The organism is Vibrio cionasavignyae (assembly GCF_050337155.1).
Taxonomy (GTDB): Bacteria; Pseudomonadota; Gammaproteobacteria; order Enterobacterales; family Vibrionaceae; genus Vibrio; species Vibrio nomapromontoriensis.
Map to the genome: position 1 here is coordinate 1 of NZ_JAKJSR010000010.1, position 115,343 is coordinate 115,343.

110 protein-coding genes and 1 pseudogene (1 of these 111 running past the window's edge) are annotated in these 115,343 nt (G+C 43.2%); 45 read left to right on the plus strand and 66 right to left on the minus strand.

Going from position 1 to position 115,343, the window contains the following annotated elements; translation table 11 throughout:
- Together L4D74_RS03180 and L4D74_RS03185 are read left to right on the plus strand one after the other, a co-directional pair.
- Positions 1 to 361 (plus strand): hypothetical protein (locus tag L4D74_RS03180; protein WP_428750683.1); only part of this gene is annotated, 361 nt, incomplete at its 5' end.
- Between the two features lie 88 nt (positions 362 to 449).
- A complete protein-coding gene (locus L4D74_RS03185) occupies positions 450 to 830 on the plus strand; it encodes a hypothetical protein (RefSeq protein ID WP_428750684.1) in 381 nt (126 codons plus the stop codon).
- An 877-nt stretch (positions 831 to 1,707) separates the two neighbouring features.
- On the opposite strand, the gene L4D74_RS03190 is transcribed toward L4D74_RS03185, so the two are convergent.
- From L4D74_RS03190 to L4D74_RS03205, 4 genes are all read right to left on the minus strand, one after another.
- Positions 1,708 to 2,382, minus strand: a complete 675-nt coding sequence (locus L4D74_RS03190; RefSeq protein ID WP_428750685.1) for a hypothetical protein — start codon at positions 2,380 to 2,382, stop codon at positions 1,708 to 1,710.
- Between the two features lie 98 nt (positions 2,383 to 2,480).
- Positions 2,481 to 2,879: a hypothetical protein gene (locus L4D74_RS03195; protein ID WP_428750686.1), complete on the minus strand. Its 399-nt coding sequence runs from the start codon at positions 2,877 to 2,879 to the stop codon at positions 2,481 to 2,483.
- Between the two features lie 233 nt (positions 2,880 to 3,112).
- Entirely contained in the window at positions 3,113 to 3,484 is a 372-nt protein-coding gene (locus L4D74_RS03200) for a regulator (RefSeq protein ID WP_428750687.1), read from the minus strand.
- Positions 3,485 to 3,617: 133 nt separating this feature from the next.
- The gene (locus tag L4D74_RS03205; RefSeq protein ID WP_428750688.1) at positions 3,618 to 4,013 is read right to left on the minus strand and encodes a regulator; all 396 of its coding nucleotides are present in this window, start codon (positions 4,011 to 4,013) and stop codon (positions 3,618 to 3,620) included.
- Between the two features lie 317 nt (positions 4,014 to 4,330).
- On the opposite strand from L4D74_RS03205, the gene L4D74_RS03210 reads away from it, so the two are divergent.
- Entirely contained in the window at positions 4,331 to 4,753 is a 423-nt protein-coding gene (locus L4D74_RS03210; protein ID WP_428750689.1) for a phage protein, read from the plus strand.
- A 47-nt stretch (positions 4,754 to 4,800) separates the two neighbouring features.
- On the opposite strand, the gene L4D74_RS03215 is transcribed toward L4D74_RS03210, so the two are convergent.
- The 22 genes from L4D74_RS03215 to L4D74_RS03320 all read right to left on the minus strand — a co-directional run bounded on the left by L4D74_RS03215 (position 4,801) and on the right by L4D74_RS03320 (position 15,626).
- Positions 4,801 to 5,550 (minus strand): hypothetical protein, encoded by a 750-nt coding sequence (locus L4D74_RS03215; RefSeq protein ID WP_428750690.1) that lies wholly within the window; start codon positions 5,548 to 5,550, stop codon positions 4,801 to 4,803.
- A 170-nt stretch (positions 5,551 to 5,720) separates the two neighbouring features.
- Entirely contained in the window at positions 5,721 to 5,876 is a 156-nt protein-coding gene (locus tag L4D74_RS03220; RefSeq protein ID WP_372062754.1) for a hypothetical protein, read from the minus strand.
- Positions 5,876 to 6,088, minus strand: coding sequence for a hypothetical protein (locus tag L4D74_RS03225; RefSeq protein WP_428750691.1), 213 nt, complete (start codon positions 6,086 to 6,088; stop codon positions 5,876 to 5,878). The genes L4D74_RS03220 and L4D74_RS03225 overlap by 1 nt, the downstream gene beginning before the upstream one ends.
- A gap of 98 nt (positions 6,089 to 6,186) precedes the next feature.
- Positions 6,187 to 6,636, minus strand: coding sequence for a structural protein (locus L4D74_RS03230; protein WP_428751158.1), 450 nt, complete (start codon positions 6,634 to 6,636; stop codon positions 6,187 to 6,189).
- A 36-nt stretch (positions 6,637 to 6,672) separates the two neighbouring features.
- Positions 6,673 to 7,422, minus strand: coding sequence for a hypothetical protein (locus L4D74_RS03235; RefSeq protein WP_428750692.1), 750 nt, complete (start codon positions 7,420 to 7,422; stop codon positions 6,673 to 6,675).
- A gap of 2 nt (positions 7,423 to 7,424) precedes the next feature.
- On the minus strand, positions 7,425 to 8,120 hold the full coding sequence (locus L4D74_RS03240; RefSeq protein WP_428750693.1) for a hypothetical protein: 696 nt from the start codon (positions 8,118 to 8,120) through the stop codon (positions 7,425 to 7,427).
- Positions 8,120 to 8,617 (minus strand): chemotaxis protein, encoded by a 498-nt coding sequence (locus L4D74_RS03245; RefSeq protein ID WP_428750694.1) that lies wholly within the window; start codon positions 8,615 to 8,617, stop codon positions 8,120 to 8,122. Before L4D74_RS03245 ends, L4D74_RS03240 begins: the two co-directional genes overlap by 1 nt.
- Positions 8,618 to 8,620: 3 nt before the next feature.
- Entirely contained in the window at positions 8,621 to 8,995 is a 375-nt protein-coding gene (locus L4D74_RS03250; protein WP_428750695.1) for a DNAase, read from the minus strand.
- Positions 8,992 to 9,183 (minus strand): hypothetical protein, encoded by a 192-nt coding sequence (locus tag L4D74_RS03255; protein WP_428750696.1) that lies wholly within the window; start codon positions 9,181 to 9,183, stop codon positions 8,992 to 8,994. Before L4D74_RS03255 ends, L4D74_RS03250 begins: the two co-directional genes overlap by 4 nt.
- Before the next feature lies 1 nt (position 9,184).
- Positions 9,185 to 9,310, minus strand: coding sequence for a hypothetical protein (locus tag L4D74_RS03260; protein ID WP_428750697.1), 126 nt, complete (start codon positions 9,308 to 9,310; stop codon positions 9,185 to 9,187).
- Positions 9,310 to 9,648, minus strand: coding sequence for a hypothetical protein (locus L4D74_RS03265; protein WP_428750698.1), 339 nt, complete (start codon positions 9,646 to 9,648; stop codon positions 9,310 to 9,312). Before L4D74_RS03265 ends, L4D74_RS03260 begins: the two co-directional genes overlap by 1 nt.
- A gap of 11 nt (positions 9,649 to 9,659) precedes the next feature.
- Positions 9,660 to 10,493: a major capsid protein P2 gene (locus L4D74_RS03270; protein ID WP_428750699.1), complete on the minus strand. Its 834-nt coding sequence runs from the start codon at positions 10,491 to 10,493 to the stop codon at positions 9,660 to 9,662.
- Between the two features lie 3 nt (positions 10,494 to 10,496).
- Positions 10,497 to 10,625 (minus strand): hypothetical protein, encoded by a 129-nt coding sequence (locus L4D74_RS03275; RefSeq protein WP_428750700.1) that lies wholly within the window; start codon positions 10,623 to 10,625, stop codon positions 10,497 to 10,499.
- Positions 10,626 to 10,741: 116 nt separating this feature from the next.
- Positions 10,742 to 11,506 (minus strand): hypothetical protein, encoded by a 765-nt coding sequence (locus tag L4D74_RS03280; RefSeq protein WP_428750701.1) that lies wholly within the window; start codon positions 11,504 to 11,506, stop codon positions 10,742 to 10,744.
- Positions 11,466 to 11,975: a hypothetical protein gene (locus tag L4D74_RS03285; protein ID WP_428750702.1), complete on the minus strand. Its 510-nt coding sequence runs from the start codon at positions 11,973 to 11,975 to the stop codon at positions 11,466 to 11,468. Before L4D74_RS03285 ends, L4D74_RS03280 begins: the two co-directional genes overlap by 41 nt.
- Positions 11,968 to 12,504, minus strand: coding sequence for a hypothetical protein (locus L4D74_RS03290; protein WP_428750703.1), 537 nt, complete (start codon positions 12,502 to 12,504; stop codon positions 11,968 to 11,970). The genes L4D74_RS03285 and L4D74_RS03290 overlap by 8 nt, the downstream gene beginning before the upstream one ends.
- Positions 12,488 to 12,820: a hypothetical protein gene (locus tag L4D74_RS03295; protein ID WP_428750704.1), complete on the minus strand. Its 333-nt coding sequence runs from the start codon at positions 12,818 to 12,820 to the stop codon at positions 12,488 to 12,490. The genes L4D74_RS03290 and L4D74_RS03295 overlap by 17 nt, the downstream gene beginning before the upstream one ends.
- Before the next feature lie 45 nt (positions 12,821 to 12,865).
- Positions 12,866 to 13,012, minus strand: a complete 147-nt coding sequence (locus tag L4D74_RS03300) for a hypothetical protein (protein WP_428750705.1) — start codon at positions 13,010 to 13,012, stop codon at positions 12,866 to 12,868.
- A 31-nt stretch (positions 13,013 to 13,043) separates the two neighbouring features.
- Positions 13,044 to 14,717, minus strand: a complete 1,674-nt coding sequence (locus L4D74_RS03305; RefSeq protein ID WP_428750706.1) for a rolling circle replication-associated protein — start codon at positions 14,715 to 14,717, stop codon at positions 13,044 to 13,046.
- A complete protein-coding gene (locus L4D74_RS03310; RefSeq protein WP_428750707.1) occupies positions 14,714 to 14,905 on the minus strand; it encodes an antitoxin MazE-like protein in 192 nt (63 codons plus the stop codon). Before L4D74_RS03310 ends, L4D74_RS03305 begins: the two co-directional genes overlap by 4 nt.
- Complete coding sequence (locus L4D74_RS03315) at positions 14,902 to 15,366, minus strand: DUF3850 domain-containing protein (RefSeq protein ID WP_428750708.1); 465 nt, start codon at positions 15,364 to 15,366, stop codon at positions 14,902 to 14,904. Before L4D74_RS03315 ends, L4D74_RS03310 begins: the two co-directional genes overlap by 4 nt.
- Positions 15,363 to 15,626 carry a hypothetical protein gene (locus L4D74_RS03320; RefSeq protein ID WP_428750709.1) on the minus strand — a complete coding sequence of 88 codons (264 nt, stop codon included), beginning with the start codon at positions 15,624 to 15,626 and terminating at the stop codon, positions 15,363 to 15,365. Before L4D74_RS03320 ends, L4D74_RS03315 begins: the two co-directional genes overlap by 4 nt.
- 142 nt (positions 15,627 to 15,768) lie before the next feature.
- On the opposite strand from L4D74_RS03320, the gene L4D74_RS03325 reads away from it, so the two are divergent.
- The 3 genes and pseudogenes from L4D74_RS03325 (at position 15,769) to L4D74_RS03335 (ending at position 17,779) form a co-directional block, all read left to right on the plus strand.
- Positions 15,769 to 16,050: a transcriptional regulator gene (locus L4D74_RS03325; protein WP_428750710.1), complete on the plus strand. Its 282-nt coding sequence runs from the start codon at positions 15,769 to 15,771 to the stop codon at positions 16,048 to 16,050.
- 154 nt (positions 16,051 to 16,204) lie between these two features.
- Positions 16,205 to 16,696 (plus strand): annotated as a pseudogene (locus L4D74_RS03330) (helix-turn-helix domain-containing protein); the annotation flags it as partial.
- 831 nt (positions 16,697 to 17,527) lie between these two features.
- A complete protein-coding gene (locus L4D74_RS03335; protein WP_265672858.1) occupies positions 17,528 to 17,779 on the plus strand; it encodes a hypothetical protein in 252 nt (83 codons plus the stop codon).
- Between the two features lie 31 nt (positions 17,780 to 17,810).
- Here L4D74_RS03335 and L4D74_RS03340 read toward each other — a convergent pair whose 3' ends face one another.
- Positions 17,811 to 18,122 (minus strand): DUF3634 family protein, encoded by a 312-nt coding sequence (locus L4D74_RS03340; RefSeq protein ID WP_428750711.1) that lies wholly within the window; start codon positions 18,120 to 18,122, stop codon positions 17,811 to 17,813.
- Positions 18,123 to 18,139: 17 nt separating this feature from the next.
- Positions 18,140 to 18,592, minus strand: coding sequence for a macrodomain Ter protein MatP (gene matP / locus L4D74_RS03345; protein WP_265672860.1), 453 nt, complete (start codon positions 18,590 to 18,592; stop codon positions 18,140 to 18,142).
- A 172-nt stretch (positions 18,593 to 18,764) separates the two neighbouring features.
- Between matP and L4D74_RS03350 the strand changes: the two genes are divergently transcribed.
- Positions 18,765 to 20,402: a S16 family serine protease gene (locus tag L4D74_RS03350; RefSeq protein WP_428750712.1), complete on the plus strand. Its 1,638-nt coding sequence runs from the start codon at positions 18,765 to 18,767 to the stop codon at positions 20,400 to 20,402.
- A gap of 72 nt (positions 20,403 to 20,474) precedes the next feature.
- Positions 20,475 to 20,993, plus strand: a complete 519-nt coding sequence (gene fabA, locus L4D74_RS03355) for a bifunctional 3-hydroxydecanoyl-ACP dehydratase/trans-2-decenoyl-ACP isomerase (RefSeq protein WP_265672862.1) — start codon at positions 20,475 to 20,477, stop codon at positions 20,991 to 20,993.
- A gap of 131 nt (positions 20,994 to 21,124) precedes the next feature.
- Here the strand turns inward: fabA and rmf are convergent, their stop codons facing one another.
- The 14 genes from rmf to L4D74_RS03425 all read right to left on the minus strand — a co-directional run bounded on the left by rmf (position 21,125) and on the right by L4D74_RS03425 (position 42,579).
- On the minus strand, positions 21,125 to 21,298 hold the full coding sequence (gene rmf, locus L4D74_RS03360) for a ribosome modulation factor (RefSeq protein ID WP_250619036.1): 174 nt from the start codon (positions 21,296 to 21,298) through the stop codon (positions 21,125 to 21,127).
- A gap of 167 nt (positions 21,299 to 21,465) precedes the next feature.
- Positions 21,466 to 23,445, minus strand: coding sequence for a DUF3466 family protein (locus tag L4D74_RS03365; protein ID WP_428750713.1), 1,980 nt, complete (start codon positions 23,443 to 23,445; stop codon positions 21,466 to 21,468).
- A 5-nt stretch (positions 23,446 to 23,450) separates the two neighbouring features.
- Positions 23,451 to 25,373 (minus strand): ABC transporter ATP-binding protein, encoded by a 1,923-nt coding sequence (locus L4D74_RS03370; protein ID WP_428750714.1) that lies wholly within the window; start codon positions 25,371 to 25,373, stop codon positions 23,451 to 23,453.
- Entirely contained in the window at positions 25,351 to 25,602 is a 252-nt protein-coding gene (locus L4D74_RS03375) for a glutaredoxin family protein (protein WP_428750715.1), read from the minus strand. Before L4D74_RS03375 ends, L4D74_RS03370 begins: the two co-directional genes overlap by 23 nt.
- 8 nt (positions 25,603 to 25,610) lie before the next feature.
- A complete protein-coding gene (gene rlmKL / locus L4D74_RS03380) occupies positions 25,611 to 27,734 on the minus strand; it encodes a bifunctional 23S rRNA (guanine(2069)-N(7))-methyltransferase RlmK/23S rRNA (guanine(2445)-N(2))-methyltransferase RlmL (protein ID WP_428750716.1) in 2,124 nt (707 codons plus the stop codon).
- Positions 27,735 to 28,281: 547 nt separating this feature from the next.
- The gene (locus L4D74_RS03385) at positions 28,282 to 28,827 is read right to left on the minus strand and encodes a cell division protein ZapC (protein ID WP_428750717.1); all 546 of its coding nucleotides are present in this window, start codon (positions 28,825 to 28,827) and stop codon (positions 28,282 to 28,284) included.
- A gap of 205 nt (positions 28,828 to 29,032) precedes the next feature.
- The gene (gene pyrD / locus L4D74_RS03390) at positions 29,033 to 30,043 is read right to left on the minus strand and encodes a quinone-dependent dihydroorotate dehydrogenase (RefSeq protein ID WP_428750718.1); all 1,011 of its coding nucleotides are present in this window, start codon (positions 30,041 to 30,043) and stop codon (positions 29,033 to 29,035) included.
- 213 nt (positions 30,044 to 30,256) lie between these two features.
- The gene (locus L4D74_RS03395) at positions 30,257 to 35,098 is read right to left on the minus strand and encodes an NAD-glutamate dehydrogenase (RefSeq protein ID WP_428750719.1); all 4,842 of its coding nucleotides are present in this window, start codon (positions 35,096 to 35,098) and stop codon (positions 30,257 to 30,259) included.
- Between the two features lie 155 nt (positions 35,099 to 35,253).
- On the minus strand, positions 35,254 to 35,472 hold the full coding sequence (locus L4D74_RS03400; protein ID WP_265672870.1) for a DUF2835 domain-containing protein: 219 nt from the start codon (positions 35,470 to 35,472) through the stop codon (positions 35,254 to 35,256).
- Positions 35,473 to 35,780: 308 nt separating this feature from the next.
- Complete coding sequence (gene pepN / locus L4D74_RS03405) at positions 35,781 to 38,390, minus strand: aminopeptidase N (protein WP_428750720.1); 2,610 nt, start codon at positions 38,388 to 38,390, stop codon at positions 35,781 to 35,783.
- Between the two features lie 143 nt (positions 38,391 to 38,533).
- The gene (locus L4D74_RS03410; RefSeq protein WP_428750721.1) at positions 38,534 to 39,196 is read right to left on the minus strand and encodes a hypothetical protein; all 663 of its coding nucleotides are present in this window, start codon (positions 39,194 to 39,196) and stop codon (positions 38,534 to 38,536) included.
- Between the two features lie 163 nt (positions 39,197 to 39,359).
- Positions 39,360 to 41,357, minus strand: coding sequence for a carboxy terminal-processing peptidase (gene prc, locus L4D74_RS03415; protein ID WP_428750722.1), 1,998 nt, complete (start codon positions 41,355 to 41,357; stop codon positions 39,360 to 39,362).
- A 17-nt stretch (positions 41,358 to 41,374) separates the two neighbouring features.
- Positions 41,375 to 42,007: an RNA chaperone ProQ gene (gene proQ / locus L4D74_RS03420; RefSeq protein WP_428750723.1), complete on the minus strand. Its 633-nt coding sequence runs from the start codon at positions 42,005 to 42,007 to the stop codon at positions 41,375 to 41,377.
- Positions 42,008 to 42,105: 98 nt separating this feature from the next.
- On the minus strand, positions 42,106 to 42,579 hold the full coding sequence (locus L4D74_RS03425) for a GAF domain-containing protein (RefSeq protein WP_428750724.1): 474 nt from the start codon (positions 42,577 to 42,579) through the stop codon (positions 42,106 to 42,108).
- 83 nt (positions 42,580 to 42,662) lie between these two features.
- On the opposite strand from L4D74_RS03425, the gene L4D74_RS03430 reads away from it, so the two are divergent.
- From L4D74_RS03430 to rsmF, 4 genes are all read left to right on the plus strand, one after another.
- The gene (locus L4D74_RS03430) at positions 42,663 to 44,459 is read left to right on the plus strand and encodes an ABC transporter ATP-binding protein (protein ID WP_428750725.1); all 1,797 of its coding nucleotides are present in this window, start codon (positions 42,663 to 42,665) and stop codon (positions 44,457 to 44,459) included.
- Between the two features lie 44 nt (positions 44,460 to 44,503).
- Complete coding sequence (locus tag L4D74_RS03435; protein ID WP_428750726.1) at positions 44,504 to 45,790, plus strand: PqiA/YebS family transporter subunit; 1,287 nt, start codon at positions 44,504 to 44,506, stop codon at positions 45,788 to 45,790.
- Positions 45,783 to 48,419: a PqiB family protein gene (locus tag L4D74_RS03440; protein ID WP_428750727.1), complete on the plus strand. Its 2,637-nt coding sequence runs from the start codon at positions 45,783 to 45,785 to the stop codon at positions 48,417 to 48,419. Before L4D74_RS03435 ends, L4D74_RS03440 begins: the two co-directional genes overlap by 8 nt.
- Positions 48,420 to 48,550: 131 nt before the next feature.
- Entirely contained in the window at positions 48,551 to 49,969 is a 1,419-nt protein-coding gene (gene rsmF, locus L4D74_RS03445; RefSeq protein WP_428750728.1) for a 16S rRNA (cytosine(1407)-C(5))-methyltransferase RsmF, read from the plus strand.
- 365 nt (positions 49,970 to 50,334) lie between these two features.
- Here rsmF and L4D74_RS03450 read toward each other — a convergent pair whose 3' ends face one another.
- Entirely contained in the window at positions 50,335 to 51,180 is an 846-nt protein-coding gene (locus tag L4D74_RS03450; RefSeq protein WP_428750729.1) for a CvfB family protein, read from the minus strand.
- A gap of 111 nt (positions 51,181 to 51,291) precedes the next feature.
- On the opposite strand from L4D74_RS03450, the gene L4D74_RS03455 reads away from it, so the two are divergent.
- On the plus strand, positions 51,292 to 52,641 hold the full coding sequence (locus L4D74_RS03455) for a hypothetical protein (protein WP_428750730.1): 1,350 nt from the start codon (positions 51,292 to 51,294) through the stop codon (positions 52,639 to 52,641).
- Between the two features lie 31 nt (positions 52,642 to 52,672).
- Here the strand turns inward: L4D74_RS03455 and L4D74_RS03460 are convergent, their stop codons facing one another.
- Complete coding sequence (locus tag L4D74_RS03460) at positions 52,673 to 53,164, minus strand: PaaI family thioesterase (protein ID WP_428750731.1); 492 nt, start codon at positions 53,162 to 53,164, stop codon at positions 52,673 to 52,675.
- Between the two features lie 260 nt (positions 53,165 to 53,424).
- Positions 53,425 to 54,324 (minus strand): putative PEP-binding protein, encoded by a 900-nt coding sequence (locus tag L4D74_RS03465; protein ID WP_428750732.1) that lies wholly within the window; start codon positions 54,322 to 54,324, stop codon positions 53,425 to 53,427.
- Positions 54,325 to 54,581: 257 nt separating this feature from the next.
- On the opposite strand from L4D74_RS03465, the gene L4D74_RS03470 reads away from it, so the two are divergent.
- Together L4D74_RS03470 and L4D74_RS03475 are read left to right on the plus strand one after the other, a co-directional pair.
- Positions 54,582 to 55,646, plus strand: a complete 1,065-nt coding sequence (locus L4D74_RS03470) for a 3-deoxy-7-phosphoheptulonate synthase (protein ID WP_428750733.1) — start codon at positions 54,582 to 54,584, stop codon at positions 55,644 to 55,646.
- Position 55,647: 1 nt separating this feature from the next.
- The gene (locus tag L4D74_RS03475; protein WP_428750734.1) at positions 55,648 to 56,130 is read left to right on the plus strand and encodes a YajQ family cyclic di-GMP-binding protein; all 483 of its coding nucleotides are present in this window, start codon (positions 55,648 to 55,650) and stop codon (positions 56,128 to 56,130) included.
- A 72-nt stretch (positions 56,131 to 56,202) separates the two neighbouring features.
- Here L4D74_RS03475 and L4D74_RS03480 read toward each other — a convergent pair whose 3' ends face one another.
- Entirely contained in the window at positions 56,203 to 57,141 is a 939-nt protein-coding gene (locus L4D74_RS03480; RefSeq protein WP_428751159.1) for a precorrin-2 dehydrogenase/sirohydrochlorin ferrochelatase family protein, read from the minus strand.
- 475 nt (positions 57,142 to 57,616) lie between these two features.
- On the opposite strand from L4D74_RS03480, the gene L4D74_RS03485 reads away from it, so the two are divergent.
- The 6 genes from L4D74_RS03485 (at position 57,617) to L4D74_RS03510 (ending at position 63,251) form a co-directional block, all read left to right on the plus strand.
- Positions 57,617 to 58,645, plus strand: a complete 1,029-nt coding sequence (locus L4D74_RS03485; RefSeq protein WP_428750735.1) for an amino acid ABC transporter substrate-binding protein — start codon at positions 57,617 to 57,619, stop codon at positions 58,643 to 58,645.
- Between the two features lie 130 nt (positions 58,646 to 58,775).
- Positions 58,776 to 59,978: an amino acid ABC transporter permease gene (locus L4D74_RS03490; protein ID WP_428750736.1), complete on the plus strand. Its 1,203-nt coding sequence runs from the start codon at positions 58,776 to 58,778 to the stop codon at positions 59,976 to 59,978.
- A 1-nt stretch (position 59,979) separates the two neighbouring features.
- Complete coding sequence (locus L4D74_RS03495) at positions 59,980 to 61,077, plus strand: amino acid ABC transporter permease (RefSeq protein ID WP_428750737.1); 1,098 nt, start codon at positions 59,980 to 59,982, stop codon at positions 61,075 to 61,077.
- A gap of 22 nt (positions 61,078 to 61,099) precedes the next feature.
- Positions 61,100 to 61,849, plus strand: coding sequence for an amino acid ABC transporter ATP-binding protein (locus tag L4D74_RS03500; protein ID WP_265672887.1), 750 nt, complete (start codon positions 61,100 to 61,102; stop codon positions 61,847 to 61,849).
- Positions 61,850 to 62,063: 214 nt separating this feature from the next.
- Positions 62,064 to 62,726 (plus strand): Bax inhibitor-1/YccA family protein, encoded by a 663-nt coding sequence (locus L4D74_RS03505; RefSeq protein ID WP_428750738.1) that lies wholly within the window; start codon positions 62,064 to 62,066, stop codon positions 62,724 to 62,726.
- Between the two features lie 195 nt (positions 62,727 to 62,921).
- A complete protein-coding gene (locus tag L4D74_RS03510; RefSeq protein WP_428750739.1) occupies positions 62,922 to 63,251 on the plus strand; it encodes a TusE/DsrC/DsvC family sulfur relay protein in 330 nt (109 codons plus the stop codon).
- Positions 63,252 to 63,295: 44 nt separating this feature from the next.
- Here L4D74_RS03510 and yccX read toward each other — a convergent pair whose 3' ends face one another.
- A complete protein-coding gene (yccX, locus tag L4D74_RS03515) occupies positions 63,296 to 63,568 on the minus strand; it encodes an acylphosphatase (protein ID WP_428750740.1) in 273 nt (90 codons plus the stop codon).
- 166 nt (positions 63,569 to 63,734) lie between these two features.
- Here yccX and L4D74_RS03520 point away from each other — a divergent pair, with 166 nt between their 5' ends.
- From L4D74_RS03520 to L4D74_RS03535, 4 genes are all read left to right on the plus strand, one after another.
- Positions 63,735 to 64,925 (plus strand): class I SAM-dependent methyltransferase, encoded by a 1,191-nt coding sequence (locus L4D74_RS03520; RefSeq protein ID WP_428750741.1) that lies wholly within the window; start codon positions 63,735 to 63,737, stop codon positions 64,923 to 64,925.
- A gap of 381 nt (positions 64,926 to 65,306) precedes the next feature.
- Positions 65,307 to 66,626 carry a TolC family outer membrane protein gene (locus L4D74_RS03525; protein ID WP_428750742.1) on the plus strand — a complete coding sequence of 440 codons (1,320 nt, stop codon included), beginning with the start codon at positions 65,307 to 65,309 and terminating at the stop codon, positions 66,624 to 66,626.
- A 3-nt stretch (positions 66,627 to 66,629) separates the two neighbouring features.
- Positions 66,630 to 67,253 carry an OmpA family protein gene (locus L4D74_RS03530; protein WP_428750743.1) on the plus strand — a complete coding sequence of 208 codons (624 nt, stop codon included), beginning with the start codon at positions 66,630 to 66,632 and terminating at the stop codon, positions 67,251 to 67,253.
- Between the two features lie 124 nt (positions 67,254 to 67,377).
- Entirely contained in the window at positions 67,378 to 67,731 is a 354-nt protein-coding gene (locus L4D74_RS03535) for a DUF2750 domain-containing protein (protein WP_428750744.1), read from the plus strand.
- A gap of 81 nt (positions 67,732 to 67,812) precedes the next feature.
- Here L4D74_RS03535 and queC read toward each other — a convergent pair whose 3' ends face one another.
- Together queC and queE are read right to left on the minus strand one after the other, a co-directional pair.
- Positions 67,813 to 68,502, minus strand: a complete 690-nt coding sequence (gene queC, locus L4D74_RS03540) for a 7-cyano-7-deazaguanine synthase QueC (RefSeq protein ID WP_428750745.1) — start codon at positions 68,500 to 68,502, stop codon at positions 67,813 to 67,815.
- A 20-nt stretch (positions 68,503 to 68,522) separates the two neighbouring features.
- Positions 68,523 to 69,203, minus strand: a complete 681-nt coding sequence (gene queE, locus L4D74_RS03545) for a 7-carboxy-7-deazaguanine synthase QueE (protein WP_428750746.1) — start codon at positions 69,201 to 69,203, stop codon at positions 68,523 to 68,525.
- Positions 69,204 to 69,356: 153 nt separating this feature from the next.
- Between queE and L4D74_RS03550 the strand changes: the two genes are divergently transcribed.
- Entirely contained in the window at positions 69,357 to 70,160 is an 804-nt protein-coding gene (locus L4D74_RS03550) for a Cof-type HAD-IIB family hydrolase (protein WP_428750747.1), read from the plus strand.
- A 200-nt stretch (positions 70,161 to 70,360) separates the two neighbouring features.
- Positions 70,361 to 71,272, plus strand: coding sequence for a lipid kinase YegS (yegS, locus tag L4D74_RS03555; RefSeq protein ID WP_428750748.1), 912 nt, complete (start codon positions 70,361 to 70,363; stop codon positions 71,270 to 71,272).
- A gap of 88 nt (positions 71,273 to 71,360) precedes the next feature.
- On the opposite strand, the gene L4D74_RS03560 is transcribed toward yegS, so the two are convergent.
- The 7 genes from L4D74_RS03560 to L4D74_RS03590 all read right to left on the minus strand — a co-directional run bounded on the left by L4D74_RS03560 (position 71,361) and on the right by L4D74_RS03590 (position 80,574).
- Entirely contained in the window at positions 71,361 to 72,662 is a 1,302-nt protein-coding gene (locus L4D74_RS03560) for a dicarboxylate/amino acid:cation symporter (protein WP_428750749.1), read from the minus strand.
- Between the two features lie 351 nt (positions 72,663 to 73,013).
- Complete coding sequence (locus L4D74_RS03565) at positions 73,014 to 73,625, minus strand: FKBP-type peptidyl-prolyl cis-trans isomerase (RefSeq protein ID WP_428750750.1); 612 nt, start codon at positions 73,623 to 73,625, stop codon at positions 73,014 to 73,016.
- Positions 73,626 to 74,018: 393 nt separating this feature from the next.
- Positions 74,019 to 75,845, minus strand: a complete 1,827-nt coding sequence (phaC, locus tag L4D74_RS03570) for a class I poly(R)-hydroxyalkanoic acid synthase (RefSeq protein ID WP_428750751.1) — start codon at positions 75,843 to 75,845, stop codon at positions 74,019 to 74,021.
- Positions 75,846 to 75,930: 85 nt separating this feature from the next.
- On the minus strand, positions 75,931 to 76,278 hold the full coding sequence (locus L4D74_RS03575) for a phasin family protein (RefSeq protein ID WP_428750752.1): 348 nt from the start codon (positions 76,276 to 76,278) through the stop codon (positions 75,931 to 75,933).
- 85 nt (positions 76,279 to 76,363) lie between these two features.
- The gene (locus tag L4D74_RS03580; protein WP_428750753.1) at positions 76,364 to 77,569 is read right to left on the minus strand and encodes an acetyl-CoA C-acetyltransferase; all 1,206 of its coding nucleotides are present in this window, start codon (positions 77,567 to 77,569) and stop codon (positions 76,364 to 76,366) included.
- Between the two features lie 13 nt (positions 77,570 to 77,582).
- On the minus strand, positions 77,583 to 78,323 hold the full coding sequence (locus tag L4D74_RS03585; RefSeq protein ID WP_428750754.1) for an SDR family oxidoreductase: 741 nt from the start codon (positions 78,321 to 78,323) through the stop codon (positions 77,583 to 77,585).
- Between the two features lie 607 nt (positions 78,324 to 78,930).
- Positions 78,931 to 80,574, minus strand: coding sequence for a methyl-accepting chemotaxis protein (locus L4D74_RS03590; protein ID WP_428750755.1), 1,644 nt, complete (start codon positions 80,572 to 80,574; stop codon positions 78,931 to 78,933).
- A 265-nt stretch (positions 80,575 to 80,839) separates the two neighbouring features.
- On the opposite strand from L4D74_RS03590, the gene L4D74_RS03595 reads away from it, so the two are divergent.
- The 6 genes from L4D74_RS03595 to purT all read left to right on the plus strand — a co-directional run bounded on the left by L4D74_RS03595 (position 80,840) and on the right by purT (position 88,716).
- Positions 80,840 to 83,260: a hybrid sensor histidine kinase/response regulator gene (locus L4D74_RS03595; RefSeq protein ID WP_428750756.1), complete on the plus strand. Its 2,421-nt coding sequence runs from the start codon at positions 80,840 to 80,842 to the stop codon at positions 83,258 to 83,260.
- 382 nt (positions 83,261 to 83,642) lie between these two features.
- On the plus strand, positions 83,643 to 85,067 hold the full coding sequence (gene sbcB, locus L4D74_RS03600; protein WP_428750757.1) for an exodeoxyribonuclease I: 1,425 nt from the start codon (positions 83,643 to 83,645) through the stop codon (positions 85,065 to 85,067).
- A gap of 143 nt (positions 85,068 to 85,210) precedes the next feature.
- Positions 85,211 to 85,576, plus strand: coding sequence for a CidA/LrgA family protein (locus L4D74_RS03605; RefSeq protein WP_428750758.1), 366 nt, complete (start codon positions 85,211 to 85,213; stop codon positions 85,574 to 85,576).
- On the plus strand, positions 85,576 to 86,259 hold the full coding sequence (locus L4D74_RS03610) for a CidB/LrgB family autolysis modulator (RefSeq protein WP_428750759.1): 684 nt from the start codon (positions 85,576 to 85,578) through the stop codon (positions 86,257 to 86,259). Before L4D74_RS03605 ends, L4D74_RS03610 begins: the two co-directional genes overlap by 1 nt.
- A 186-nt stretch (positions 86,260 to 86,445) precedes the next feature.
- Entirely contained in the window at positions 86,446 to 87,333 is an 888-nt protein-coding gene (cdd, locus tag L4D74_RS03615; RefSeq protein ID WP_428750760.1) for a cytidine deaminase, read from the plus strand.
- A 207-nt stretch (positions 87,334 to 87,540) separates the two neighbouring features.
- Positions 87,541 to 88,716 (plus strand): formate-dependent phosphoribosylglycinamide formyltransferase, encoded by a 1,176-nt coding sequence (gene purT, locus L4D74_RS03620; RefSeq protein ID WP_428750761.1) that lies wholly within the window; start codon positions 87,541 to 87,543, stop codon positions 88,714 to 88,716.
- A 68-nt stretch (positions 88,717 to 88,784) separates the two neighbouring features.
- Here purT and L4D74_RS03625 read toward each other — a convergent pair whose 3' ends face one another.
- Positions 88,785 to 90,203: an aminotransferase-like domain-containing protein gene (locus L4D74_RS03625; protein WP_489686465.1), complete on the minus strand. Its 1,419-nt coding sequence runs from the start codon at positions 90,201 to 90,203 to the stop codon at positions 88,785 to 88,787.
- A 188-nt stretch (positions 90,204 to 90,391) separates the two neighbouring features.
- Between L4D74_RS03625 and L4D74_RS03630 the strand changes: the two genes are divergently transcribed.
- A complete protein-coding gene (locus L4D74_RS03630) occupies positions 90,392 to 90,592 on the plus strand; it encodes a hypothetical protein (protein WP_265672913.1) in 201 nt (66 codons plus the stop codon).
- A gap of 165 nt (positions 90,593 to 90,757) precedes the next feature.
- On the opposite strand, the gene L4D74_RS03635 is transcribed toward L4D74_RS03630, so the two are convergent.
- Positions 90,758 to 91,411, minus strand: a complete 654-nt coding sequence (locus L4D74_RS03635; RefSeq protein WP_428750763.1) for a thiopurine S-methyltransferase — start codon at positions 91,409 to 91,411, stop codon at positions 90,758 to 90,760.
- A gap of 231 nt (positions 91,412 to 91,642) precedes the next feature.
- Here L4D74_RS03635 and L4D74_RS03640 point away from each other — a divergent pair, with 231 nt between their 5' ends.
- Entirely contained in the window at positions 91,643 to 92,419 is a 777-nt protein-coding gene (locus L4D74_RS03640) for a RelA/SpoT domain-containing protein (RefSeq protein WP_265672915.1), read from the plus strand.
- Positions 92,420 to 92,491: 72 nt separating this feature from the next.
- On the opposite strand, the gene ihfA is transcribed toward L4D74_RS03640, so the two are convergent.
- The 5 genes from ihfA to L4D74_RS03665 all read right to left on the minus strand — a co-directional run bounded on the left by ihfA (position 92,492) and on the right by L4D74_RS03665 (position 98,111).
- Positions 92,492 to 92,785, minus strand: coding sequence for an integration host factor subunit alpha (gene ihfA, locus L4D74_RS03645; RefSeq protein ID WP_102467832.1), 294 nt, complete (start codon positions 92,783 to 92,785; stop codon positions 92,492 to 92,494).
- 506 nt (positions 92,786 to 93,291) lie between these two features.
- A complete protein-coding gene (gene pheT / locus L4D74_RS03650) occupies positions 93,292 to 95,712 on the minus strand; it encodes a phenylalanine--tRNA ligase subunit beta (RefSeq protein WP_428750764.1) in 2,421 nt (806 codons plus the stop codon).
- A gap of 17 nt (positions 95,713 to 95,729) precedes the next feature.
- The gene (gene pheS / locus L4D74_RS03655; protein ID WP_265672917.1) at positions 95,730 to 96,713 is read right to left on the minus strand and encodes a phenylalanine--tRNA ligase subunit alpha; all 984 of its coding nucleotides are present in this window, start codon (positions 96,711 to 96,713) and stop codon (positions 95,730 to 95,732) included.
- 188 nt (positions 96,714 to 96,901) lie between these two features.
- Entirely contained in the window at positions 96,902 to 97,606 is a 705-nt protein-coding gene (locus L4D74_RS03660; protein WP_428750765.1) for a class I SAM-dependent DNA methyltransferase, read from the minus strand.
- 7 nt (positions 97,607 to 97,613) lie between these two features.
- A complete protein-coding gene (locus tag L4D74_RS03665) occupies positions 97,614 to 98,111 on the minus strand; it encodes a GNAT family N-acetyltransferase (protein WP_428750766.1) in 498 nt (165 codons plus the stop codon).
- 166 nt (positions 98,112 to 98,277) lie between these two features.
- Between L4D74_RS03665 and L4D74_RS03670 the strand changes: the two genes are divergently transcribed.
- The 8 genes from L4D74_RS03670 to L4D74_RS03705 all read left to right on the plus strand — a co-directional run bounded on the left by L4D74_RS03670 (position 98,278) and on the right by L4D74_RS03705 (position 108,848).
- Entirely contained in the window at positions 98,278 to 98,901 is a 624-nt protein-coding gene (locus tag L4D74_RS03670) for an NAD(P)H-dependent oxidoreductase (protein ID WP_428750767.1), read from the plus strand.
- Complete coding sequence (locus L4D74_RS03675; RefSeq protein WP_428750768.1) at positions 98,898 to 100,823, plus strand: monovalent cation:proton antiporter-2 (CPA2) family protein; 1,926 nt, start codon at positions 98,898 to 98,900, stop codon at positions 100,821 to 100,823. Before L4D74_RS03670 ends, L4D74_RS03675 begins: the two co-directional genes overlap by 4 nt.
- A gap of 101 nt (positions 100,824 to 100,924) precedes the next feature.
- The gene (locus tag L4D74_RS03680; protein WP_428751160.1) at positions 100,925 to 102,214 is read left to right on the plus strand and encodes an MATE family efflux transporter; all 1,290 of its coding nucleotides are present in this window, start codon (positions 100,925 to 100,927) and stop codon (positions 102,212 to 102,214) included.
- Between the two features lie 102 nt (positions 102,215 to 102,316).
- Entirely contained in the window at positions 102,317 to 102,673 is a 357-nt protein-coding gene (locus L4D74_RS03685) for a rhodanese-like domain-containing protein (RefSeq protein ID WP_428750769.1), read from the plus strand.
- A 548-nt stretch (positions 102,674 to 103,221) separates the two neighbouring features.
- Positions 103,222 to 104,883, plus strand: coding sequence for a mechanosensitive ion channel family protein (locus tag L4D74_RS03690; RefSeq protein WP_428750770.1), 1,662 nt, complete (start codon positions 103,222 to 103,224; stop codon positions 104,881 to 104,883).
- A gap of 309 nt (positions 104,884 to 105,192) precedes the next feature.
- Entirely contained in the window at positions 105,193 to 107,313 is a 2,121-nt protein-coding gene (locus tag L4D74_RS03695) for a diguanylate cyclase domain-containing protein (RefSeq protein WP_428750771.1), read from the plus strand.
- Positions 107,314 to 107,666: 353 nt separating this feature from the next.
- Positions 107,667 to 108,308 carry a CatB-related O-acetyltransferase gene (locus L4D74_RS03700; RefSeq protein ID WP_428750772.1) on the plus strand — a complete coding sequence of 214 codons (642 nt, stop codon included), beginning with the start codon at positions 107,667 to 107,669 and terminating at the stop codon, positions 108,306 to 108,308.
- A gap of 264 nt (positions 108,309 to 108,572) precedes the next feature.
- A complete protein-coding gene (locus L4D74_RS03705; protein ID WP_428750773.1) occupies positions 108,573 to 108,848 on the plus strand; it encodes a nitrogenase-stabilizing/protective protein NifW in 276 nt (91 codons plus the stop codon).
- Between the two features lie 201 nt (positions 108,849 to 109,049).
- Here L4D74_RS03705 and L4D74_RS03710 read toward each other — a convergent pair whose 3' ends face one another.
- Positions 109,050 to 110,129, minus strand: coding sequence for a TRAP transporter substrate-binding protein (locus tag L4D74_RS03710; protein ID WP_428750774.1), 1,080 nt, complete (start codon positions 110,127 to 110,129; stop codon positions 109,050 to 109,052).
- A gap of 623 nt (positions 110,130 to 110,752) precedes the next feature.
- Between L4D74_RS03710 and L4D74_RS03715 the strand changes: the two genes are divergently transcribed.
- Positions 110,753 to 111,373 (plus strand): LysE family translocator, encoded by a 621-nt coding sequence (locus L4D74_RS03715; protein WP_428750775.1) that lies wholly within the window; start codon positions 110,753 to 110,755, stop codon positions 111,371 to 111,373.
- A gap of 64 nt (positions 111,374 to 111,437) precedes the next feature.
- On the opposite strand, the gene L4D74_RS03720 is transcribed toward L4D74_RS03715, so the two are convergent.
- On the minus strand, positions 111,438 to 113,648 hold the full coding sequence (locus L4D74_RS03720; protein ID WP_428750776.1) for a hypothetical protein: 2,211 nt from the start codon (positions 113,646 to 113,648) through the stop codon (positions 111,438 to 111,440).
- Positions 113,635 to 113,805, minus strand: coding sequence for a hypothetical protein (locus tag L4D74_RS03725; protein ID WP_428750777.1), 171 nt, complete (start codon positions 113,803 to 113,805; stop codon positions 113,635 to 113,637). Before L4D74_RS03725 ends, L4D74_RS03720 begins: the two co-directional genes overlap by 14 nt.
- 425 nt (positions 113,806 to 114,230) lie before the next feature.
- On the opposite strand from L4D74_RS03725, the gene nirB reads away from it, so the two are divergent.
- Positions 114,231 to 115,343 carry the 5' portion of a nitrite reductase large subunit NirB gene (gene nirB, locus L4D74_RS03730; protein WP_428750778.1) on the plus strand. Its footprint extends 1,446 nt past the window's final position, so only the first 1,113 of its 2,559 coding nucleotides appear in the window; its start codon is at positions 114,231 to 114,233; its stop codon lies off the right edge, out of view.

Here is a 115,343-nt window from a genome sequence, read left to right on the forward strand (position 1 = left end):
GTACGATAATGTTTATTACATCAAACCAGAGGTGAACTCCTTATCGTTCTACTTCCCTTTTTTTGATTTAGTGACCAATGTCTATGTCACCTCATACCAACTGTCGAAGCACAGTGACGATTTACAGTCCGTTCATGTTGACTTTAAGTTGATATCAGGTAGTGATACTTATTATGTCTCAGATAGATCTTTGTCAGCATTCAATGTTGACGTTGTGTTTATTGATAGCTGTTTGGTTAAGTTAACAAGGAATCAGCGTTCTAAGTTTGTCACTTGTGAACCCGTTTCAAATGACTATCAGCGAACAGACTTAGCGACAGTTGATATTGATGAATCAATCGTAAATGACAACGATGGATGACTGTAACCAGGTTCAACGACACAAAAGTGGACAAAAACACGGGGATCGAAATAAACTGTATAAACATACAGTATTTTTAAGGTGGCGTATGTTTAGGTCTATACAGGTACGTTCAAACTACCGGATTGACCGCATCAACGAACACGGTGCGGTAGATTCAAGCAAACGAGAAGACGGTAATATCAACGCCTTGCTCAAAAGTGGCAACACACATAGCGCCCCTTTTGGCGGCTTTATTGAAGCAGGAAACTTAATAGGATTGCCCAAGGTCAAGCTCGCGAACATAGCAGCGCTATGCGAAGACCTCGAAGCAGACAAGCCCACGTACAACATTCCCAAAGACCACTTTGTGGTCGGTACGTATTTAGAGCAACGGCTGTTCATTCTACTCAAGAACGGAGAGCCACAACACTTCATCGACCACAACGTAGAGCTAGAAGGCAAGAATACCGTTGTGAGCTTGTTCTGAAATCAAGCTCGTTCTGGATTGAAGCAAAGCATTGCTGCATTCCAGAATGAGCCGACAAGCRRAACAACAGCCMACCATCAGCACCAAACCAAATCCGCGCGTCAGCAAACGCAARAAAGCCGAACTCTATACAGAGTCCGGCTTTCTCACTTCCAAGGGCAGCAAGCAAAAGTTGCCAAAGGATGTAATCAGCATAACCTTGCACTATCTGGTATGTGAAATGTTAAAAGCACACTCATGAAGTCAGTCACAGACRGTCATACTTGATTGTGAACACAYCAAGCTGAATCTTGAACGAACCATACAAATTACACGAAACGCATTGAACACAACGCACGAACGGAGCGACGCTGAGCGGAGGCCGTGCGTTGTGTGAAAAAGTGCAGTCAAGTATGGTAAAAGTATGAAATTACGTCAAAATTGTTAATTTGAAACGGCAATGAAACGAAAGTTCTAGTACGAAAAGAAGCAACGCTAGAGTATGTCAAAAAATGACAAACTCGCAACGAACGCCAGCTCAACAACCTTAAGTTCCTAAGCTAACGTGAATGGCCCGACAGGGATAAGGGCGCCCACCGATACACAATTAGGCATGACTGCCCCAACCCGCCCGAAACCAAAGCTCCCCATGAAGAAGACGCAAAACCCCTACCTTCCTGCAAAGCCAGCCTTGCAGAGCGCAGAAACGAGAATGGCGAGTTAAGCAATGGCAACCCAAAAAAGGATCAACAATAGAGAAAAGGCTTTTGAATGTGATTGAATCGAGCGCGGAAGCGTCAAACCCCCGTACCTGTATTACGGGGGGAAATTCCACTGTTTAAAGGAGAAAAGTCAATTTGGGATTTTTTGAGTGAAGTACGTTTGTTAATCTTATTTTTTAGTTGATTTGCACAACGTCAAACCTGTATTCGTCAGGAATCAACTTGAGTTTATACACCTTCGTATGTTGACTATTGTCAGTTGCTGTATATAGGATATTTAAGATTAATTCAGGTGGGTTTTTTCCAGATTTCTCCTCATCCCACTTAATAGTTTTTACGGTATCAGTGTCAAAGAAGTCCATTATATAGCTCTCCGGTACTTGCTTTAACGGAGGATTAAATAGTGGCTGCACCTTTGAAGCTACTTTCCCCGAATTTTTCAACTTGATCTCAAAATGTTGATTAGTTCCAACACTCATAGTCTTACGTGCTGAGATTACTGATATATCAGGCAAATCCTTCTTTTTCTCTCGCTCAAACTCAAATTCCAGTGCTTCTTTGTCAGTTTGGACTTGCTCATAGGTAGCTTTCACCAATTCCTTATGTTGTTCTACAGACCTACGTAGTTCGCTAGCTTGAAGCTCTAAAGCTTTGGTATTCTGCTTGAGTTCTCGTTGTTGTTGAACGTACCCTAGTATTAACCAAAAGATTGTAAGTGGCCCAAAAACCCCAGCCAAAAAGTCCCCTAATTCGTTCAGCGGAATCACCTTCAATTGATCAAATGATTCCCATCTAAAGAAAACAATAGCCAACACATATAGTGCTGTCGTACATATTCCGAATACCGTCAAGTTTACTCCTATTAAACTACTGTCTAGCTTATCAGTGCTGCACCTTAGCATATACTTTGGGGAAGCAAAAATACAAAACATAAGCGTATTATTTAGCTTTACCCTATAGGTGAGTATGTGGATTGGTATATCAAGTCACCAAACCCGTTAAGTACTGTTCCGGCTATCAGCAAGAATATATTGCTCCATTCTGCTATTGCTCGAACTGGATTGATAAACTGTTTCTCTATATCAGCTTTTGCATCAAACCACGCTTTAGACTCCTTCGGAATAAGGCTGGATTTCAATGTCCACTGTCTATAACGCTCTATGCGCCTAAGCATTGTCCATTCAGATAGCGCAGCAATCACCAATATGATCGTCCCACATCTAGCAACCCAGTTTTTCGTGTTCAACACTTCGTTAGCATCTAATACATATACGGAAAGTAGAAAGATAGTTAGACAAAGAATCCAAGTGATAGCGCTAGTTAACGCTAGCTTTGTTTTTAAAGTCATCTTGCACCATTTATACGTTTGGCCTGTTAGGCTGGCTATGTTCAGGTAACATGCCCTGAAATACAAATATAATTAGCCACTTATGAGTGTTTTGTTATAAAAATATGATTTGACGCTGAACGCTTATCTTAAGAAATACTTGCTACGAACACGTATGTGTTGAGTAGAGTCTTAAGGAGAATCTATACGTCGTTATGGGATATACCTAAAGTTGGCAGCAAGCAACACCAGAATTAGCCTAGTTTGATTTTTGTTATAGCTCTAGAAAACTGAAGGACTTTGCTAGATGTCTTAAGTTCTAGTTCAGAGCCAATCTCAATCAACGCAATACCCGTGAGAATTTGCTGAGCAGTTACCATCTGGCCAGTTGGTAACTGCATTTTTTCACCGACCATTTCAAACCCCTGCCAAGAATTTCCGATCCCTAGCTGGCGATTTGAGTAAATCCTAAGAAGTCTCCTGTACTCAGGCGGAATTGTTTCTCCTTTATCCCAGTTCTGAACATCCTTCAGTGTCTTAAAGCAGAGTTTTGCCGTCATTTCAGGCGACACGCCACACTTAACCTGTCTAAAAATGTAATTGTTCGTTATCTCTAAGTAACTCATATATATGCCTTTGTTAATTAAAAGCACATAACTACGCTAGCGGCACAAACTTACTACCTGTCAATTTACGCAACTATCAACATATAGAATCACATTGAGTTACTTCAATGCCATATCCTCTTAGGTCGCCATTCTAAGTTTTCCGATTCGGGGTGCGCAGGCTATTTAAGGCCAAGGCAACTTTCCTGATTTTTCGGATTACAACAAGTTCAGGCTTAGCGCCTAACTCTAACAATGCAACAGCTAGAACCAATTGCTGCGGGCCTATCATTTGACCTGTTGGCAATCTAAGCTTCCCTCCCTCTATATAGAATCCTTGCCACTCTAAACCACTCGATAATTCTTTTCGATGGTGCATTCTTATCAACCTTATGTACTCTGGGGGTATACAACCATTGTGCTTCCATTTTTCGACTGTCTTCACAGTTTTAAAACATAGTTTTGCTACACTTTCGACATCTAATTCATCCAAAATCTTAAGAGTTTTATGTTTTTGAGCCAAATTTAAGTCATTGTAATTAAAACGCATAAAATAGATAACTCCCACTAATAAGCACTTAGTTGCTTCTATTTAACTTAAGGTCGGATAATACGCACCGAGAGGTACTTTTTTAACATTTGAAGATATTGAATATTTGCCCGTTTAATTTGTAAGAATTTCAGTTAGTTGCGATTCCTTACCCATGCATTGTTAGCGTTCACACTGATACGCTCCGTGTTGCTTTGAAACTTGGCTGATAGCCAAAATGTCCACTTTAGCGTTCGCTATCGACAGTGACTATCAATAAAAACAAAGCAATAGAAATTAACGTTTGTTGTATCAGAATTTATGTGAGGCTTATCACTATGATGTTAGAGTCATTCGTCACGTTGTATTGGCGAGAATTTAAAACTGTGCGCGCTGGCGCTGAATATTTCCATGTAAACAAAGTCACTATTTCGCGCTGGCTTAATGGCACGGTTCCCATCAACCCCATGGCTGAAAAGCTGCTGTTGATTAAAGCGCTTGGCTACTTGCCCAATGATATTCGTTGGCGTGGCTTTTATATCGATGAAGCCCGTGCGGTGCTTGTCACACCCACGGGACGAGAATTTAGTCCAAAGGAATTAGAAAGCTTTGTGCTATGGCGCGATGAACATCGTGAATTGGTTGAGTTACACGGTCACATTGATTATCCGAAGATTTACCCTGCTAAAGAGAATGTATTGCCGTTTCGTGGTGGTCGCCGTATGACGGCAGCGCCTTGGATACCCACTAAGTTCAAATAAAAGAAAGGCTCATTTTGAGCCTTTCTTATATTTGTCAGCGAGACTTATTAGAATGGAATATCATCATCCCAAATACCAAATTTAGTTCGCACTTCATCTACGCTAGAACGTAACTCTTTAATGTTTAGATTGGTTGAATCGTACTCTTGGTTTTCTAGCGCATTAATTTTTTTGTCCATCTCTGTTAGGGCTGATTCTAAGTAAGATAATTTCACCGCCACATCACCTTCTAAGTGCGTTAGCTTTGAGTGAGTTTCGTTTAAATCCCTTTTAAGCAGAGAGTTTGAAATCTTAAAGTGATTTTCTTTTTCACTAAACGTTACTAGCAATGAGGCGTATTTTTCTTTCTGGCTAATGAACTCTCGGTTTCTATCTCCTTGCTCTGCAACCCAGCCTTCAATGTCACTATCCTTAAGCTTGCGTATGTATTCCTCATCCGCTTCTATCTTTGCTGCAACGGTGGATTTCTGCCGAATAAATCGCCGTTTGTCATTTTGATTTTGCTGATTATCGCGGAAATTATTTATCACCCCCTCGTTAATAAACTCATACGCTAAATTTAAAAGTGGTAGCAAAAGCAAATAAATTATCCCAATAACTAAAGGTACAATAATATCGCTACTAAAAGACCAGACTTTGGTTGATACGATTCTAAGTTTAGCTTCATTATCTGATAAGAAGAATGTCGCTAAACCGCTGATGTTTAGTGCGCACCAAGCTAAAACAAAAGCACCGATTATCGGATTCTTAAGTCTTGAAGTCGCATTCTCTTTAAGGGATTTAAAAATATCCTTCATGTTATTAACTCAAAATTTAGTGATTAGTTAAGTCTCATATGTAGTTGGAACTTGCTACATATATTTTTTATGCTGTTTCTTTTTTTACACAACTCAAATTGTGTTAATTTGTACATACACTATCGTATTGTCACCAGTGACGCCATTAAAAAACCCGCCTTTCAGCGGGTTCATTGAGCTTTTGTTTCTAACGCCTTTATTCGTTCGGCGTGGTCTTTGAGAATGTCGCGCATCCATTTAATGTCGACCTTTAGGGCAATGACTGTCGCCATTGCTGACGCGCCGCCCGTGAGCGCTGACAGCAAAAGCGATTCCACCAAACCCATTATTGCCCTTTGAATTCATTGCGTATTGTTTCCCAAAGCCCGATAACAACCGGAGCCGCGGCGCCAATGATACCGCCAGCTTGTATCCCATCCGGTGTTACGGATGCGGTGAGTAGCTCTGGACGCCCTGTAAACAAAGCCGCTGCGCTACCCAATAATACTAAACCTTTCTGTGTTGATGGCTGAGAAAAATCAATGCCAAATAATTTCATATTGTACCCCTACTTTTTAGATAATTTGTAATATAACCATGAGCTCAAAAGCGTTGTAATGACCGCCAAGGTCACACGTAGCGCTAAATCTTGCTTGTTCATGCGAGTGCTACCCCTTGAGCCGCATCTTGCATGCTGTAGTAATGCCCGACTTCCATAATTGACATTGCATGCACGAGGCGTGTCATTAATGCGTCATCGCCTAGATTAAGCGTGTCATTTGGTGAGACGCCTATTTTGCCTGCAACGAACTGCGTGTAATTGTTTGTGTCGTTTTCATGAGCTGGCGCCCAACGGCTGACAATGCCCGATAGTGTGTCAAGTCCATATAGGCTTTGGTAATTTCGCACTAAGCGAGTAGCCGCACGAAAGCCATATTTGGAATGACTAAAGGTTTCAAATGCCCTATCTTGTGACGGCGTCACCTTGCCCACCCAAGCATTAGAGCTAATGCGAATATTGAGCGGGTTGTTATTGCGTATCCCGCGATTGAGTTGTGATTTCACTAGTTTCACTCCGGTATCGGCGCCCTTATACGCAAGCGCCATGAGTAGGATTAATAAAAGCCAACGAACCATTTTCGTTTACTCTTCTACTGACTGGACATGCCCCGACCACACTTTGGTGATAGAAGTGCTCATTTCAAACCAAGCCACAGCGGCTTCATTAGTGGGTAGTGCCGTTCCATTACTTAACTCAAATCCAGATAGCCACATTTGAAAATCAGTAGATAGATTTAACTCAGCATCATGGTTTGAATCGTCATAAAAAATCGCATCAAACGCATCCATATGAACGGTTAAGGGCACAAAGCCATTCGCTCGAATATCACCGTTATCCGCAATGGAAGCGTTAAGTTGAACAAAATGATTGCTTGTATTGTTGCTGTTAACGTCAAGCCCTAGCACCATTCCACGTTCATTAATTGCACTCAAAACATCCGTTTTTGTTTGCCCCGACGTTCTTAATCGCATATCAAAAAGCACATTCATTCGGAATGTCACCACCGTCCCTTCTGGATACCAGAATGTGCCGTCGTCTTCGTCTGTTTCTCGTGGGTATCCTTCGCTATCAAGCAAAGCGATAGCCGCACGACGCAATGAAAAAACATCCGAATTTGGGCAGGTATAGAAATCATAATTATGGGTATTCTCACCAGAGCGCCCACTTTGATTCATACCGATTAACAGAGGTGAATCTAAGTCCCCTCCGATTTTTGGGTGAATGCGGAATTCAGCGGTTAAATCTAACCCTGTATCCATCCCTAACAACGAATACAGAAATTCAATTTTGTTTCGATTACTGCCCGTTGGCAGTGGTGGTAAATTCGACATGGTTAATACTCCAAGACTTGAACGGCGTCCGGCGCTGTCCCTGTTAATTCAATTAATGCGGTGCTCTCTAAACGGATTTGCTCACCCGCTGCAAGCTCAAAGCCCATCAAATCAATAAGCCCTGTATTGGTTGATTTCGCCTTTATCCATACGCCTTTACGCATGGCGTTAGCAGGAACGGTAAGCGGTGCTTCACCAATGTGCGCGTTAAGGTTGCCACTCACTTCAATGACGACTTTTGGTAACGTCGTGACCGCAAGGCTTTGACCTGCTTCAATCTGCACTTTCGGTAGAGTGCTTACCCCCACGCTTTGCCCGCTTTCAATCTGAACTTTAGGTAGAGCAGAAATACCCACCTGTTGACCATTAGCCAATTCAACCTTTGGCAAAGTCTCAATACTGACGCGCTGACCGTCTGCAATTTCCATTTGTGGCATGGTTTGAACATCGAGTTTTTGACCTTCAATTGGTGGCGTAAAATCCCCCACACCATGCTCTAAAATCAATTCACCCTCGCCCATTAAGAAAATGCGTCCAAAGGGTTTGCCATAGCGAAACACTGAACGATTAGGTAGCGAGAAACGCTCACCCGTTTGGTCAATTTCAACCATTAACTTTCCGCTAATGGATTCGATGAATAGCCATGTTGATTCAATCGTTAAGGGGATTTGCACCCCTTTAGTTAGCTGTAATCGCATTACTTTTTCACCGCCTTATACAAGATAAAGCCAAGCACAATCACGATAATCGCCATCAAAATAATTTGCTGTTGATTCAACGCGCTTTGACCGCCGTCTTGCTTGAACTTCGCAAACTCAGAGAGTTTTTCGAGGTTCTTAGCGTTTTGCGCCGCTTGATTACCCGATAGCCCCGCCATCATTTGTAAGTTTTCACTATTCGATGCACTAAACTCATCCAATGCACCCGCCGCGAATCTCAAGCTGTTTTCAGTGTTGTTATCCACCAATTTCAACGATTCACTCATTGCTCCGGTTGCAAATTCCATTGACTCATCGAAAGCATCACCCGCGAAATCAAACGCTTTTCCAACGCTGCCATGGTCGGTAACGGTGGCGTTTATGGTTGAGCCTTCAATACCACTCAGTGCAACCCCTAAGTTGTCACCACTAATGGCGTTTTGACTGCTTGTATTCTTCGTACTAGTGCTATTGCTTGAACTGGATTTACCACCCATGCGTCACACCTCCCATCGTAAAAATTGGTGGTCACAATGCTCTATCGTAGACACAGTCCCCAGTCGCTTAAGTAGCCTTGCCACCAAAGGAAAATAGGTCTTTGTCGTTATTGCCTTTAATCCACCGCTTTTAACGTACTTGGCAAGCTCACGGGTCGCTTTTATGGCGCCCGTTCCCTCAACAGCCCAAATGAAATAAGAGCCGCCGATAACCTCACCCGCTATGTTCAAGTGGTAACCTTCACCCTTGAGCAAATAAAGGCTCACGCGCTCTTCATCAATGCGTTGCTTCATCACTTCAAAGTCACTAGGGCAAGCGCTAAATGCAGAGCGTAAACGCGCTACCGCGATGTCAGAGCGTGTCACCATCGTAATCATTTGAGCGCCTTAATCGCGACAACGGCAATCACGAGAACTGCAACAATGAGCCACGGATTGACACCGCCGCCCATGTTAATCCCGCCAATGGATTGCCCTGATTGGTTGCTGCTTTTAGCGGTAGACGGTCCCGCGCTTCCGCCCGTTAAACCGCCGCCCCCTGTCAAACTGGTCATTGCTCCAAACATATCAACCTTTCTTAAGCCAAATAATCAGCGCTAAAACCACCACAATGAGCCACGCTGATTTGTTGATTTCCTTGGCGGTCAAAAACCCTAAAGTTAAGCCCGCCACCCCGAGATAGACTATCGGCATTATTTGCCCCCTTTAAAGGCAAACGCCAAGCCACCGAGCGCCACGACTATCACCAATGCAATAAGTGCCATGGTTTGCCATTGCATCCCTTTAGGCGCCGTATTCACGGGTTGCCCGTTGGGTTGCTGGTAGTTGTTGTTGTTCTTGCGGTTTTCGTCTGGGTTGCTTGATTCGGCGCGATCTAACTCGTTATCAACTTTGATACCAAGCCAATCGCCCGAAAAATCCCCCACAACATCCACCGCACCGCCAACAATTTCGCCCGCACCTTCGATGACGCTATCCCACCACCCCGAGCTTTCGCCCGCGGTGTTTTGCTTTTCGTCTGGGTAAGACATGCGTTACCCCCTTACTTGACGTGTGTGATTTCGCCCACTTGCTCGATAGATTCAATCAATACCGGAATACTGCCCGCCGCTGATTTTTCAACTTCAAACTGAAGCTGTTTCATCGCATTGGTTTGTAAGCGACCTTCGACACCAAAGCCTGTACGAACAAAATCAAGCGTGAACCAACCGTCATTTTGCTCAAGACCAGATAAAGCAAGGTCAAACGCGTTATCGTCTTTGGTCACGTTCATTTCTTCACGGTCATCACGTAGCACGCGAACACGGCTAATGCTGTCATCTTTGAAGTGGATGCGCTTTAGTGAAAAGAATGGCGAACGCTCAGCAAAATCAAACGGCGTACGACCAGACGCGGCAGCGTAATACGTCAGTGAATAGATACGCGGCAAATAAATGCGCGTTGATTGCGCGGCGGTAGTATGAGCGCGAGCACGCATACTTGGCGGATTGGTTCCCGCATCTTTTGAGGCGAGTTGGATGTAAACCATCCAGATTTCACCTTGCAGTGTGACGAGTTCCCCCGTACGCACGCCGCCTTTTGTGCGCAGTGTTAAATCAGCAAACGGAATCACATAGCGCCCCGCTTGCGTGAACTGCTTGCGGTGCTCTTGGATGTCAACAAGGTCTTGACCTGTCACGCTATACACTTCTTTACCGTTTAACGTTAAGCGCACGCGCTCAATATCAGACGGGTCAATAATGCTCGTAACCAGCTCAATAGAGCTATAAGTGGGACCAGACACTAGACGTAGTGTCGCCTGATTGCCCCAATTCACCCCTTCAACAGGGTCTAAATCGTGTGGGCGTGGATTAAATGGCGTTCTTAGTAGTTCCATAGCTTAAAACCACCCTGAATCACCGTTGACTTGCTCTTTAAGCGGCGTTAACGCGCTCACGTTGTTGATGACGGCGAGCGCAATAAGTACTGCAACGACGGTCATCAACATAGTTTTGTGTTTTGCTTGCATGGTTTCCCCTGATTCGCAACGTTAGAATTAAATGTGCAAACTCAAGCTATAGGGGTTTGATGGATGAGTGAAGCGAGTGGAACCTATAGGTTAAACGGGTAACCTATAGGTTTAAACTAACGGTATTGGCGGGTTAATTTCTTGCCTGTCGCGCAATTAAACGCGGCGCGTTCGATGTTTCCAATGCCATCGCGAATCAATAAATACTCGGCAATGGGTTTGCCTATGCGTGCTTTATTGACCTTAGCGGATTTGATTGCGGTGATTTCATCCACATTCACGCTTTTACGCTCGGCTATCCATTTAGCATCATTGACCGAGTTGACCGAACCTACCCACCAAACGCTTGATTGGTCGGTCACTGTTTTAGGCACTTCCTGACCACGTTGAAACACACTGTGAACGACAAGCCCATACTGACGACCACCGCGCAATAGCTCGCCCGTTTTCCCCTTAAGTTTGCCTGACGTTTCGGCGCAACTTGCGAGCTCTTCAATCACTAAATAGAGTTTGGCGGCGCGTCCATTGCCTAACGCCCATGACACCGCCGAGAAAAACTCCAATTCATCCATGCACGCCCCATGTTTAGGGATGTACGCCACCTTAAACGGCTTTCCTTGCTTTCTGGCGTTTACGGCAGCGCGGATAAACTCCGAGCGCACCGAATAGCCATGGCAGTGTTGACCGTGAAATTTTGCCCCCGCGTAATTCTGGTAAGGGTCGAAAAATAACGCTTGCGCCTTTTTAGGCACTAGCCCCAAATGCTTGACGGCGGAGGTTTTACCGCCGCCTGTCCCTGCTAAGTAGATAGCGTGCTCAGCATCGAGCGACGGATTAGAGTTAGTGGGACTCGGAAAGCGCGGTAACGGCTGTGCTTTCATGTTTACCCCCTTCAGCTTTTAAGCGTTTGACTTGCGTGACTGAAACAACAACCAACGTCATGAGTGTAATTATCAAGGTGGCTTCGTCGACGTACCCCCCAAACAACTTGTTTTTGTCTTGCTTAGCAAACACCGGATACGCCGCTTCAATCACCGCCTCTTTGCAACTGGGTTGAAACTCAAAGGATACGCCAGCAATCACCCCCGTCATTTGTTCCAAACCAGAAAAGAGCGCCCGCAATAACATCGCGCTGGCTTCTTTTTCTGCTTCAACTTCTTCAGGTGATTTGGTTAGCTGTGGATTGTCGCTTGCTTCATTAGCTTGACCAGGCACTGACTTTTCACCGCTTAACGGTTGCTCTAACGCCTGTTTTTCACTTTGTTCAATCGCGACAGTTTGACTTAATGAGTCAGACCACTTTTCAATATCAAGGTCATCAAAACTCGCCGCACTTTCAACACTACTCATTGGCGGCAACCTCTTCTTTTGATTGGCTCTTTAGTGCCATATGCAGCCCAAAGACTAATAGCAGAATGACGGTAAACCCAATCGCTAACTTCATACCTATGCGGTTTGGCTTTGGCGTGGGAGCCACTGCCGTTTTTACTGGTATCAGTTCATCATCGTTCGCCGCGCTTAATGGTGTATTATCGAGCGCTTGAACCGCTTCAGGTAACGGCGTTTCAATGTCGCTTAATGCGTTATCCACAACTGGCTCTAAAGCCTTATCGGACGCGGTTTCAAGCGCTAACGGAGTGTTTACCGTTTCCGGTTCATTTTCTGTCATATGGTCATCAATGTATTGATTAACGCTTTTTGACATTTGGCTGTTACCACAATTAGGACAACGGTAATACAGCAAACCAAGATTACGCGGGTTTTTAGGTGGCTCACCTTCAGCGATAAGCCTACCTTCACCTATCATGTGAACGGTCGCGGTGTCACTGCATACAGGGCAAGTAACATAACCACGAACGGGATTAGGCACTTTGCTCATCGCTGACCACCTCCGCATTTTCGATGATGTCAGCAATGACGGCTTTTTCATCCATCACATACGCACGGCATTTTGCCCGAGCGATACGATTAAGCGCGGTCAGCCTTTCAATCTGCTCAAACAGCTTAGGGTCTAAGCCAAGTGCGGCGAACGGGTCACCGCCGCCAATCAGTAAGCGCGGCAAGGTGGACGCAATTTTGCTCATGTCCATTGTTTTGATTTGGTTTATGGCTTGCGTTACTTGTACTTCAAGATTTTCAGCAAGGTCTAGTGCTTTTAAGTCGCCATTGCACGCGGTTTCAGTGCGCTTTGTCATGTGTTTACCCCTGTTTCTCAACGTTGATTTATATGGTTAATGCGCTTACGCGCGCTTTTCTAAATGCGCTAAACGCTCATCTAGATTTTTAAGTGTCACAATGAGCATTCGAAAAAACGCCCACGGCTTTTTTGTCGCGTTACCGCATTTAATCTCACTGCTCATTTCAGAAATTACTTTGCTATTATCCATTCCTTTTCCCTAGCCACTGCATTCAAACTGTTCACGCATCAAAGCGCATGAAGTCACAAAATTCTGAGCGTTCGTTCATTGCTTCGTTTTTTATATAATCCAAGTCGTAATCAATAAAATCATGCTTGAGTAGCGCTTGCCAATAACAGCGCTTATCAAGGTAAGCGCGATAAACATCGCCGTATTTTTCTTTTGCATAATCACGAAGTTCATGTACGTCCGGTACGTCTTTACTTTGCATAAACCAACCGCGAGCACCCGCCGCCCAGATAAGAAAGTTATCCAGCCTATCGGCGGCGTCATCACCACTGAACGTTAACGAAAAGTTTTGCTGTGAGCTGGCAAACAGCCCGCGGTCTTTAATTTTGGCTTTCTCATCGCGAATTTCGATTGAAAGTTTGTCTATCAAACGCTTAAGCCTGATTTGGTCAACGGGCTTTTTATTACCCTTCGCCATATCAAGCGCTCGGATAGCACTTTTCTTTTGTTGGTTCTTGTGGCGTATTTGGCGCTCAATGGGCTTTTTCCATTGTTCCAATTTATAGCCGCATTCTTTAATGATGGCGTGCATGTTGTCGGTATCAAATGACGCTAATACATCCCAACTTGGCGCACGAGATGCGCGGGCAATATTGTAACGGTTGCCCCTTATCAGCCCTTGATTGGCGTTACCGCCTTTCGCCGCGTAGCCGACCGCTTTAATAATGTAAGAGCTTGCCGCCTCAGAGTATTTAATGCGTTGTAAGTTCGCCATACCATGCCCCCATAACGTTTCAATACGTTTCGCCCATGCATCAAACGCCCACCGAGGCACTGACCAATTAAGCAGTACGTGAACATGTGGGTTTGGCTCGCCGTCATCGTTAGCCGGACACTCCGCCACCCAAATATAATGAAATGGCGTGTCTTGTCCTTCGATTTCGCGACATTCGGCGCATTCGTCAATGTGACCTTGTAACGCGTTATCGTTATCGCCTTTCACCACTACATCAAAGCCGCGCTGGTAAAGCTTTTTAGCGCCATTAAGAAAGCGGGATACTTCACTGCCAATCGTAATATCACTAGCAAAAATCTGCTCTCGCAGTTCAGGCGAAAACGTCAGCGTGAGAAACGTTGTAAAACCGCCTTGAGCTGCCGCAACATAGGCGCCGGACTCAAAGATTTTCTTTACCGCTCGCGGCGTTAAATTATTGGTATAGCGCTCACCATCATTCGCGCTCGGTGCATCGCTTGGTGAAGGCTTATACACGGTTTGTACCTTGTATTCGTTTGACCATTCACGCTGCATTAAATAAACACGAGACTGACCATTATCGTGTAGCCCTGAAACGTCATATAACGCGTTGTTTCTGGTTACATGGCTTATCTCCGCTATCTCTAACACTGAACGCGTGCGGCGCTCATGGCTCGAAAGCGTGCCGTTTAAGCGGTCAATTCGGTGTTTACCTGTTGTCCGACTTTTGCGCCTTTTGACGAGCCTAGTACTTTCGGCTTGCGCCGCCGCTTCGCGCCCGATTGGTCGAAGGTGTTTAACGCGCGCAACGTGCGCTTGCTCGAAATGCTTAAGCTTTTGTTGCTCGTGTTTTAGCCAGCTATTATCAACCGACTCAAAAAAACCGCTTTCGATAGCGGCAATGTTTTCTTTGGTTTTATTCGCGCCCTGAACGACCGACGCGGCATAGATAATATCGTTGTCAGTTATCATAAGCGCTCAAGGGAAACGTATTTCCCGCTCTCCGTGTCTCGAAGTGTGTTAAACGTTAAGTGACGGAAGCGACAGCACGCCTCCGCTAACATTTTGAATTCAGACTCTCTCGAATCAGGCACCCAAAGCGTGACTTTCACCAAGCCTTGAGCGCGTTTCTTTTCTTCGTAACGTTTGTTGCGACTCATGCAACAACCTTAGCGCCTGCAATCACCTGTTTTTCAGCCTGACTTTGACAGCCCTCGCAACCACACAGTTGACCGCCGCATGTGCAAAATTCATCTTCGTTGTGACGAGCAACAGTAAAGTTCATTACCTTTAAGCAGTTTTGACACAATACAAATGCTTGAGGGGAAGAATCCGCGCCCACATGGGGCGCTTCATCTTGCTTGCGGATTTCTTCAACACCACCCTGAATCCAATCAAATGAAAAGACGACATAGTCATCTGCTTGTGCGTAATCGGTCAGATACTTGATGCGCACTATGATATAACGCTTACCATCTGACATACGCACTCGGTCGCCTACGCAATAGCCTCTGTCATTTTTTCTAATTTCGAAGTTCTTTTTACCATCGATAATTGCATTTAAATAATTAGCCTTAATCTTTACGCTGTGTAGCTTTGGCGTTCGCAATGTAATACTCATGCTTCACCCCCAACGACAGCGTGACCAATGGCTTTCATTTCATCGTAACTACAAACTTGACGAAATCGCGATGCAATTTTTGTCTTCTTTTTGATTGATGGCGTAAATTTAGCTTTGAGTTGAGCAACCATATCTAGTGATTTTTTGGTTAGCTCAGGGTCGGGATTAGCGCACCCTGCCATATCAGGGCAAGGCGCATGAATAGGGTCTGAAATAGGTAAATCAATGATTGATTTCGATGGTGTGTAATCTACGTCCATAGTGTGTCGCCTCCGCAAGCTTTTTCACATAAGTACGCAAAAAACAATACGGTAAATTATTTACTACCGCAAATGACTTACGGTACTGCAAGTTACATAATGTGGCGCTACAATTTAACAATTAGAATTCGGGAAACTAACCATGACGAACTACACCAATGTACTTTTGGACAGGGTCAAAACTCGGTACGAACTAACCTCAGAGTACAAGCTTGCTCAAAAATTAGAGGTTGGCGAAGGTCGATTGAGACATTGGCGCAAAGGTACATGCTCTATGGGGTGGGATGTCGCTTTTCGAATTGCAGATTTATTAGACGAAGACGACCAAAATGTTGTGTACGGTTTAATAGAAGATAAATATAAAAACCCCCGCCTTATCAATGCATTACAGGCATCAACTGCTAATTTTAGGAACTTGAACTAATTTTACCAGTTGATAGATAATACGCACTGAGATTGTAAGCCCCAGATAGTAATGTCACTTTTGAGCTAGATTAAAATGTCACTTTAGTACTGGTTGCTGACTACATTTCATGTACCAGCTTCGGTTACTAAGGACTACTGAGATGTTGATTGCCATGAGTGAAAAAGAAATTAGTCGATTCAAAGTTATTCAAGACGTCTGTGAACATCGTTTGCGTCGTACTGATGCAGCAGAGATACTTTCGTTAAGTGAGCGTCAAGTTCAAAGGTTAATGAACAAACTACGTGAACATGGTGCGGCTAGTTTAACCCATGCTTCTAGAGGTAAACCCAGTAATCGACGTTATTCTGATTTCTCGCCCACATTTGCACGTGAAAAGATCATAGAAAATCATAATTTAGCTATCTCGTTAGAGACACTTCGCCAATGGATGATTGCCGACAACCTTTGGATCCCGCACTCACAACGAAAACCTAGAGTCTATCAACCTCGTTATCGCCGAGATTGTCTCGGTGAACGCATTCAAATCGATGGCTCACACCACGATTGGTTTGAAGGACACAGCGACAAGTACTGCCTTTTGGCCTTCATTGATGACGCGACTGGACGCTTGATGAACTTAAGGTTCAGTGAAACCGAATCGGCAATTTTGTCGACGCTAATTAGTGTCATATCAAAGGAAAATATCTGCGCTTGTTCAGTTAGGTGTCATCGTACTCGAAAAACATCGAGCAAAAAAAACCGCCTACAAACACACAATAGTAAGTAGGCGGCAAAGCTTTAATACGGGTCTAGGTTCCGTGGAACTAAATATGTAGGATTACAAATAGTTGTGCAAACACTATTAGCAAATCTAATTCAACCTATTAACCAATGTCGTGAGACAAGGGAAAGGCGAACGACTCAACAGTGCCAAAACGCCATTCAAGCGTTGGACAAGATGGATTAACATAAACCGACTAAGTTACGGTGTCACATAGCTAGTGCATTAACACTTCGGGATAGACGCACCATGGGTACGGAGCTTTGGATTACGCGTAATATGCCCCCTACTTGTCAAATCATCAGGAGTAACCCGTATGCAATTGATGACAGACCGGCACGTCTAGCATATTCATCCCTTTCTAAATTAAAGAACCGTAAATCCAGCTTTGACGACAAATCAAAGCGAACGATAACAAACAGCAAAGGTAGAATGACAACATAAAAACCAAGCCAATATAATAACCACCCGCTATTGATTTTCCAGAAGCAATTAATATAACTCAAATGTATCATATGACACCTTTTAAATAGGGATTCAATAGCCTGTATAAATAATATGGTAATAATAAATTAAAGCTGATAATAGTGATTGTTATTTATAAATTTTTATTCGCTATTTTTAACCTTAACCCTTTACATAAATATAAATTTCATTATTCTAACGAAAAGGAAATAGAGCTATTTAAATAAACTTATAGAAATGGAGTATTCTATGACACTGCCTTTAATGTGGTTTGAAACAAGTTACACTCGTATTAAAAAATGGGATACAGAGGGTCTTTCACTGCTAGAAGCTGAGACGGCGCTAGATACGTACTTAACTGAGAACAACCCTATCTCGCTTGAAATGGCGGACTATGTAGCAGAAAACTGGACATGTAGAAGGATACAAATGCTTGATTCAGATGCGCGCCGCACCCTAATGAAAATATGGGATGAAAGAGAAATTGCAGCACAAGGCTAATACAGAAATAAATATGGTAGCAGCCTAGCTGCTACCTAGATTTCTTACGCCCTTTAGATTTAAAGCTTTGGAACGGGAATACATTACGTATTTTTTGCTGGCTCTTTTTATTAATGTCTTTAGAGAATTTTAGCGTCATTCCAGAACGAGTCTGATATACCTTCAATGTGCCAGAAAGATTATCCCTTTCAACGATATCTTTAAGGTTATGACTAAATGAAGGTGGAATATGCCCTTTAATATTCGTAATTTTACCATCACTAGCTTTCACGGTAAGTATAGGACGATCAATCGCGACTAACCAAAATACTAATACAGCGCCGATCAAGATTACATATAGCATTTGCGTCTCCTTCCTTGTTAATCATCGCCGAGCAGTTTACTCAAATCTTGTTTTAAGCTACTTACTGTTTTAGTTGCCTTTTCACTTCGTGACGCTTCACTCAGTAAATATTCAATCGCTTCTGACAGCGTGCACCCCAACTCATTTGCTCGATATGACAGTTTCTCCCAAACTCGATAGTCCAAATCAATCGACTTTTTCTTCGTATGCACCTGTTCTGCGTTATAATGACGTTTTCTTTTTGCGCGGATGGCTTGCTTGAGTTTATTGTCCACTTCCAATGACATATGCTCACTGATCCAATCTAAGACCAATGTCGGCTCATACTCAATGGCTTTGAGTTGTGAAATAGCTTGCTCTATCTCACTTGTATCGACATACCGAGTGATATTTTCGCCATCTCGGTGTTTTTTTGACAAATATTGCCACTTCCAACCACACTCTAGATTTTCAAGTTGTTGGTATTTCATTAAAAATTGCCTCTACATTGGTTAGAGTGACAGCGTAACCCACCTTCTTTACAATCTCAACAATTGTCCATTCAAAGTGAGAATCAAATCTCGTTGATTTACGTGCTATTGACTAACTTTAGTCGTGAAATCGTTGTATACTCCATGCAAATCTAAACTAAGCTCTCAAATAATGAATCCAGTCCTTTGGCAAGATGCCTGCCCGCTCTACACCGATTTTAAATCTACTCTAGATAACGTTGCGAACAGCGCGGGAAAATCCCTGTTCGATTTGCAACCACGTTTGCGACAAACACTTCAGTACTTTGTTTCTCCGGCTTGTTTTTCTAAAGTATTAGTGATTAAAGACGGTGGCAGCCTTACCTATCGCGAGCTTGTCGCTAACGAACTACGTAACCTTGGAACACATGTGGTGGTTAGTGCAGATGTTCGCTCAGAAACATTATTTGACCAATATCAGGTCACCGATGGTCACGTGGAGTCTAAAAAGGGCCTCATTCATCAGGCTGACTCTGGTGTTCTGATAACATCAACGAATACTGTATTGTCTACGTTAGTGAGCTGGACCAATACCAAAGCCCTACTACAAGGTGCTCAATTAGAAGCGACACCAGTGAGTCAGGTCAGTGCCAATATTGAACAGCCTATCTACAGCTCAGAATTTAAACTGATTATTATCGGTGATAGAGATCAATTAGCAGAGTTTGATTATCTAGAGGCTGAGTTTAGATCAGGATTCATGCAATACACAGAGCTAGAAAGTGATTATAAGTTAAATATTGAATCAGTTGCGCCGTATCTAAGCTTTGTTAAACAACTGATGATGGATAACTTACCGAACCATACACTTGATTCATCGGGCTACCTTCGCCTCCTGCAAGCGGGAGCTAGAGAAACCGAAGATAAGCAATATGTCCCATTATCATTAGATTGGCACCTCGCTTTGCTAGGAGAAGCATCCTCTTACAGCAACAATAGTGTGATTAACGAAGACCACATAGAGTCTGCGATAATGGCAAAGCGCTATAGAGAGGCGTACTTACCGGCGCGAGCAGTCGATGATATTTTAGAAGGTCAAGTGGTCATCGAGACTCAAGGCGAGCAAATTGGACAGGTTAATGGCTTAACGGTTATCGATATGCCTGGCCATCCACTCTCTTATGGTGAACCGGCTCGTATCTCCTGTGTGGTTCACTTTGGTGATGGTGATATTTCTGATGTCGAAAGAAAGGTCGAACTTGGGGGTAACATTCATGCCAAAGGTATGATGATCATGCAAGCGTTCGTCAGCACAGAACTAAATTTAGATGCCCCGTTGCCCTATTCTGCTTCTATTGTTTTTGAACAATCATATTGTGAAGTAGACGGTGACAGTGCCTCATTAGCTGAGCTGTGTTCTTTAGTCAGCGCCCTTTCTGGATACCCAATTGACCAACAGATTGCCGTCACCGGTGCGGTTGATCAATTTGGCCGAGTTCAAGCGGTTGGTGGCCTTAATGAAAAGGTCGAAGGATTTTACAATGTTTGTAAACATCAAGGTTTTACAGGCAAGCAAGGCGTTATTCTACCAAAAACAAATGTTCAGCACCTGGCGTTGAGCAAAGAAGTTGTCAATAGCATTAAAAATGGGCAATTTCACATCTGGGCAGTCTCTCATGTCGTGGAAGTGATCCCTTTACTGCTAGGCAAACCATTTAAAAGTGAATCAGAAGAAAGCGTATTAAGTAAGATAGCAGAACGCATTGAAAACTTTGAAAAACTTGAACTACCAGAAACCTTGTTAGAAAAGGTAAGAAACTGGTTTGTTTAGTCGTGGTCGGAGTTGTTTGGCGTACACGTGTTCACTAATATGCTCATATCAAATATTGGAGTGACTTTAAAAATGCAAAACAGACGTGATTCGTATACTCGTGAAGATCTTTTAGCTTCTAGCCGTGGTGAACTATTTGGTGAAGGCTACCCTCAGCTACCCGCTCCAAATATGTTAATGATGGACCGTGTTACCAGAATGTCAGAAACTGAAGGTGATTTCGGTAAAGGTCTTGTTGTCGCAGAGCTAGATATCACACCAGATCTTTGGTTTTTCGACTGTCACTTTATCGGTGACCCTGTTATGCCAGGCTGTCTAGGTTTAGACGCAATGTGGCAATTAGTTGGATTTTACCTTGGCTGGATCGGCGGCGAAGGCAAAGGCCGTGCTTTAGGTGTTGGCGAGCTTAAATTTCAGGGTCAAGTACTTCCTACTGCCAAAAAAGTTACGTACGAACTGCACCTGAAACGTGTTGTTAACCGTAAGCTTGTAATGGGTATCGCAGATGGTCGTGTACTTGTGGATGGTAAAGAGATTTACGTAGCAAAAGACCTAAAAGTTGGATTGTTTAAAGACACTTCTTCTTTTTAAGCGACAGTTTATTTAAAACGGCATCATTGCCGTTTTATTTTCCACCAACCTATTTAGTTATAGTGCGCTAGGTAAGTTAGAAGAAGGACCTCATGTGAGATCCTCCCTCTAACTTACCTAACTACTCCCGACTACTTGAAAAGCCCTGACTGTCTGTCATCTCTCGCATCACGCCAACCACCAAGCCAATAGGACTTAGCATCCATTTGTTGGTATGGGCAAGTTTCCATAGATTTCCCGTTCAACCCTGCTTTATAGCCTTGGGATTGAGCTCGATCTAAACGGTCACGCTTTTGTCTCTTCATAGTGCGGTCCTCGCTATACAAAACTGGCGACTAGCCAGCCTTTTGATATTAAAGATTTGTAGAGTTTTTATGACTCCTCAATAATAATTGCTCAATTTTTAGCAGAACTCAAGACGTAAAAAAGCTCGTATTTATCCACATAAACACGAGCTATTCCTTTCATTACACTATTTGTTACGGCGTAACCCTAAGAAGCCTAAGAAAATCATAGCCATCCAACCTAAGCTACCACCTTTACGCTCTACCGGTGGCGCTTCAATAGTACGCGGAGTAATTGAACGTTCGTCTGTATTTGAGATCGGGATCAACTTAACTGCGACTACTTTCTCAGTAGTCTGCCCATTACCACAATATGAGTTGTGACCAGTGGTGTCATATCCTTGCGGACACTTAATCGCGGTTGCAGCGATGACACCATCGTCGTTAATATCAGCCGCATCGATAATACGATATTTGTTATTGTTAGTACTAAAAGATCCGCCATTAGTCAGATCATCTAACAGCCAAGGTTTACCTTGAAAAACGGCTAAGCGTTCAGCATTGGTACCTGTTGTATTATAAGGATAAATAAATCCACGCTGGCGACGCTTTTTACCGTAGAACTCTGTAGCTTGCTCAGCGTCAACTGCACCAACAATTTCATTGAAATTGTTAATTGCGCCCGTCTTACCACCTACACCACGGAAGAAAATACCGCTGTTACCGTTCAGCTCATCAAAATATTGAGCTGATGCGCCACCGCTATCGTTAACTTGTGCTAAAAACATTCGGTTCGCTGCCGCACCATTTTCACGTTTATCACCGCGTCGTTTTGCTTCACCAATTAGTACAAGTTGTGTATTGATATCAGTCGCTACAGAGTTAGTGTAGATATAATCATCGCCGTCTTTAATCCGCGAGCGGCTCACTATTGATGGTGACCACGCATTTCCGGCGGATATCGCGTTTCCGTTAGGGCGAAATACTGTCGCTTCGACAAAGACATTGCTGCCATCTTGATAGCTGTTCATACCAACAAGAACAGGCTTTCCGTTAAATGCCGTCGCGTTTGCACTGATTACGGCCGCTCTAGCACTGCCTTGCATCGCTTTTTTGTCAACATTGCGCTCAATACCATTATTCCAACCAGATATCGCGTTAACCGTGGTCCCATCAGAAGACCAAACTGCCGCTTTTGAAGCAAATGCAAAATTTTGGCATTCACGCTTTGCCGCAGGGTCATTACCTGACAAGCAATTATTTAGGTCGCCACCCCAATTTTTATTATCGTCATTGTAATCAAATGGACCTACTGCGGCGCTACCCACATAGTAGGTACCAGAGCTATCAGTAAACGAGTCCCATGCCATGGTACGACCCATCTGAGTAGTAATCTGCTTCTCTTGAGTATTGCCGTTATCTGCGAGAGGTTTCAGCATTGTCGTAGTACTACCATCGAAAACATAACCACGTTGACGATAGGCTGTAGCAAGATTGTTTGAATCTAACTTAAAGTATCCAGAACTCGCAGTGCCAATCACTTTATCGCCATCAAGGCGATTAACCACGATGTTTGCAGAATTTGCTTCAGCTGTGGTTTTCCCTCCTGGCGCATAGTCGTCAGAAGTAGGGTTAACCATTAACATCGGTGCCGCAGCAGCTGAAGCCGTATCACCACTAAAAGCCTGAGCATTTGATTTATATTCCGTAGCGACAAAAGCATCACGCTCACGCTTTAGTCCGCCAATCGAACTAAAGCTATGCCACATTTTGTTCGTCCAAGCCGGATCACAGGTTTGGTATCCTAGCTCAGAACGACAGTAGTCTCGATTCCGTCCCCAATCGGTGTAATAAAAGCTAACATCCATATTGAATGGTACTTCATCACGGTAAGAGAAGCCTTCAGAACCGCTCCTAGAGTCACCATAGAGCGTATAGTCAGTACAAGTACCACCTTGTGTAAAACAGCCCATAGGAGTCACAGAAGCACTCGGTGTACTCTCGATCGCAGAACCATAGAACTCAGTGTACTGCGCATCATAAATACCACTACTGCTAATGCTCGCTGTCGGGTCTATCTCGACAATCTGATACAAAGCAGCATTTGCAGTGGTCGCAGCGAAAACGCTTGCGGCCACCATTGAAATTTTAAATTTTGTACAACTCATTTAGGCTAACTTTCCTGTTGCATTGCTTCTAGCTCTTCCCATCGCTCGAAAGCAACGTCCAACTCTTGCTCTTTAGCAGAGAGTTTATCTAATATTGGTTGAGTCTCATCAACGGGTTTTGAGAAAAATTCGGCGCTATTCACAACTTCTTGTAATGAACCTAACTCTTCTTCTAACTGCTCGAGCAGCGCTGGTAGCGCTTCAAGCTCTCTTTGCAGTTTATACGACAGCTTTTTCGGTTTAGAGTTCACAGCACTCGTACTCTTTTTAGGTTCAACCGATGCTTTTTCGACCGTCTTTACGGGTTCTAAATCACGTCTGGCATTTTTAACCTGTAAACGCTGCTGTTGTGCATCATGATAACCGCCAACAAACTCTTCAATAACCCCTTCACCTTCAAAAATCCAGCTCGTGGTCACAGTATTATCAACAAATTGACGATCGTGACTCACTAGAAGCAATGTTCCTTGATAGTTGCCCAATAAATCTTCGAGCAATTCGAGTGTTTCGATATCAAGATCGTTGGTTGGCTCATCCAGAATCAACAGGTTATTGGGTTTTAAGAAAATACGTGCTAATAACAAACGGTTTTTCTCACCACCAGATAAGGCTTTTACTGGCGTGCGAGCACGCTTAGGAGCAAACAAGAAGTCTTGCAAGTAACTAAGGGCGTGTCGTTCACGACCACCTACCGTTACTTCTTGCTTACCGTCAGCTAAGTTATCAATTACTGTTTTTTCTGGATCAAGCAATTCTCGGTACTGGTCGAAGTACGCCACTTCCAGTTTAGTACCACACTTCAATTTACCTGAAGATGGTTGCAGCTTATCAAGCAACAACTTAATTAATGTACTCTTACCGCAGCCATTGGGGCCAATTAACGCGATACGGTCACCTCTCATTATGTTAAACGAGAAGTCCTTAACGATTGTTTTACCCTCAATATCATAGCTGAGGTTTTCTGCTTCGAAGACGATCTTACCTGAACGAACACCATCGTCGACTTTCAGGTTCACCTTGCCTTGCACTTCACGGCGGTCACTTCTTTCTTCACGAAGTTTCTTCAGAGCACGAACTCGACCTTCATTACGTGTACGACGCGCTTTTATTCCCTGACGAATCCACACTTCTTCTTGTGCGAGTTTCTTGTCAAACTCAGCATTTTGCATTTCCTCTACACGCAGCGCTTCTTCTTTCTCGATTAAGTACTGATCATAACGTCCAGGATAAGACACCAACTGACCGCGGTCTAAATCGACGATGCGCGTCGCCATCGAGCTAATAAACGCTCGGTCGTGAGAGATGAAGATGATAGAACCACGAAAATCTTTCAAAAACGTTTCAAGCCACTCAATCGTCGCAACATCTAAGTGGTTGGTCGGTTCATCAAGAAGTAATACATCTGGATCACAAACCAATGCACGTGCAAGTGCGGCTTTACGCTGCCACCCACCCGATAAATCCGTGAGTAATGTTGCGCCATCAAGCTTCAACGCAGCAAGAATATTTTTGATGCGGTCTTCAAAACGCCATGCACCTAAGACGTCTAGCGTATCTTGAATCTTCGCAAGCTTGTTAATGTTCTTTTCACTAGGATCATGAGCCACAAGGTCCAGCAATGCATGATACGCTTTCAATTGCTGACCAACTTCTGCAAGCCCTTCTGCCACGTAGTCTTCAACCGTCCCTTCTTGGTTACGCGGTGGATCTTGCTCCAAACGCGAAACAACAACATCTTGAGTGATTTGGAGTTTACCGTCATCCATAACGATTTCGCCAGCGATGACTTTCATCAACGTCGACTTACCGGCACCATTACGCCCAACTAAACATACGCGTTCATTTTCTTGAAGTGCAAAATCTGATTTGTCTAGCAACGGGTGATCGCCGAATGCTAGTTGTCCATTATGAATGGTAAGTAATGCCATTAAGGTTCAACCATTGTGTTAATTGATGAATATCGAAGGGCCAATTGAGCTCTGAAGAACCATATGAGATCACTGGAATAGTGACCCCGTAACGGCTAAAGAGCTCATCGTTAAATGCTATATCAATAATATCGAATTGTTGAGAAAGCCCGACGCGATGAAGTAATTCGGATGCCATCTCACAAAGATGGCATCCTTCCGTGCTGTATAAGGTCAGTTCCTTTGTCATTATATCTCTTAGCTCTTGTGAGTAATAAGCCAGCAGTTATGAATGTGTTTGTTACGTGAGAAATCAAGTGGCAACGTCTTATCTGAGATATTCTTCGCCTCTAGGCCGATTTCTGCCAATGCATCGTGATCCATCTTGAACAAACGCTTGTTATTGGAAAAGACTATGGTGCCATCCGTTCTAAGCAAACGCTTTAAGTTTTCCATCAACATAACGTGGTCACGCTGTACATCAAATGACTGCGCCATTCGCTTTGAATTCGAGAATGTCGGTGGATCGATGAAAATCAAATCATAATCGCTATTGGCATTTTCTAACCACTGTAGACAATCGGCTTGGATAAACTGATGCTGACTACCCACCTGTTTATTCAATTGCATGTTCTCTTTTGCCCACTCAAGGTAGGTATTAGACATGTCGACTGTCGTTGTGGACTTCGCACCACCTACTGCTGCGTGAACAGAAGCAGAGCCCGTGTACGCAAACAAGTTAAGGAAATCCTTGCCCGCTGCCATTTGACCAAGCTTACGACGAGTGATTTTATGATCTAAGAACAAACCCGTATCTAAGTAGTCATGAAGATTAACGATTAACTTAACACCGTATTCATTCACTTCCATGCGATCAGATTTCGCCGCCAACTTGTTGTATTGGGAAGAACCCTTCTTCTTCTCTCGCACTTTGATCACAACGTTGTTGGTTTCAATACCCGTCACGTTAATGCTTGCACGAATAATGTCCGTCAAACGACGCTTAGTCTTTTCTTCAGGGATATCTTTTGGCGCAGCGTATTCTTGAATAACAAGGTGGTCTTGATAGACATCGATAGCCACGTTGTACTCCGGAAGATCCGCATCATAGATACGATAACAATCTAGTTCTTCACGTTTCGCCCATTTGGCGATTTTTGCCAAGTTCTTTTTCAATCGGTTGGTAAAGTCTGGCGCGACAACTTGGTCGGTACGCTTTTCTGCAAGCTGCTCCGGTGAACGACCCGAAATTGAGTAATTCTTTTGGTGACACGGTAACGCACCATTATTTAGCTTAAACTGCTTATCAGCACGCATGCGCAAGCAGCTTAACAAGTCATCCGAACTAGAGAAGATAGACGCTTTACTTCCACCAAACTCGATTTTTAGTTGGTTACCGAATTCAGTGTAAAGTGCAATAAGACCAGGCTCAGTACCAAGACGCTCACCATAAGGTGGGTTACAAATAACAACGCCTTCTCCGAAACCCTCAGGTTTGGTCAATTTGCTCGCGTCGCCTAGCTCAAACGTAATCAAACTATCGACACCAGCTCGACGGGCGTTATCTTTTGCCGTTTGTAGTACCCGAGGGTCATTATCGAAGCCCCAAAACCTGCTGTCAGTCTTTTTGACACCGCGTCGACCTTGTACACTCGCTTCTGATTTTATCTCAGCCCACAGTTCTGGTTCGAAGTCTTCGTGCGATTCAAAGCACCAGCTTTTTCTCTTTACACTCGGTGCCATATTCGCCGCTAACATCGCCGCTTCAATAAGCAACGTGCCTGAACCACACATTGGGTCAAGCATGTTATCACCTTGGGTCCAACCACTTCGAGCAACGATTGCTGAGGCCAAGGTTTCACGTAAAGGTGCGCGACCTGCTTCAGTACGGTAACCACGCTGATGTAATCCAGACCCTACCATATCAAGGCCGAGAATAGCTTTGTCTTTATGCAGACGCACGTGGACACGAATATCAGGACTTTCTTTGCTGATGTTAGGGCGCGGAAGGCTTCTTTTATTAAAGCAGTCCACTACCGCATCCTTCACCTTCATCGCACCATATTGGCTATTACGAATTTCTTGGTTAGTACCGTTAAAGTCGACAATAAACTTCTTAGAGCTATGGAAATGATTAACCCAATTCACAGCAGACGCAGACAAATACAAATCCATGTCGTCTTGGCAGGTAAATTCAGCAAGAACTTTAACGAAGCGGGAAGCATATCGGCTCCACAGGCAAACACGATAGATCTGCTCATTGGTCGCTTTAAATTTCACTCCAGCCTGAACTGGATTGACGTTTTCAATCCCAAGTTGTTCAAGTTCACGGGCGAGTAGGTTTTCCAGCCCATTTGAAGTAACGGCAAGATATTGATTCATAGTGTATGTCTGACTGCGGAAAAATGGTGCCAATTATACCTGATAATGCGCCATCCCACTAACCAAACAAGTCGCTTTCATTAGGATTCTCGTTTATTTGCGCAAGCTTTAGTCAACTGAAAACTAACACCATGCATTTAACAGAACGTGATACACGCAACTGAAATCAAACCTAATTACATACCACTCAGCGATAGTGACTACTTATTCACTGTAAATCTGGACTACACCAGAATGAATTTACGACTGAAAGTTACTTACAAATATACATAAACGAGGAATTTATAGTGGCCAAATGGTATTTTCCCGTTCAGTATTTGCTCATTTTTTATCGTAAATTTCTGGTTAATTTTTGTTGATAGTCAAAATCTTGTAGGAGCAACGCTCTAAGAGATAGGAAAAAACGAGTGGGAATAATGTAGATTGCGTTGATACTGAGGAAACATAGGCAAAAAAAATCGACCCGTAGGCCGACTTTTATCGCTTGAACACTGTCATGTTCTTGAGACAAGCACCACTGCTTTCTCTTATGGCGTTGTTACGCCGTCTAACCAACCAGTGCGATTGGTTGTAGTGACGTCATGTAAGAATGAGCAGAAGCCATTCTATCATGCATCACTTTAATGCTTTGCCCGAACTGAACGTCCTTATTTGAGGTCAAGTTGAATGGGTCTAAATCAACTAAGGCGCATAAACTCGCGCTTTCCCCTACTTCCAACACAATAAAGAAACCAGAAGAGTATTGGTTGGTTAACCTGACCAATTCACCTTCTTCAGGTTGAAAGGAAACATCTTGATGGTCGAAGAACCAACTCTTAGGCTGTACTGGCTTATGAAAGCGCTTCGCGGCAACGCAGTATAGCGCTAGCTCTGCTTGTCGCGGCTCAGAGAGGTCTAGGTTCGCAATTTGGTCTTTATAGATTTGAAACGCGGACGCGTCATCAACTGTGAAGTTATTCTGACCCATCGCGCACTCAACTAAGAGTTTACGGGAAAGATTGGTTTTAAAAACCATTTCATCTCCCAAATCCAGCATCAGAGAATTCTCATCCTCATCCATATACCAGATCCATGTATCGCTGGGTTTAAGCATCGTTCCGTCTCTTATAACTAAAGAATAATCAGACTGTTAGGTAAAACGCTTAATTACCTTTTTGGTCAGTTGACTCTAATTCTACAAACGATTGAACAAAAAAAAAGGGGAAAACTATTCCCCCTCTCAATGGTTGCAACTTGGACAGAACTATCAATATATGAACATATTGATGGGCCTCTAACCGATATAGTCAGTATGTGCCCTACAGGTTTTTGACGATCTCTTTAACAAGCTTTGGTCCATGGTAGATAAAACCAGAGTACACTTGAACCAATTCAGCGCCAGCCATTAACTTTTCTTTTGCTGAAACATAAGAGTCAATACCACCAACGCCGATGATCGGCAATTGACCGTCAAGATACTTAGCTAGCAAACGAACGACTTCAGTACTACGTGATTGGACTGGACGACCACTTAAGCCACCAGCTTCATTCGCATGCTTCATGCCTTCGACAATTGAACGATCTAGTGTGGTATTCGTTGCGATAACACCATCAATCTTATTCTTAATCAATGAGTCACAGATTTGCTGTAATTCATCATCGCTAAGATCCGGAGCAATCTTTAACGCCAGCGGCACGTACTTGCTATGCTTCTCTGCCAGCTCAGCTTGTTTCGCTTTTAATTCACTAAGAAGATCATCAAGTGCTTCCCCATACTGCAGAGAACGTAACCCTGGAGTATTAGGCGAAGAGATGTTCACTGCGATGTAACCCGCGTGCTCATACACTTTTTCCATGCAGATAACGTAGTCTTCTGCACCCTTTTCAATTGGTGTGTCTTTGTTCTTACCAATATTGATGCCGATAATGCCGTCGTACTTCGCTTTCTTAACGTTTTCGACTAAGTTATCAACACCTAAGTTGTTGAAACCCATCCGGTTAATAATGCCTTCCGCCTCTACAAGACGAAACAGTCGCGGTTTATCATTACCAGATTGTGGACGAGGTGTTACCGTCCCTACTTCGACAAAACCAAACCCCATCGCACCAAATGCTTCAATACACTCACCGTTCTTATCGAGGCCAGCGGCAAGGCCAACTGGATTCTTAAACGTTAAGCCCATACATTCGACAGGACGATTTGGGAGATGTTGACGATAAGCTAAATCAAGAGGAGTGCCGGTAAAGCGCTTAAAATTTTGAATAGCGAGATCATGAGCCTTTTCGGCATCAAGTTGAAAAAAGCCAGTTCTGGCAAGACGGTAAAGCATTGTGCCTCCGATAGATAACCCGTGTAAACGGGGAGGTATTATTGACGCAAACGTTTGAACTTGCAATTGAGAATTCGCTTTTATTTACCAAAAGCAAATGTTTAGCAGAATAAGTAAGCAATTATTAAGTGACCGCGTCACCAAATAGACATCGACATAAAAAAAGCGCCCTATTTGGGCGCTTAGCTAACGGTGTAGCACGTTTCTTTGTATTTAGAGGCTCGTCGCACAATTGAGGTTAAGTAAACTCAACTCTCGCAATGCAACAGAGAACTTGGCAAATTCATGAACACTACCAACTTTAAACTCGTTAAGAATATTGTCCCAACGTTGTAAGCTAACCGCGTTTGTCTCCATCCAGTTATCAAGTGACAGGATCACGTCTTGACCCTCCCCACCACAACCGCACTTCAAAACTTGCGCAGTCAATTGGCGCTGTTGCCAATCTAGGTCTTCTCTAAATGCGGCTCTTGCAAGTGCTTGCCAATTATTGTCTACCGCCTGGCCATTAATTTGGTTAAGGAACCAATGCAACGATAGACGGTCTCCGAGGTGGAAGTACAATTTAGAAGCCTGTTCAACATCATAGTTTGCTTCCGCCGCTATCTCAGAGATATCCACCGCAGATAATAGACTCGATAACCTTGAGACATAGCTCGCGAGATCTTTATCAACTCCGCTTTCTATCCAGCCTTGAGCCTGAACATTATGCTCTGCAACTTCTTCATCTACGAGACATGATTCAAGTTTCTGCTCAATCTTAATGACGTTATCTCGATAACGTGCCACTAATTGCTCAACCGACTGTTTTCCAGGGCGGTTACGTAAAATCCATCTCGCTAAGCGACGTAACGTACGTCTCACGATAAAGAGCAATTCGTATTGAGCCTCGGAAGTCGCGATATTATCCAGTTTACGTATTTGCTCAAACGTAAACGCAAAACCATAAATTTCTCTTGATGCAGCGTAAGCATTGGCAATATCAACAACCGTCGCTCCCGTTTCTTCTTGCAAGCGAGTCACAAAGTTGCAGCCCATTTCATTAACCATTTGGTTTGCTAGGCCTGTGGCAATAATCTCAGCTTTAAGCGGATGACTTGGCATACTATCAATATAGTTACGGCGTAACAGTGATGGAAAGTATTGCGTAAGCTGTTGATTATGATAAGGATCATTGGCTATTTCATCCACTACCAGCTGTTCTTTCAATACCATCTTGCCATAAGCAACTAATACCGACAGTTCAGGACGAGTCATACCGATGCCCTGCTTTTCTCGCTCGAGTAAATCGTCATCAGCAGGAATGTATTCAAGCCCTCGATCAAGGTAACCGGCTTTCTCCAATGTATGAATGAAGCGGATCTGCTCTTTCATTAACGGAACACCTTGGTATTCGGTCACGGAGATTGATTCAGCTTGGCAATAAGCATCATCGAGAACAATCTCACCCACTTCATCTTCCATCGCTTCGAGTGTTTGATTACGTTGCTTGATCGTTAGATCGCCGCTAGATACTAAGCTATTCAGGAAGATTTTAATGTTCACTTCATTATCTGAACAATCTACACCACCAACGTTGTCGACAAAGTCGGTATTAACACGACCACCAGCGAGTGCGTACTCCACACGGCCTAGCTGTGTCATACCAAGGTTTCCGCCTTCTCCGACCACTTTTGCTCGTAAATCACTGCCATTAATGCGTAGTACATCGTTCGCACGGTCACCGACATCGGTATGCGTTTCTGCTGATGATTTGACGTAAGTGCCAATACCACCGTTCCACAAAAGATCCACTTGCATAGACAGAAGCATCTTAATGAGATCGTTTGGTGTCACTGAACTCTTCTTAGTGCCGATCATCTTTTGGATTTCTGGAGTCAGCGTGATCGATTTTGCTTTCCTAGGGAATATCCCACCACCTACTGAGATCAACTTAGGATCATAATCTTCCCAGCTTGAACGCGGCAGATCAAACAAGCGCTTACGCTCGATCCAACTTGATGCTGAATCTGGATTCGGATCAATGAAAATATGCATATGGTTAAACGCGGCTTGCATACGAATATGTTTCGATAACAGCATACCGTTACCAAATACATCCCCAGCCATGTCACCTACACCTATAGCAGTAAAGTCTTCATTTTGGCAGTCGATACCCATTTCACGGAAGTGACGCTTAACCGATTCCCAGCCACCTTTCGCCGTAATGCCCATTGCTTTATGGTCATAGCCGTTTGACCCGCCCGATGCAAACGCATCACCTAACCAGAAATTGTATTCTGCCGAGACTGAGTTGGCTAAATCAGAGAATGTCGCTGTCCCCTTATCCGCAGCAACTACCAAGTATGGGTCATCTTCATCATGACGTACCACACTCTTAGGCGGAGCCACCTCGCCTTCAATGATATTATCGGAAACATCTAGCAACGCGCGAATGAACTGCTTGTAACAGCGTTGGCCTTCAGCAAAGATTTCATCACGAGATGTGAGTTGAGGTTGACGCTTACAAACAAAGCCTCCTTTTGCACCAACAGGAACGATAACGGTGTTTTTCACCTGTTGCGCTTTCACTAGCCCTAGAATTTCTGTTCTGAAGTCTTCCTGACGATCGGACCAACGTAATCCACCACGCGCCACTTTACCACCACGTAAATGCACCCCTTCAATATCCGAGGCATAAACAAATATTTCAAAGGCTGGCACAGGTGCTGGAATATCTGGAATCTTAGAAGGTTGCAATTTAAGTGATAACCAAGGCTTGTGAAGTCCTTTGTCATCTTTCTGATAATAGTTGGTTCGCAGCGTTGCAGAAATCATCTCGACATAACGACGAATAATCCTATCGTCATCTAAACTTTCCACTTTATCTAACTGAACATCAATTTTGTCGATAACGCGTAACTGACCCTTCTTACTGCCTTTCAACGACGGCATAAATCGTTGAGAGAAAAGTTCAACTAAGTCTTTTGCAATTTCCGGATAGTGATTAAGCGTGTCTTCAATATAGTGTTGACTAAACGGAAAGCCAACCTGTCTCATATACCGCGCATAGGCACGTAGAATAGAAACTTCTCGACCTGTTAATCCTGAACCCAAGACTAAACGGTTAAAGCCGTCACTTTCTAGGTCACCAGCCCAAATAGAAGCAAACGCTTGTTGGAAACGATCGCGAGCTTCTCGAAGATCGACCACTGTTTCACTCTTGTGAAGCATGGCAAAATCAAGAATCCAATAGCTGCCGCCATCGCTCTTAATGACTTCATAAGGCGACTCACCAATAACACGAAGTCCAAGGTTCTCTAGCATCGGCATTACATCGGAGAGATGAATGGGCTCATCACGATGATAAAGCTTCAATTTAACTTCTTTTGAATCTGCCGCCGCTTCTTGTGGGCGATAGAACAACATCCCTAACTTGTTACTCTCACTTAACGCTTCTAGACGCTCTATATCTGCAACAGCAGACGTTGGCATCATGTCTTCCTTATACGAACGAGGGAATGCACGTGAATAGACTTTTGATAGCGGTAGGCCTTTGCTTTCACCAAAGTTAGCGACAATCGCTTCCGATAAACGATCATCCCAAGAGGCAGATACTTCCATTAAGTTTTGTTCGATCGCTTTTACATCGACATCCATGTTGTTGTTATCAACCCTTACTATATAGTGCGTTCGAGCTAACGGACTTTCAGAAAAATAGGTGGTGAATTCGACTTCTTGCTCGCAGCCAAAGTAGCTTTTTAAGATCCGCTGTGTATCTTTTCGAAGTTGAGTGTTGTAACGATCTTTACTCACATACACCATACAACTAAAGAAGCGACCAAATGGATCTCGGCGCACAAACAATCGGATCAAATCGCGATCTTGCATTTGAACGACACCCATCCCGATTTCAAGCAATTCTTCTTCTTTTGCTTGAAGCAGTTCATCTCGGGGGTAATTTTCAAGAATGTTTCTTAGTGCTTTATATGAGTATGAACCACTACGGTAACCACTTGAGGCTAAAATACGCTCCATTTTCTCGCGGATAAGTGGAATCGTTGACACGCTTTGGTTATACACTGCTGAGGTATATAGTCCAGTGAAGCGATGCTCACCAATAACTTTTCCATCTTTATCGAACTTTTTTATACCAATGTAATCGGTATACGCTGGACGATGTATCCGGCTTGCTTTATTACCCTTAGTAAGAATCAATAAGAAAGGCTTTTTCGCTTCTAACCTGGCTGAATCTGAAAAGTCCGAAATTTTAACCGCGCGAACACGTTGCTCACTAGAAAACAGCCCTAAACCTTTTTCTTCTGTCGGCTTAAGAATTGACTCACCATCTAGTTGAACCAAATCAAACTCTTTGTAGCCCATAAAGGTGAAGTTATGATCGCCTAACCACTGCAAGAACGCCATGGTCTCGTCAAAACGATCATCTTCTGTTGGCAACATCGCTTTATTCTTAAGTAGATCTTTAGTGATCGCCTTAAGCTTCTGCGACATCGGCTCCCAACCGTTAACCACCAAACTTGTATCTTCAAATATAGTGACTAACTCTTCTTTCAATGCCGTCATTTCTTGCTTATCGCTTAAGCGATCTACTTCAATATGGAAAATAGACTGTAGATGCCCTTTCTTCTCATTGACCGAAGTGATTTGTCCTTTCTCGTCACGTTCAAACTGAGTAGGACCATGCAACGTAATATGACAAGTTAAATCAAGTCGGTTGAGCGCCATTTTGACGGAATCGACAAGAAATGGAGAATCAGGAACCGCAATCTCGACAATGGTATGTGTTGACTGCCAGCCATGTTTACTCACCGCTGGATTAAAGACTCTGACCGAGATTTCATCGTGTTTCTTTTCGTTAAGGTGATGCCAAAGACTGATGACAGCACCATACAAATCGGATTCATTTCTTTGTAGCAAGTCATCTGGGGACACATTGCTCAAGATATGTTTGGCGAGTTTGGTTACTAATGGTTGCGCCGAGCTCTCAAGCTTCGACTCAATCAATTTGTAAACTTTCTCCAGAAGAACCGGGACAACGGGTTCGCGCGTGGTCATAGTAACGCTCCACTTTCTATTTTTATTGGGGGATAGGCTTGCTTTTATTGTAAAAGCTTTATTGATAAAGAGTTAATAAAATTTGGAATAAGTTGGAGAGAAAAGTTTGATAGTGTGACTGATGTACTTATTTATCTTGCTAGCAAAGCGACAAATTACAGTGAATCTAACCGTAGAAATTTATTGTTGTGGTCAGTTGTCAATCTAAAGCGACCTTTTATACCTATTTGTGTTAAATATGGGCGGAAACGAGCCGCGGGTAATTGGAGCTTTAGTCCACTTTCTGTAACGACCAAAATGTTCGCAGCATGCCCAGTGTAATGCTCTATAAATGCCTGATAACGAATATTCACGGAAAAATGATAATGAGTCATGTGAAAACTTGCCCTACCAAAACACTGTATATAAACACAGTCATTGTTAATTCGTCGATTTGTCGCGATTAAAAGTGAATGACTACCCTTCACTACTCTCTACTACGTAAACCGTATAAACATGCACCAACATTAGACAAATACACGCTGTTATCTGATAAAAACCATCACCACTGTTTAAATATACAGTAGTGATGATTTGCCTAATTTTTGCGTATCCGCTGTGGTCAAGTGGCTATAATTCAAGGTCCTAAATTTCAATGATTTAGATATTTAAGACCTATTTATTAAGATTTAAGTATTACAACCTAAGCGTCTAACGCCTTCGTCACTTTCTCATACAGATCGTTGGCGAGATTATCCATCGCTTTCAATTTTTCTAACTCAACAATGATCAGCGCTTGGCGCTTGGCATCGTATTTCTTGAATTTGAGTAGAGGATCGATCAATCGTGATGCAACTTGCGGGTTCGATTCATTAAGACTTCGCAGAATTTCACCAGCAAACTGGTAACCACTGCCCGACTTATCATGAAAACGGCGCGGATTCATATTAAGAAACGAACCTATCAAGCTTCTCACTCGGTTTGGGTTACTCAAGCTAAACGCTGTATGTGACATACACGCTTTAACATTTTCAAGTGCATTGTCACTTGGATTTGATCCCTGTAACGCAAACCATTTATCCATAACCAAGCCATCGTGGCTCCAATCCTCACTATAGCGATCCATGAGGTTTTGTCTAATCGGCAGAGAACTACTGTTGGCAGCCACCATCGCGGCAATCGTATCCGTCATATTGTTTGCAACATCAAACTGATTAGACACTAGAGGTGCATATTCTTCCATTGTCGCCAAGTACTGTAAGCAGAGGTTCCGCAGTGCTCGTTTCGCTATCGCAGTATGATTAACGCTATAATCTTGCTGACCCAGAGAATGATACGTAGCTGACAGTTCATCCTTTAGTTCAGAGGCAATAATGTGTTTTACGCCTTTAAGCACATCACAAACCGCATCGACTGATACAATATCATACCAACCTGCAACCTCATTAAAGCTAGGCAGTGAAAGTACTTCAGCAATAAACGCAGGATCAAGCTGATCGTTTAAGATCACCCCTCTAAACGCATCAATAACAAGCTCTGGCAAGGTAATCGCTTGCTGGTTTAATACTGCTTCAACGTTTGATTTAACATACTTTGCCAGCAACATCTGTCCAGCATCCCATTTAGCAAATTCATTTCGAGCATGAATCATTAAAAATGCGAGCTGTTCATCTGAATAATCAAATTCCAGTTTTACTGGCGCTGAAAACTCTCTCAGCATTGATGGCGTTGGTTCGGTATCAATATTTTCAAAGACGAATGTTTGCTCTTGTTGAGTAAAACTTAAAACGTTTCCTACCGCACTACCGTTACACTGTAACTCTAAAATATTTCCTTCACTATCATACAGTTCTACATCAAATGGAATGTGTAGCGCTTGTTTTTCCTGTTGATCTTGTGTTGGTTTCGTACATTGAGTAAGCGTTAACGCATATGTTTGCGCGTTTACATCATAATCCGCTTTCACGCTAACGGTTGGCGTACCAGATTGACTATACCAAAGGCGGAATTGATTAAGATCGATTCCAGACGCATCCTCCATGGCACAGACAAAGTCTTCACACGTTGCCGCAGTTCCATCATGGCGCTCAAAGTAAAGCTTCATTCCCGCTTGGAATTTCTCTTCACCTAGCAAAGTATGCATCATTCGAATTACTTCACTACCCTTCTCATATACCGTTAAGGTATAAAAGTTATTCATCTCAATAACTTTTTCTGGGCGAATAGGATGAGACATTGGGCTTGCATCTTCTGCAAACTGAGGACCACGAATGATTCGAACATTGTTAATGCGGTTGACAGCACGGGAGCCGAGATCTGAAGAAAACTCTTGGTCACGAAATACCGTTAGCCCTTCTTTTAAACTTAGTTGGAACCAGTCTCGACAGGTGACTCGGTTACCGGTCCAGTTATGAAAATACTCATGACCGATAACAGCCTCAATCCCTAAATAGTCAGTGTCTGTCGCCGTCTTTTCATTGGCTAGAACGAACTTGGAGTTGAAAACATTTAAGCCTTTATTCTCCATCGCCCCCATATTGAAAAAGTCGACGGCAACAATCATATAAATATCGAGATCGTATTCTAATCCAAAACGTTCTTCATCCCACTTCATCGAATTAATCAATGACACCATGGCATGATTTGCTCGATCTAGATTGCCCTTATCAACGAAAATCTCTAGTGCAACTTTACGACCAGAGCGCGTTGTATACTGGTCGCGCAACACATCAAAATCGCCAGCGACTAAAGCAAATAGGTAACATGGTTTAGGATGGGGATCTTGCCAAACCACATAATGTCTTTGCGTATCCACCTCACCTTCTTCTACTTTATTACCATTACTAAGTAGGTGTGGGAACGCCACTTTATCGGCAATGACTTTTGTCGTGTAGGTAGCCAGTACATCTGGTCTGTCTAGAAAATAAGTAATGCGTCTAAAACCTTCGGCTTCACATTGTGTGCAGTATGCGCCATCAGATAAGTACAAGCCTTCCAGTGCGCTATTGGCAATTGGCGAAATCTTGTTTTCAATTTTGAGCTCAAACTCAGCAGGTAAGTTTGATAGTTCAAGACCTGATTTTAACTGCTTGTAATCAGGCCACGCTTGACCGTTGATATACACGGCAACCAGTTCAATACCTTCACCATCTAGAAGTAAAGTCGTTGAGTCTGTATTTTGCTTAACAGTAGAGATCGCTGTCACATGAGTTTCACGTTCGTGAAGATCGAAAGTTAGGTTTACATCTGAGATAAAATGAGAAGGCGATTGATAATCGCTACGGTATTTGGCTTTAGGTGCTGACTCCGTCATCCTTTAGTCCTTATTTGTTATAATTAGCATTGTCGCTGTAAATACCGAACGATTATAACCCCATGTATCAACTGATTGCAGATCCTTAACGCAAAAAACGCCAATTAATATTGACGTTTTTTTGGTGACCGTGTGGCTTAGCATTAACGAATCCGGTTAAGTACCGCAAACATATCCCCATCTTCAACTTCTAACGTAAGTTCATCTTGGTTCAAAGTGTAAGTAGCATCATGCTCACCGTCGGGATAAAGCAATACAATATGATTATCTTCAGTGTAATAAACACCACTGTGTATTGCTTCATTTCCTTCGTTTGAACTCACTCGGAAGGTAAACACAAAGTCAGGCTGCAACACCAAATCCATTCTAGCAATGTCGTTAGCATGTTTGTCATCCCCCGTCACGATTGTTGATGACCAAATTCCCGCAAGCGCATTCGGTAACGCTTTTGTAAATACGACACCATTTAAGTTCAGCATATGATGATTGCCACTATAGTTATAGATTTGCGGTTCATCGCTGTTCAGTCCCAAAATAATGGTATCTTCATTGGCCGTAAACAAACCTTCCCAATGTTCAATACTGTAGTCTTGTTTTTGAATATCGATATTGAACGAGTAGTTCGAGTCGAGGGAAAGCTTAATCGCCAGAAATGCATCGGGCGATTCTTCTGGAGTCGGGTTTATCAAATACCAGTCACCCAGTAAAAAAGGCTGATCAAACTGGGTCAAATCATTATTGTCTTTACGTGTATCTGATAATACGCCAAACGATACCACACATAAAATCACAGTAATCCATCTCATATGCTTCCCCTTTGCTGTTTACTTAAGCTTAGGCGCTCACTACGAGAATGCTAAATTTTTTGATCTAAATCACAAATTTTACTGGTGAGTATCAGCTTTGAGAACACAAATTTTGGACAAAAAAAAGCGAGCTCAAGGCTCGCTTTATTATTCAGATTCGTTTCTATTGCTTAATCATGTCGACCATAATGGCAACTGATTCGTCCAGATACGCATCAGGCACTTCGTAATCTTTTGGTACGTCATCTAGCGTAGCAAAAAGATCATCTCCCGCCGCTTTTTGGCGAGCATTGATACGATCAAGTCGTCGCACGTCATGATTATCACTTTCAGCTTGCCTTGTCGCTTCATTTAACGACAATGTCTTGTCGTCTTTTTCGGCGTTGTACTTAGCAATATCTTCAGCGATAAATCCAAACTCCATATCAGAGCCAATTCGTGCTTCATGCTTCTTCGTTAATGCTGCAATCATCTCGTCGTTACGCTGTAACACTTGGTATTTTGCAGGGTCAATGCTGTCCCAAGGCAGTGCGTTATCTTCTACACTCTCCCCTGTTTCCGCAGGATCGATTGGTGTTGGGAACGCAATATCAGGTACTACCCCTTTATTTTGCGTACTACCGCCATTAATTCGATAAAACTTCTGAATCGTGTATTGCACGTAACCCAATTCTTTATCAAACAAGTCATAGATGTGATTTAGTGAACGGTGCTGTTGTACCGTGCCCTTACCAAATGAATTCTCACCTAAAACTATGGCACGACCATAATCTTGCAACGCAGCAGCAAAGATCTCAGATGCCGAGGCGCTATATCGATTTACCAGTATGGTTAACGGACCTTCGTAACTCACTTTTCCGTCGGTATCGTTATTAACGTTAACACGACCATAGCTGTCACGAACTTGTACCGCCGGACCACTGTCAATAAACAATCCGGTCATTGCGGTTGCTTCTGTTAACGCACCACCACCGTTGTTACGTAAATCGACAATAATACCGTCAACGCCTTTCTCTTTAAGTTCGGTAATAAGTTTGTCGGTATCTTTAGAAAGTCCTACGTAATAGCTAGGAACTTCGAGAACACCAATTTTCTTACCATCCTTCTCAAAGATTTCAGACTTTACTGCACGATCTTCTAATCGAATTTTATCTCTAGTAATTTCAACCACTTGTGCTTTAGCATCTTTACTATCAGACAAAATTTGCAACTTAACTTTGGTTCCTTTTGGTCCCTTAATAAGTTGCACGACATCATCGAGTCGCCATCCAATCACATCAACAATTTCTTTGCCGTCTTGGCCAACGCCGATAATCTTATCGCCTTCACCTAGCTGTTTACTTTTTGACGCAGGGCCACCAGCAACTAGAGAACGAATAATCGTATAATCATCCGTCATTTGAAGTACCGCACCAATCCCTTCAAGAGATAAATTCATCTCTGATTGGAATTGCTCAGCAGAACGTGGCGACAAATAACTCGTATGCGGATCAACTTCACGCGCGAACGCATTCATGTAAATCTGAAAAGCATCTTCATTATGAGATTGAGTGATTCGTTTGATCGCATTATTGTAACGCTTACCTAACGTCTCTTTTATCTCATCCCAATCCTTACCGGCAAGTTTAAGGTTAAGCGCATCGTATTTAACACGTTTACGCCACAACTCATTAAGTTCAGCTTCGTCTTTAGCCCAATTGGCTTCCGAACGATCAAGCTCTATACCTTCATCGACATCAAACTTCATCTCCGTATCAAGCAGAGATAATGCATAGACAAAACGATCGTATCGTTTCTGCATCGATAAGTTATAGACATCAAACGCAACCTGATTGTTACCCGCTTTCAATTGATCATCGAGCAGTGTCGACCAAGCATTAAAGCCATCAATATCAGATTGAGTAAAAATGTTACGGTTGTAGTCGAGCATTTCCAAATAACGATTGAACATCGCCTTGGAAAACTCATCATCTAGGGTGAAATGCTTATAGTGAGATCGTGTAAAGCGAGATGTCACTCGCTTACTCGCGGTTTCATGTTGTGCTTCTGGAGCTAAAGTCGGGATATCAGTTTTCTGATACTTAGCTTCTAAAGCGTGAGCTGAAGACGCTGCTAGCCAAAGGCTAGCAGCAATCAAAGATACTTTTGAACGGCACTTCATGCGTAGGAGTTTCTCCTTTAAGCGCGCAAATGCTCCGCTTTAACAACCATTTGTAGGCCATTGACTAGCTGAACACGCACATCTTCCTTATTGATTTCAACAATGGTCGCAGCCATGTTTCCTTTACCCATGTTTACGTTAACGTCTTTGCCTACGATCATTTCATCGTTATTCAAAGCACGCGTTTCAACAGGTTTGCTTACTTTTGCGTTTTTGCTTGCACTACTTTGTGGTTTACGAGCTTGTGGCTTTTTAGCTTTCGGCTGTTTAGCTTTCGCTTCTTCACGCGCTTTTTGAGCTTGCTCTTTGCGGCGATTCGCAACTTTTGCTTTGCTTTCAGCTAGTGTTGCTTGAGCATGTTCTACATGTTCAGCTTCAAGCTCTCCACAAGCATTACCATCTAAATCTACTCGTACTGCACCCGGTTTAACACCGTGCAGGTAACGCCAAGAAGAAGTGTACTGTCTTAACGCTGCACGTAGCTGAGTTTTACTTACTTTCTCATCATCTTTCAAGCGTTCAGCAAGATCTTGAAATATACCAATTTTAAGCGGTTTCGCTTCACCTTCTACAGTAAAGCATTTAGGGAAACATTCAGCAACATACGCGATAATTTCTTTGCTGTTCTTCAACTTCTCAGTGTTTTCCATGTGGGTTCCTGGTTAATGCGGTTTTCCGCGAAGCATTAAGAAAAATATTCTTGGTATTATAGTGACCTGCTATAGAAAAACCACCAGCAAATGTGATTTTAGACCACGTTTGCATGGGAATTGAGCACCTTTTCTACAGATCTCATGAAGTTTGTCAGTCCAATTTCGTCAATTTCGGAAAATCGATTAATACTTGGGCTATCTATATCCAATACACCAACCACTTCACCATTCACAGAAAATGGAATCACAATCTCAGAATTACTCGCAGCATCACAAGCGATGTGCCCTTCAAATTGATAAACATCGGCAATTCTCTGAACCGTATTGGTTTCAACTGCTGTACCACACACTCCTCTACCTACCGGAATGCGTACACAGGCAGGTTTACCCTGAAAAGGACCTAATACTAATTCACCGTCCTTCATGAGATAAAAGCCGACCCAGTTAAGATCGTCTAACTCCATGTTAAGAAGTGCACTAATATTAGAAAGGTTAGCGATAAAATCCGTTTCTGATTCCGTCAGTGCAATAGCTTGTTTCGCTAGGCGATCGTAATTGTCTAAATTCATTATATTTCCATTAATATAGTGCTTTGATTTTGTTCTAATCCACGTACAATGCCTCAATCTAAATAGGACTTATTATCATAAATATGACCAGTACGAACGACACTATTAGCCGCTCTTGGTTGATAACACAAGTAAAAACTCACAAGTCTCGACTTATTGGCGCAAATTTAATCGCCATTATTGCCACATTAATTAGCGTCCCTATTCCACTACTCATGCCGCTTATGGTTGATGAGGTGTTGTTGGATCAACCCGGTTTAGGGCTAAGTTACATGAATACGCTTCTCCCTCAGTCCCTAGAAACACCAATTGGTTATATCAGTCTTACACTTATCCTTGTTGTTCTGATGCGGGCTTTTAGTCAAGCCTTCAATATTTTGCAAAGTCGTCAGTTCACTCTAGTGTCCAAAACCATCACCTATCAAATTCGTTGCAAAATGATTGATAAATTGGGCCGCATTAGCATACGTCAGTACGAAACAAGGGGCAGTGGTGGCATCAATGCGCATTTAATTACTGACATTGAAACTATTGACCAGTTTATCGGTTCGACGCTTAGTAAATTCATCGTTAGCTTTCTCACCGTCTTTGGCACCGCGATTGTCCTGCTGTGGCTAGACTGGCGATTAGGCCTTTTCATTTTGTTGGTCAACCCCGTCGTTATCTATTTTTCTCGTAAATTAGGTGGCATGGTTAAACACCTTAAGAAGAAAGAAAACCAAGCCTTTGAAGGATTCCAAAATCGCTTGGTTGAAACCCTTGACGGTATCTATCAACTAAGAGCCGCAAATCGTGAACGTGAATTTTTACAACAACTCAAAGGACAAGCTGACCAAATCCGTATCAATGCAGACAAATACGCTTGGCAATCTGAAGCGGCTAGCCGTGTCTCCTTTCTTCTCTTTCTCATCGGATTTGAATTGTTTCGTGCGGTTGCTATGGTAATGGTGTTATTTAGTGACTTAACCATTGGCCAAATCTTCGCGGTATTTGGGTATCTATGGTTCATGCTAGGTCCAGTTCAAGAACTATTGGGCATTCAGTTTTCTTGGTATAGCGCGAAGGCTGCCTTAGCACGGATTAACTCACTGTTGGCTCTCGAAGAAGAGGCTAGAACCGTGAGTAAGATAAACCCGTTCCACAACGGTAAACAGGTTGATGTGTCAATTCAGAACGTGAGCTTTTGTTATGACGACGATAAAGATGTACTTCGCAATTTAACGCTAGAGATACCCGCAGGAAAGAAAGTGGCACTCGTTGGGGCTAGTGGTGGTGGCAAGTCTACACTCATACAGTTACTGATTGGCGTTTATACACAAAGACAAGGCATCATAAATTATAATGGTTCTGATAGCCGCGACATCGGTTTTGACATAATTCGAGATAAAATTGCTGTTGTTTTACAGCAACCTATACTATTCAATGACAGCATAAGGCATAATCTGACGCTCGGACGTCACTATGATGACCGTGAAATATGGAATGCCCTGGACGTCGCGCAACTACAAGATGTCACCAGAAAATTGACCGACGGTCTCGATACCGAAATCGGGCGAAATGGTATTCGTCTTTCTGGAGGACAGCGACAACGGCTCGCCATTGCTAGAATGATATTAAGCAATCCGCAGTTTGTCATACTTGATGAAGCAACATCAGCACTAGACACCTCAACCGAGGCTGCTTTGCATATTGCTTTAAGTGCTTTTTTGCAAAACCGGACAACCCTAATCGTTGCGCATAGGTTGTCTGCGGTCAAACAGGCGGATTTAATTTATGTGTTGGAAGATGGACAAGTTACCCAAACCGGTACCCACATCGAATTGGTTGAACAACAGGGACTCTATCAAACCCTGTATGGTTCGGTGCAATCCGCAAGTTAATCGTGGCGAAATGAACGCATCGTACACGTATTTTGGAGTTTACGATGCGCGTTGTTTCTAATTCACAAGATCCACAAACAAGTAACCAACCCCAGCAGCAAAATGTGCGGCTATGCCAGTGCTGCGAATTGCCAGTCGCCGTCATCGGCCTCGATAAAGGGTATAGCGCCGACTGCCCTCGTTGTGGAACTCAGCTCTACCGCAGTGAACATCATTCTATTAATGGCAATTTAGCGATTGCCATTACTTGCTTATTACTTTTTATTCCTTCTCACTATTTTGACTTTATTACCATCAGATTGGTAGGTGTGATGATTCAAGGCACCTTATTTGAGGGGGTATTAGCACTAAATCAAGAAGGTTACCCCGGTCTCGCATTACTCACTCTTTTTTGTCACACCATTGCACCTGTTGCCATGTGTACTGCAGTCCTCACCACACACCTAGCGCTACGATTTCACTGGTTTAAAACGCTTAAGTGGTCCTTAAGCATACTCACCCATAGTAAACACTGGATGATGTTAGATGTTTTTCTTATTAGCATCGCCATTTCATGTTTCAAGTTGCAAGACTATTCCGACATCTACATTGGTCATGCGTTATATAGCTTAGTACTACTGCAAGGACTGAGCGTTTTGCTTGTATGTCGCATCAGTGTTAGGCGCTACTGGGAGGCATGGAAACCAGAAATCTCTTACCCTTCTTCAGTAAAAGAGATTCATTGCCACAGTTGCCACCTTTCTCAAAAAGAGGCCGACCGTTGTTTACGATGTGAAGCTAAGCTTCATCATAGAAAACCCTATTCATTGCAAAAAACCTGGGCTTACCTCATCGCAGCATCGGTGGCGATTCTGCCTGCAAACTTAATCCCAATATCGATTCTCATCACCAATGGACAACGATTAGAAGATACCATCTTCTCTGGTGTTGCGTCCCTAATCAATAACGACATGATCGGTATCGCTATCATTATCTTTGTCGCCAGTATTGTCGTGCCGGTGGCGAAGATATTAGGACTGGGGTATCTGCTTTTTTGTATACAATTTGATAAAGTGAACAATCACCGTTTTGAAATGACCGTCTTTCGGATCATAAAATGGATAGGTAAATGGTCAATGACCGATCTCTTTGTCATATCAATTATGTTGACCTTGGTAGACCGAGGGCAAATTCTTAATTTTACACCGGGCTTCGGCGCGGTAGCGTTTGGTATTGTTGTCATATTCACCATGTTTGCAGCCGAGAGCCTCGACCCTCGCCTATTATGGGATAAAAAGACAACATCCTCTTCTGTATTAGACACTAAGACGAGTATTAGCGGTAATGAGTAACGAGACTAAGCAACCTATGTCGTTCAACCCTGAAGTGAAGAAAGATCGTCGGATTTCACCGCTTTGGATTCTGCCAATTTTGACTCTCATATTAGCTGGCTGGCTATTAGCAAAAGCCGTGCATGATGCAGGTCAGCGTGTTCAGATCTATTTTTCTGATGCCCAAGGTCTTATCGCGGGACGCACGACCATTAGGTATCAAGGGTTAGAAGTTGGGATGATCCGTGACATAAACTTATCCAAAGACCTTAGTAATATCTATGTTGATGCCGATATCTACCCTGAAGCGACCAAGTTACTTGGCGAAGACACTAAGTTTTGGCTAGTAAAACCATCTGCATCCTTATCAGGGATTTCTGGTCTAGATGCACTAGTGTCGGGTAACTATGTTTCCATTTATCCGGCAACAGAGACCAGCAATAGCAAAACAAAGTTCCAAGCATTGGATACTGCACCGGCTGAGCTGGCAGCCAATGACGGCCTAACCGTCACACTCAAAGCTCGTGATCTTGGTGGTATCTCCGTCGGTTCAAAAATCGTCTATAAGAAGATACCAATCGGTGAAGTGTACAGTTTTAAGCTGGATGAAGACGCAGAAAGCGTACTCATTAAAGCCTCTATTGAACAACAATTTAGCCATATTATTACTGACAAGAGTCGCTTTTGGAACGTCAGTGGCATTGGCGCCAATGTTGGCTTCCAAGGCGTCGACATTCGTTTAGAAAGCTTAAGCGCCATACTAGCAGGCGCGATTGCCGTTGACTCACCAGATAGTGGCGCGCCCGTCGAGAAAGGCACCTCTTTTAAACTCTATCGTGATTTAAAAACGGCTGGTCGTGGTATCCCTATCTCCATAACACTGCCAGACAATAGTAATTTGAAAGCTAACGGTTCTCCGATCGTTTACCGAGGATTGGAAATCGGCCAAATAAATAATCTCGCACTCAATGATGAACGTGATTCCATCATCGCTTCTGCATCTATCGAACCAGCCTTTAGTGATATGTTAAACGAAGGCACGCTGTTCTTACTCGAAGAAGCCAAAGTATCTTTGTCAGGCGTCGAGAACCTATCAAACTTAATTACTGGCAACTTTTTAACACTCGTTCCAGGGACGGGTGGCAAAGCCCGCCAATTCGATGCTATTAAGCAAGAAGAGTTTGATCGAGTAAAAGCCAAATCCATTTCTATTCGGCTGCTATCGGAAAACTCTTTCGGTTTAGAGCCAGGAAGCAGCGTATTATATCGCGGAATTCCTGTTGGCTCCCTCACCTCAGTTGAACTCGTCGACGATCAAGTTGCCATGGACATTGCCGTAGATATTGAATACCGCAACCTTATTAGAACCCAAAATCGATTCTATGTAACAGGAAGTGCCACTGCAGAGCTTACCAAAGCAGGACTCAATGTTACCGTCCCACCAGCAAAGCAATTACTTACCGGTTCGATTAGTTTTGTGAGTGAAGGTAAAGCGACAGAGCGTGTTGAATTCCCGCTATTCCAAACTAAATCATTAGCGGAATTAGCAAAGCACAATCAATCAGGCTCAATGAAACTGGCCCTGTTTGCCAACGAATTACCGCCAATTCAAGAAGGCAGCCCTATCCTTTACCGCAACATGCAAGTTGGTAGTGTAACGGACTTCTCATTAGTCGATGGAGGCGTCTACATCAACACCTCGATTGATAATCGCTACAAGCATTTAATTACCCCTCAAACCGTTTTTTGGAATCGTTCGGGAGTAGAAGTGGAGGCATCGTTGTCTGGTGTTAGCGTAAAAGCTGCACCGCTCAAAACGCTAATAGACGGAGGCATCGCCTTTGACTCTATGCCTGGTATAGAAAATAAGACAGGTAAAAGTTGGAAATTATACCAAGACTTTAATGACGCGAGAAAATTTGGCGCTTCCGTTCAACTGGTCACCACAACTACGGACCAACAAGTCACCAAAGGCATGCCTATTAAATATCAAGGCGTGAAAGTGGGTGAAGTCATGTTAACACTCCCCGACTTTACCCATGAACGTGTTGAGATTACCGCTCGAATACTGCCTGAGTACGTAGAGCAAGTCGCCAATTCGCAAGCCTATTTTTGGCTAGTTAAACCAGAGTTTGGCTTGAGTGGTGTGAAAAATTTGAATGCACTAGTCTCCCAATATATTGCGGTTGAACCGGGAAAAGGCAAAACACAAAAGCAATTCAAGCTCTTTGATTTCCCTAAAGTTGAGAATGGCATTGAGTTTACACTGCAAAGCGAAAACCGAGGTTCCATCAAAGAAGGAACCCCTATTCTCTATCGTGACCTTGAGGTTGGTCGTGTAACAGACGTCGAACTTGGTCCCTTCGCCGATAGAGTGATTTCAACCTTTCAAATAAAGCCAGAGTTCGCCTATTTAGTTCGCGCCAATAGCGTATTTTGGAATGTATCGGGTGTCGATGTTCAGATTGGCCTTTCTGGCGCCAGCATTAAAGCAGGTACAATGGATAGCCTAATTCGTGGCGGGGTGACTTTTTCAACGCCTGAAGGGACTGAACTTCAGCCAAGAGCCAGTGAAGGTCAGAGCTTTTACCTCAATCAATCCGGCGACCCTAAATGGAAGGAATGGCGAACTGCAATCCCTGCTCCTTAGAAAAGATTCACAGCAAAAAGCCCTGCGCTGTTAAATCACACAGATAGGCCCGCAAACGCGGGCTTTCGTTTTCTGTTCAGTGCAGTTCAGGTTATAATTGAGCAAATACTTTCCAACCAGCAGGCTCTATTTTGCACTCTAACGTCTATATCCCTGACGACTTTCTAACGCACATCGCATCTCAACTACCCAAGCATCTAAATATGGATGACTTTGTTGCCGCTTGCCAAAGACCGTTACGAAAGAGTATCCGTGTCAATACCCTCAAACTGACCGTTGACGCTTTCTTAGCAAGAGCAGAAGAAAATAACTGGTCGCTCACCGCTATCCCTTGGTGTAATGAAGGTTTTTGGATTGACGCCGATGAGAGTCAAGTACCGCTAGGAAATACAGCAGAACACATGGCAGGCTTATTCTACATTCAAGAAGCAAGCTCTATGCTTCCTCCAAGCGCCCTTTTCAACGATCACGCTAGCTTTGATACCGTGCTAGATATGGCAGCGGCGCCCGGTTCAAAAACAACGCAGATTGCCGCACTCATGGATAATAACGGCATTTTAGTCGCGAACGAGTTTGCCTCTAGTCGAGTCAAAGTACTACACGCCAATATTGAACGCTGTGGCGTTAGAAATGTTGCGTTGAGTAATTATGATGCTCGCGTGTTTGGTGGCTGGCTACCAGAACGCTTTGATGCCATTTTATTAGACGCCCCATGTTCCGGTGAAGGCACAATTCGAAAAGACGCCGATGCAATGAAAAACTGGAGTCTTGAGTCCACCAATGACATCGCAGAAACACAGAAAGATCTTATCGAAAGTGCATTTCACGCGTTAAAAGTAGGCGGTACACTGGTCTACTCTACCTGCGCTTTGAGCTGCGAAGAAAACCAACAAGTCATGCAACACCTTCGAGATACGTTTGATCACGCGGTTGAGTTTGAGTCACTTGAGCACTTATTTCCAGATGCTAAGCTCGCGACAACGACGGAAGGCTTCTTACATGTTTACCCTCAATTATTTGATAGTGAAGGTTTTTTTATTGCCAAAGTCAAAAAACTGGTGTCTACAACTCCGCCAGTAGTGAAAAAAAGGCTGGGTAAATTCCCATTCCAGAAGCTATCGTCTAAAGAAAATGAAGCCGCTACGTTGTCACTGAAATCCGCATTCTCCATCGATTTCCCAACACATAGTCAACTTTGGAAACGTGATAACGATATATGGCTATTTCCAACAGCGCTCGAACCATTACTGGGTGAGTTTCGCTTCTCCCGCATGGGAATCAAGGTCGCTGAGCAACACAAAAAAGGCTACCGTTGGCAACACCAAGTTGCGACATCACTAGCAAGCAGTCAAGCTGAAACGGTCGCGGTGAATCAATCTGATGCGAGAGAGTGGTATATGGGCAGAGATATTCGCCCAGAAGGCTTAAGTGGTTCTGGAGAAGTCTTTGTTAGCTATAATCACTTCGTCATTGGGTTGGGGAAATGGGTAGGCAACCGGATTAAAAATGGCTTACCTCGAGAGTTAGTGAGAGATAAAAATCTGTTTTAACCCAGAGGCATAGCGGTTTTGTGCTGTTAAAACCGCTGTGCATATCGCTTTTTTACCGTTTTGTACTACACTTTAGGGGTTATCAACATTGGCATGAACAAGCGATATCACATCAACTAAGTGGTTCATTTTAAACTCGCTTGCTTAGCATCAGTACACCGAATAAAGCTATAGCATTAATCGTTGAGTAACCAGTTAATAGTAAGTAACTAACACTCGATTAAAACAGTTAGCGTAGGCTCTCCATGAGCCATTCCCCTAGGCCCAAAACAGGATCAGTTTTGGGCCTCTTTTTCGCTCTTACCTTTCAATAACCAATCGATTGTCACGCCAACAATCGGGATGGTCAAAGGGGATAGCTAAGATTACGCGTCTTCGCCAACCAAGCGAATGCCATCTTTATCAATCGTGATTTTGCCTTGCTTGAATAAACCACCAATGGTTTTTTTGAACGTACCTTTACTGGTTTTAAACGTCGTAAAAATCGCTTCTGGCGTCGACTTATCACTTAAAGGCAAGAATCCGCCCTTCTTCTCAAGCAAACTCAGAATACTTTCACTTAAATCATCCATCTTTGCCGTACCAATCTTTTGTAGTCTAAGATCGATCTTCCCATCTTCACGAACTTGCTTAACAAAACCTTTCAGACGTTTACCAACGAATAGCTTACCAAATACATCCGATTGGAAGATCATGCCCCAATGCTCACCGTTAACAATGGCTTTATAACCAAGTTCACTGCGCTCGGCGATGATTAAATCGACTTGTTGGTTCGTGGTGTAAACCGCAGGCACGTTATCGAGCCATTTATTGAATTTAGTCGTACCAACAATACGCCCAGAGGCTTTGTCGGTATAAACATAAACCAAAATATTTTGACCAACGACCAAGCGTCCACGCTGCTCACTAAATGGAATCAGAAGGTCTTTTTCTTTGATGCCCCAGCTTGCAAATGCACCAACACTGTTAACGCCTTCAATTGTCATCATTCCCCACTCACCCACCTGTGCTACAGGCTTATTCGTGGTCGCTGCAATCTGGTTATCTGAATCAAAATAGAGAAAAACATCAATGCTATCGCCAACTTTTACCCCTTCAGGAGCGTATTTTTTGGTTAGCAAAATTGAACCATAATCTTTGCCGTCTAAAAACCACCCGAAGTCTGCTTCTTTCATCACTTCAAGCTGGTTCATTTGACCTACATTTATCATTATTTTATCTCTATTGGGATTATTCGGGCGATTATACCTGACTCGCTTTAAGATGCTAGTTTCTGCGTGTTCTGATATGCTTAACGGTATCAATACAAACGGAGAAGTTGTTTGATTTCTGTCGACAAACAAGATGCCATCACGTTAAAAATTGCTCATGCGATGGCTAATACAAAAACCTTAGACTTAGATGTTTTTCTATTCATCCCAGGAGAACTCGACCTCGAGTCACACCAAGTTTCCGAGTCAGACTTTTATCACAACTCGTTCTCTCAAAAGCGCACGTATTTCAGTACAGAAACCCTGCTGCCTCTTATCCACTCTCGACTCGCCAAGCGTGGACGTTTATCCAACACTCAATATCGTGTCAGTTTAAGCTTATTCGCCTACCAATATGTATTTGCGTTAGACAATGCGGTTTCTTCACTCATCAACTCCTCAAAAGAAGAAGTCACCGCAGACGAAATTGATGAAGTAATTGAGTTAGCCATCGATATTTTGCGTAAGATGCGTCGAGCTGTGCCCTATGAGGAGAGTCTCAAGCGTTATTATGCCAACATCGACAACTACCTTTCTTGGTATACAGGTCAGAAATTTCTGTCCCTTGTCGTTGCGTTACCCAATAGTAAATCATACACACCGCTCAAAGAACGACTCATCACCATTGTTGAGAAAGAACAAGCACACCGAAACCTCAACAATTATAACTCTGATCAAGTTCGTAAGGACTCGACTCGCCTTAGTAATAAGATGCGATTATTACGACGATTAATCGAGCACCCTATTGTGCTACAAGAGAAACTGACTTCAATGGGTAACAACACTAAACGCTTCATCAAGGGGTCAGCAACAGGGCTTGTGATGTTATTCGTTACCACGGCCGTCATTTTAGCAAGAGATTACCTCGGCGAAATCACGGCCTCGTTTATCTTAGTGTTGTCTGTCATCTATGCGCTTCGTGAAGTATTTAAGGACGATTTACGCGACATTTTATGGCGTTGGATCCAACGAGGTAAGCCTAAATGGCGTAGGCGCTATATCGACCCGACGACCAAAAAAGAAGTGGGGAGAAAAATTGAATGGTTGGATTTTGTTTCTTTTGACCGATTACCTGACCGCATTAAAACAATACGTAAAAAACGAGTGGTTCAGAGAGAGGAAAAAATACTTCACTATCGCACTCACACCACCATGGCTACATCGAAGTTCACCAGTGGCTATGACCAAACCCGTGAAGTGATTAACATTAACTTTCGCACTCTAACTCGCCTAATGGATAAAAGTAATAACCGTTTCTTCCGCCTACAAGAGGGACAAGTGGTAAAAGAGTCGTTAGAAAAGCGTCATCTCCTCAATTTAATTATTAAGGAGAATAATTACGATACGGAACCGCACTATTACCGTTGGAAGATTATTCTTAATCGTTCAAAAATTGTCGATATTGAAGAAATACCGCTTTAAAGCAACGGGATTTAGCTATCACCTACAATTATCAGTGAACGGTTTTCTTGACGACCTTTTTCAATGATAACACCAGTAAAAACTCCGCCATGGGCTCGTCACCGTGTAACGATGGACATATGGCGGTAATTTTTACTGGACGGTTCACTCGCTCTCCGGTGGCAAGTGTCTCATCTAGCATGCTATCAATTAGCGCCCCATCATCACAGATAAAATGAACATCAGCTTCTGGCCGTTTAAAAAACTTACCTTCTACCTCTTTAAAAGCCAGTGATACCCTTTCACCTCGCTGTTGCGCTTTATTCATCGCCATATATCCACCAGCCACATCGGCACCAACAGCCAGAACACCAAAATACATACTATTTAGATGATTTTTTGTCCGTCGCTTTAAAGGGATTTTAATCTCGACCTTACGCTGATCAAGCTGAAGAATTTTAGGGCGGCATAGCCAAATGAAAGGAACTTTGAAAAAACCAAAGGTATTGAGATATAAGTTAGCTTTACGAAGTGGTGATAACATGTCCTTGTCCTTGTCCTTTACAAGAAAGCTCATCCGACCAGTAAACTAAAAAGCAATAAGGATGTCAAAGAAATGTTACGAAACGACGCGGTATTAAAAAGGTTGGAGAATGTAAAATCGCTAAAAGGAAAACGCTGTGGAGTATTAAAATGAAAAATCTTTGGAATATAAAAAGGCTAAGGCTTAGACGCCATTAGCCTTTCATTATTTTCAGCCCCTTAACTGACCTGGAATCATTAAAGAGCTAGCCATCACTGTAGTTACGCCGTCACGTAAACATCAATCTGCCCCAACTCTTCCAGCTGGAGAGCAAGGTGGGGATAATCATCAAGTGAACCAATAACCACAATCGCTGGTTTCTTCACTTCTTTTGCCGTAACCACGGCATCTCTAACCAACTTAAGTACAGCCTCACTCTGTGGATCATACAAGTGGGCTAACTCGTCTTGATGGCGATCCACGCCAAGTGTTAACTGGGTCAAGTTGTCAATTTTTATCACTAAACCATCAAAATACTGCAGTAAACGCTCTGATAGCAGAACAGCAGATGGCGTATCACAAGCAAATAAAATCTTTAAACCATTCAACCCGCGTGGCAAACCTTGCTCTGCAAGTTGATCAATAATTTTTGCCGCATCACTTAGTGCTCTTACGCACGGTACAATAATCTCGACATTAATTCCCTGTTCTCGCAACGTCTTCACAACCTGGCACTCTAACGCAAACGTCGCACTATACGCCGCTGACGCAAAACGAGAAACGCCACGAACACCAAGCGCCGGGTTCACCTCTTCTGGCTCAACTTTTCCACCTAGCAAGGCACTCATACCATAGCTGTCCGCATCATTTAACTCTATTCGTACCACTTTGTGGCAAGGCTGAACGGCCGACACAATTTCAGCAACGAGAGTTTCAACGAAAAAGTCCGACGCTTCACGCCCCCCGAGTAACGCATTGATAGCGTCCAATTCGACGCTATCGAGTTCATCACCAAGTTGAGCATAGTCAGGATGAAAGAATATTTTCTCCATAATGAGTTCGGCAATTGATACATACAAATGCTCTGCCTCAGCTGTTTCAGAGTAGCTTGGAAAAACATGACCAAGACTCAGTGATGCTAAGGGAATGTTTTGACTTTGTTTCTCGCTTTCGTAACTCATGACTGCTCCGTGCTTTCTTAACTCTAACTAAAAGCAAAATACCGACTCAACCTTATGAATACAAGGCATGATGAGGAATTATCATGAACTATTTTGACCACAGTCCATACATTCCGACAATTGCGTTATTTTTAATCAATTATGTGACCATATTTAGCGGTAATCCCTCGTCAACTAAGGAGATTGCCATTAATAGTTTATTTGACTCGGCATTTCCGCTATCTTTACCGCTTCGAAATTAATACGTAGGCTGCCCCATGCCATTAAAAACAGACGAACTAAGAACTCAGGCACTAGGCCCAATGCCCACTCCGTTGGAATTGAGTACGACTCATCCCATTACAGATGATGTCGCGACAAGAATTGCCGATTCTCGCCGTCAAATTGAAAATATTCTATCCGGAGAAGATAGCCGTCTTCTTTGCATTGTTGGTCCATGCTCTGTCCACGATACAGATGCCGCGCTTGATTACGCGAAACGCCTAAGTGCGATTCAAGACCAATACCGCGATGAGCTTTTCATCGTCATGCGTACCTACTTTGAAAAACCTCGCACAGTCGTAGGTTGGAAAGGCTTAATCACCGACCCAAATCTAGATGGCTCTTACGCCCTTGAAACTGGCTTAAACAAAGCCCGCGGTCTATTGCTTGACATCAATAAGTTAGGTTTAGCAACGGCAACCGAATTTCTCGACATGATAACAGGGCAATACATCGCCGACCTTATCACTTGGGGTGCGATTGGCGCTCGTACAACCGAATCTCAAATCCATAGAGAAATGGCCTCGGCATTATCTTGCCCTGTTGGGTTTAAGAATGGCACCAATGGCAGCGTTAAAATCGCCATGGATGCGATCCGAGCAGCTCGCGCTTCACACTATTTTTATTCACCCGATAAAAATGGTCGCATGACAGTTTATCGTACAAGCGGTAACCCACATGGCCACATTATCTTACGTGGTGGTGATACAGGTCCAAACTTTGACGAAGGCTCTATTGCCTCTGCTTGCGAGCAGCTTGCTTCCTTCGACCTGCCGCAGCGCTTAATTGTCGACTTCAGCCACGCAAACTGTGAAAAGCAACACCGTAAACAGCTTGATGTTGCGGAAGAAATAGGTCGTCAGATCATCGCAGGTTCGCATAAAGTTGCTGGCATCATGGCGGAAAGCTTCATCGAGGAAGGCAATCAGAGCATGAGCGACATCAATAACCTCGAATATGGGAAGTCAATCACTGACCCATGTCTAAGTTGGAGCGACACTGTTGATATGCTTAACATTCTCGCCGACGCGGTAAAACAACGTAATAGTAAGGAAATCTAACATGCCATCATTTGATATTATCTCTGAAATCGAGACCGTTGAATTGCGTAATGCTGTTGATAACGCAAATAGAGAGATCACTACCCGCTTCGACTTCCGTAATGTTGAAGCATCATTCACACTAAATGGTGAAGTAGTGAAACTGTCTTGTGAAAGTGACTTTCAACTAAAGCAAATGCGTGACATTTTACGTGGTAACCTGACTAAACGAGGTGTCGACGTTGCTTCTATGGAATCTAAGACGGCTGAGCAGTCTGGTAAACTTTGGCACCAAAACGTTGAATTTAAGCAAGGTATTGAAACTACCGTCGCTAAAAAAATCGTGAAAGCGGTAAAAGACGCGAAAATCAAAGTGCAAGTTTCAATACAAGGCGAGAAAGTTCGAGTGACAGGTAAGAAACGCGATGACTTACAAGCTACGATGCAACTTGTTAAAACCAGTGAGCTAGGACAGCCTTTCCAGTTTGACAACTTCAGAGACTAATCTCCGACCAATACCATTTGTTGCTTATTTAACAGCGACAAACAAATAGATAAAAAAGGGCTTCTGCCCTTTTTATTTTATCCGTGCCAACTCAATGACGTCGTCATTTTCTTTGAGTAATCGATAAGCTGACGAGGTAGGGTCGACAAAGACCACCACTCTTTGCCCATCACTCTTGCACTGGCGTATGTGTGCCGCCACATCAGTAATATCGTGAAAAGAAAGTCGCTCTGCATCACGCCTTACTAAATCCACAAAACCGAATGGACAGGTTTTATCGTGAAATACGATTTCTGCCTCTTGCATCAAGCGTAATGCTCTTAGCGGTAGTAATTCTGGGTCAGCGCCAAACTCAATCCAAGTACATGATTCGGAAAATGTCACCGGTTTCTCTACCATACGCTGATAAACCTGTTCAATCTCTTGATTGTTTACACAACACATCACTTCAGGCTTTCGAAAAAACAGCTCCCAAAACTTACGACGCTCATCAACAGAAGGAAAGCGTTGCTTAATGTCTGTCCGCTTACTCGCGGCAAAATCCGCTAATTGGGCGGTATTCATAGGCAAAACCGTTTCTATTTTTTCGCGTATACCTCGAATGAGCACTGGTGAGGATCCGCCACTAGAAATCGCTATCTGGATGCGCCCTCGGTTAATTACTGAGGGCGTTATAAAATCACAATAAGGCGTATCATCGACAACATTCACAAGAATACGTAATTTTTTTGCATCTTTATGCACTTGATGATTTAAGCTTGGATTATCCGTTGTCGCCCAAACTTGCACGTAATCGGTTGTCATCAATTCCGGCGCATAAAAACGTTGTATCCAATGGCACTTCTCATTTTCTACTAATTGCGCTAGATAAGGCTCTATCTTAGGCGATACGACGGTAACCTGCGCACCAGCACGCAGCAACATATCAATCTTCCGACAAGCAACCTCCCCTCCACCTATAACGAGTACAGGCTTTTCAAGCAGATCCATAAACAGTGGAAAGTAACGCATAAATTTCCCTTTCAAACCGAAATAACTATTCATTCAAACTCACCAGAATGGTGCAGCTTTGTCACCGAGACATTCGTCACAAAACAATTTTTCACTAAATTTTTAAAGATAACAAGCACAATATCCAGAGGTTAAGCCAAATAACAAGCAAGTATTTTAAATTAACGTTTTTTTAACAAATCTACTTCTATCGCACTAAGTTGGTGTTTAGTTGCACTATTTACAAAACTATTACACTTCGTCATTCTAGCAATGGTTTAAGGTCGAGTGACAACTCAAAACATCTTTTAAATTAATAATTTGAGAAATCATTAAACATTATCTACGCTTTAAACGGTTGTTACAACTGGTAGAAAATTAGTTCGAATATTAAGAACTTAAGATGCACCAAAATCATGACCAGAACAAAACAATGATTAGCACATTGTATTCAGGATGGACCTGATTTACACGGAACTTACAGGAAGGATACACAATGGCAAAGAACCTCACTCTAATTGCATCTTTGGTAGCTGCTTCAGCTGCTATGGTAAGCACGTCAGCTTCCGCTGCTGACAGCACTCTAGAGAAAGTCACAAAAGCAGGTGTTTTAACTTGTGGTGTGAGTACGGGTCTTCCCGGTTTCTCTAACCCTAACTCAAAAGGTGAATGGGAAGGGATCGACGTAGAATACTGCCAAGCTGTTGCAGCTGCAGTACTTGGCGATAAATCGAAAGTAAAATATGTTCCCCTAACTGCTAAGGAGCGTTTTACTGCCCTTCAGTCTGGTGAAATTGACGTACTATCGCGTAATACCACTTGGACATTGCACCGTGATACGGCACTTGGTCTAAACTTCGTCGGCGTTAACTACTACGATGGTCAAGGTTTCATGGTCATGAAAGACCTTGGCGTGACCAGCGCTAAAGATCTCGATGGGGCTTCTGTTTGTGTACAATCAGGTACAACAACCGAACTTAACTTAGCCGATTACTTCCGAAATAGTGGTATGTCATACAAGCCGGTGGTATTTGATACCGCAGCACAAACTTCAAAAGGTTTTGACGCTGGCCGTTGTGATGTACTGACGACTGACCAATCCGGTCTCTATGCGCTTCGTCTTAACCTTAAAGACCCAAGTGCAGCAGTCGTACTTCCAGAAATTATTTCTAAAGAACCGCTAGGCCCTGTTGTTCGTCAAGGTGACGATCAATGGTTCAACATTGCTAAGTGGACACTAAACGCCATGATCAATGCTGAAGAATATGGTATTACCTCGAAAAATGCGGACGAAATGCTTAAATCGACCGATCCAAACATCAAGCGTATTCTTGGTGTTGATGGACCAAAAGGTAAAGGTCTAGGCATTAATGATGACTGGGGTTATCAAGTTATCAAACAAGTCGGTAACTACGGCGAAAGCTTCGAGCGTACTGTCGGTACAGGCTCTCCACTTGCGATTGACCGCGGTGTCAACGCACTTTGGAATGCTGGTGGTTTCATGTATGCGCCACCAATCCGCTAAATGTATCAAATAGCTGAAAGCGAACTTCGCTCAAGTTATTTGCACTACAACTAGTGCTTTGAAATACATAATGCTCCAAAACAAGGGCGGTTTATCCGCCCTTTCTCAAAGGATTTGAGGTTATAGCTGTATGAAACCTACTAATACTCAAGTCGCACCGCAGAAAAAACCTGCGAAAAGCGCAAATCTCCTGTACAACCCTACCTTCCGTTCTGTTGTTTTCCAAGCTATTGCGGTTATGGCGCTTGGTGCTTTTTTCTATACGATTGTCACCAATGCTCTCGATAACCTTGCCGCTCGAGGAATCGCAACAGGTTTTGATTTTCTTTCTGAAGAAGCTGGATTTGGTATCGGGTTAACGCTCATTGAATACGACGAAACGTTTTCTTATGGTAGAACCTTTTTTGTTGGGCTACTAAACACGGCTCTTGTCTCTGTCCTTGGTATACTCTTTGCGACAGTATTAGGCTTTGTCATTGGTATTGCTCGTCTTTCTTCTAACTGGCTCGTAAGCCGATTCGCTGCCGTTTATATTGAGATATTCCGAAATATCCCATTACTTCTGCAAATCTTCTTTTGGTATTTTGCCGTACTACAGGCGCTTCCTTCGCCAAGGCAGAGTATGAGTTTGGGTGAAGCCATTTTCCTTAATGTTCGTGGTTTGTACTTCCCTGCCCCCGTTATGGAAGCAGGAAGTAGCATCGTCATTGGAGTCTTCATCATCGGTCTAATTGCTACTATTGGCGTTAATATATGGGCTAAAAACAAACAGAGATTAACCGGGCAGCAGACCCCTATGCTACGTATTGCCTTAGGGCTACTCGTTGCATTACCACTGGTGGCGTACTTCATCATGGGAATGCCGATTTCTGCAGAGTACCCCGTACTTAAAGGGTTCAACTTCCGCGGTGGGATTAGCATTATCCCAGAGTTAGCGGCATTAACCATTGCGCTTAGTATTTACACCGCTTCCTTTATCGCAGAGATCGTTCGTTCCGGTATCAATGCCGTCAATCATGGTCAAACCGAGGCCGCAATGTCTCTTGGTTTGCCTCGCACTCGCACCCTGAAACTGGTCGTGATCCCTCAAGCGATGAGAATCATTATTCCGCCTCTCACTAGCCAATACCTTAACTTAACCAAAAACTCATCTTTAGCGATGGCTATTGGTTATCCAGATTTGGTCTCTGTTTTCGCGGGCACAACTCTGAACCAGGTTGGGCAAGCGATTGAAGTTATTGCGATGACAATGGCAGTCTATCTGACCTTAAGTCTAGTCACTTCCGCGTTAATGAATGTGTATAACCGCAAAGTTGCTTTGGTGGAGAGATAATATGTCGCAGCATCAATTTCAACCTGACCTTCCGCCACCAGCTAACACGGTAGGTGTTGTCGGTTGGCTACGGAAAAACTTGTTTGATGGGCCAGTCAATTCAATACTCACCATTATCGTGAGCTACATCTGTATTACATTACTGTGGCAAGTTGCCAACTGGGCATTTATTAATGCCGATTGGGTGGGTACAACTCGAGATGCCTGTTCACGAGAAGGCGCATGTTGGGTGTTCATCAGTGTCCGCTGGGACCAATTCATGTACGGCTTCTACCCAGAAGCTGAACTCTGGAGACCACAGCTATTTTATGCAACACTCGCGATTTTCGTCGCCTTGCTTGCCTATGAAGGAACGCCTAAGCGCTTGTGGATTTGGTTGTTTTTTGTAAACATTTATCCATTTATCGCTGGCGCACTACTTTATGGCGGCGTGTTTGGCTTGGAAGTCGTTGATACCCATAAATGGGGTGGCCTACTCGTCACACTAATCATTGCACTGGTTGGGATTATCGTCTCCCTGCCAATTGGTGTGGCATTGGCACTAGGGCGGCGTTCAGAAATGCCTATCATCCGCAGTATCTGTACTGTGTATATTGAAGTCTGGCGTGGTGTACCGCTCATCACAGTCTTATTTATGGCGTCTGTAATGCTTCCGCTGTTTTTAGCCGAAGGGACAGAAACGGATAAGCTGATTCGTGCTCTAGTGGGTGTGGTGTTATTTAGTGCCGCCTACATGGCAGAAGTAGTCCGAGGCGGGTTACAAGCAATTTCCAAAGGGCAGTACGAGGCAGCGGATGCTCTAGGTCTAAGCTATTGGAAAAAAATGGGGTTAATTGTTTTACCTCAGGCATTGAAGATCACTATCCCTTCAATTGTGAACACGTTTATCGGTCTTTTCAAAGACACCAGTTTGGTACTCATCATCGGTATGTTTGATGTATTGGGTATTGGTCAGGCAGCAAACACCGACCCAGAATGGTTAGGGTTTTCTACCGAAAGTTATGTATTTGTCGCGTTAGTGTTCTGGGTATTCTGCTTTGGCATGTCGAGATATTCGATATGGCTAGAGAATAAACTGCATACCGGTCACAAACGATAAAACGGAAATTCAAGGACGTATTATGACGCAACAAGAAGATTACATGATCCAACTGAAGGACATGAACAAATGGTATGGTGAGTTTCACGTACTAAAAAATATTAACCTAGAAGTTAAAAAAGGCGAGAAAATCGTTATTTGTGGCCCTTCTGGCTCTGGTAAGTCGACCATGATTCGCTGCATTAACCGCCTGGAAGAGCACCAAGCCGGTAACATTTTTGTATCTGGTACTGAGTTAACGGAAGATCTAAAAAACATCGAAGCAGTAAGGCGAGAAGTCGGCATGTGCTTCCAACACTTTAACCTCTTCCCGCACTTAACTGTGTTAGAAAACTGCACACTTGCGCCAATTTGGGTTAAAAAAATGCCTAAAGAAGAAGCTGAGTCAATAGCAATGAAGTATTTAGAGCGTGTAAAGATCCCTGATCAAGCAGACAAATACCCAGGTCAACTCTCCGGTGGTCAACAACAGCGCGTTGCGATTGCTCGCTCACTATGTATGAGTCCTCAGGTTATGCTGTTTGATGAACCAACTTCCGCACTCGACCCCGAAATGGTACGTGAAGTACTCGACGTAATGGTTGAGCTTGCCGACGAAGGGATGACAATGCTTTGTGTTACTCACGAAATGGGGTTTGCAAAAGAAGTCGCCGACAGAGTTATCTTCATGGACGCGGGTGAAATCATTGAAGAAAACAACCCTATTGATTTCTTCGAAAACCCACAATCGGACAGAACACAAAACTTCTTGAGTCAAATTTTGCACCATTAATGTATCAATCACCAAAAGGCGACGGAAACGTCGCCTTTTTTTGTTGATTCAATCATTTGCAACTCAGACATATTGTGTTACATCTTACTACATACTTAAGCAACTATTTTTATTATGATTTTGTAAAGTGACTTATAATAGGAAAGCTTGATTTTTTGAACAATCGGCCCCATAACTAGTCATATAAGAAAGTTAATCATCTACGAGGAAGATTATGAACGGTCCTATGGTATCTCGCACTTCGTCTGAAGCGAGCGTTCTGCAAACGAACAAAGTATTACGTAACACCTATGCCCTACTATCTATGACTTTGCTTTGGTCTGCGGTAGTCGCTGGTGTTTCTATGGCGATGGGATTACCTCGCCCTGGTATTATTATCACTCTGGTTGGCTTTTACGGCTTACTTTTCTTAACTGAGAAAAACCGTAACAACTCAATGGGGCTTGTATTTACATTCCTATTCACTGGCTTTATGGGTTACACCATTGGCCCGCTGCTAAATATGTATTTAGGCGCAGGCATGGGCGATGTGATCGTCACCGCTCTTGGTGGTACAGCCTTGTCGTTCTTAGCGGCATCTGCGTATGCGCTTACAACTAAACGCGACCTGTCAATGCTTGGCGGCTTAATGCTGTCACTGTTTGTTGTACTGATTGTAGGTATGATTGCCAGCATCTTTATTCAATCTACTATCATGCACTTAGCACTTAGTAGCTTGTTTATCGTGTTCTCTACCATGGCTATCTTGATGACAACACAGGGCATTATCCGTGGCGGTGAAACTAATTACATTTCTGCAACCGTTACGCTTTTTGTGTCTATTTACAACATCTTCATCAGTCTGCTAAGTATTCTTGGCATTATGAACGACGATTAATTTGTTGACGACCAGTTGAATGTAAAGCCCGAGTTTATCTCGGGTTTTTTATTGCTTATTACTTTTTACCTATTCAGTTTTCCTACCGCCTAACGGCAACGCCTGCTCAATTATCAGGCAACACTAATTACTGGCTTGAAATTGTGTTTTAATTTGCGCTAACATCCTAGCGAGTCCAACATACTGATTAATACTATGATCCAATACCAAGATAAAAGCATTGAAACAGATGCGGAAGGCTACCTACTTAACTTTGAAGAGTGGGAAGAAGGCATGATTGCTATTCTTGCTAAAGAAGAAAACATTGAACTCACCGACGCGCATATTGAAGTCGTGATGTTTGTTCGTCAATTTTACCAAGAGTTCAATACTTCCCCTGCGGTTCGAATGTTGGTAAAAGCAATGGAAAAAGCGCACGGTCCGGAAAAAGGTAACAGCAAGTACCTATTTAAACTCTTTAAAAAGGGACCGGCAAAACAAGCAACGAAATTGGCCGGACTACCAAAGCCAGCGAAGTGCCTATAGTTTCCAACTAACACTCTTGCTTCCAACTAACGCTCAAAGCTCGGCTATAGGATCTTAAAGCCACGATATAGCTGATATTCGCATGGCTCTCGCACCACACTTTCAACATGTGCGGTTCTTGGGCCAATCATTAACCATCGCTCCAATGCGTCAACATCGATAGGTTGACCACACACCATCACTTCCACTGTCCCATCAGATTGATTCTTTGCATAGCCCGTGGTGTTTAACTTCAGTCCTTCATGGCAAGTGTGATACCGAAAGCCCACTCCTTGCACTCGCCCCTCAACAATAAACTTCTTACAAATATCCGGCATAATAGTATTCCTAATGTGACCACTCTTAGAATATAGCTAATATATTGGCCTGATCTGAGCTTAAACTGTATTTAAGCGCAGTCATTACCGCGACATCATTGCATTTGTCAGCGACATCACACAAAATAGCCCACCCTTTCTTTTGTACTAACACGTAAGGCATCCCATGGCTCCTGCAATACATCTCGTAAAAGGTCGCGACAAATCACTAAGACGTAAACACCCTTGGATTTTTTCGCGCGGTATCTCCCGCGTCGATGGGCAACCTTCTCTTGGTGAAACGGTTGATGTCTTTGCGGACAACGGTGAATGGCTAGCTAAAGCAGCATTTTCACCAAATTCACAAATTCGCGCTCGCGTTTGGAGCTTTGAAAAACAAGCGATCGATGTAGATTTTTTCGTGTCTCGCATCCGAACTGCCCAGCTACTGAGAGAAGACATAATTGAACGAGATGGTTTAACTGGCTATCGCCTCATCGCTGCCGAATCTGATGGTTTACCCGGCATTACCATTGATAGATACAATCAATACCTCGTATGTCAATTACTCAGCGCGGGAGCGGAATATCAAAAAGACGCCCTTGTTAAAGCCTTGCATATCTGCTTTCCAGAGTGCTCAATTTACGAACGTTCAGACGTATCTGTACGTAAAAAAGAAGGCCTTAAAGAGCGTACGGGCGTCTTACTTGGAGAAGAGCCTCTAGAGCCAGTCGTGATTGAAGAAAACGGCGTGAAAATTAGCGTTGATATCATCAAAGGGCACAAAACTGGTTTTTATCTTGATCAACGCGATAGTCGCTACCAAGCGCAGAAATACACCAAAGGTAAGGAAGTCTTAAACTGCTTTAGCTACACCGGAGGCTTTGGTCTGTACGCGCTAAAAAGTGGCGCAACTCGCGTCATTAATGCGGATGTCTCACAACTTGCATTAGACACGGCAAAGCACAATGCGGAACTCAATGGATTTACCGAGAAGAAAAAGGCCGTCTTTTTAAATGCCGACGTCTTTAAGCTACTAAGAGAGTACCGTGATCAAGGCACCAAATTTGATGTTGTTATCATGGACCCACCTAAATTCGCGGAGTCTAAGGCCCAGCTCAACGGAGCGTGTCGAGGTTACAAAGATATCAACATGCTCGCCATGCAAATTCTGAAACCAGGCGGTACACTATTGACCTATTCCTGCTCTGGTTTAATGGATCAAAATCTATTCCAGAAAATCATCGCTGACGCAGCACTGGACGCAGGACGTTCAGTCAAATTCGTTGAACGATTCGAGCAAGCCGCGGATCACCCAACAGACACAGCCTACCCAGAAGGCTTCTATCTGAAAGGATTTGCCTGCAAAGTTCTGTAGTCAATAACTCGCAATTATCACACTTTCGCGTGAACACTAAACCACTCATCATCACATGAGTGGTTTTTTTATGTCCTATCCGTCTCAATTTTGAGACTTTTTTGCAGACTTATCATTGAACAACCGAATTTCTCTACTATTTTCAATAATATGTTTGTATTTTCATGTTGCATTCAAAAAAGATGCGAAGAGTCTTAATTTGGATACACTAACATTGCAGTTCCTATTTGAAATTATGTCATTGGTCACTATAGTTTATCTATAGATACCGTAACCTAATGACTTAACTTACATTATCAAACTGTGGGATTAACTAATGCATGTTCATTATAAGAACCTTATCAAAGCGACCAATTTGCGTAAGGGCTAAGGAGAGTCACATTGAACAAGTTAACCATTTCAACTATCGCTTGCTTTATCGCTGCTAGTTTACCTGCGGCTAGCCAAACACTAGAACAAGCGGTTGCTACGACATTGGCAACCAACCCTGAAATCAAGGCCGCATACAACGAGTATGTAAGTAAACGATATGACGCCGAAGCCTCGGTAGGCGCCTACAGGCCCAAGGTAGACTTGGATGGTGGTATTGGTTATGAGCGAACTGACTTTGACCGTGCAGACTCGCTTAATAATAGAAATGAGAGCCTTACCAGAAAGGAAGTCGGAATTAGCCTGACTCAATTACTTTGGGATGGTAATGAAACGTTAAACGATATGGACAGAACGGCGGCAGAAGCCGAGTCAGTGCGCTATCAACTTTTAGCTGACGCTTCTGATATCGCGTTAGAGGTCTCTAAGATTTATCTAGAGGCAACCAAAGCTTATGAAATACTCTCACTGTCTGAAGCTAACTTAGAAGTACACAAAAAAATATTTGCAGACATTAAAAAACGCGTGGATTCCGGAATCGGGTCTACTGCCGATTTATCGCAAGTTGAAGCCCGTATTGCAAAAGCTCACGGAAACTTACTTGCTGCCCAAAACAACTTATTTGACACCCACACGCAATTTAAACGTATCGTTGGACAAATACCACTTGGCCTGAAATACCCACAGGCGGACCTTAACGCTATTCCACCAACCGTAGATCAAGCCCTTGAAATTGCCATAGAGCAGCACCCCGTCATTCGAATTTCGCAAGTCGATGTCGACTCAGCTCGTTTTCAATATCAACAAACCAAAGGTGTAAACTACCCTACTTTCTACATCGATGCGGGTCACAATTGGCGTGATGACGCTGGCGGCAACATCGGCACTGATAACGAAACCAGAGCAATGGTTCGAATGCGTTACAATCTGTATAACGGTGGATCTGATTCCGACCGCACAGAAGCCGCAGCTTATCAATTAAACAAGGCCAAAGATTTCCGTGACCGCACGTTCCGTATGGTTGAAGAAGGGTTAAATCTGTCATGGACGGGACTTGAATTCACGGTGCAACAAAAAGAATTTTTAGCTGATCACGTAGATTCTGCATCCGATACCGTTGTTGCTTATCAAAAGCAATACAAAATAGGTAAACGAACGCTTCTTGACGTTCTCAATACAGAGAATGAATTGTTCGAAGCGAGAAAAGGTTATTTGGACGCAAAGTACGCTGAGCAATTGGCTAAATATCGCGTCATGAATGCCACTGGCAACTTGTTACAAGGGCTACGTATTGACACCCCAAAAGAGTGGAATGAAAAGGTGGAGTACTAAATCATGAAACTACAAAATTTACTGTTACTTTGTAGCCTAGTGGCGTTTTCAGCCACCTCAACCGCCACCACTCGTGATCAGGATGAGTACGACTACATACCTACTCCTTTAGCAGACCAGAAAGCAGATTTAATTGACGATGATAGCGACGGCGTTATCAATGCAAGAGATTTATGTGTTGTCACTCCTAATGGCTCAGTTATCGATAACGACGGCTGTGAAAAACATATCGATACCACACAATCAATGGCAATTAGAGTGTTGTTCGATAATAACTCAACGATAATCAAATCTGTTTTTCAAAATCAAATTCGACAAATGGCTGATTTTTTGAAAGCCTACCCAGATACCACGATTGAAATTCAAGGATATGCGAGTATCGTCGGCAACCCAGAAAAGAATTTGGTATTGTCACAAAACCGTGCCGACGTTGTTAGGCAAGCGATAATTAACAATGGAATCGCCCCCGACAGACTGACTATTATTGGCTTCGGAGACACAAAACCAGAAGAATTAGGAAACAATGAATTCTCCCATGCGATGAACCGCAAAGTGGTCGCCTCAGTTGTAGGATATAAGGGCGAAGTAGAAAAACAATGGACAATATTTACTAAAATAGATAAATAGCCCCTTCTTAAGCGCTATTTTTGCTAAGGGCGGTCAAATCGACTGCCCTTTTTAATGTCGCTCATTTAGTTCTTTTGAAACTCGTGCTACTCTTAACGCAGTTATTACTAAGAGTATAAAAATCATGAGCAAATTGACTTCAGATGTCGAGCAAAACCTAGAACTTTTCATTCGTGACACCAAAGCTACTGAGCTAGTTTGGGGTCTACGAAATGAAGAAGGTTGGTTGGCATGTGACTCAACGGAATTCGAAAATTCTGAAGTGATGCCATTTTGGTCTTCAGAAGAAGAAGCAAAATTACATAATGTTGAAGAGTGGGCCGATTTTGAAGTGTTACACATTCCGTTAGATATCTTTGTGGAAGATTGGTTGCTAACTCTTGCAGAAGATGGTGTCTTAATTGGTGCAAACTGGAACACACAGTTAGATGGTAAAGAATTAGAACCATCTGATCTCGCTAAGCTGTACCTGAAATAGAACCCATAACACATAAAAATAGAGGCTTTTGCCTCTATTTTTATGTCAGTACTAAATTACATACCTATTAAACAATACCGTTTATCCCGCTTGCTTTTTCGTTAACGAGTCTGACACAGCTTGTTTGTTATCCAAGTAGTGCTGTAGCCCATTTTTCCGAAGATCACACGCAGGACAATCCCCACACCCATCTCCAATCACGCCATTATAACAAGTGAGCGTTTCTTCACGTACTAACGCTAACGCTTGATGCTGGTCAGCAAGAGCCCACGTTTCGGCTTTGTCCAACCACATAAGTGGTGTTTCAATGGTAAACGCTCTATCCATCCCTTGAATTAAAGCCGTATTCATCGACTTTACAAACTCATCACGACAGTCAGGGTAGCCCGAAAAATCCGTTTCACAAACCCCTGTAATAACACTCTGTGCGCCAATTTGATATGCATATATTCCAGCAAGAGTTAGAAACAAAATGTTACGGCCTGGCACAAATGAATTTGGTAAGCCATTTTCACCAAGTTCATGTGACACAGGAATATCATCGCGGGTAAGTGAGCTTATCGCGAGTTCATTTAGCAAGCCTACATCCATCACCTTATGCGCGGCAACACCCAGCTTTTTGGCCAATGCTTGTGCGACTTCAATTTCTAACTTATGACGCTGCCCATAGTCAAACGTAATGGCATGTACTTCATCGTACTCCTGCAACGCTTTCACTAAACACGTAGTGGAGTCTTGCCCCCCACTAAATACGACGACGGCTTTTTTCATTCTAGTTATTCCTAATCCTATTACGCGATACTGAGATATTTATGTGTTTGAACTGAGAGACGCCAGTTACGCTTAATACACGTTTCAATACACAGCTCAGTCGCCCGTAATTTTTGGCTGATGGGTTGTAAGGCAATCTCAACATTAGGCTTTAATGTCACACCTACGAGTAGTTCATCAAGCTGGTCTATATTTTTCTGCGTTGCCACTGGGTGCTTGATTTCATTTGCTCTTTCTAGCGCTGATGTCAGAACTGGTAGCTTGCCTTTCATCGCCACCTTTGGTGACACTGTCACCCATGTGTTTTCGGTAACGCTAACCGGGGCTGTACCACTGGTTTCAATCTGACACTGACAGCCAATCGATTCAAATGCCTGCGTTAAAGAAAGTAGATCAAACTCACAGGGTTCACCACCGGTGATGACAATGTGTTTAGCGTTATAGCCCAATGCTTTGTACTGGGTAATCACATCACTCGCGGAAGCAGAGTACCAAGTAGGATCATCGCCTTGCTTTGCAATTACTTCCCCAAATGTGCGTTCATCCCCCTTCTCAGCAAGCCATGTCTGCTTAGTATCACACCAAGCACAACCGACACTGCACCCCTGTAGACGAACAAACACCGCAGGGACACCAGTATAAACGCCCTCGCCTTGAATGGTCTCAAACATTTCGTTGATTTTGTATTGCGTAGTATTCATTAAAAGCTGCTAATCATGACTATTGATAACCGATGTGCAGACCTTAAAGTATGCGTATTAGAAATTCAACACAAAGTCACCACCTAAATGTCTGGTAGTTCTCTAAGAGTTTTTTTATTCTAGCGGCATTGTTTTAATTTAAGGTAAGTTACTGTGTATAAACTCATCGCCATTGATATGGATGGCACACTTCTCACGTCTGAAAAAAAGATTACCGAGCGCACTAAGCGCGCTATTCAAGCGGCTAAAGAAAAAGGCGTAACCGTCGTTCTCGCCTCCGGGCGCCCAATCAATGGCATGCTCGATTCAGTCAAGGAGCTGGGGCTAAATTCACCAGACGACTATATTATTCACTTCAATGGTGCGTTTGTTCAAAAAACGCAAAGCGGTGAAGTTCTTCACCAAAAAATCATAGATGGCCGCAGCGCAAAAGAAATCGCCGCTCTCGCTAAACAACTTGGTTTATATTGCCACGCATTTAGTCAAGAGTTGGGCCTTATCACCACTGAGGCTAACCCCTACACCGATCATGAAGCCGAGATAAATAAACTCGATATTACCGTATATGATTTCGACAAACTGGAAGACGACCATAGCATCATTAAAGCCATGATTGTGGGCGAACCAAGTCAGTTAACAGCAGGCATTACGCATATTCCGAGTTCGTTTAAAGATACTTATACTATTGTACAAAGTGCCCCATTCTTCTTAGAGTTTCTTAATCCTTTAAGCAATAAAGGAGAAGGCGTCAGTGTAGTCGCTAAACAGCTCGGTATTTCCCCAGACCAAGTGATGTGTTTTGGTGACGCAGAAAACGACCACCACATGATTCAGTTTGCTGGAAAAGGGGTTGCAATGGCAAACGCTATGGATGCAACCAAAGCCTTAGCCGATTACATCACAGATAGTAACGACGAAGATGGTGTCGCTAAAGCCATTGAAACGTTTGTACTATAGTAACAGTTATTCTAGTAACAACATTAGCGCTGTAATGATTAAACCTATTAGTCAGTACAGCGCTGCCATCAGCCCTAAACCCAGACTAAAGCACCTGAGCAAACAGATTAGGCCAAACAGAATTCACTTGTAACGCTAACAGTTAATCGCAGTAATCGTGCTTAAAATAGACCGTAATCAACCGATACGATGGAGCCACCATGACGACACGCCTACTTCTTAATGGCAAAAAAGCCGCCCAAGATGATATTAGACAAGCTGTGAACCAACTTCGTACTGAAGGTTATGACATTGAAGTACGGGTTACATGGGAATCAGGCGACATGGACCGTTTAGTGACAGAAGCTTGCAAACAAGGTGTTCAACGTCTTATCGCAGGCGGTGGCGACGGCACTGTTAATGAAGTTGTCGACTCTCTGCTCAGAAACAAGGACGCTAACGTAGAATTAGCGATTTTACCCTTGGGAACCGCCAATGACTTTGCAAGCGCTTGTACTATTCCAACCAACTCGCCTTATGACGCACTAAAACTTGCTCTAACAGGACAAGCATTCCCTGTAGACGCCGCACAAGCGAACCAACGACATTTTATTAATATCGCGACCGCTGGTTTTGGTGCACAAGTGACCGCGAACACGCCTATTGCTTTGAAAAACTTCCTCGGTGGCGGTGCCTACACGCTAGCCGGACTTGTCCAAGCGATTAACTTTCAACCCTTTCAAGGTACAGTAAAATATGATGGGCATGTCATTGATAGCCATATTGTCATAGGGGCGGTTTGCAATGGTCGCATGGCCGGAGGTGGTCAAGCTCTTGCCCCTATGGCATATATTGATGATGGTTATTTAGATGTTGTGTCTTTAGAAGAATTCACGCCTTCCGATATTCCAACCGTTCTCGATGAGTTGATACAAGAAGACGACTTTACCGGTCAATTTGTAAAACGTAACCAAGTTAAAACCATTGAATGGGTTTCCGACAATATCATGCCGACGAACTTAGATGGTGAACCACTGGCTGACACCACTATCACCTTTAGCATTTTGCCACTGGCAGTAATGTTGGTATTACCAACGAGCTGCCCACTTTTATTTAAAAATCGTCTACTTTAAACAAAAAAACCAGCGAATATTATCCGCTGGTTTTCAATTCACGCTTTAGCCGTTCGTTATCATGAATAACAATTATGGCTTACTCACGTTACGTTCGTGCTAACTCAACCGTTTCTTCTTTTTGTCCTGCGGCAGGGTCATTAAATTTATTGATATCTAACGAGCCCTCAGATTTAGCTACAATACACGTTACTGCGCTATCACCCGTAATATTAACCGCGGTACGAATCATATCAAGCAGGCGGTCAACACCCATAATCAACGCAATACCTTCAAGAGGTAAGCCTACTTGGTTAAGAACCATTGCTAGCATAATCAAACCTACACCAGGAACACCAGCCGTACCAATTGACGCAATTGTCGCCGTTAGGATGACCGTTAGATAATCTCCCATTGTCAGGTCTATGTTAAACGCTTGAGCAATGAATGCCGTCGCCACACCTTGCATGATCGCGGTACCATCCATGTTGATGGTTGCCCCTAGAGGAATGGTGAACGATGAGACTCTATTGTCTACCCCTAAACGGTTTTGCGCCGTTTCCATTGTAACTGGAATCGTCGCGTTTGATGATGCTGTAGAAAATGCAAACATAATCGCATCTTCCATCTTCTTCATAAATGTCAACGGACTAAGGCCCGTGAATGACTTTAATAGTACGCTATAAGTAACTAGACCGTGCAGCAATAACGTTGCCGTCAAAACTAGGAAATATTCGGCCAAATTAAAAATGGCACTGATTCCCAAACCAGTAAACAACTTAGCCATAAGGAAGAAGACACCGAATGGTGCGATGTTCATTAGTAAAGCAACAAGCTTCATTATCACATCGTTCAGATCTCTAAACATGGCTGCAATACGCTCGCCAGGTTCACCCGCTGCACTGATAGCAATACCAAACAAAACCGCAAAGACAATAACTTGAAGCGTTTTGCCTTCTGCCATCGCGCTGATCGGGTTCGTTGGGAACATGTCAATAATCACCTGACCTAGGGACGGAGCCTCTGCAGAAGCAAAAGTACTAGCCGCGGTTAAGTCGGCCCCTTGTCCTGGCTGGAACAACGTTCCCATGGTCAGAGCTAATGTAATGGCAATTGCGGTTGTCGCAACGTAAAACAAAACCGTTTTACCGCCTAATCGACCGAGTGTCGTCACATCTTTCAGTGAACTAGTACCACAAACAAGAGAAACAAAGACCAGTGGCACAACAAGCATTTTAAGGCTGGCAATAAAAATCTGCCCGCCGACTTCAAAAAGACCATTTACAATGTATGCGTCGACAAATCCATTTTCAGCAAATAGGGCTCGAATTGCGAAACCCGTTAAAATACCAGCAACCATACCGATGATCACTCGTGTCGTGAGTGACATTGGTTTCTTTGCATTAGTCATAATTACTCCTTATTTTTATAGTGCTTAGTGATGGCGTCATCAAAAGCGCCTGCAGATTAGCAGCAAGACGCGCCAAATTAGAATGAGAAATTTGTTTCGCTAATCCGCATCGTGACCAACCTCACACTAAAATGACCGCACACCAACAAACCATTAACACAAATGGTCGCATAACAATAAAAATTCAGCGTAAAATTTTACATATGCTTATATTTGATATATTACTATCTTTTAACGATGACATTAGAAAAAATAATATCATCCTGTTTTTATAATATTACAGGAAGACAAAAACCAAAAAACCAGTGCTGAGCACTGGTTTTTTGGGTTATATATCTCTACTAAAATCTATTACATCACTTGTTCTACGTGCAAATCAAAAATGACCGCAGTATCAGCAGGAACGGTTTGATGGGTGTTCTCTTTGTAAGCTAGATGACTAGGTACATACAGTCGCCACGTCGCACCAACATTCATTTCTTTCAACGCCACCATCCATGCAAGCGGTACTTGATGTAGCTGAACAGTCATCGGTTGAGGTAAATGCGCAGATCCATCAACTAACTGCCCATTCAATAGCCAAGTTTTATGACGTACGCATAAGGTACTCTGTGGAGTCACGTCTGCAGTATGATTTCCTTCGTTTAGAATTTCATACTGAATCCCGGAACTGTGGCTCAATACCGTGTCACGTTGGCCATTCTTGGTGAAGAACTCACGTTCATAATTGGCCTTTTGCTGCTCTAACGTGGTTTCTGCCTGTTTTCTTTGCTCTTCAAGTTCGGCTTTCAATGACTCCGCGTTCTGGGGATCAAAAGGCCATTCTTTTTGCAAGAACGTATCCATAATGGCTTCTTGGATAATTTTGATGTTCATTTTAGGAAACGACTTTTTTGCTAACTCCGTGGCCACTTCTCGCCCAAGAATATAGCTGACTTTTTGTTCTAACGTTTCGATATCCATGACAACCTCAATACTTGAAAATACACTTAGTATTTTATGCGTTTATTAAAGAGTTTAAAGTATTTTACGGATACACGCTAAGGCGTTACGTATTGCGCCTAGCTCGTTACTGACAGATAGACGAATCGATAAATAGGAAAAGTGATAAGCACTAAACTCAGGTCTAAGGTCTAAGGTCTAAAGTCTAAAGTCTAAAGTCTAAAGGAGTTTTTAAATGCGTTCATTTCACTTTGTGAGGAAATACGTACGTAAGCAGTAAGCAGTAAGCAGTAAGCAGTAAGCAGTGTAGAAACCATGATTTAGGCCTCCACACTCACTTTATCTGTACTGCATGTTTTGAATTGCTTTCATTTGATAAGGTGAACTATACCAATGACCAATTCAACTGCCGATTTATGTACTTTCTAAAACTTCAGCCTTTGAGTGATCGGCATTGGAACCTGCCGATGGGTTCTCAATGGGTAACGTTTGCAACACATACTGACCCGGCGCATCGCACAGTACCGGAAACGCTTCATTGCCCACAGAATAGGGAGCAACCTTCTCATCAGCATTAAATTGACTCAACCACTTATCCCAATGAATCCACCAAGACCCTTTTTGATGCTCTGCGTTGTTCATCCAATCATCAGCTGACTCTTCCAGTGTGGAGTTAGTCCAATAACCATATTTCTCCTTTGCAGGATGGTTGACAATGCCAGCAATATGACCAGATTCTCCCAATACAAATGTCTTGTTTCCACCAACCTGCAATGCACCTCGATAGGTACCTTGCCACAAAGCAATATGATCCTCTTTAGTAGAAACAAAATAACTAGGGATACGAATTTTATTCAAATCGATCCACACGCCTCCTACTTTCACGCCCTTATTTTGGACTAACTGGTTTTCCAAATATAACTTCCGAAGTAAGAAATTGTGTGTTGTTGCCGCTACATTGGTACTATCGCTGTTCCAATACAGTAAATCAAAATCAACCGGACTGTTTCCCTTTAGATAGTTGTCTATATAGTAGTTCCAATACAAACTGTTCTCTCGCAACAAGCTAAACGTCACACTTAAAGAACGACCATCCATATAACCCTGCTCATTATTCTGCGACTCAATAGCGCTAACGATAGTGTCATTAATGTAAGCTCCAACCTCGCCAGGTTGTTCGAAATCCAAAAGCGTAGTAAAAAATGACGCCGACGCTATACGTTTTTTCATGCGTTTCGCAGCATAGTAAGCGACCGTTGAAGCAAGCACGGTTCCGCCAATGCAATAACCCGCAGCATTCACTTGTTCTTGCCCTGTGATTGCCTCAATTGCTGACACGGCTTTAACAACACCTTCAGTGACATAATCACCAAATTCTATTGTTGCTTGTTCCGCTCCAGGGTTACGCCATGACATCATGAAAACCGGATGGCCTTGCTCTAAAAGCCACTTAACCATCGAGTTCTTTTCTCGAAGATCTAGTATGTAATACTTATTGATAAAAGGCGGAACAATGAGTAGCGGTGTCGAATTGACGGATTCTGTCAACGGTCGATATTGAATCAACTCAAAGAGATCATTCTTAAATACGACATCCCCCTTTGTGTTGGCTACGTGCTTGCCAATATCAAACGACTTAGTATTGGTCATTCTGATTTTAAGCACGTCGGCACTGGCCTCCATATCTTCTTGAAGCTGCTGCATACCGGAAAGCAAATTTTCCCCTTTTTGCTCCAACGTTAATTGAAGTAACTCAGGATTAGTTGCGATAAAGTTGCTTGGCGACAAGGCGTTCAAGGTTTGTCGAGAGAAAAAAGCTAACCTTTCTTTCGCTTTTTCATCAACACCTTCAACCGCATTTATGGTGTCGAGGTAGGTTTGACTAAACAGTACGTAAGACTGTTTGATAACGCTGTAAAACGCTTCATCTTTCCATGCCGCATCTTCAAAGCGACGGTCACCTTTCTCGACAGATATCACGTCTGTTTTATCATTTTGAAGGGCAGCGCGCTGCCAAATTTCTAACTGTTGCATCCACCATTTCATCTGAACATCAAGCATCGCTGCTGGCTGCTTAGATGCTTTATCCATGAATTCTGCAGTATCCTCTATATTGAGTTCTTGCATCGCTTTTGAAAGCGGATTATTAACGGCTGCCTTGCCCTGCTCGAAATCTTTCCACCATCGCTGGTTACTTTCCTGCAATGTTACAAGGTAGTCCGAAAAGAAGTTTTGAAACATAATTCAAACCCTTTTCTAAAAAATAAAAAAGGGGCACGAGATACGATGTACCCCGAAACCCCTAACATATACTTATATGGCCTAATTAAGCTGGCGTATTAGTTTTAATTGTCTCGGTCGTCAATGTTTCAATATCATCTTTAAACTCTTTAGCAACCTGTTGAAGCTTATTGCTATCATCCATCATTTGTTGTGATAAACGAGTTAGTGACGTAACTTGCTGCGTATTAAAAACTGTCAAAGAAGAAATGTCTTTCACTTCCGCTACAGCTTTCATCTGGGAAAGACCTAATTCACTATACGTTCGCATAGCATTTAGTTGTAACTCGGTCAATGTTTCAACATTTTTTGTCATTAACTTGCTGAATTTTGCATAAGGTTCGAGTGTTTTTTCTGATTGCTCGTTAATTACTTTAAAAATATCTGTGTACATAGTCGCTCTCCTAAAAATAACAGTTCAGTATTTAATTAATAATTTATAGCTGCATTACAAGATATATTGGAAATATATAAATTGATTAACAGAGTTTTAGAATAAGTGCCGTACCCATTCCACCACCCACACATAATGTCGCTGCACCATAAGTATGATTTTCGCGCATCATTTCATGAATTAACGTCACAACAATTCGATTTCCCGATGCACCCAATGGATGTCCAAGTGCAATTGCACCACCATTAGGGTTGGATTTTTCTATAATCGACTCAGACGGCACTGAGCACTCCTCTGCCAGGCTTCTAATAACACCTAGAGCTTGTGCTGCAAACGCTTCGTTAAACTCAAATGTATCCACATCAGATAGCGAAAGTTCGGCTTTATTTAAAGCCTGCTTAACCGCTTCGACGGGTCCTAACCCCATAATTTTAGGGCTTAAGCCAGTTTGTGCCGTTGACACAATTTCACAAAGCGGGGTTAAACCTAATCGCTTAACGGCATCTTCAGAAGCAATCACGACAGCACTTGCTCCATCATTAATACCAGATGCATTCCCAGCCGTTACCGTCCCTTCCTTGTCAAATGCAGGCCTTAACTTAGTTAAGCCTGCCAACGTTGCATCAGATTTTGGATACTCATCTGTTGTAAACTGGGCGGGTTGGCGCCTAATTTTAATGTCAACTGGAACAATTTCATCATTGAAGCGCCCAGCTTCTATCGCGGCAACAGCCTTCATTTGGCTTTCTAACGCATACGCATCTTGATCCTCACGCGAAATATTGATTTCACGAGCGACGTTTTCTGCCGTTACCCCCATGTGGTAACCATTGAATACATCCGTTAATCCGTCAGATACCAGTAAGTCTTTCGCTGACATATCGCCCATTTTATGCCCAGAGCGTACATTGGATGGTAGGGTAAATGGAATCTGCGACATTACCTCAACACCAGCAGCAACCACGACATCAGCTTCACTCGCCCTGATATGGGAGACTGAGTCCATGATTGACTTCATGCCACTGCCACAAACCATATTCAACGAATACGCAGGAACTTGCTCTGGAATATTCGCGTAGAGCGCAGCCTGTCGCCCAACGCCCATTCCTTGGTTTGCACTAATAACATTACCAACAATAACCTCATCGATGTCAGCTTCATTAACAGCACAAGAAGCGAGTGCACCCTTTATGGCCTGCGCCGCTAACTGACCCGCTGAGCAATTTTTCAAACTGCCACCAAAACTACCAATCGGGGTTCGCTTCGCAGCGATGATATATACTTTTTTCATTGCCTACTCTCCCTTAAGCCATGTATAAGCCGCCATTGACGGATAGCGTTTCACCCGTAATATACGCTGCGTCGTCGCTAGCTAAAAAGGCGACGGCCGCCGCTATTTCTTCAGGTTTAGCTAATCGCTTAAGAGGAATTGTGCTCTTGATCGAATCAAGCACATCTTCACGCATCGCTTCCACCATCGGTGTTCCGGTATAACCAGGCGCAATAACGTTGACGGTTACTCCTGAGCGAGCACCTTCTGCGGCTAATGCCTTGGTAAAACCAATCATGCCTGCTTTCGCGGCCGAATAGTTAGCTTGCCCAAACTGCCCTTTTTGACCGTTTACTGAGGAAATATTAATTACGCGTCCCCCTCCCTTTTCGCACATCGCCGCAAATAAGGGTTGCGTTACATTAAAGACACTATTTAAGTTGGTATTAATAACCTCGAACCATGCTTCTGCAGACATTTTTTTAAACTGTCCATCTCGAGTAATACCGGCATTATTAACAACTAAATCAAAAGTGCCTTCTTCTTCTTGAATTTCTTCAAGCTTTCTTTGGCACTCGTTCGTATTGGTCACATCAAGCTCAAATAAACGAACTTGTTCATCAGTAAAACCCTTTGATTCAAACCATTCTTTCGCACACTCATACTTACCTGTATAATAAGTCGCGATCAATCGATAATCGTTTTCCACAAGGCGAGATGATATTGCTGAACCTATACCACCCTTTGACCCCGTAATTAACGCAAGTTTTTTCATTCCTTGACTCCATTCCTAACAACTAACTATTAACCAATCTAAAAACCTGTTCCACTCTATATTTAGAATGATGTTTATCTTTATTATTTAATTTACCTTGCAAATGTTACAACTTTTCTAAACAAATCGATGTTAATAAAAACTTAATATAGATACAGCAATTAAATTCAAAAGATAGACAATTAGTAGCGAGTCATCACACATCAGCGTGAAATTGACAACTCACATATTTTCAATTTGCCAGAGAAAAAATAGAAACCATAAGATACTGATAAATATAGAAATTCAAATAGATGTTAGCGGTGTGTTTCTTGCTTGTTAAAAGACATAAGCTAAATAACTGCACTCATAATGAACATATCAATTATTACACCTATTAGTTCTAACAATATAAGCGTGTGAATAATATAAGGATTACTATGTGCCATATTATTGGCGTCACGAAAGGATGCAACCTGTTACATTTGCTCATTTGGTTGCACTGTTTTGGTGAGACTGGCTGGAAAGAAATACAACACTGATAAATACGATCAAAGTCACATAACCCGTAGGGGGTATGCGACTCTGTTTTAAACACTCATCATTCGGTTATGGACCTAACAACTGATCAAACTTTAAATTGACCCACAGCTCTATCTAAGTTTTCACACCGTGATTCCAAAGTGATGCATGCATGCTCCGCTTGCTTAATGATATCTGACATTTTGTGGCTATCGGAGGCTATTTTTTGAATGCTACCATTTAACTCTTCACTGACTGCGGTTTGTTCAGTTGCAGCAGTCGCAATATGTGCATTCATTTCATTAATGATTGTAATTGAACTGGTAATTTCCGCTAAAGAGGTCGAAGCCGTCTGAACAAGACTGATCGTTTCATTACTCGTTGAGCGGCTAGATTCCATTGCTTGCACCATTACCGATGCGCCTTGCTGCAAGCGCTCAATCATTGTTTGAATGTCACCTGTACTTTCTTGGGTCTTACTGGCGAGAGAACGAACTTCATCAGCAACAACGGCAAAGCCTCGCCCTTGCTCACCTGCTCTCGCTGCCTCTATAGCCGCATTCAATGCCAATAAATTAGTTTGTTCAGCAATCCCTCGAATAACATCCAGCACAGACGCTATATTGGTGACATCACTCGTTAACCGGTGAACGCTTTCTTCGGACGTAATTAACTCTTGAGCTAAGCCTTCAATGGAAGATACCGTCAACCCGATGCCTTCATTCGCATGCCTTGCTTCGTCTGCGCTACGATCAGTCGCTTGTGCTGCCTCGTGTGCATTTTGACTCACATTGTCGCTCGTGGCACGCATTTCATTAATTGCAGTGGCTACCATTTCACTTTCTTGCTGTTGCGACTGTGAAGCTCGCGTAATCTGGCTGGCCAAGTTAATCAACACGTTCGTGTGCTCTCTTACCTCAGATGTGGACTCAACAACTTCAGAGACGGTTGTTTGGATGCGATCGACAAATTGATTAAACGATCCCGCTAAATGGCCAATTTCATCGGTCGATTCGACCTTTACGCGCTGTGTTAAATCACCATCACCAGAGGCAATTTCGGCCATTGATTTTTCGAGCACGATAACTGGTGCAACGATGAGCTTCGATACAAAAACCGCAACAACGAGAGCAATAAATATCGCAACGACGGTACCCACTTCTATTGCTAGTTCAGCTTCTGTTACCGCTTGTTCACTGTCTATTCGCGCTTGGTCTTGTAGACGCTCAATCTCGTCCAAAATCACCTTTAAGTTGCTTCTTATATCGACAAATAGTCCAGTTATCGACTTTTCTCTGTCATTAAAACGCTGATAAGCATCACTAGGAGAGGCAAACAACGCTTCGTATTCACTCACAAATACCTTCGTATCAGCCAATAGCTGTTTTAAGTAAGGAGAAAAACGTCGGTCTAGTACACCTGCGTCAATCAGTTCCTGAACCCGGCTCACTCGTGGCACGGCATTGTAAGCGTTATCTTCAAATTCAAAGCGCTGCTTCTCTACTTCTTCTTTGTTGTCTGTTGCAATTATAAACGCATATCCGGCCGTTGATACTTGGTAAAAATCGCGATAGGCATCTTCTAAAGCGTTCATTACCGGCTGAATTTCATTATTTAACTGATCATTAATAGCAGCCTGCTTGCTAAACAACGACGCATTGTAAACTACCAATCCACCGAATATCGTCGCCATCAAAATTACCGGTACCATTACCTTGATTTTGAGGCTTAAATTGTTAAACCACATCATGTCACTCTCCAAAAAGGTTTACTGTTTCATGTACTGTATCGACAGACTTCTTTTGGTCTTAACCTTAAAGATGGCTTTATCGACAGATATCTCAATATCCTTGTTTTAATGACACTTTTTCCTACGCAAATCGCATTATTCTATAAAATGACCACTATATTTCACCCTTAAAAAGGTCCCTTTTGTCTAAATGTGACATTTTTGTTACTCTCTATATTCACGACAATAAATGACACTCGTGGTACGACTTAAAGGACTTGGAACCATGCCTCAAGCTGAACCGTTTCATGCACGTAATATTCGAAAAACGTTGGTGGTGGGTGCCGCAACAATATTGGGCTTTTTGGCGCTATTTTTTTATACGGAATATAGTGTTGAGCGTTCAAAGAATCAGTTGATGTCACTTAAGAGTGATATTTTGACTGCGTCTAATGGCATGTTGTTGATGAGGCGGCATGAGAAAGACTTTATCGCTCGGGTGGATAGTCAGTACATTGAAAAGATGCAAGACAGCTACGTAACGTTAACGGAGCAATTAAGCAAAGTTAATAAGCAAATTCAACGCTCTGGTATAGACACCGATTACTCTAACCAGCATGCCCTTAATTACATAGACAATTACGTTCAATCCTTTCTGTCGCTCGCTGACCTTGTTGTCGTTATTCATGGTAGTGACCACCAAAACGGACTCATCGATAACCTAAGGGATAGCTCACTTAGCTTGGGGCATGAGCTTATTAAGAGCAATGACCCCTTATTAGATCATATTGCCTTAACGACGCAAGACTTGATGTATCAGTTTTTTTCCAATTTTGACGTTGAGGTTTTACCACGCATCGATCGTACTTTGAATCAGATGGAAAGCGAAATTGCTGCTCAGCAACATTCTTTCGAATTATTTAATGCCTTTGCTAAATTCAAATTAGCTTTTTATACGCTGCAATCAGCGTATGAAGATTTTGGTTACACCCACAACGACGGACGCCACGGTGACTTACGCACCACGGTTCATCAGCTTGAAGCCAAACTCAATACGCTATTTGACATTTTACCTAACCAAATTACCAATAAAATGGCGACTTACGAAAACTACCGAACCTTGACCACGATCGCTTTGATTGCGGCCATCATTCTCACGTTGCTCTACGTCATTCGCCAAACATCATTACTAGAAAAGCAATTGATAGACGCAAGAGAACACGAAAGGCAAGCTAATCGTGCTAAAAGCGCTTTCTTAGCAAATATGTCTCATGAAATCAGAACCCCGCTGAATGGCATTTTGGGGATGACCGAAATCCTCACAGATTCAAAGCTTAACGCCATTCAAAAAGACTACCTCTCAACGATCAGTTCTTCGTCGCAAACTTTACTCATGCTTATCAATGACATTTTGGATCTTTCTAAGATTGAATCCGGGCATCTCGAGATCTGCCCCCATACCTGTGCAATTAAAGAAGTGTTGTTCGATACGGCTGCACTCATCGTGCCTAAAGCGCAACAAAAATCCATAGAGATTGCTATCGATATTGACCCCCAATTACCCAACTATATAAAAGCAGACGAACAAAAAGTAAGACAAGTGCTTATGAACCTCGCTTCAAATGCGATCAAGTTTACGGAAACGGGCACTATCACTTTTACCGCTAGAATGATGGAACAACAGAGTTCTACCGTGACGATCCATCTTGCAGTTCGAGATACTGGCGTTGGTATTGACCCAAAGAAACAAACACATATCTTTGAGGAGTTTAGACAGGAGGATTCATCAACCTCTCAACAATACGGCGGAACCGGACTTGGCTTAGCAATTTCATCAAAAATGATCACCATGATGGGCGGAAACATTCAATTGAGCTCAACCAAAGGGCAAGGCAGTGAATTTTCTTTTTCATTACAGTTTGAGCGAGACGACCAGCAACTTACCCAGCAATCACACATATCCGTACTGTACATTACCCATCACGCGAACTCGCTGTTTGTTGAAGAGCTGCGTCGATTTGGTTTCCAGTCTACCGTCGTTGCACCTAACGCTTTAGTGTCAGAAAGCGCCACCCCACGACGGGTCGTCATCCTTGATGATATTAAGGTCTACCGTCAACACGCAGCACAGTTAAAGTCCCACCCTATCGTTTTTCTAAGAGATAACCAGCTAACCAACGCTCATGATGAACTCGATGTTGCTGCATTTATCACCTCGCCAGTATTTGGCATGAGACTGAGTCACACCATAAAATCAGCATTTGAACAAGAGCCAGCCCAAGTGCCTCAGGCAACCATCGAATCCCTACCATTATCAAACTCCAAGATCCTAATTGTTGAAGACAACAAGGTGAATCAGCAAATAGTGACCATCAATTTGAAAAAGCTTGGTATCGAGTTTGTCATCGCAAACAATGGACAAGAGGCCAGTACAATTTATCAACAGCAACATGAACGTATTGGGCTTATTCTAATGGATTGCATGATGCCCATTATGGACGGTTTTGACGCCACGGTTGCCATTCGCCAATACGAATCTTCTAAAAATTTAGCTCGTAAGCACATCATCGCCCTCACCGCTTCCGTTCTAGATGACGATATACAAAAGTGTTTTGATTGTGGTATGGATGATTACCTCCCTAAACCATTTAAACGAGATGTATTGCTTGAGAAACTAGATAAACAAGTAAATATCCGAGTGCAATAACACACGCTCCAAGGTGTCCGTATAAGTAAACCATTACCTGTCGTTACGTAAAACTTGTCGGACACCGGAACCTCGAATCACAGCCTAAGCAACAGAAACCGAGCGATATTCATACAAGATCAAGACTTTCCGCATTCCATCACTCATCTGAGCTGGATTAAACCGTGATCTCGTTTGCCATGAACTTAGCTCAGTGGTCTAATAGATGTTATCTCTGTACCAAACCACTTGATATTGCTGATGGTTGTGCCATTCCCTTTAAACCTGCATCTTCGCTTGCTTAAGGGCGATACCGAATAACTTACCATCACTTCAAGTAGAATCAGTGTACTTCAGTAATAACCTCCATCAGCCACTCTCTGATAGGAACTAAGGAAAGACCATGTCACAGCAACACGAACCCAGCTATTTCTTTTTTGATTATGAAACTTGGGGAATTAGTCCAGCTAACGATCGTCCCTGTCAATTTGCTGGTGTTAGAACAGATATGGATTTCAATATCATTGGTGAGCCCCTTGTCATCTACTGCCAGCCACCCTCTGATTACTTGCCTTCCCCAGAAGCGGCGCTAATCACCGGTATCACACCACAACTGTGTATGGAGAAAGGGCTAAGCGAGCCTGAATTCATCAAAAAAATACACCATGAATTGGCGACGCCAAACACCACTAACTTGGGCTATAACAGTATAAGATTTGATGACGAAGTAACGCGTTATACTTGCTATCGTAACTTTATCGACCCATACGCTTGGAGTTGGAAAAATGGCAACTCTCGTTGGGATTTATTGGACTTAATGCGAACCTGCCACGCGTTGCGCCCAGAAGGCATTGAATGGCCTGAAAATGAAGATGGCTTTACCAGTTTCAAACTGGAACATTTATCGGTAGCAAATGGCATTGAACATAGTAACGCTCATGACGCAATGGCTGACGTCATCGCCACGATAGAACTGGCAAAAAAAGTTAAGAACGCGCAACCCAAGCTGTTTGATTACTTTTATTCCATGCGGAATAAGCGCAAACTCAATGAGCTCGTCGACATCGTAAACATGACGCCCCTTATGTATGTATCGGGTATGCTTGGAAGAGAATGTCAATATACCAGTTGGGTAGTGCCTATTGCTTGGCATCCGACCAATCAAAATGCCGTCATCGTTGCAGACCTTGCGAAAGACCCTCAACCTATTTTGGATTTATCGGTTGAAGAGTTACATGATCGACTCTACACCAAGCGCGAAGACTTAGCGCCAAATGAACTCCCCGTGCCACTGAAGCTCATTCATTTAAACAAGTGCCCTATTTTAGCGCCAGCCAAAACACTTACGGCTGAAAACGCTGAAGTGATAGGGATAGACCGTCAGCAATGCCTTACGAATCTCGCACTTCTTAAGCAGCACCCTGAAATTCGTGAAAAACTTATCGGGCTATACAACATCGAACGTGAGTTTGATAACAACAACGATGTAGACACCCAACTCTATAGTGCTTTCTTCTCACCGTCTGACCGCGCGGCAATGGATATCATTCTAGAAACCGAACCAAATAATTTGGCCGCGCTAGACATTTCTTTTAGTGACTCAAGAATTGAGCCGTTACTGTTCAGATACCGTGCTCGCCACTATCCTTGGACACTCGACGAACATGAACAGTTGAAGTGGGCAAACCATTGTAGAGAGCGATTTGAAAACAAAATTGAAAACTACATGCTTGATCTTGAAAATCTGGTACTCAATAACGAATCTGATGAACAAAAAATGACCGTATTAAAATCCGTCTACCGCTATGTTGAAAAGCTAGTCTCGTAGAATTTACCCCGACCGTCACGTATGGATGGCTTTTCATAAGGCATCCATACGTGCTTTATCTGTGACTGAATGTCATTCAATCGCTAACTTTACTGATAACTAGTACTGACCTTTCACTAGTTCCAAACCAAAATGAGGGTGCCATGATCAAAACTGCGCTTCATTATATAGTGTCATTCACTGTGATTTTTGCTGCACTGTTTGCGGGAAATACCATTCAAACCCTGCTCGATGTATCTATCCCAGGTAGTGTCTTTGGTATGCTATTACTGTTTTTATTAATGGCGGCCGGGGTTATTCCAGTCAAAGTCGTACAGCCTGGTGCCCATGCATTTATTCGCTATATGATTTTGCTTTTTGTGCCCGTCAGTGTTGGATTAATGAACCACTTCGACACGTTGATTAACAACGCTCTGCCTATATTGGCCAGCGCGATTGGTGGCACGATGATCGTCCTCATTGGACTCTCTGTCTTCCTTGACCGTTTTCTAAAGAAGGGGAATAAATAATGTGGATTTTTGCGACCATTATTGTGTTTTTTTTCGCTCGCTTTATCGCCCAGAGAGTGAAGAACCCTTTGTTCAACCCACTACTCATTAGCATCGCCATTTTGATTCCAGTACTGGTCATTTTTAACGTCCCTTTTGACACCTATTATCAAGACAACGAATGGATAAGTTTCCTCTTGCAGCCGGCGGTTGTCGCGCTTGCTTATCCACTCTATGAACAAATACCTCAAATTCGAGCCAATTGGCGTATTATTCTTTTAGCCTGCAGCGTTGGTAGTATCGGGTCAATGTTCACCGCCTCATTAATCGCAGTATGGTTAGGCGCCGACATGACATTAGTTGCAAGCCTGCTGGGTAAATCTGTCACCACCCCAATAGCAATGGAAGTGTCCAGCCATTTAGGTGGGGAACCTGCCATTGCCGCTATCCTCGTCTTACTCGTTGGGCTGTTTGGTGCCATCTTAGCTTACCCACTCTATCAATTACTCGGTGTGACTCACCCAATTGCTAAAGGGTTAACAATGGGAACCGTCTCTCACGCACTGGGAACAGCCACGTGCGCAGAGAAAGATTCAAAAGATGCCGCATTCAGCTCGCTCGCGTTGGTCATTTGCGGTGTCATTACCTCAGTGTTAGCGCCTTCATTTTTCGCATTTTCGCTTTGGCTAGGACAAATAATGTGACACCCTCGGATTTACGTGACATTCCTTGCTCGGTTCGTAAACCCCAAACCTAAAATGGTGTGATATCACTCTAATTGTGAAATGTTAACCTACGTTACATCAAATAGAGTGATCAGCATCACTCTATTTGTCTGCTAAGTTACATAGAATGAATAAAAACACATTAGCCAAATTAGAGGTACAAGCATGACGGATCGTTTCGATTCAATGTTAGCCGAAGCACCAGAAGCTATTAGCCGATACCTAAAACCTATCGTCACTCATAAAAACTTCGACGCGACATTAACGCCAGCACAGTTTGATGAATTGTTGTCTGTGTCTGGGCTCACCGATAACGAATTACGCGTAGTATTATTACCTTTCGCTGCGGCGTATTCATATGCACCAATATCCGACTTTTATGTTGGCGCAATCGTGAGAGGCTTGTCAGGCAAACTCTACTTTGGCGCAAACATGGAATTTCTTGGCGCTCAGCTTGGTCAAACGGTTCATGCGGAGCAATCTGCAATTAGTCATGCATGGATGAAAGGGGAAACTGGCGTTAAAGACATTACCATTAACTTCAGTCCTTGCGGTCACTGTCGTCAATTTATGAACGAGCTTACCACCGCTCAAGATCTTGTTATCCAATTGCCTGAACGTGACGCAAAGACATTACAGGAATACCTACCAGAATCGTTTGGCCCTAAAGATCTTGGGATCACCGAAGGATTGATGACTCCAGTGACACACAGCAATGCCATTAATGATGTCGGTTCCTTAATGGAAAAAGCAGTGTCCGCACTCAATCGTAGTCATGCCCCATATACCAAGAACCTCAGCGGTGTTTCGATAGAGCTTAACGATGGCCGCACTTTTCAAGGTGCTTATGCGGAGAATGCCGCTTTCAACCCTAGCCTGCCGCCTCTGCAAGTCGCACTTGGACAACTGTTATTGGCAGGTCAATCGCTCGATAACATCAAATCTGCGGCATTGGTAGAGCTGGCTACCGGAAAGATTAGCCACCTTGCCGACACTCAAGCCACATTGGAAGCGATTAACCCTGATATTCAGGTTGAATACGCGTCTATTTAGTGCGTACTTATCGTCAAATAAACATTCAATAATTCTGTCACTACTTATCTTGGTGTGTCCATAGGCTTAGCCGCGGCCACACCTCTTTCCCTACGAAAAAATCCACCATACATTAACTAAATAATTCATCAGCGCAAACGTTTGCTTTCTTTGTGAAATCCAGTATGATTCACCCAAATTTTCCTGAAGAATGTGCAAGGATCTTATATGTTTGGTACCGCAACTCGTGAAAGTGCTACCCGTGTGTTATTACTAGGTTCTGGCGAGCTTGGTAAAGAAGTCGCCATAGAATGCCAACGCTTAGGCTTGGAAGTCATCGCATGTGACCGATACCCTGATGCGCCAGCCATGCAGGTTGCTCACCGTAGCTACGTACTAGACATGCTTGACGGTGATGCACTCGAGGCACTGATTCACAAAGAACAACCTGATTACGTCGTACCAGAAATTGAAGCCATTGCAACAGAGAAGCTTGTAGAGCTCGAAACCCAAGGCCTAAACGTCGTACCAACAGCAAATGCAACCAAACTGACAATGAATCGTGAGGGGATCCGTCGCCTTGCCGCTGAAGAGCTAGGTTTGAATACTTCACCCTATCGTTTTGCAGATAACTATAACGATTTCGTTAGTGCCGTTGAATTTGTAGGCATGCCATGCGTTGTGAAACCCGTCATGAGTTCATCAGGTAAAGGGCAAAGTGTTATCAAAACGACAGAAGATATTGATAACGCATGGAAATATGCTCAAGAAGGCGGTCGTACTGGCGCAGGGCGTGTCATCGTTGAGGGCTTTATTGATTTCGACTATGAAATCACGTTATTGACTGTAAGAGCTGTCGATGGTGTCCACTTTTGTGCACCAATTGGGCATCGCCAAGAAGACGGCGATTATAGAGAATCTTGGCAGCCCCAAATCATGTCAGAAAATGCTAGAAAAGCAGCCGAGTACAGTGCAGAGCAAGTGGTGAACGCACTAGGTGGCTATGGTCTATTTGGTGTCGAACTGTTCGTTAAGGGTGACAAAGTCATCTTTAACGAAGTCTCCCCTCGCCCGCACGATACCGGTCTTGTTACGCTAATTTCGCAAGAAATGTCTGAGTTTGCTCTTCATGTCCGTGCATTTACTGGCATGCCGATTAACGCTATTGCACAGTACGGACCGTCCGCATCCGCGGTTATCTTGGGTCAAGGTACGTCAGAAAACATTCGTTTCTCTGGCATCTGTGAAGCCGTGTCTGCGCCACAAACACAAGTTCGCTTATTTGGTAAGCCAGACATCGATGGCCGACGCCGCTTAGGTGTCAGCCTGACGCGTCGTAAGTCTATCGAGTCTGCCATTGACGATGCTATCGATAGCGCAAAACAAGTAAACGTTATTTACTAAGCATAAAGGCTGTCGAGTCTCTCGACAGCCTTTAATTATTATCAGGAAGATATTGCGAGTAAGACCCGTTACAATAATTGCCTAATTAGCAATCCCAAACGCTCTATAGCGCTTACGACAGAGTCTGTGGCTTCCAGGGAAGCATTCATTCTAAAGCAATGCTGAAACTGTTGTGTCGTTGCAAACATTTCCCCAGGTGCGATACTAATATCATCGCCAATCGCCATTTTATAGAGCTCTGTTGCGTTGACATGAGCAGGCAAAGCGACCCAAATAAAATACCCCCCCGATGAGTAGTTTACTTGCACGTCTTTAGGTAGATGTGAGCGTAACAATTGCCAAATCTGAAATTTGCGCTGTTCTAGCTTTCTTCTTAATAGCCGTAAATGACGTTCATAATGCCGAGTCGACAAATAGTCGGCGAGTGTTAATTGAACCGGCGCACTGGTTGACAGTGTGCTCATCAATTGGATCTTTTGAATCTGTAAAGCTCGACTACCAGCGGCGACCCAACCAATTCGAAACCCAGCAACCAAAGATTTTGAAAAAGAAGCACAATGCAACACGATGCCACTATCATCAAACGCTTTCGCAGGTAAAGGCTTCGCCGCGCCATAATACAATTCGTTATAAACGTCATCTTCGATCAAATAGACGTTGTATTGCTGAAGTAGCTTAACAAGACAACGTTTCTTTTCATCTGAAAGGCTAAAACCGAGCGGATTTTGAAAATTGGTCATTAACCAACACGCTTTCACTTGATGTGTTTGGAGGGCATGCTCTAGATCAGCAAGATCAATCCCTTCCGTTGGGTGTGTGTTAACGGAAAGCGCGCGTAAATTTAGACGTTCAAGTGATTGTAATGCGCCATAAAAACAAGGCGACTCTACAATCACCCAATCTCCGGCTTTCGTCACCGACTGCAGGCTTAAATTAAGCGCCTCTAACGCACCTGCGGTAATAACAATTTCATCCGGATGAATATTCACACCTTGTGCAGCATATCGCTTGGCTATGATATGCCGTAACGTTTCATTTCCAGGCGGGAGATTATCGAGGGCATGAGAGGTCGTTATGTTACGCGCTGCTTGAACCAGAGATTTATTCACTTGATTGTGTGGATATAAATTGGCCTCAGGATAGGCAAACCCAAAATTTGTTACTGTGCTTTTTCGACTCGCTTGCAAAATATCGAAGACAAAATCATTAATATCAACCGATTCCGTTTCGTGCAGGTGCTGTTTTGGAAGCAGCTCAGCAACATCGTGAACCGGAGGAGCAACAACATAACCAGATCGAGAGTGAGAAACCACCCAGCCTTGGCTCTCTAATAACTGGTACGCGTTCATGACCGTCATTAAGCTCAGCCCAGACAACTCGGTTTGCTTTCGTAGCGATGGTAATTTAGTCCCTACTTGCCAGACATTGTTCTGAATTTGCTCTTTAATCTGATTTGCCAGCTCAACGTACTTGGCCAATAGGTACACTCTTTTTCGATAAACGTAACGATCATACTACCTTAAACGCTAACTGTTATACATATTTACTAGAAATCTGTATCTATTATAGCTGCCGCTCGCGAGCGTATAATCCAATGGTGTTAGCCGCAACTCAATCACCGATCTTAATCACCGTTCTCAATCACCAATAGGAAGTGCCTGCGATGGAAAATAGCATGACTAATAATAGCGTTAAGAAAGAACTACTTTTGTGCACCATTGCTGCTGCCTTAGTGCTACTCAATATTGGTGCACACCTGCTCTGCACCAAAATGTTCATTGATTTACCTTTGACTGAAATCACTCTCGCCTTGATACCGATGACAATGCTGGCGTTGTGTTTTATCGGCTTCAAAATGGCGGCGAAAGAAGAATAATCCCCTCTCGCCGTTTAAATTGGAATGCTGATTTGCTGACTGCTTCAGCTGGTACAGTTCTGACTGGCTATGCGTCAATTACGATGATTTCGGCTCAGACTATCTTTACTAAAGGTAGTTAAACTGAAGGTCATTATACCTAAAGATAACTAGGCTAATAGCTTACTAAACCAGAGCCTCAATTAGCCAAACTTCCTCAGCAAAGCGGGTCAGCCCTTGCTTAATACGACGATGTTCACTGCCTGCTTCGTCTCGCGCTAAACGAGTAATTCGATAGCCTTCATCAAAATACGCGGCAACTTCAGCTTCTGGAACACTATAAGGAGGACCTGCTAGCTGATCTTGGATATAGTCCAAGGTTACCAGCAATATTTTTCCTCCTGGCTTAAGCACCTGCTTGAGCTTTTCCACATACATCGCTCGTAGATCATGGGGGATGGCTATTAGCGCTGCTCTGTCATAAATCAAATCGACACTTTCAACTGGAGCTGAAAAATAATCTCCGGCATAAATGCTTAGTTCATCAAACTGATACAGCTCAAACTGGCTATTTAAGGTAGTCACTAGAGGGGTATAAAAGTGTTCCGAAAAAAATGAACGAACCGCAATTTGGCTTAGCTCTACACCCTGCACATTGTCATGTCGCGCAGCAAGCCACACTAGGTCCTCTGATTTACCACACAAAGGGACAAATACACTTTGCTCTCGAGTTGGCGTTAGCTTGTTCCAGTGCTCGATAAGTAAGGGATTAACATCATCAAGATGAAAACCAATTTTGTTCGCCGCCCATTTATCGTGCCAAAGTTCATAATCGTTCATTTTATATTCATTTTAGATCTGCATAATGATTAACGTAGAGTTTACAGATTGAGGACAAAAAGTCATGTCTCCTTAGGGTAATATTTCTATGAGACAGGCTTCACAGTTTACTCAACGCTACAAAATATGGACTTGGTAATGCCATTTAAAACCCCATATCATAGGTAGTACTGCTCCACACGTTATAGCACCCTTTTTTACACCGTTTTTGTAACGTAATCAGGAGAGAGCATGAGCATGTTTTTCCGTGCCGCAGCACTAACGCTGCTGGTACTCAGCCGCGCACCAGCATTTGCGGCACCGCTTGATCAATCCAATTCTAACCAAACGAAAGGGAACCAAGAACAGAACCAGATAAGCCCGTCGAACTTTAAACATAGTCTCAGTGGTCTTTATGGTATTGACCCCATTGACAGTCGCGTTGCGCAACCACACGACGACTTTGACGTCTTATACAGTAAATCTCATCAAGCTCAACACGAACTAGAGTCTCTGTGTAAAACGACCGCTCTGTTAACTCAAACAGAGTCACACTTCGCCGGTGTGAAATCCTCTGACCGTGCCTTGAAAAAAATAAACACGGAATTAAACGGTCAAGTTGATCAAATCACCGATCTCGCTCGGGCAACAATCATAGCAAATGATGTATCGTCATTAGTTAGTGCATTCGAAACATTAAGCAGAGAAGCGAAAGTAGTGCGAGTTAAGAACCGATTTAAATCACCTAACCCATCTGGCTATCGTGATTTGAATATCCTTGTCGAGCTTCCAAAAACTCGTATCATCGCTGAAGTTCAGCTACACCTAAAAGCGATTGCTGAAGTAAAAAGCGGCCCCGAACACGATTTATATCAAATTATACAAGGTATTGAGCGTAATGCTGCGTCACATGGACGCTCACTTAACGATATTGAAACCGCTCAAATCACAAGCCTACGACGACAATCAATGGAACTCTATCAAAACGCATGGCAACCCTATATCACCACGCATATTCAAGCTGCTTAATCTTATTAAGTTACCACCTTCCCTAAAACAAAAAGACCACGCATTGCGTGGTCTTTTTGTAACAATCAAATACTAATCTAGTTTGATGTTTTCAACACGAGCCTTCAGTTTTTGGCCTGGACGAAACGTCACAACACGTCGCGCAGAGATTGGAATATCCTCTCCGGTCTTAGGGTTACGACCCGGACGTTCATTTTTGTCTCGAAGGTCAAAATTACCGAAACCAGACAGCTTTACCTGCTCGCCATTTTCGAGTGATTTTCTGACTTCTTCAAAAAATACTTCTACCGTTTCCTTGGCATCCCGTTTACTAAACCCGAGTTTCTCAAAAAGGTTCTCAGCCAAATCGGCTTTTGTGAGCGCCATAAAACTCCCCTCAAAGCTATTTCATACTTAGCTGCTACAATAGCAACACCACATATTTAGTTCGACCAATCAACAACATAACGGTCTTACTTTGAAAAGTGTAAGCCAACCTTATGATTTTCGCCAACTTTTTTATTTCATGGAAATGTCAGGACTTTATTGCCACCAACCAATGAGTTAGCATTATTTCAGGATATATCACTAAAAACAAAACGAAACCCATACTAACGCAAAACAAACCACCAAAAAGAAGTAGTACGGCAGAATAAACACTTGGCAATACAAATTATAAAAACCTTAAGACAGGGCACACTTTTACGATAAATTACAAGTAAAAACAGTCAGTTGCGCCTAAATGCACAATATGAAACACGTTTAATCCCCTGTTAAATTTTACGCAAAATGTCTTAAACCCAACTAGAATTTTAAATTGATTTTTGTATTGATATAAAAAAGACGAACCCAAAAGGGTTCGTCTTTTCAGATTTATTTTCAGTTAGTGCTCATTAATCTCTTAAAGAAGCACCAAATTTTTCTGAGATTGAAGCGACAATCGCATCTACTGAACCAGCTATGTCCGCATCTTCAAGTGTGCGCTCTACAGACTGTAGGCTAAGTGCAATAGCCAGGCTCTTCTTGCCTTCTTCTACGCCTTTACCTACATAAACGTCAAACAGTTTAGCGTCTGTTAGGAATTCGCCACCAGCTGCGATACACGCATCAACGATGTCGCCAGAAGCCACAGCTTCATCAACAACAACGGCGATATCACGACGGTTTGCAGGGAACTTAGATACGGCTACGGCTTCTGGAAGCACGCGAGTGTTGATAGCTGCCCATTCGATTTCGAATACGATAGTACGGCCGTTAAGACCAAACTTACGCTCTAGTTCTGGGTGAACAGTACCAATGATACCCACTTCTCTCTCAGTTTCGAGGCCGGCGTCTACTACGATCGCTGCAGTTTGACCTGGGTGAAGTGCTGGGTGCTTAGCGGCTTTAAAGCTGTATGCTTTTTCGTTTGCTGAAAGCTCAAGAATTGCTTCTAAGTCACCTTTAAGATCGAAGAAATCTACAGTGCTCGTTGCCATGTCCCAGTGCTCTTCGCCACGCGTACCAGAGATAACGCCCGCAAGCATCATTTCTTGACGCATGCCGTTTTCAGCCGTTGCTTCAGGGATGAAACGTAGGCCTGATTCGAATAGACGAACGCGAGACTGTTGACGCTTCTGGTTGTGAACAACGGTATTTAGAAGACCTTGGATTAGGCCAAGACGCATTGCTGACATGTCCGCAGAGATTGGGAATGGCAGGATTAGCGGCTCAACACCAGGTACAACCAATTTTTGCTGTTCTGGTTCTACGAAGCTGTATGTGATTGCTTCGTGGTAGCCACGGTCTACAAGAAGGTCACGAACGCGCTTAAGCGGTTGGTTAGCTTCTTTGTGGTCATTCATTTTAAGTGCCGCTTTAGGCGCTTGGTTTGGAATGTTATCGTAACCGTAGATACGACCTACTTCTTCAATTAGGTCTTGCTCGATTGCGATATCAAAACGCCAAGATGGAGACGTTGCCGTCCAGCCAGCTTCTGTCGTCTCCGTATCTTCTACAACAGAAACAGTACAACCTAGGCGAGTAAGAATTTCTACCACGTCTGTAGATGGGATTTCGTGACCTAGTAGGCTGTCTAGTTTAGCGCGACGTAGAGCGACTACGTTTGCTTTAGGAAGATCAGCTTCAGATTCGCTGCCGTTTACTGGCGCAACTTCACCACCACAGATTTCAACTAGAAGCTGTGTTGCACGCTCCATTGCCGCTAGCTGTAGCGTTGAATCAACACCACGTTCGAAACGTAGAGAAGAATCTGTGTGAAGACCGTAAGCACGTGCGCGACCACGAATGTGATCCGGTGCGAAGAATGCAGCTTCAAGAAGTACGTCTGTCGTTTCAGTAGTAACACCTGAATCTTGACCGCCAAAGATACCAGCGATGGCTAGTGCTTTGTTGTGGTCAGCGATAACAAGTGTGTTGCTGTTTAGTTCAGCTTCGTTACCATCTAGAAGTGTTAGCTTTTCGCCCTGCTCTGCACGGCGAACTACGATGCCGCCTTCGATCTTAGCAAGATCAAATGCGTGCATTGGTTGGCCTTGCTCTAGCATCACGTAGTTTGTGATGTCTACCACTGGGTCGATTGAACGGATGCCACAACGACGCAGTTTTTCTTGCATCCAGATTGGAGATTCCGCTTTCACGTTTACGTTCTTAACCACACGGCCAAGGTAACGTGGACACGCGTCTGTTGCTTTGATTTCAACAGATACTGTGTCTTCAATGCTTGTTGCAACAGCTTCAACTGTTGGCTCTGTCACGTCTGCGCGGTTTAGTACGCCAACTTCACGAGCAAGACCACGGATACTGAAGCAGTCTGCGCGGTTTGCTGTTAGGTCTACGTCGATAGTGACGTCGTTAAGCTCTAGAAGCTCGCGAACATCCATACCAAGCGTCGTGCCTTCTGGCAGCTCAAGGATGCCGTCAGACTCTACGTCGATACCTAGCTCAGAGAAAGAACAAAGCATGCCGTGCGATGGAACGCCACGTAGTTTTGCTTTCTTGATTTTGAAGTCACCAGGAAGTACTGCGCCAACTGTCGCTACTGCTACAGTTAGGCCAAGACGACAGTTAGATGCACCACATACGATGTCTAAAAGCTCTTCTTCGCCGATATCAATTTTTGTAACTTGTAGTTTGTCTGCGTCTGGGTGCTGACCGCACTCAACCACTTTACCTACTTTAACGCCGGTGAAAACACCCGCAACAGGTTCTACATCGTCAACTTCCAAACCAGCCATAGTGATTTGGTGAGCTAGCTCTTCGCTGTTAATTGCAGGTTTAACCCACTCGCGTAGCCAAGATTCACTGAATTTCATAGTTTGACTGCCCCGGATTACTTGAATTGTTTAAGGAAACGAAGGTCGTTCTCAAAGAACGCACGAAGGTCATTTACGCCGTAACGAAGCATCGTTAGACGCTCTACACCCATACCGAATGCAAAACCAGAGTATTTCTCAGGGTCGATGCCAACAGAGCGAAGTACGTTAGGGTGAACCATGCCACAACCTAGAACTTCTAGCCATTTGCCATCTTTACGTTTCACGTCAACTTCAGCTGAAGGCTCTGTGAACGGGAAGAATGAAGGACGGAAACGCACTTCAACTTCTTCTTCAAAGAAGTTACAAAGGAAATCGTTAAGAATGCCTTTAAGTTGTGCGAAGTTTACGTTCTCGTCCACTAACATACCTTCCACTTGGTGGAACATTGGCGTGTGAGTTTGATCGTAGTCGTTACGGTAAACACGACCCGGAGCAATGAAGCGGAATGGCGGCTTGCCGTTTTCCATCGTACGAATTTGAACACCAGAAGTGTGAGTACGTAGCATTAGATCAGGGTTGAAGAAGAAAGTATCGTGATCAGTACGAGCTGGGTGATCGTCTGCGATGTTTAGTGCATCAAAGTTGTGGAATGCATCTTCAATCTCAGGGCCAGACTCAGTATTAAAACCAAGCTCACCAAAGAACTGTTCGATACGCTCAACAGTGCGAGTCACTGGGTGAAGACCACCGTTCTCAATGCGACGACCTGGTAGGCTCACATCAATAGTTTCTTCAGCAAGTTTCGCTTCAAGCTCTGCGCGCTGTAATTCGTCTTTACGCGCGACAATCGCTTGTTGAACCGCACCTTTCGCTTTGTTGATCTCTTGACCAGCAGTGCGACGCTCTTCCGGTGGTAATTTACCTAGGCTTTGTAGTTGAAGAGTCAGTTCACCCTTCTTACCTAAATACTGAACGCGCACTTCGTCTAGTGCGACTAGCGACTCGGCAGCTTCAATCGCAGCCGTTGCGTTAGCAATAATCTCTTCTAGATGTTGCATCGTATCCTCATCTACCTACTGGTAGTGTTCATAACGGTGTTTTTTGATAGCTGTACATAGTAATCAAACACGCCAGCAAAGCCAAATTGATTTGTAATTTGAACGGGTTACTGGGCAAAAAAAAGCCGTTTTTTGTTAATTCAATACCAAATCACTATTTAATTGGAAAAGTTTTCTTATTTCTAGCGTCATTGGCTGAGCTTTTTGGCACGAATAAACACAAAATTTGGACGGCGAGAAAGGGTTTCAAACGTCTCTGGTGCAACGGATTTCATTTTTATATCCGGTACGCCTTCAGAAAAGCGCTCCATAACAAAGCTACAATCACTTAACGCAGAAAAAATAGACGTAAGTGAGCGACGGAAAAAGCTTACTTCAACTGGCTCTCCCGTGGTGTCCCAGTCTTCTGTGATTTGTTCAACCGCAAAGTAGTTGCTGTTATTGTCAGAGGGATCAAAGTCAATAATCGGATGATGGGTTGAAAACACAAACACCCCCTCTTTCTTCAATACGCGTGATATATCTAAAAATAGAGGTTTAAGGTCTTCCAAATAGTGAATCATAAGCGGGCACACTACAACATCAAACTGCTCGTCGTGCTCTTTTGGTAAACCTATCGATAAGTCTTGCGCATAAGCGTGTACCTGTTCCTTGAGTTTACTGCGCGTAATGGCAACCATTTCTTGCGACGCATCAATTGCTGTAACGCGTGCGCCTTGCTCGGTAAATAATTGCGCATAAATACCCGGACCACACCCCAAGTCCAACACATCTTTATCAGTGACATCACCAATCAGTGCCAATGTTGTTGGGCGTTCGTACAATGCATTATAAGCATTATCTTGAATGGCCTCGTCATACTTAGTCGCATGAACTGTGTACATTTTACCCATCAAATCCTCACTTACTTATGTGACCCGGCGCGAACCATACTAATCGCAACATGTCTTTATGTTGAATACCCGATTCTATTATCGCTTGCGGGTAATGATCGAGGAAAAAATCTTTGACCACTCGGTCTACTCTAAAACCATGGCGTTGATAAAAGGTTAATTGATAGCCAAAGGTTCCCGTTCCCAACTCTACGCGCGTGACGCCTTCTTTTGCCATGCGTTCTAGCGCGGTCGATAACAACTGACTACCTAGCCCTCTCTTCTGCCAGTTAGGGGCTACCGATATATTATAAAGTTCCGCATGTTTTTTATTACCATTCACCCCGATAAAAATCAGAAGTGCGGCCACCGTTTGGTTATTATTCTCTTGGCTATGTTCTCCGTCAGATATTACGAACGCAGTGCAGTCATTGCGATAGCTTTCAATGACCTTACGGTCTGGGTCAGCCTCTAAAAGTAGCTCAATGGGTACGCAAGACCCACTACATCTCCTAACGTCTAACATGCTAAATACATCCTAACTCTACTATTGACTTATCTAGGCACTCTATCACGACCAGGTCATAACATTAACTAATTGAAATACCTTAACCAATTGAATTATCTTAAATTGTGTACTAAGTATTAGTTCAATAACATTAAACCTTCACCCTAGAAGTGAGTCAAATTTCATGACAAATAAGAAAAATAAAGTCTTGGTTCTATACGCACATCCGTCGCCACGTCGGTCTGAAGTTAACGCTCCTATGTACAAAGATGCCTGTGATATTCAGGGCGTAACCGTTGTCGATTTATACTCAGAATACCCGACGTACCATATTGATATTGACCGAGAACAAAAACGGCTAGTCGAACACGATGTCGTTGTTTTCCAGTTCCCACTGTATTGGTATTCTACGCCTTCAATTCTGAAAGAGTGGCAAGATCTTGTCTTGGAATATGGGTTCGCCTACGGACAAGGTGGCACATCCTTGGTTGGAAAGCCTTTTTTTTGTGCCATTTCAGCAGGAGGCAAAGAAGAAGCTTACCAAACCGACGGGTACAACCACTTTACTATTCGCGAGCTGTTACAGCCTCTTGAACAAATGGCGAATCTAACTGGATTCATCTACCTTCCTCCATTGGTATTATTTGGCTCTCGAACAGCCAAAGAAGAACATAGAATTTCCAAGCATAGAGAGCAATGGAAAGCGTTGTTGACCTCTTTAGTTAACGATGAATTTGACATTCAAATAGCCAAACCGTTAGACAAACTCAACCACTACTGGCCAAAAGACTCGGAGCAATCCCTATGACCGGATATTTTTTGCAAGCCTTCATTTACCTATTTGCCGCGGTTATTGCCGTACCCATTGCCAAACGCCTTGGGCTGGGCTCGGTACTGGGGTACTTAATCGCCGGCGTGGTCATTGGGCCCATAATCGGCTTAGTTGGCGAAGAAACCACAACCATTCAGCATTTCGCTGAGTTTGGCGTTGTCATGATGCTTTTCCTTGTCGGCCTTGAGCTAGAACCTAAGATGCTTTGGGCTATGCGACATCGTTTGATCGGACTTGGTGGACTGCAAGTAGGTGGTTCAACAGCGGTCGTCATGACGATCGCAGTACTCATGGGATTATCATGGACGATATCACTCACCATCGGACTTATTTTTGCTCTGTCATCAACCGCAATCGTGCTACAAACCTTCAATGAAAAGGGGCTAACGAAAACAGAAGGCGGAAAGAATGCGTTCTCTGTTTTACTTTTTCAAGATATTGCTGTTATTCCTATGCTAGCTTTCATCCCATTACTTGCCTTGCCAGAGCTTGTCGCACAGGCACAAACAGCCGTTACCGATGCCGCTCAACATCACGAAGAATTTAGTCTGGTCGCAGGTTTACCTGGCTGGGCGTATGGTTCGGTCATCATTATATCTATCGCTATTGTTGTTGTCGGCGGACACTACCTAAGCCGACCACTCTTTCGCTTCGTGGCGTCTTCTGGGCTTCGTGAGATTTTCACTGCTACAGCTTTAATGCTGGTTATCGGTATCGCAGCGTTGATGAGTTTAGTGGGCCTTTCTCCCGCATTGGGCACCTTTCTTGCCGGCGTTGTATTAGCGAATAGTGAGTTTAGGCACGAATTAGAATCGAATATTGACCCATTTAAAGGGCTATTATTAGGGTTGTTTTTTATCACCGTAGGCGCTGGTATAAATTTTGGTATTCTATTTGACGACATTGCGCTCATTCTCGCGCTGACCTTCGGCGTGATGGCCATTAAAGCAGCTGCCCTCTACGGGTTAGCCTTGATCTTCAAAATCAAAGGCAGTGACCGTTGGTTGTTTACTCTCAGCCTTGCTCAAGCCGGTGAATTTGGGTTTGTCTTGTTGAGTTTTTCCGTACAAAATCACGTATTACCCACCGACATTGCGCAGATATTGTCACTGGTTGTCGCGCTCTCCATGTTTTTAACACCAGCACTTTTCATTTTCTTCGACAAAGTCATTTTGCCGAAATTTGAAAAAGACACCAATGATCGCGAAGAAGATACCATTGATGAACAAGGTAGCGTTGTTATTGCGGGGATCGGCCGCTTTGGTCAGATTGTAAATCGATTGCTTGTCGCCAATAATGTCAACACGGTCGTCTTAGATATTCGCGCAGAACAAGTCGACCTGATGCGGCAAATTGAAACTAAGTCTTTCTTTGGTGACGCCACTAAACCGGACATGTTACACACAGCAAAACTAGAAGAAGCCAAGCTGTTTGTTATTGCTATGGACAACTATGAGGCCAGCGTCGAACTTGTAAAATACGTCAAACATACGTACCCTCACGTCAAAGTATTAGTTCGAGCTTATGATAGAGGCCATGGCTATCGTTTGAGACAGGCTGGCGCCGACTATATCGAGTCAGAAACCTATCACTCAGCTCTCGAGCTTGGCTCAAAAGCCATGCGCTGCCTTGGTTTTCATCCGTTCTTTGTGGAACAACAAAAAACCATCTATAAAACCATTGAAAATAAACACTCGGATACCTTATACAATGGCTGGACCAACGTGGCCGAGGGAGCACGATATGACAACAACTATCGCCAGCTTTTCATGGAGTTGGAAGATCTAATTAAAGACGCCATGAAAGTTGACCGGAACGACAAACATTCTCGAGAACGTGGATGGACACCGCCTCCTAAAGGTTATGCCGACGATTTAAACGAATCAAAAGACTTTTGATTCCACAAGAAGCGGGTAGTAATACTCGCTTCTTGGACACACTAATAAAAGAAGATAACGTGAATACAGACACCAAAAACCTCGCTCAACAACTTTTCAAAATGACACTCCCGATGGTTTTGGGCGTTCTCTCCCTGATGAGCTTTCAACTTGTAGATAGTGCTTTTATTGGTCAACTCGGTGTTTTACCTCTTGCTGCCCAAGGTTTTACCCTACCCATGCAGATGGTGATCATTGGTATTCAGGTTGGTCTAGGCATTGCAACTACCGCCATTATTTCCCGCGCCTTAGGGGCAGATAATCCACGCTATGCTCAACAACTCGGCGGTCTCATTTTACTGTTTGGTAGCCTTGGTGTCAGTGCGATTGGCATCCTGATTTGGCTCTTGCGCTACCCTATTTTGGCCATGTTGAGTGCCCCTGAATCTGTCTATCCCGTAATAGACAGCTACTGGCCATTTTGGCTGTTGAGCTCGTGGGTTGGTGCAGTACTGTATTTCTATTACAGCGTTTGTCGCTCCAACGGCAACACCGTTTTACCCGGCATGATGATGATGGTCACAAGCCTAGTTAACTTAGCGCTTGACCCACTGTTCATTTTTACCTTTGACATGGGCATCAATGGCGCCGCGATCGCGACTATCGTCGCTTTTGGTGTTGGGATTCTTGTGGTCGCACCGAAAGTTATGAGGAAACAATGGGCAACTTTTGATTGGAGTGATCTCAACATTGTCACCAGCCTCAAGTCTATTTGGAGCATTATGGCGCCAGCGATGGTAAGCCAGCTGTTGCCACCTCTGTCATCCATGCTCGCCACTAAATTATTGGCCACTTTTGGTACGGCTGCTGTTGCGGCATGGGCGGTCGGGTCTCGTTATGAGTTTTTCGCTATTGTAACGGTACTTGCATTAACCATGTCGATGCCGCCAATGGTCGGCAAATTATTAGGCAGAAAGAACCTGCAAGACATCAAAAAACTTGTCAACATCGCTGTTATCTATATTTTGGCATTTCAATTTCTGGTTGCTATCGCCACCTTTATTTTTGCGCAACCTTTAGCGCAGTTAATGACGAGCGAAGATAACGTATATCGAGTTCTGCATTATCACTTACTCCTTGTCCCATTTAGTTTAGGTCCGCTTGGTGTATGTATGTTAATGGTGTCAATTTCAAACGCACTAGGTAAAGCAAAAACCGCACTGACTATCTCGACGCTACGACTATTTGCCTTCTTCTTACCTTGCTTATGGATAGGCTCTCAACTCGGTGGCATCCAAGGACTCTTTTACGGGGCCTTTATTGGCAACATTTTAGCTGGTCTAAGCGCATGGCTGACTTACAGTTATTCGGTGAAACAGCTCGAGCGGACACTCGCGCAACCGCAATCTTAGGTTTATTTTGTCATTATTCATCGACAATCATCATGTTCTCACAAACTGCGAACACTCAAACCACTATGATTGAGTAAACACCCTTACCAATAGGAACCGGTTATGAAGCGTACCTTATCCACACTACTTGCAGCACTTTGTTTGGCAAGTGTCAGTTTTAATGGACTTGCAACAGAGCGTGCCCAACAAGGCTGGCAGCTCATTGAACAAGGTGCAATGCTTGTGGACGTCAGAACACCACAAGAATTCGCCGACGGTCATATAGACAACTCGGTCAACTATCCTTTATCTGAGATTGAAAAGCACTTTAGTCACGTTGATAAGTCAACATCGATCGTTTTATATTGCCGTAGTGGTAACCGCTCCGGGCAAGCCTATCGCTATTTGCAATCACAAGGGTTTACCCAGCTTCATAACGCAGGTGGCCTCGAGGAAATGCTGGCACAAAAACAAGACTAATTTACGCATTTTTACATCAACATTTTTATCATCAGCCTAAGTCACAAGGGACCGTGTTTTCGAGTGACTTAGCACGTTAATATTCAACTGCTTTAGCTACTCAACTGCTTTACCCGCTCATCACCTCTCTTTTCACAAACACCGAATTACTTCCCTGACCACAATATCAACAGACTGGATTATACAACCCCCTCACTACACTTATCTCATTTTGCATTGTTATTACGTTACGTTGTTGCGTTGAAGTTCTATTAGGTGAGTTTCTATCAGGTGAATGGTGAGTTGGCACAAAATGGTAATCCTTAATATTCCAGCTCGTTATGATACACCCCAACGAACAGGAGCCCAGCAATGACCTACCGCGATTTTCAAAATACTGACGCATATAAACTACTTCTTGGTACCAACCAACTAATAACAACAGTCGGAATATTTACTTTTACCGCTTTAAAAGCCACAGCAAAATTACTGATTTGGGCTATCAAAAAAACGTATTTCTGGATCGCTAAGCGATAGTTGTAATTAGACTAATCAATATAGGAAAACGAATGAAGAGCAAATTTCTACTCTTGCTAACATTGGCTGTTGGTAGTGCGGTTTCAACGCTTGTCGTGGCGGGACAAACTATCATCGACCAACAGTCGGCTTTGCAAACCGACATAGAAAAACTGGCAAGCCATGCGGTACTAAATCGCTTTGAAGAAAGCATCATCCACAGGAAAAACTCTGCGATCAGGCACAACATCGCGGAGTCCCTAACAGACGACGTCGCGGATGAACGCATCCAACAAATAGTGACGAATCAACTGTTCTTTATGCAGACTCTGCTAGATGCAAATGAGCAAGAACTCAAACGACTCTCCGTTTTATCAAAGAAGGGTGATACCACCACACGAGATGAAATCCAATTCGCAATACAAAAACGTATTAAAACAATGGACGAGTACTACGCCGAGTTATCACAAACGATATCATGGGGCAAAAAACTCGGTCTTGATACTCAAAAAGCAGAAGCATCCCTCGAAAAAGATTTGGCATCAAGGGCTGAATTTCTCTATAACAGTGTCCTATTCCTCGACAGCCAACTTGAAGACACACGAGAACGCTTAACCTATACGTCAGAGGGCGACAAAGCCGCGTTAGAAGAACAGGCTATTCGTACCTCTGCGCAGATCAATCTATTTATTCTAAGTCTGGAATCGAGTATTTCTTTACTTGAAAATTATGGCGTAGACACGACCGAATATAAACAACTGTTATTTACCGTTACCGGCGACATCAGCACAGACGTGCTTGATTTGAGTGTTCTGATGGGATTGGTGAGTGAATGGGTTACCGCATTTAAAAACTGGGCGATGGAGCATACCCCATCATTTATTGTGAAAGTATTCGTGTTCGTCGTCATCTTATGGCTGTCGCGTTCATTCGCAAAAATTGTAGGCAAAGCGGTACGAAAAAGTGTCAGTCATTCAACAATGAAGTTCAGTATTTTGATGCAAGACTTCTTTGTTTCCATCGCTCAAAAAGGCGTAACTGCGCTTGGATTACTGATCGCACTTTCACAACTCGGCATCGAGCTGGGTCCCTTATTGACAGGTTTCGGAGTCGCGGGTGTCATTATTGGTTTTGCTCTGCAAGATACGCTATCCAATTTTGCATCTGGGATGATGATTCTTATTTACCGCCCGTTTGATGTAGGTGACTTAGTCAACGTTGCTGGGACATCCGGCACCGTTAATCATATGAGTTTAGTATCAACCACAATACGAACCGTCGACAATCAACGATTAGTGATTCCAAACAATAAGATTTGGGGAGACACCATCAACAATATCACCGCAGAAAAAACACGGAGAGTTGATATGACTTTTGGGATTGGTTATAGCGATGATATCGACCAAGCTAAAGCAATCTTCAATGAGATACTATCGCAGCACCCTAAAGTCCTAACATCACCTGCACCAATGATATATGTCCATACATTAAATGAAAGTTCCGTCGATTTCATAGTACGCCCGTGGGTAAACACCGAAGACTACTGGGATGTGTACTGGGAAGTCACTGAAAGTGTTAAGAAGAGTCTAGATAGCAACGGGATTAGTATTCCGTTCCCACAACGAGATGTTCATATATACCAACACAATGCTGAACATTCCACAGAGTTATCAAGCAAAATGAAGCTAGATGCCGTCAATAAACAACTAGCATAATAATTCCCCCACTATCACTGCTCTAACAGGCCATGTAATATTTGGTTCAAAATAGTGATGGTGGGAAAGCTATTCACGCAACGTAAAAATTTAGTCCACGTAGCTACGATATGACAAGCAACCATACTCAATAGCACCAATACACCAAGCAATCACTGAGCGATAAAGTATTTTCATTGTGAATAAGTAAATTATATACTTAACAACCGATTTGGATTTAATATTCAGTAAGTTAACATTGTATTATATCAAATTAGCGTTAATATTAAGCGTAACGTCGAATCCAAACCATGGAAGGAATCATTGGAATTGAGCAACAAGCCCTATCGTTTTCTTGAAGTACTCGCCATACTGTTGGTCAGCACTTGGATTTTACTCCAAGCCCCTCAAGCAGCGGCAAACGAGCTCAAAAAAACGTATGTCGTTGCGGCTCATAAGCACGATTTTTTAGCACGATTTATCTTCTCCACTATCGAACAACATACCGATGTCACGTTCAAGTATTTAGACTACCCGATATTTAGTGAACGACTTAGTGCTGTAGAGAACAAAGAACTCGATTTTGTTGCCAATATTACGTTCACACAAAGCAGAGCAAGTCGCTTTGCCTTTTCTCCCCCCACCAATATAGAGCCAACTTACGTATTTAGTATTGACGGACAGTCTTTCGATAATCTTGGCACCATTGGCACCACCATGGGCACGGCATTTACTGATATTATTCAAAAGTATTACCCTGATAAAAGAGTGTTGGATTTTAATGATAACAATGTTGCCTTTGATGCTATCAATGCAGGGTATATCGATGGGTTTATTGGCACCTTCCTACAGCTAGAAGACTTTCTAAATGCTGGCTTTAAACCCGTACTAATCAACGATCAAGTCACCATTCCCCCAGTGTCGCTTATCACAAACAAGGCCGAAAATATTTCATTGCTCAATCTATTTAGCGATATTATTTTACAAGAGCACGTACAAAAACAATTAAGACAGTACATTGAAAATTACATCAACGATATTGCAATTAACCAACTTAAACAAAAAATCAAGACATCGAACTTAGACTTAAGTAAACCTATAACTATCTACTTAAACCCGCGCCAACCTTACGTATTCTCAGGTTCAGAAGGGCAACCGGAAGGCATTGCAGTGGATTTTGCCAAAGAGATATGTACGCTGAATATGCTTACCTGTGCGTTTAACTATGACCCAAATGAATCATGGTCTACCAGCATTGAAAAGCTCAAACAAGGTGACAGAGATGTGACGACCCCTATCGCATCTTCAAGAGATCGCAAGTCTTTCGCGTATTTTAGTCGACCATTTGACTCTATCGATGGCGTGATAGCAAAACGAATTGGCTATAAAGAAGAAGTGCACAAACACATCTCTGAACTCTTTGCTGAAAAAATCGGGGTCGTCAAAAACGACATATTCGCTCTAATCACCCAGCGCTTACTTCCAAATAAAGTTCTCACTTATTACTCTGATACCCCAGCGATGTTAGCCGGATTAGCGAATAAGGAGATAAATTATGCCGTTACCAATAGAGTAACACTGAACAAAATGTTATTCGATGAGCAGGTATCGAATATCATTGAAGATCGATATTTCTATCCTTTTTACAGTTCTAAGCTTAGCTTCGGTTTCCCTAGAACAGAGCGAGGCGAAGCTCTCATGCAGCTATTTAATCGTACACTTGACTTCATTGATGCCGACAGCATTAGCAAGCGCTACCTACCGCCGGCGAACTGGCGCGAACTGCATGAAAAAGAACAAGAAAGGCAGCGTTTAGATGTGATCATCGCGTTACTTGTATTGCTGGTATTGGTTTGCGTATTTTTCTGGTTAGTTACCCATTCGCGCGCGAATCGAGATGCTTTAACCAAGCTTAAAAACCGTCACGCTTTAAACCGTATTAGAAAACAAGCGTTAGGCAAAGGCAATTATCTCATCTATATTGACCTAAACAAATTTAAACACATTAATGATACCTACGGGCACAATGTCGGTGACCAAGTATTACGCTGTTATACTAAACGTCTTAATCAAACGATTAAAGGAGATATCTATCGTATTGGTGGTGACGAGTTTGTCGCAATCAGTAACCTTTCAGGTAAGCACCTTGATGATATTTTGCCTAACTTAGAAGCCTTTGAGTTTCTAGTTAGAGGAAAGGAAACAACACTTGCACTATCCGCATCTATTGGCGTATTTCTACCCGATACCAGTAACCTAAGCATCAAACAATTACTTATTTACACTGATTTTGCGATGTACGAAGCAAAAAATGACGAGCAAAAGCAAAGCGTTGTAGTAGATAAACAAAAGCTCACAGAACTCATCGCGATACACGAGCCTATGCTTCGCAGTCGACGAACACCTACGCCCTCTTCAGCACAAGACGCGAATATGTCACCACACTCCTAATGCTATTGTCTGTTTTAACACAATAGTTACAGGGTAACTCACTTTTGCATTGTGCTCGTTTATAAAAACTCATTTTACAATAAAGCTATTTCGTGAAAATTCAGGCATAGTCGTCATTTGTTTAGTACTGGTGAATATTTCACCTTAAAACCTATCACCGAAAATATATGTTGTCCTAATGTCAGCGTAAGTGAGCTCCTGCTCTTCCTAACAAGGAATAATCCGTCATGTTGTTTAATCCACTACTGAATCAACCCCGTATTCATTGACGTTTTTTACCATCCATTGTGGCGTTGCAACTCACCTGTTGCGTAACGCTTAGTTAGGTAAAAAATGAAATAGGATGAATAATAATGACGAATAAACATTGGTCAAAATTTCAGCTTTTGCATGATGTCGTGCAAAACGAAAACATTGAGATTAAAGGTAAACACAGCTATTACAGTGATTGTTGGGATAACGGCTTCGAAGAATCCGTAATTCGATACTTACACGGTGATGCAGTCAGCAAGAAGTGGGATCCGCGTTGGGCGATAGACAAGCTTTACATCGGTGACTATGTCTGTATTGCAGCAGAAGCAATCATTCTTATGGGCGGGAATCATAACCACCGATCAGACTGGTTTTGCCTCTACCCATTTATGGAAGACATAGAGCAGTCATACCAAAGTAAAGGACCAACAAGAATACACGATGCCGTTTGGTTGGGAATGCGCTGCATGATAATGCCCGGAGTCACTATTGGTGAAGGTGCCATTGTCGCCGCCAACAGCGTAGTCACCAAAGATGTCGAACCCTATAGCGTTGTAGCAGGCTCACCTGCCACTCACGTAAAATATCGTTTTGATACTGATACGATTAATACTCTGCTATCGCTAAACATTTACAATTGGCCTGAAGAAAAATTTATGGCTCTCAGACCCTACTTATGTAGCGCCGACCTCACTCACCTGCAACAAGCTAATGATGACTACGATCTCGCATGCTCGAAGTAATTCGCTAATGTAGGCAAGAGCCGTTCGCTCTTTGTTTCTTTTCCACTGAACAACGCACTGATTTCTTTTACCAATCAGTGCGTTTGTTGTACCAGTAATTGCGGCAGCCAAAGTCGCTAACTTGGTCGGTACTTAATTGAACATGTGATTAATTAAATGAGACAAGGGGATACACACTAGTTATCGAAATTTGCGTTAACATCAATGTTGCCCTTTCCAAAACAAGTTATATTTTTATCCATAGAAACGGCAACTTCAATCACCATGCAAAAATCAGATATTCAACAAACAATTGAAAGCTTTACATCCATTGAGCAAGCATTAGAGTACTTTGACATTGGCTTTGATAGTCGTTTTATCGCGGCAAATCGCCTTCAACTCATTAAACGCTTTAATGGGTACTTACTGTTGGAAAAACCAGACGATTGGTTCTCTGCCAGACGAGCGCTGAAAAACGCATACTGTAAAGTGCAGCGCAGCCTGTTAGATAAACATACTCGCTCAGCTTGTAGAGGCTGTACCTCTTGCCAAAGAAGGTAAGTCTGAGACAACTAGATACCTCAGCGAAGATTCCTAGCGTTATTAATCATGCCAGTCGCGATGAGCAATAAAAAATCAGCCTCAATATCCCCGGAATTTCAGGCTATTAAAGCTGATTTAGCAGCGGTTAGGCGCTTAGTGAGTTCGAGAGACTAAAACTTCACCACTTTTGCTTTTACCGCAACGCCTAATACGAACGCGCTAATCTTGGTCGTTTAAGTACGCTTGAAGCGACATATTAGTCCACTCACGCATCTTAGCTAAGTAATTTGCCTGCGAGTCCAAAATTTCTTTCGCTAACTCATCATTATCGGCTTGCTCTTTGAGTAAGGTTTCATTTGCCTGTTTAAGTTCATTAATGACCTCAGGCGGGAAGCTGCGAACTTTAATATTGGGGTATTCGGTACTCATTTTCGACCAACTTTGTGCATTTTCATGCAATGCTTGAGTATACATATCAAACGCAGCAACACGGAATGAGGTTTCTAAGATGATTTTTAAGTCCTCGGGCAATTTGGACCACACCTTTTTATTCACCAAAAACTGCGTTTCTGATCCCGGCTCATGCCATGCGGTGTAGTAATAAGGGGCAATTTTTTGGAAACCCATTCTTAAGTCGAACGCCGGCCCTACCCATTCAAGCGCATCGATTGTGCCGCGCTCCAGAGAAGTATATAGTTCGCCGGGTGCTATATTCGTTGGCTTTGCTCCGACCTTAGCTAATACTTCGCCCGCAAAACCTGGAATACGCATTTTTAGACCTTGTAGATCCTCAATAGAGTTAATTTCTTTTTTAAACCATCCCCCCATTTGTATATCTGAGTTACCACCAGGGAAAGACAAAAGATTATGAGGGGCATACACTTGCTGCATAAGCTCAATACCGCCCCCATGATAAAACCAAGAATATTGCTCCATGGTCGTCATACCAAATGGCATCGAAGAAAAGTATAACGTGTTTGGCACCTTCCCTTTCCAGTAATACGAACTTGAATGGCCTAAATCGTATTGTCCAGATTTCACCATATCAAAAACACCGAGTGGCGCCTTGTGCTTATTGGCAGAGTCAATTCGGATAATTAGTCGCCCATTTGACATTTCCTTGGCAAGCTTAGCCATATTTTTACTGGCGTCGCCCAAGATTGGCGTGTTAGGCCCCCAAGTTTCAGCCAACTTTAACCGGTAAACCTCTTGGGCCGCTTGCGCAGTAGAGATGCCCAACGCTACACCACTAACAATAAGCAGCGTGCTCACTCGACGAATGGTATTTTTGAATTCCATTTCTTTGATTCCTTTCTACTTTATTGGATTACTGTTACACCATGAGGGCTTGATGTGCCTATGTCAAAACGTTCATTAAAACTAACAGCCAAGACAAGCCGACACTTCTTCTCTATGGGTATCTAATAACAACGCATTTCACTAGATAAGCTACCTATCGCACTCTTCTCGACCCCAATTTGGGATACTCCTAGTACTCTTCGCATTTTTAAAATTGCGTTATTTATCACGATATTCGAAAAACGAAGAGTACCTATTTTGAAGTTGGTACTAAGTTTCTCAATAATCCGTCTACCACCTATTTCATAGAGGATACACAAGCAATAATGGAAAGAGTGAAACGTAACTATATTGAACGACTCTTTGCGGTAAAAAAATACCGATATGCCGGTAAAATAATCTACACCTTCCGCTGGCAATAGTCGTGCGATAACATGAATAATAATGTCTATGGCTAGGCATGCCCATAGGGATTGGGCAACCCTTACTTGCTCCCTGTCCACTACACAACGTCATATTTTCTCTGATAGGGACTTTGTTTACCTATCTTACGTACTTTCTATAGTGTTTGTTCCGCAACTCTGTTAAAAATAGCAAACTGATTTCTTTATCAATTGAACGCTATGAACTTGTCAACACTCAGTATTTTCATCCCCACTTTTTTCTTTGTCTCTATTACGCCAGGAATGTGTATGACACTTGCACTGACAATGGGTATGAGTATTGGGTATCGTAGAACGTTATGGATGATGATAGGCGAGCTGGTTGGGGTTGCGTTAGTAGCGCTTGCGGCCATACTTGGCGTCGCGGCCGTTATGCTGCGTTATCCAGATATTTTCGTGGTATTTAAAACCGTCGGTGCCAGTTATCTATTTTATCTTGGCATTCAAATGTGGCGTTCAAAAGGCAAGCTTGCTATTTCAGCCGATTCAACCAATGAAAAAGCACACAACGACTGGGACTTAGTCATGCAGGGTTTTGTCACTGCCATTGCTAACCCGAAAGGTTGGGCCTTCATGATCTCGCTATTACCACCGTTTATCGACCAATCCCAACCTATGACTGGACAAGTGTCTATCATGCTAGGAATCATCCTTCTAAGTGAATTTGTCTGTATGACCATCTATGCCACTGGCGGCAAAGGGTTAAAACGCACACTTGGAAACGCAAACAACGTACAGACCATGAATCGTATCGCTGGTACATTAATGTGTGGCGTCGGGGTATGGCTATTCTTAGGTTAAAATAAAGGCTCCTATAACAGGAGCCTTTGCCTCCATTGCTAATCCATCTCTATGCCTTACCCTTTTATTGAGTCACACCGGCAATAACCGCCGGCTCCCCCTCGACAAAAGGCATACTGCCAATATCAGCACTACCCGTAACTGACGTCGGCACATCAACAGCAGGATCTTGCAGAATGAGTGTGCTGCACTCTGAGCTGGATAACGGCGTCATCAATTCTTCGATTTCTCGAGCTTTAATCACATATTGCTGAGACCCCCCCATTAACACACCATCATTAATTGAGAATGCCGCACGATAGTGACTATTCTCACCGTTTTTGATACTTGGGATCCCCCAAAGGTCACCGTTACCACCGTAATTAATCATAAACGTTTGGCTAGCATAATCGCCAGCATCGCCACTACGGTCATTGAGTGAACTATGGATATAACTAAATTGAATGGGTCGATCAAAGCTAACGATATCGCCATTACCATCTCGTACTGTCGTTAATCGGTTCCACTCGTTTAGCCCCGTTTCCCAGACATAAAACTCTTGAACGATTTGTGGGTCATACATTTTCCACGAGTCCGTTACCGATTGACTTGAAAGTACCATAGGGCCCGTTCTTACCCCCCAATGGTGAGGCGTCGATTCTAACATGGTTGTGGTAACAGCAGAGTCAAACGCAACTCGCTCGCCGCTTGCGACACTCACCAGTGTTAACGCATTATCGCCACTAATTGAGAAGGTATAACTGTACGGTGCGTCATTGCCCGTTTCGAATGGGCTACTTTCCCCCCAATACTCGGCGACATGTTGCGCATCAATGTTACCAATTGGGCAATTGTCAAAACAAGTGAGCGTGATAGTGCCGTTGTTTGGTATTTGCGCATCACCGTTTTGGGAACCGTCGATAAACGTTTGCACATAATAAGTCATGTTGTCTTCACCACTTAAATACTTCACTTCTCCACCAAGTTGCTCCGAATACATATGAAGACTGTCGTATGCGTTTAACGAAATGGCAATCGGTGTGTCAAGTTGAACAATGCTCGGACCATTATCTTGCCAAGACAACTTAGCAACCTTCACAAATTGCTGATTACTATAATTCACTACCCATTGATCAAACGAACCATCTTGATACACAGCATCATCCCAATATTGGAAATCAATACCGTCTAGCTCCGTTAAAGCCAATGACTTGACACTATTTTTGATAAGGCGACCTGGCGCGGCGACAATTGTGAATGATTCTTGCTGATTATCACTTTCTCTGATCACACCATCACCGTGGTTGAACTGATGACCGTTTTCAGTCCAAATCCCCCAATAGCCAACAAACCCATAACTATCGGGATTACCGTTATCGGTCGAGTCATAGCGAATTGGAAAACCACTATTGATTTCCACCACTTCGCCCGTACTAGAGTCATATAAATCATAGCGATGAACATAGGCGGTTAACTCAGTTCGGCTAAGGCACTGTGTGGCAGTAACATGATCCCCAGATTTATAAGGCAAATCATCAAACCCACCATTTGTACTTTGTACTAATACTCTGTTTTCATTAAACGCCAATGCAAAAGATTGTCCCCCACTGCCATTGGAACCTGAATACTCTCTTCCCGTCAGTGCGACACCGTGAGTGCGGTCGTCAGACATGACGACACTCGCGCATTGTTTATAGCTTTCATTACCGCCATGATTACCTTGTTCATATAACGTAAATCCTATTTTTCCTTCTAGCCCAGATATCGTTTTAACTTCACCGCCACCGGATTGATTGTTTTGAGCAAAGTTATCAAAAAAATCAAAATTAAAAGTAAAGTCACCAAACGGATTCGCCTCCGTTGCTCCATCTCGTATTTGTGCTTTGAACTTGATGGCTTGCTCTCCTTCGTCACTCTTGCCCATATCAGGAAGCCAAACACTCACGTCCAAAGGGACATCATCTGAAATACGCTCAACAGTGCTGACCGCTTTCATTAATTTCGTTTGATTACCTCCCCCCGACGATTGACCAGTAGCACCTGATTTTTCCTCATCAAAACAAAGTGATTCGTCCGCTAACACCAGGTAAGCCCCCTGATTCGCAAACTCAACACTGTTGAATTGAGCAGTAAAACACAAAATACTATTCACCAGCTCAATCGGCTCTAGCGCTTCATTCCAAACATGAGTTCGTTGCTCCGCTAACGTGTACTCAGTATCCGTATCGTCATAAGCGCCATAAAGACCAAAAGGCGACAACATAAGTAAGATAAGAATTACATTATTCGTTTTCATTGGTCACTACCTCCAGTTGTTCAGGCAGCGTCAGCTGAGAAGTGGGTATAGTTTGATTCTGTGTATTCGTCTTTGAATCTCCGCCACTGCCATTACAACCAACCAATAAGGCGAGGACAAAGGTAATGATTACTACTTGGATATGAAAGATATTCATATTCCCTCCTTGTAAATCATGTCACGATTAAGCGTCTACCAACTGACTTTATTTATAATGTTATTACCAATAAGCTAGGATAATGTGAGCTAAGGTTTATAGAATAAAATCCCATATAGTTATGGCTTTTCCTTATAAACCACACAAACAAAAGGGTTTATGTAAGTAAATTACAATATGAGTAAAAATATCACTAATAGTAACGTCTCAGAATATGAGCATTATTAACAAACGGTCGAATTTAACCGTTTGTCATTCGAAACAACCGCATATAACCCCCATCTTCCATCAATTTGGCGATTAGTTACTCAAATCATCTACCCCTTTAGAGTAGTTTATTTCTGTAATTGATTTACATCATATATTAATTTTCTTTCACAATTAACAATGCGCGTAGACTTGAAGAATAACCCTTAGGTATTAATATGAGCAAGATGAAGCTTGTCGTGATCGGTAACGGCATGGTCGGTCATCGGTATCTTGAAGACTTAGTCGACAAGACCGATGTGTCCAACTTAGACATTACCGTTTTTTGCGAAGAACCGCGCGTCGCCTATGACCGTGTCCACCTCTCCTCTTATTTCTCTCACCATACGGCTGACGAACTTTCTTTAGTTAAAGAAGGCTTTTATGAAAAACACGGTGTTAATGTGTTAATCGGCGAACGCGCGATAAACATTAACCGTGAGAATAAAATCGTTTACTCCAGTACTGGTCGTGAAATCAAGTACGACAAGCTCATCCTAGCAACCGGTTCTTACCCGTTTGTCCCGCCAATCAAAGGCAATGAAAGTAAAGACTGCTTTGTCTACCGTACTATCGAGGATCTTAAATCGATTGAAGCGACTGCCAAGAAAAGTAAAAGCGGCGTTGTTATCGGTGGCGGTTTACTTGGCTTAGAAGCTGCTGGTGCATTGAAAGCACTAGGAGTCACCACACACGTTATCGAGTTTGCGCCAGTACTAATGGCAGAGCAACTTGACCTTCAAGGTGGTATGCAACTTCGTAACAAAATTGAACGCATGGGCGTTCAAGTCCATACCAGTAAAAATACGCTAGAGATCAAGCCTGAAGGTGAGACTGCGCGTAACACTATGGTATTTGCTGACGGCACAGACCTAGAAGTTGATTTCATCGTATTCTCGGCAGGTATTCGTCCACAAGACAAACTTGCTCGTCAGATGGGACTTGGCATTGCACCGCGTGGCGGCATTGAAATCAATAACCACTGTCAAACTACCGACGCCGACGTCTACGCGATTGGTGAATGTGCTTCTTGGAACCGTACATTCTACGGCCTCGTTGCTCCAGGTTATAAGATGGCAACCGTGGCTGTCGATCACCTTGTTGGCAACGACAGCCAGTTCGAAGGTGCAGACATGAGCGCGAAGTTAAAACTTCTTGGCGTAAAAGTTGGATCGATTGGCGATGCAAACGGTCGTACTCCAGGCTGTAAAAGTTACGTTTACCAAAACGAAGAACAAGAAGTATATAAACGCATCATTGTATCTGAAGACGGTAAGCAATTACTTGGCGCA

Excerpts from the sequence above, each read along its gene's own strand:
- yccX (WP_428750740.1), bottom strand. The coding sequence starts at position 63,568 with ATGCCGGATATTTGTAAGAAGTTTATTGTTGAGGGGCGAGTGCAAGGA.
- pheT (WP_428750764.1), bottom strand. The coding sequence starts at position 95,712 with ATGAAATTCAGTGAATCTTGGCTACGCGAGTGGGTTAAACCTGCAATT.
- L4D74_RS03575 (WP_428750752.1), bottom strand. The coding sequence starts at position 76,278 with ATGTACACAGATATTTTTAAAGTAATTAACGAGCAATCAGAAAAAACA.
- L4D74_RS03215 (WP_428750690.1), bottom strand. The coding sequence starts at position 5,550 with ATGAAGGATATTTTTAAATCCCTTAAAGAGAATGCGACTTCAAGACTT.
- L4D74_RS03230 (WP_428751158.1), bottom strand. The coding sequence starts at position 6,636 with ATGGCGCTTGCGTATAAGGGCGCCGATACCGGAGTGAAACTAGTGAAA.
- L4D74_RS03235 (WP_428750692.1), bottom strand. The coding sequence starts at position 7,422 with ATGTCGAATTTACCACCACTGCCAACGGGCAGTAATCGAAACAAAATT.
- L4D74_RS03300 (WP_428750705.1), bottom strand. The coding sequence starts at position 13,012 with ATGGATAATAGCAAAGTAATTTCTGAAATGAGCAGTGAGATTAAATGC.
- L4D74_RS03340 (WP_428750711.1), bottom strand. The coding sequence starts at position 18,122 with ATGCTATATGTAATCTTGATCGGCGCTGTATTAGTATTTTGGTTAGTC.
- L4D74_RS03290 (WP_428750703.1), bottom strand. The coding sequence starts at position 12,504 with ATGAGCAAAGTGCCTAATCCCGTTCGTGGTTATGTTACTTGCCCTGTA.
- phaC (WP_428750751.1), bottom strand. The coding sequence starts at position 75,845 with ATGTTTCAAAACTTCTTTTCGGACTACCTTGTAACATTGCAGGAAAGT.
- rmf (WP_250619036.1), bottom strand. The coding sequence starts at position 21,298 with ATGAAGAGACAAAAGCGTGACCGTTTAGATCGAGCTCAATCCCAAGGC.
- L4D74_RS03585 (WP_428750754.1), bottom strand. The coding sequence starts at position 78,323 with ATGAAAAAACTTGCGTTAATTACGGGGTCAAAGGGTGGTATAGGTTCA.
- L4D74_RS03450 (WP_428750729.1), bottom strand. The coding sequence starts at position 51,180 with ATGATAAATGTAGGTCAAATGAACCAGCTTGAAGTGATGAAAGAAGCA.
- L4D74_RS03510 (WP_428750739.1), top strand. The coding sequence starts at position 62,922 with ATGATCCAATACCAAGATAAAAGCATTGAAACAGATGCGGAAGGCTAC.
- L4D74_RS03700 (WP_428750772.1), top strand. The coding sequence starts at position 107,667 with ATGACGAATAAACATTGGTCAAAATTTCAGCTTTTGCATGATGTCGTG.
- L4D74_RS03720 (WP_428750776.1), bottom strand. The coding sequence starts at position 113,648 with ATGAAAACGAATAATGTAATTCTTATCTTACTTATGTTGTCGCCTTTT.
- queE (WP_428750746.1), bottom strand. The coding sequence starts at position 69,203 with ATGAATACTACGCAATACAAAATCAACGAAATGTTTGAGACCATTCAA.
- L4D74_RS03560 (WP_428750749.1), bottom strand. The coding sequence starts at position 72,662 with ATGACTAATGCAAAGAAACCAATGTCACTCACGACACGAGTGATCATC.
- L4D74_RS03685 (WP_428750769.1), top strand. The coding sequence starts at position 102,317 with ATGAAGCGTACCTTATCCACACTACTTGCAGCACTTTGTTTGGCAAGT.
- L4D74_RS03350 (WP_428750712.1), top strand. The coding sequence starts at position 18,765 with ATGAATCCAGTCCTTTGGCAAGATGCCTGCCCGCTCTACACCGATTTT.
- L4D74_RS03370 (WP_428750714.1), bottom strand. The coding sequence starts at position 25,373 with ATGGCATTACTTACCATTCATAATGGACAACTAGCATTCGGCGATCAC.
- L4D74_RS03595 (WP_428750756.1), top strand. The coding sequence starts at position 80,840 with ATGCCTCAAGCTGAACCGTTTCATGCACGTAATATTCGAAAAACGTTG.
- L4D74_RS03705 (WP_428750773.1), top strand. The coding sequence starts at position 108,573 with ATGCAAAAATCAGATATTCAACAAACAATTGAAAGCTTTACATCCATT.
- matP (WP_265672860.1), bottom strand. The coding sequence starts at position 18,592 with ATGAAATACCAACAACTTGAAAATCTAGAGTGTGGTTGGAAGTGGCAA.
- L4D74_RS03310 (WP_428750707.1), bottom strand. The coding sequence starts at position 14,905 with ATGAGTCGCAACAAACGTTACGAAGAAAAGAAACGCGCTCAAGGCTTG.
- L4D74_RS03245 (WP_428750694.1), bottom strand. The coding sequence starts at position 8,617 with ATGGGTGGTAAATCCAGTTCAAGCAATAGCACTAGTACGAAGAATACA.
- L4D74_RS03495 (WP_428750737.1), top strand. The coding sequence starts at position 59,980 with ATGTCGCAGCATCAATTTCAACCTGACCTTCCGCCACCAGCTAACACG.
- L4D74_RS03635 (WP_428750763.1), bottom strand. The coding sequence starts at position 91,411 with ATGAACGATTATGAACTTTGGCACGATAAATGGGCGGCGAACAAAATT.
- pepN (WP_428750720.1), bottom strand. The coding sequence starts at position 38,390 with ATGACGGAGTCAGCACCTAAAGCCAAATACCGTAGCGATTATCAATCG.
- proQ (WP_428750723.1), bottom strand. The coding sequence starts at position 42,007 with ATGGAAAACACTGAGAAGTTGAAGAACAGCAAAGAAATTATCGCGTAT.
- cdd (WP_428750760.1), top strand. The coding sequence starts at position 86,446 with ATGACGGATCGTTTCGATTCAATGTTAGCCGAAGCACCAGAAGCTATT.
- L4D74_RS03195 (WP_428750686.1), bottom strand. The coding sequence starts at position 2,879 with ATGACTTTAAAAACAAAGCTAGCGTTAACTAGCGCTATCACTTGGATT.
- L4D74_RS03665 (WP_428750766.1), bottom strand. The coding sequence starts at position 98,111 with ATGTTAGACGTTAGGAGATGTAGTGGGTCTTGCGTACCCATTGAGCTA.
- L4D74_RS03265 (WP_428750698.1), bottom strand. The coding sequence starts at position 9,648 with ATGTCTTACCCAGACGAAAAGCAAAACACCGCGGGCGAAAGCTCGGGG.
- purT (WP_428750761.1), top strand. The coding sequence starts at position 87,541 with ATGTTTGGTACCGCAACTCGTGAAAGTGCTACCCGTGTGTTATTACTA.
- queC (WP_428750745.1), bottom strand. The coding sequence starts at position 68,502 with ATGAAAAAAGCCGTCGTCGTATTTAGTGGGGGGCAAGACTCCACTACG.
- L4D74_RS03505 (WP_428750738.1), top strand. The coding sequence starts at position 62,064 with ATGAACGGTCCTATGGTATCTCGCACTTCGTCTGAAGCGAGCGTTCTG.
- L4D74_RS03710 (WP_428750774.1), bottom strand. The coding sequence starts at position 110,129 with ATGGAATTCAAAAATACCATTCGTCGAGTGAGCACGCTGCTTATTGTT.
- L4D74_RS03435 (WP_428750726.1), top strand. The coding sequence starts at position 44,504 with ATGCGCGTTGTTTCTAATTCACAAGATCCACAAACAAGTAACCAACCC.
- L4D74_RS03305 (WP_428750706.1), bottom strand. The coding sequence starts at position 14,717 with ATGATAACTGACAACGATATTATCTATGCCGCGTCGGTCGTTCAGGGC.
- L4D74_RS03465 (WP_428750732.1), bottom strand. The coding sequence starts at position 54,324 with ATGAGTTACGAAAGCGAGAAACAAAGTCAAAACATTCCCTTAGCATCA.
- yegS (WP_428750748.1), top strand. The coding sequence starts at position 70,361 with ATGACGACACGCCTACTTCTTAATGGCAAAAAAGCCGCCCAAGATGAT.
- L4D74_RS03240 (WP_428750693.1), bottom strand. The coding sequence starts at position 8,120 with ATGCGATTACAGCTAACTAAAGGGGTGCAAATCCCCTTAACGATTGAA.
- L4D74_RS03225 (WP_428750691.1), bottom strand. The coding sequence starts at position 6,088 with ATGAAATTATTTGGCATTGATTTTTCTCAGCCATCAACACAGAAAGGT.
- L4D74_RS03490 (WP_428750736.1), top strand. The coding sequence starts at position 58,776 with ATGAAACCTACTAATACTCAAGTCGCACCGCAGAAAAAACCTGCGAAA.
- L4D74_RS03470 (WP_428750733.1), top strand. The coding sequence starts at position 54,582 with ATGCCATTAAAAACAGACGAACTAAGAACTCAGGCACTAGGCCCAATG.
- L4D74_RS03320 (WP_428750709.1), bottom strand. The coding sequence starts at position 15,626 with ATGGACGTAGATTACACACCATCGAAATCAATCATTGATTTACCTATT.
- L4D74_RS03530 (WP_428750743.1), top strand. The coding sequence starts at position 66,630 with ATGAAACTACAAAATTTACTGTTACTTTGTAGCCTAGTGGCGTTTTCA.
- L4D74_RS03610 (WP_428750759.1), top strand. The coding sequence starts at position 85,576 with ATGTGGATTTTTGCGACCATTATTGTGTTTTTTTTCGCTCGCTTTATC.
- L4D74_RS03475 (WP_428750734.1), top strand. The coding sequence starts at position 55,648 with ATGCCATCATTTGATATTATCTCTGAAATCGAGACCGTTGAATTGCGT.
- prc (WP_428750722.1), bottom strand. The coding sequence starts at position 41,357 with ATGAAGTGCCGTTCAAAAGTATCTTTGATTGCTGCTAGCCTTTGGCTA.
- L4D74_RS03210 (WP_428750689.1), top strand. The coding sequence starts at position 4,331 with ATGATGTTAGAGTCATTCGTCACGTTGTATTGGCGAGAATTTAAAACT.
- L4D74_RS03200 (WP_428750687.1), bottom strand. The coding sequence starts at position 3,484 with ATGAGTTACTTAGAGATAACGAACAATTACATTTTTAGACAGGTTAAG.
- L4D74_RS03440 (WP_428750727.1), top strand. The coding sequence starts at position 45,783 with ATGAGTAACGAGACTAAGCAACCTATGTCGTTCAACCCTGAAGTGAAG.
- L4D74_RS03335 (WP_265672858.1), top strand. The coding sequence starts at position 17,528 with ATGACACTGCCTTTAATGTGGTTTGAAACAAGTTACACTCGTATTAAA.
- L4D74_RS03640 (WP_265672915.1), top strand. The coding sequence starts at position 91,643 with ATGAGCATGTTTTTCCGTGCCGCAGCACTAACGCTGCTGGTACTCAGC.
- L4D74_RS03675 (WP_428750768.1), top strand. The coding sequence starts at position 98,898 with ATGACCGGATATTTTTTGCAAGCCTTCATTTACCTATTTGCCGCGGTT.
- L4D74_RS03485 (WP_428750735.1), top strand. The coding sequence starts at position 57,617 with ATGGCAAAGAACCTCACTCTAATTGCATCTTTGGTAGCTGCTTCAGCT.
- L4D74_RS03520 (WP_428750741.1), top strand. The coding sequence starts at position 63,735 with ATGGCTCCTGCAATACATCTCGTAAAAGGTCGCGACAAATCACTAAGA.
- L4D74_RS03400 (WP_265672870.1), bottom strand. The coding sequence starts at position 35,472 with ATGACTCATTATCATTTTTCCGTGAATATTCGTTATCAGGCATTTATA.
- L4D74_RS03255 (WP_428750696.1), bottom strand. The coding sequence starts at position 9,183 with ATGTTTGGAGCAATGACCAGTTTGACAGGGGGCGGCGGTTTAACGGGC.
- L4D74_RS03725 (WP_428750777.1), bottom strand. The coding sequence starts at position 113,805 with ATGAATATCTTTCATATCCAAGTAGTAATCATTACCTTTGTCCTCGCC.
- L4D74_RS03535 (WP_428750744.1), top strand. The coding sequence starts at position 67,378 with ATGAGCAAATTGACTTCAGATGTCGAGCAAAACCTAGAACTTTTCATT.
- L4D74_RS03280 (WP_428750701.1), bottom strand. The coding sequence starts at position 11,506 with ATGAAAGCACAGCCGTTACCGCGCTTTCCGAGTCCCACTAACTCTAAT.
- L4D74_RS03295 (WP_428750704.1), bottom strand. The coding sequence starts at position 12,820 with ATGACAAAGCGCACTGAAACCGCGTGCAATGGCGACTTAAAAGCACTA.
- L4D74_RS03410 (WP_428750721.1), bottom strand. The coding sequence starts at position 39,196 with ATGAGATGGATTACTGTGATTTTATGTGTGGTATCGTTTGGCGTATTA.
- L4D74_RS03185 (WP_428750684.1), top strand. The coding sequence starts at position 450 with ATGTTTAGGTCTATACAGGTACGTTCAAACTACCGGATTGACCGCATC.
- L4D74_RS03205 (WP_428750688.1), bottom strand. The coding sequence starts at position 4,013 with ATGCGTTTTAATTACAATGACTTAAATTTGGCTCAAAAACATAAAACT.
- L4D74_RS03220 (WP_372062754.1), bottom strand. The coding sequence starts at position 5,876 with ATGGGTTTGGTGGAATCGCTTTTGCTGTCAGCGCTCACGGGCGGCGCG.
- pyrD (WP_428750718.1), bottom strand. The coding sequence starts at position 30,043 with ATGCTTTACCGTCTTGCCAGAACTGGCTTTTTTCAACTTGATGCCGAA.
- pheS (WP_265672917.1), bottom strand. The coding sequence starts at position 96,713 with ATGCAACATCTAGAAGAGATTATTGCTAACGCAACGGCTGCGATTGAA.
- L4D74_RS03375 (WP_428750715.1), bottom strand. The coding sequence starts at position 25,602 with ATGACAAAGGAACTGACCTTATACAGCACGGAAGGATGCCATCTTTGT.
- L4D74_RS03275 (WP_428750700.1), bottom strand. The coding sequence starts at position 10,625 with ATGCAAGCAAAACACAAAACTATGTTGATGACCGTCGTTGCAGTACTT.
- L4D74_RS03460 (WP_428750731.1), bottom strand. The coding sequence starts at position 53,164 with ATGTTATCACCACTTCGTAAAGCTAACTTATATCTCAATACCTTTGGT.
- fabA (WP_265672862.1), top strand. The coding sequence starts at position 20,475 with ATGCAAAACAGACGTGATTCGTATACTCGTGAAGATCTTTTAGCTTCT.
- ihfA (WP_102467832.1), bottom strand. The coding sequence starts at position 92,785 with ATGGCGCTCACAAAAGCCGATTTGGCTGAGAACCTTTTTGAGAAACTC.
- L4D74_RS03715 (WP_428750775.1), top strand. The coding sequence starts at position 110,753 with ATGAACTTGTCAACACTCAGTATTTTCATCCCCACTTTTTTCTTTGTC.
- L4D74_RS03315 (WP_428750708.1), bottom strand. The coding sequence starts at position 15,366 with ATGAGTATTACATTGCGAACGCCAAAGCTACACAGCGTAAAGATTAAG.
- L4D74_RS03250 (WP_428750695.1), bottom strand. The coding sequence starts at position 8,995 with ATGATTACGATGGTGACACGCTCTGACATCGCGGTAGCGCGTTTACGC.
- L4D74_RS03480 (WP_428751159.1), bottom strand. The coding sequence starts at position 57,141 with ATGCGTTACTTTCCACTGTTTATGGATCTGCTTGAAAAGCCTGTACTC.
- L4D74_RS03365 (WP_428750713.1), bottom strand. The coding sequence starts at position 23,445 with ATGAGTTGTACAAAATTTAAAATTTCAATGGTGGCCGCAAGCGTTTTC.
- L4D74_RS03590 (WP_428750755.1), bottom strand. The coding sequence starts at position 80,574 with ATGATGTGGTTTAACAATTTAAGCCTCAAAATCAAGGTAATGGTACCG.
- L4D74_RS03690 (WP_428750770.1), top strand. The coding sequence starts at position 103,222 with ATGAAGAGCAAATTTCTACTCTTGCTAACATTGGCTGTTGGTAGTGCG.
- L4D74_RS03500 (WP_265672887.1), top strand. The coding sequence starts at position 61,100 with ATGACGCAACAAGAAGATTACATGATCCAACTGAAGGACATGAACAAA.
- L4D74_RS03260 (WP_428750697.1), bottom strand. The coding sequence starts at position 9,310 with ATGCCGATAGTCTATCTCGGGGTGGCGGGCTTAACTTTAGGGTTTTTG.
- L4D74_RS03385 (WP_428750717.1), bottom strand. The coding sequence starts at position 28,827 with ATGCTTAAACCCAGCGATACATGGATCTGGTATATGGATGAGGATGAG.
- L4D74_RS03285 (WP_428750702.1), bottom strand. The coding sequence starts at position 11,975 with ATGAGTAGTGTTGAAAGTGCGGCGAGTTTTGATGACCTTGATATTGAA.
- L4D74_RS03270 (WP_428750699.1), bottom strand. The coding sequence starts at position 10,493 with ATGGAACTACTAAGAACGCCATTTAATCCACGCCCACACGATTTAGAC.
- rlmKL (WP_428750716.1), bottom strand. The coding sequence starts at position 27,734 with ATGAATCAATATCTTGCCGTTACTTCAAATGGGCTGGAAAACCTACTC.
- L4D74_RS03430 (WP_428750725.1), top strand. The coding sequence starts at position 42,663 with ATGACCAGTACGAACGACACTATTAGCCGCTCTTGGTTGATAACACAA.
- L4D74_RS03630 (WP_265672913.1), top strand. The coding sequence starts at position 90,392 with ATGACTAATAATAGCGTTAAGAAAGAACTACTTTTGTGCACCATTGCT.
- L4D74_RS03680 (WP_428751160.1), top strand. The coding sequence starts at position 100,925 with ATGACACTCCCGATGGTTTTGGGCGTTCTCTCCCTGATGAGCTTTCAA.
- L4D74_RS03670 (WP_428750767.1), top strand. The coding sequence starts at position 98,278 with ATGACAAATAAGAAAAATAAAGTCTTGGTTCTATACGCACATCCGTCG.
- L4D74_RS03580 (WP_428750753.1), bottom strand. The coding sequence starts at position 77,569 with ATGAAAAAAGTATATATCATCGCTGCGAAGCGAACCCCGATTGGTAGT.
- L4D74_RS03395 (WP_428750719.1), bottom strand. The coding sequence starts at position 35,098 with ATGACCACGCGCGAACCCGTTGTCCCGGTTCTTCTGGAGAAAGTTTAC.
- L4D74_RS03660 (WP_428750765.1), bottom strand. The coding sequence starts at position 97,606 with ATGGGTAAAATGTACACAGTTCATGCGACTAAGTATGACGAGGCCATT.
- L4D74_RS03605 (WP_428750758.1), top strand. The coding sequence starts at position 85,211 with ATGATCAAAACTGCGCTTCATTATATAGTGTCATTCACTGTGATTTTT.
- sbcB (WP_428750757.1), top strand. The coding sequence starts at position 83,643 with ATGTCACAGCAACACGAACCCAGCTATTTCTTTTTTGATTATGAAACT.
- L4D74_RS03425 (WP_428750724.1), bottom strand. The coding sequence starts at position 42,579 with ATGAATTTAGACAATTACGATCGCCTAGCGAAACAAGCTATTGCACTG.
- L4D74_RS03565 (WP_428750750.1), bottom strand. The coding sequence starts at position 73,625 with ATGGATATCGAAACGTTAGAACAAAAAGTCAGCTATATTCTTGGGCGA.
- L4D74_RS03325 (WP_428750710.1), top strand. The coding sequence starts at position 15,769 with ATGACGAACTACACCAATGTACTTTTGGACAGGGTCAAAACTCGGTAC.